Below are 115,343 nucleotides of genomic sequence, written 5' to 3' on the forward strand. Positions count from 1 at the left end.
TCCACGTGGCTCGACTGCTTCTAATTGATGTCGCATATCCACCGGAGACTGCTGTTTGTTCGCGGGAATTTATCCAAGGGTAAAAATGGCTCCAAAAAGGCGAAATTCACACCTCGTCCGTTCGAGAGAACAAGTCTAAGGGACTTCCAGTACCTATTATAGCATCTACAGCTATTCCGCAATCGTCTCAAGAGTGCGGCTTTCGGAAATAAGTCCAGATTTCCATCGTCTCAACCCTATAACTTGCCTGCAGAAGGCGCTGTGTCTGAGTCTCGTTTACATGACAAGATGCTGAAATTTCCCTCTCCAAATGTAATTTACAAGGCATAAGACAAAATAAGAAGTTTATTTTAGCAACTTTCGTTTCTGCTCTTCGAATTCTTCTTTTGTAATAATTCCATCATCCAGAAGCTTCTTGAATTTCATTATCTCGTCTGCTGTACTCATGTTTTGCACAGGTAGCGTAACAAAATAGCTTAGAAATATCTGGCTCACGAATTTTCTGCCAAATTTTTGTCTTGACAATCGAACCATTATAGTGACTGGATGCCGCCGGACGAATATGAAAAATGCTATCAACGTAAAATCAGCAAAGAGCATAAAATGGCCAGTTGAGCACCGGGAAACCTCATTTTAATTTGTGCTAAATCTTGACATAGAACCATTATACGTCCGTAGAAATGACTGCTCTTAAATCATTAATAGGGGCGCCTTCAGCCGTCGCCCAAAATTTCCATCAATTAGTAGATCTTCCGGCCACAATATGTAATGGTCAAGCGTTTTTGTAACACTGCTGTCTAAATTGACTCAATCCATACTTTGTCTCATAAGGCGTCCGATAATCGTTGTACGAATGAGGGCGAATCTGGTTGTACCAAACATAGGCGTACTCTGAAACAGCATATGTCAATTCTTCATCGGTTCGGAAATTAAAGCGATGAATCAATTCTGCCTTAAAAGTATTGTAATAGCGCTCCATCGGAGCATTGTCATAAGGACATCCTGCGGCGCTCATGCTCTGCGTGATGCCGTGTTTCTGGCAATAACTGATGAATTGAATGGAAGTGAACTGGCTTCCCTGATCGGAATGTAATATCAAATTCCGGGGTTTCTTCTTTTGGGAATGAAGGGCTTTTTCAAGAGTCCTGATTGCTAAATCACTCGTAATCCATTTGCCGGTTTCACTTGCAATCACGCTGCGGTCATATAAATCAATCATGGTACAGTTGTAACGCAGGGAACCGTTCGTAAGAAAAACATATGTAAAGTCTGTACACCAGACTTTATTGGCTTTGTCTGCCACAAAGCTGCGGTTTAACAAGTTTGGGAAAATTTTGTGGGCGTGTCCTTTTTTGGACCCAGGGTGCTTACGGCGACAAACATACTGCAGATGAAGCTCTTTGTTCATATATTTGTGAACCGTAGTTTTGCTCAGAAATATGTGTTCTCTTGCAAGGAAAATACGCATGCTCCTATAGCCAAGGATTCCACCAAATTCATGATAGGTATCCTTGATTTTACGGCAAATCTCGTTTTTTCTGGCATAATAGATGGCTTTGGCTTGCTTCAGATAATTGTAGTATGCGTTCGGAAATATTCCCATTCGTTTTAATAACCAATGAATTCCGAATTTTCTTTGATGTTTCTCGATAAATCGATATGCCACTAATCGATTTCCTTCGCAAAGAATGCCGCTGCTTTTTTTTAAAAAGTCATTTTCCTTTTCAGCTTCTGCAAGTTTCTAACGAAGTTGTCGAACTTCCTGCATTAATTCATTTTCGGTCTTTGCGGCATCATTTGTTTGGCATTCTTCACGGTAAGCGCGAATCCAGTTTGAAACAGTGGCGTAACAGATTCCATATTTGGCAGCAAGACTGGCAATTGTGCGGCCGTCCTAAATATGTAGCTTTACAACTTTCTTCTTGGTTTCCTCAGTTATTGTTTGCATGGCGTACTCCTTTTCTAATAGATATTGTAATCCATTAGGCAGGACCGTTACAAGTTCACTATACAACTACATCCCTGCTATAAATGAATCCTTGTCGAGAAGCAATTACCATCAATACCTTATACACAATTTCACGTTCCGTCATAACTTCTCCTTCGCGTTGCAAAAGTGTGTATCGCTTTTATTGTAATCATATTTGTTACATCGTAACTCCTTTGGCAGTTAGCCGGAGCTTTAATTTCTTGAGTGCTTTTGATTCTATTTGCCTGCTCCGCTCTCTTGTAACACCGAGCATACCACCAACTTCTTCTAATGTTTTCTCTTTTTCATCAGTAAAACCATATCTCTCACATATAACCTGTTGCTCTCGAGGTTTTAACCCCGCAATCACTTCCTCGATTTCATCCCGAAGGAAACTCCCCTCCATTTCATCGAAAGGATCCTCCTTATAAAAGCAATCCCATTCTCTTTCGATGGAATACTCCTCATGTTTTTCACAGGCATCAGTGTTTTTCAAAAACATTGAATATGTCTCATCCAGAGATTCCATCGGCAGGCATTGATTGATCACATCCTCCGCTTGCTCTTTAGTACAGCCAAGCTTTGTCTGAATTAGAACTCGTGCCTCTTTTGATTGCATCAGATCGTCCCAATCTAAATAACCGAGAGCTTTTAATATCGGATACATTGTAAAGTATTGCTCTTTTTTATGAACAGAATAATATATTGTTGCGCGTTGCGAAGGCTGCGTTCTTGATATGTTCTGAAAAATCCACAGGGAAGCGTAAGATCCAAATGGTCCACTTGAATCAGGATCATATTTATCTACAGCATAAATCAAACCTAAGCACGCTTCCTGCAGCGTATCTGCCATTTCACAATCAAATTGCTCCACCCTCTGCAGGGCGATTCTAACAGCAAAACGCAAATGCATTTCAATAACCCGCTGCCGGGCATACAGATTTCTTTCCTGAACCTGATATTTCAGTTGATCCATTTCATGGGTTTGCGGAGGTTTGATATTTCTTATTTCAGAAATAAAAGGTTCAAGTAGCGGATCAATCTCAATAACCCGATCAAACACAGCATCATAGTCACACTGCGCATAATCATCGATGCCATCATCGTCATTGTCTCGCGCTGTAGCCGGCGCTGAATCATAAACTAATATCCCACGAGTAGTAATCATATTAGAAAGCCAATCAACATCCTGAATGGGAAGTGACCACTTATCAGCACTATTCATGATATCGTCGAAGAGTACATATCCTTGCTGCTCTGACAAATTAACCAGGTGCTGATAAGCCTGTTCTCGATTGTCACCTTCCATCAAATCCTCACCTACTTACTTCTTCATACACAACCGCAAGATATCATCGCTATTGATTTTGCTGTTGAACCGATCCTGAAATTCCTTGATAAATTCAAATAGGCGATTTACAAATGAGTCTAGATCATTCGACCCTTCAATCAGTTTTTCATAAAGGACATCCACGCCACCTCTGACATAACTGTCAAAGCGTTTCTCATCTGTAGGGTCTTCTCCCATGTTTCTGAAAGCCTTATTGATTCGCTTTTCTTCATCTGGTTCATAATTGGCATCAAGCAACATGATAAGGCGGAAATTGAATAAAAGCTCCTCACTGGAATAAATCACCCTATCACCCATGACGTTCTGGCTATAGACCTGACCCGTTTCCGGATTCTTGGAGTCATCTACGTCAGCAATTCTCCCATAAAGGAATCCAATCAGCGGAGCATTCGCATAAACATCAACATTACGGTCAAACAGCTTCGCTTTGCTAATCTCATCAAACACTCCTGTCAACTGATCCACTCGAAGAGCATGCCTACCCTTAAACCTGTATTGTTTATCAAACATTGCGCTCCTCCTTAAATCAGTACTGTTTCAAACTCATTCTTTTTATCAAACTGGTGTCGGCTTCCAATTCGATCTCCCATGTATTCTTCAGCTAGTTCACCGTCAGTATCTTTAATAAAAATTATGACCTGCTCCGCAGTTTCCGGAAGTGCCTCACAAACTGTCTTGATTCTCCTTTTGTCAAATGCAGAAAGTGGTGCATCCATTACCAGCGGATAAGGTTCTGAAGAGAGCAGTTTTGCATCTTCATCCGTTGCATTCCGGTTTTCTCTAGCCATTTTGATGATAGCCGTGATGAATGCAAAGATTACAGAAATGCTTTGAGCCGTCGAAGTTTCAACATCGCCTTCGTAATCGTTAGCCTGAACCGTGATATGGTACTTCGAATCAATAGTCAGTGACAGATCGCCTTCATAGATCTGCTTGAATATATCATTAATTGTATTCTGCAGCCTCTCTCTAATCTTTGTCTCACTTGCCTGATAGACATTTTTAAGTTCATCATAGATCCGTTTAGCATAAGTCAGATACATCTGAGTCTTTTTATTAGATTCATCAAGAAGAGTCAGATTTTGACGTTCAGAATCTGCATGGTCCATTTCTTTTTCAACGCCACCACGCTCTCGATTCAAGCGGTCGCGCTCTGCATTACTCTTGGTAATGGTATCATTGCAAATCTGAATTTCATTGTTGATGGCTCGAACCTTCTCCCTGACATCTCCGCCACTGAGTTTTGCCTCAATAGCATGCAGTTCATCTGTTTTATCAGTAATATCATCTGTCTGCATGCTGATAGTGGCCAGATTTTCCTGTATCTGCGTAGGAAGGTCTGTAAGCTTACCAGCCCTAGTCTTTGCTTCCTTTTTGAAATCAGCGACAGTCGTGCTAATTGACTGCGGAGGAAGATAATTAATGAGTTCTTTTACCTTATTGTATGGTACAGATCCCTCGTCAAGATGTGTCCCGCAGATGCAGACTTTACGGCGCAGAAGATACTCTATGGTCTTTTGATGCATATATGGAATATCTTTGCCTACAAAATCGTGTTCGGCCAATAATTCCAAGGCTCTTTTCATAAGTGAAAGTGAGATGAAAGAGCTCATTGAAGAATTAAAATCCTTGCAAATTGCCTTGTAGACATTTGCCCGCATATTAACAATGCCGCGTATCTCTTGCTGTAGCTTTTCTCTTTCCTCCTGAAGTTTTTCTCCCTCTGAATACTGTTTAATCTCCGTTGTCTTTTCTGACCTTCTGGTCTGCGCAGCTGCGATCTGAGAATCCAATTCTTCAAGCCGGGCATCGATCTCTTCAAGCCTGGCCTTACTTTTTTCTATGACTGCAGTATATTCCTCAATCTTTTTATTGCTTTTGCTATTAAATGATTTCTCATAGCTTCCTATTACACTGAGACTGCTACGCGGATTAAAGTGATTGATAGCACTTATCATCGCATTTAAACCGAGCAGCCCTTTTACAGCTTCGGCAAAATCAGTGGCCTTCTTCCCCGTAGATATATCCTTACTCATCTTTTCGATGCGCTCTCCATCGAAGAAGAAATACCGTGACAATTCTTTCGGTAAAATCTTTTTTATTTCGAGCTCGCACTGCAATTTTTTGATAAAAGAAGTATTGCCACCGGCATCTTTCATTTCAATATCAAAGACCGTGTTATCACCTTTGATATTGTTGGCATAATCTTTATGATAAGTCTGCTCCCGGATAAGCTTATAATCTACATCTCCGTGATGGAGGCTCAGTGTTACCCGGACTTTTTCTTTCCTACCTGGAGTCATCTCCGATGCAACAATCTTATTGAGGATTATCTTATCTGAAAATTCGGTCTCTCCATACATGCACCAGAAAAACGCCTGAGCAAATGTCGTTTTACCGGTTCCATTTTCACCGATGATAATAGTAACATTTTTCCCATTTTCACCTTGGGCAAAATCTATGGATTCATTTCGGAACTGGCGGAAGTTTTCGAGCTTTATTGATTTAAGCAGCATTGCACTTCCTCCTCGATCTTCTTCTTAATCCACGTGACCATCTGCGTATCACTCATGGTTCTTGTCTTCAGATTCATGTTCTCTTTGATGATGATGGCGCGTTTTAAGCGTTCTACCGCTTTATCATCCACATGAATCTCGCCGATATCACTCATAATCCTCACCCTCCTGTTCTGTGTCTGCATCATTCAAATGGTAAACTTCTTCTATTTCCCAGATTAAATTGTTCGCTTCCATCGAATTCATTGCCAGCCTGCCAAATTCCTTGATTCGGGCAAGTTCATTTTTAACTAGCGTTTTATCTCTATTGGCCTGCTCGACCGTCAACCCTGAAACAGCATCCAACGGTCTTGGAAGAGTTACGAAATCATATATTTCAGCAAACGGTTTATTCGGAGCTTTTCTCAAAACCCTTCCTCGGCGTTGAATATATTCCTTTGGATTCGTTGTGCTAGCCAAGATGAATGCCGTCCGTATTCCAGGAATATTCACACCTTCATCAAGACACTTGATGGCAACTATCGCCTGTAAATCATCTCCTCGCTGAAAATGTTCTTTGATGAGTGCACGTTGTTCCATATTTTCTTCGGATGTAAATCGAGCTACACTCATTCCGAGTTCATTCCCGAGGATTTTTGTAACAGCTTCAATCTGTCTGATATCGCTTTCATCATCCGGAGTATTGTCAGACTCATCAACAATTCGAGTTGCTCCGCAATAAACCAGAATATTATGGTCGTTCTTATATGGCTTAATCACTTCTCTCAAGGCGTCCAATTTCTGCACCGCGCCGGCCACTACCCTAGACCGTTTCAGAGCAAAAATTTCTCCGTACTTATTTAGCTTATATTTTCCGTCTTTTCCCTTAATCAAGCATTTGGACATCTCATAGGACAACTGCTCATATGATTCCAGTTCAATATCGCTTAGATAAACCAGTACAGGATAATATTTATACGGCGTAAGCTTGTCTTCATCGATGGCCCGTTCCAACGTGTACTCTATACACTTTTTCCCGAAGAAGTTATATAAAAGAGCCGTGCCCTCTTCATCGCGATGACGATTGAGTGTTGCGGAAAGAGCCAGGCGATAAGTAAATCTATCGTCAAGCAGCCGTGCATAAGACCTCGCGCCAAAATTATGGGCTTCATCAACAACAAGCAGTATCGGAGTTTTTATTTTACTAGTCTGCTCTTGAAGGAACTTGTCCGTAAATGTCGCATTCGTGCAAATCAAGCAAAAGAATCTTTTATCACTGCGGATTTTCTGATCAAGCACTGCCTTTGAAAGACGTTTTCTCCAATCCTTATGTGCCGGGTCCCCATAGGCAACAATAGGATTCATATTAAATCGCTTAATATCCTTCACCCACTGTTCTACTAGATGCTGATATGGTGCGACTATAATCACCGCGAGCTCATCGTCAAGATCCTCAGACAGTTTGGAGATGGCCCCAAGGCCGGTATAAGTTTTTCCCGTACCTGTAGCCATATCAAAAATTCCTCTGCAATTTTCTCCTACCCAAACTGAAATAGCTTCTTTCTGGTAATCGTGAAGAGTTACATCATCCGGGATTCTGGCACCGACAGGCTTCGGATCCGGCTGTTTTCTGCTTCCTCTGAAAGCATTTATGTATCCATTCATTCTTCTATAAAACTGTTCATTATCAATATCAAAATCCGGTTCTTTCCGACGATATTTTTCAATCATTGCTTCCGAAATTTTCGGAAATTCCAATACTTGCAGACTTGGCTCTACGTTATTCCACATAGAATAAAATGCATTTTCTTTTAGCTTTACTCGATCTGTTTCCTCTCCCCTCCAATCACAAAAGACATCTATCGTTTCGTAATTAATTGCCATGGCGGTCATCGACTCATTCATAGATCCAGAAAAAGCAACGCGATTTCCATCTTTGTCTTCAATAATTCCCATTTTCTCATGGTACATTCCGAGATCATGATTATTATCTGTATACGCAATTCGGATATCCATGACTCCATCAGCAATCAGATTTGCCAACAGATTCAATCTTTCCATGGAAAAATAATCTGTGTGCTCATCAGAAAGCTGTCTCAAAAGTGCTACCTCAATGACCTTATTTCGATTCTCATACCCGGTCTTGATTGCACCAATATCTTCTTCAGAGAGATATGGGGAAGCAATTATTTCGATTTTCCCTCCGTTTCTGGCCATATCTCCTATTCCTTTGGAGATTTCAACCAGTGAGGACGATGAAAAGAAGCCCACTGCGCGGCGATAGGATGTTGCCTCGTGTAAGAGTGGAAGGTAGAAGTCCTGAATTACATTGTCTATCAGTGAGCGGTATTCGCTTTTTATGTACTGATTTTTTAAACTCATTACGCACCTCCTATAATTCCATCTCGATATAATCCAAGGCCTGCTTCAATTCTGTAAAATCTTTTTCTGCAGTAAAATAGTTCACGCTGAACCGAATTGTACCTGCCGGATATGTTCCCATGAACTGATGTGCAAGAGGAGCACATTGCAACCCTGTCCGCACAGCAATATGGCACCGATCAAAAATCGGTCCAGCACTATCACTGCTGATTCCATCTATTAGAGCAGAAACGATTCCTACATATTTGCATCCAGGTCTGCTTCCAACGATTTTAATAAAGGAATACCTCTCAAGCAGATTGATCAACCTTTCCCGATGTTCCTGCTCCTTCTCCCACATTACTTCTATGGTTTTTCCCCTTTCCCATTTCAACGCAGCGTTCAATCCGGCAATTCCAGAAATATTTAATGTACCCATCTCATATTTCTGAGGAAGGCTTTCCGGCATATCCTGATTTGCGGACTCATAACCCGTTCCTCCGAAGAGTATCGAAGGAAATTTCACAGATGGATCCATAACAAATCCAGAAATTCCTGTTGGTCCATACAAGGTCTTGTGTCCGGAAAAAACAGCAAAATCTATAGTTGACAGGCCAACATTCAGATCTACCAGCCCCGCTGTCTGCGCCATATCTACAAGGGTTATGGCATTATACTTCTTCGCAAGTGCAAATATCTCTTCTACTGGTGCAACCAAGCCAAATACATTGCTTGCGTGGCTGATAATGACAAAGTCAGGCTTCACCGCATCAAACTGGTACCGAGTGCGTTCCAGATCGTATTCCATTCCTTCCGAAACCGTCAGTTGCTTTACCTTAATTCTGCCTTCCTTCTCAAAATAATGAAGCGTACGCGTTACGGCATTATGTTCAAACGGACTGATATAAATATTCGCAGCGCCGTTTTTAATAATACCCTGAATGATCAAATTCAATGCAATGGTCGCAGTCGGCTCAAACACCACCTGTTTTGCTGGACAATGAAGAAGTTCCTGTATTAATATCCTTGTCTCGCCTATCAAGGCACCGGCGCTCTGGGCCAGTTTATAATTTCCTCTGCCAGCATTTGCTCCGGAAGAACGATAAAACTCATCCATTTTCTTGTATACGCATTCCGGCTTAGGATATGTAGTGGCCGCATTGTCAAAATACGCCATGCATTCGCCTCCCTCAACACATCTTTCTTAAAATATCCATAAGGATCTGCCGCTTCTCCTGTTCCGGAATTGAATACCCCATAGAATCAATTTCAGACATAATGGAGTTATAAAGCAACTTTCCCTTTTTACTCGGCTCAACCCTATCAAAGCGTTTTATCTCTGATGATCCATCATCCGACCGAAAATGAATCTCATATGCGCTGGTGGTACTTCTAGAATCGCTAGTAGTTTCCCCACTGTGAAATGCCTCAGCCGTCTTCCGATACATATTCAGATTCTCGACAAACCTGTTTTCTGTATCATCATCCCAATCTTCTACACGAAGATCTGTGGCGACTTTTACCAATCGTGAAATGAATGTGCTTTCATCATTCGTTACATTCTTAAAAAGTCCCAGACATTTATCAGTACCATCTTCAAACAGCTGTTCAAAAGCATGCTCATCAAGTGTTTCACACCAATCTTTGATTACCGATGCCAGTGACATTCTTTCCAGATTTGCTCTGTTTGATGCGATGGAAAAAATATTCTTCGTTTCTCCAATCAACCGTTCTTTTAAGTTCGAAACAGCCAAGTCGTAGAACTCTTTCGCCTTCTGAATATTCTCTGTAAGCCCTTCATTAAATTCCTTATACCCAAACGCTTCAGGAAGTTTCTCAAAAAGCAGTTCCTGGCCGCTGAGATTTTGCTTCAAAAGCTTTATCATTTTTTGATATCTAGCGTCAACCCGTTTTCCCTCGAACCCTCTTGTCTCTTTCGAGAACTTCGGCAGCGCCAAATACCATCTCTTCATTGCCAAGGCAACATACTCATACGCGCTAAGATTTTGCTCCGCTTCTATAACATATCGGCTGAACATCTTAGCAATTGCATTTACAAATCGCTGCTTTTCCGGATTCCAATCAAGAAACTCAAGCTTATATTCTGATGGAGCAGAATTGATTGCCTGAAGGGTATCTGCCGTTATTGGCACCTGTCCGAACTCATTCTGAAGAATGATGTCTTCATGAAATTTATTGAAGACAGCAGCGATATAGATTGGTATCACTCCATTACGAAGCCCGATATGATATTTGGGAGATACCAATTTCTCATACAACTGTGTGAATGAAACCTGACCACTCTTTTTTGCATTCATAACAAAAGTAACGATAACATCAAGTACATTCTTCATCTTATCGTCTGAAGGTGACAGGTTTACCCTAGTTCCCAATTCGTCATCAATCAGCACTTCCTTTCGAAGCAAAGTGCTACGCATGATTGAAACTTCCTGTCCTGTTCCTGTAAGTCCAAGATTCGGTTCAAGTTTATTTCGAAGCAACCCAGCAATAATTTTGCTCCGGCTGGTGTTCGCCACAGAAGTGATCTCATTCTTGTTAATTGCTTCATTATTAATAATGGGTGTATCTGAAAAAACTTTATCGCAAATCTCAGAGGCCAAGCCAGTAAGTGCCGTCTTTCTCAGAATATTCCGCTCTTTCCCGCCATATATATAGAGAGACTTATATCTTTCCGGGTGAGTGTACCCGCTGATAAAGCTGTTGATTACTTCTCGCAGATCCTCGTAGACAACCTCATACTCTTCAAATAAAACAGAATTTTCTTTCGAATCATCTCGAAGGATTTTGACCGCTTCAAATTCTTTCAGAGTCTGCCGGATTTTTGCGACACGTTTGGGAATGATAAAAATACATCTTTCTACACCCTTGCTGGATGTAAGTATTTTTTCTCTAACCGACTTCAATGATTCATCGTTTTCCGGAACAATAGCATAAACTACACCATCTGCTCGTAATGTTTCAGATTTCTTTTCCCAGTCAATATCTCCTTCAAGTTCCTGCTCTTCCACGAATTCGAACTCAAAGTAGCGAATCATTTCCTTTTCATCATTGTATTTGGAAGGATACAGGTAATTATCAACGTTTGAAGCATTCAAAGCTTCTTTCATGGAAAAGCTTGATTCCAGAGAAGCAACCGTGTCAGCAATCTTCTGTTCAACATCAACTCCGGATGATTGTTTCAGTTTCAAATAGCCGTTGCTCTGCTTGAGATATATGACATATTCATCCTTGATAAGATGTTCGATGGCAGCATCGATTTCATCTGTAGGATATTCCATACCAAAGATGCCTACCAACTCTTCCTTAATTGGCTTTAGCTTGTCGAATTGCTCAAGCATGTAGATCAATGAGATCGTTTTCACAATCTTACTTTCAAGTTCATTGTCTTTGATCTGCTCCAGAATCATCATCGTAAGAATATAATTCTTATGCATCTCGCCAGTGATTGGCTCCTTCTGGAACACCGGGTTAAAGTAATCAAATATCAGATCTGGTGTGAGCAGTTTAAATCCGGGCCTTCCTGGTCGTTTAAGAAATGACGAAAGGGTTGACGGGCCTTCTGCAGATAAGAACGTGAAGAGAGTACGTTCATTCTGGGCAATTCTCTCAGACAGTCTTGGGAGTATAAAAGTCGACACAGGGTGCAATGGATAACACCCATAAATTGTAGTTTCAAGTTCGTTTTCTGCTGAGTCACTAAATAAAGCATGCTCTTTGTAGCGACTTATCAGTTCGTCAAATTTACTCTTGTTCTTCGGGTTGTCACAAAAGTCCTTCCACTCATCCGGATCTTTAATAATTACGGTAGAAATAATCTCATATGTCTGAGCAAAATTATTGTTCAAATGTATATGTTTGAAACGGTCAGAAACTCCTCGCCATCCATCAACCTTCTGCTTGGGCAGCTGATCGATATAATTCGATATTTCTTTATGGGAGATCAGCAGCAGATGCATCTGCGCATTGCCGCTTCGATTGCATTTTTCTGCAAAGTCCTGAAGCATCTTAGTATCACTTACAGATGCTGCTGTGATATTAGCTTCCAGAAATTTACTGAACTCATCGTAAACCACATATAAGCCCAAGTATCCCCATTTTTTTAAGCTCTTTGCTACACTTTCGTACAAATCAACTACATCAAAACCTACGAAAGGATTAAAGAGACTTCCTGCTGTCAATGAAGGATAAATGCGCTCAAATTCCTCATAGATCTCTACATTGTAGTCTTCAAGTTCGGAAATGAAGGCTTCTATCGGAAGGCTGATTTTTTTCTTGAATTTCTCGTATACTTCCGGATAGTTCTCCTTCCATTTCTGAATTGCTTTTACCGCTGCTTTATAATTAGTTTCAGGCATGAGGGCCAAATCATTATCATTCAAAGTCCTCTGCAAAGCGAGAAGAAATGCCTGCGGAAGGCTAGTACTGGTACCATTGATAATGACAGGAAGAATTCTATTCTTCGGGTCTGAATAATAATTATCAACCAACTGCTTCAGTTCAGGATCGGAATCAATTTTAGGTATCAGATGCACAAACAAATTCCTGTTGCGTTGCATCAATATCGATAGAATCGTAAGGACGATATGCGACTTACCCTTTCCATAGGCACCGACAAGAACCCTTGCACGCTCTGTGGAATCAGGTTTCATGCTCAGAAGAATATCCTTAAGTAGTTGCAGGGACGATTTTGTGGGTATAAAATTCTTCAGTTTATCGTCGTGATTCAAGTCATAACCAATATTCACAGAATATTGGAATCCTGACTTGACTCGTATCATCTTGCTCATGAATTTACCCTCTCAATATCGGCATAGTAATTTTCCACGCATTCTTCAAATGTTCGCTCAGAATTGATTCGTATTACATCCAACCCCGCAGTACGGATAATTTTGATTTCACCAAGTTTTTCAACTTCATGGAGGACTTCAAGCATACAAATTGAGTCCAAGTTAAATACCTTACCGATATTGCATTCTGCCGTCAGTAGCTCATTAAGCCCTATTTCTTTCCTACCCTTTGCACGATCAGATATCACAGCCATAATCACCCAAGGATTAAAACTTCTGGCTGCTGGTATAGTTTTTCTGTAGATAAAGTTGCCACGCTCTTTGCTTATGATATCTATGAGCCCAAGCTCACCAAATGGGCAGGTAATGTTATTCTCTGGTGAATCTTTAGCCGGATTGGATTTGTATTTCGGGACATAGGTGTTTATAAGGCATGTGAAATCGTCCGTAAGCGATCGTATAGCCACACCTTTTTCCCCCTTCATCTTGAGGTCATTTTGAATTTGTTCTAGAAAATCCTCCTTGCCGAAATCCTGTATGGTAAATCTATTGAAAAAGTAATACCACGAAGGTGCCATGTCCGCTTCTGTCACCAACTTGTATTGTAAAAGATAGAGCGTACCAAGTTCTTCCGTATAAGGATCATGTTCAAAAACCAGAGTTCCAAAGTCTGTAAGTGTCTGCACTCGTCTTCCCTTAGGTGGCTCATAAGTTAATCCTACCGCTTGAAGCCAGTATCGCAGTGACTTGACCATATTCGCTCCGATTCCAAGAACATCCATAGGGTTTTCTCTTTTGTCTACAAAAACATCAGGCTTCTGCGAGACATAACGCATGCCTTTGCTAAGCCACCCTTTTCTTATAAAAAATGTTTCATGGGCTCGAAACTTCGTGGCCATGTCCTAATTTCCTCCTAATCCTTCGTTCGCAGGTATTTGTCCATCATGCAGCCGCCGCGTAAATATTTGGCTGTCACGCACATTTTGCAATGCACACATTTGTTTGGATCAATGTGATAACCATCTTCCGAAATGGAAATTGCTCCGGCTTTACACAAAGACTCACATTTAAGGCACTTCCTGCATGCATTGAATTTTCTGACCTGATAGCTGACCATATGCTGTAAGCCATCATGACTTTGCACATTCATCGTGCGGACTTTCACCGCATGCTCATATCCATCCTGTTCAAATGGCTGTACCGACAAAATTGCCACATTAGATTTAACATCAAGAACAAGTACTTCATGCAGCAATTTCTGACCCAGCTCCGGTGCCACTCGTCCAAACGGAGTCAACATATTCAAAAACTCATCATCCATTGGTCGAACCAGACGATATATCTTTGCATGCTCCTCAGTTGTGCAGTTTGTAAAACGGATCTTTACATCGCCTGCCGCAGCCAGGCCATTGCCGCCCTGCCTTGCTTTCCAGGATCCGGAATCGACGTATTCCTCTGCATCGTGTTTTCCAATTTTCTCGGCAAACTTAATGAGAAATTCACGCCATTTCTTTGATTTCTCCGGCATGTATATCCTCGATAGGAACTGTGCTCTCTGGTTATTATTTGGACAGCACCAGCACCCTACCCGATCATACCCCAGACGATAGGCATCATTAAAATCAATCTTCTCAGACAGAATGTAAAGCCATATATCCATATCCTTCCAAAAGAAAATCGGCGAAGCTACTGTCTGCTGTTGGATTTTGACAGATTCCGCATCATCTTCAATCCTGTTATACTTGCTTCTCGCAACTGATTCGGATTTTCTGATTCCGTAGAAAGTCAAAATCTGCTGGTTTCGATAGAGTCCATTTATTACCCTTGTAATTGGGCCAGTCTTAAACATTGAGCAGCACCACCGCATCATGCGGGCAGGCGGCCCTATATCCTCACATACATCTTGGAAGACCTGTTCGTTGTTCTTCGCAACTTTGAATATGGCCTGCGGATGGTTCTTACGGTATCGCTCTGCATACTTAATCGTAAGCGGGAACTCAAGTGTCGTATTGCCAAAAATATGAACTAGGCTCGGATCGCTTAACGCTTTAATCGCGAGGTCAGCAGTTACCGTTGAATCTTTGCCTCCAGAAAAAGACAATACAATATTCTCTTCCGGGAACATTTCTGCTGACTTTTTTATAAATCGATGTGCCTCGTCAATTAGGTAGTCAAGTCGCGTCCTATTAGCTTCCGTGAAGGCCTGAATGTTCTTCTCAAAGTACTCGTGAGGATTATCATCCTTGTACTTCTGAAGTTGTTTAATATAGCCATCGGCATTAGCCTCCTTAAACAATTTGCTCGGCAAAGCTATCGCCTTACCATTAATGTAGTATCTATTATTTGCTGCCCATACAGAATCTCCCGCCCACTGATAGGGTTTCTTTTTCAGCAAAATCTCAATCATAAGTCTTTCCTCCGGAAATACAGGACGGATATCCGCGGTCATATATTTCATCGGTTTACCACATTGAGGACAGATTCCCTTGTCTGCCTGAGTGACTTCCTGCATCACCGGAACATGGCAGTTTTCACACCAATAAACTTCTGTTGGTATATCTCCGACTGTCTCTTCTCCGCAGATGGGGCAGTTTTTTTCATTTGTCTCTATATTGCAATTCTTACACCACACGTCATCCGCTCCTCATGACTGCATTAACCTATCCATTGGCATTTTATTCATCCTCATCACGGATACAGGTGACAATATCCTCAAGCTGGCAATCAAGAGTCTTGCAGATTTTATCAAGAACCCTCGTGGATACATCTTCTTCCTTTCCCATTGCAGCTATGGCATTTGTTGAGATATGCGCCTGCTTGTGCAGGTCTGTTCTGTTCATTTTCTTGTCAATAAGAAGTTTCCATAATTTATCGTAATTCATAGCCATTGCGATTTCCTCTTTGATTCAGATGAATGTAGCCTATACATATATTTAGTTTAGCATAATCAGCAACATCCTTCAAGATATTCTTGAATTTTTCAATATCTTCTATCTAATGTGTGACAAAGCGATTTCGATTCTGCCCACGCCAAGCATTTTCACTAGCGCATAGAAGAAGTTCAGATCTTATCATCAATTCACATAGCATATTACTGTGCGAGCAATACATGTGTAACCACATGCTGCTTTTGCAAGCTCATTTGGGAAGCCCCAAGTCTCTTGATCAGCACCGGAAACGGTGCTGGCTGCGCGTTCTTACCGAACGCTTATGATGCGACTTCATCCGATGTGATACGTACAGTTTACCATTGTTTCAAGAGCATAAGCCTGCAGATTGTACACATTTAAAAGTACATGGTGATACTGCATGGTTTTGAATCAAAATACCGTGCGCCTGGAAATTTTTTCTGTCCTACCGATGCCCTGTATGGTACACTGTTCTCAAGCAGTAATTCACTTTCGAGATTGTCATTCTCTGTCTATCACTGTGCCGATTCCGGCATCTTTTCCTGATCACATTCAAATCAAGAGGAGCTTACATGTCCGCGTCAAGAGATTTTATGTTGATCGACCGCAATTACTTCAACGTGCTTCAATCTTCAGTATTCTCCGTCACCGTTCAATCCAGGAACACTGGTCACTACTGGCACATCGTACCCTTCGAATACGTGCCCGGAAAAATCAGCTGCATCATCTATCATAACCATCACTATGGGATGGATTACCACGCCCGTGGGCACGGCGGATCCCTGCAGGATTGCCTGATTAAAATCATGAGCCATGACACTTATCAGTTGCGCAAAAACGAGGAAAGGAAGCTTCGGATTCGGGAAAGAATTGAAAACAAAAGCAGACTGTAACTGCACCGCGCCATAACTTTTGCAAGGTAAAAATGAAGCTCGGATGATCAGCGACTGTACCGACATCGGGGCAGAAACATCTGTATTCAAGCAATAGCTTTTTTTCTCTGCATCGGATCAGCATTAAATATCTTCCGATGGATAGTGGCTGTAATATATTTTCTTCACGCCCATGCTTTTCAGCCTACTTGCGCTTTCTTCAAGGACACGATTCTGGCAGTAAGGCACCTGCTCAAATGGACAGAAATCGCCGACGAATGCCGCCTGTTCCTCATCTAAAATCAGTGACACGCTATCATCGGAATGTCCTGGTGTCGGGATGATTTCGCCACTGATTCCGATCTGGCTCAGGAAATTCCTGCTGTCTGAGCAGTTCAGGAAAATCGCTTTTCTTTCATCCACAGGCGTGAAGCGGTGCCTTCTTTCCTTCTTGAAAACTGCATCCGACTGATGCACAAAATCCTTCTGCACATCCATAATTAGAAGCGCAACTCCCATCTCCATTAGATCTGCCGCTATCCCCATATGATCCGGATGGTAATGGGTGATCAGAAGATACTGGATATTCTTAATGTTGATTCTTCTGCCCTTCAGACACGCGAAGAAGACCAGCAGCGAGCCCGTCCAGTCTGTGTTAATCAAGATTTTCCTGCCGATCAAAAAACTTCTGGTTCTTCCGTAAAGCAGTTCTTCTATCATAATGATTTTATGCTCGCAGTCTCAAAAAGAGTGTCCTATAGCTTCTTTATTCGTTGCCTTCGCCATCAGCATAACATGATCATCTTCTGGTGAACAGTACTCAGAAATATGCGATTGAACGCCTGCCGTTTTCTACGCCACCGAAATCTTCCAATTCACGAACCAGAAGCCATTTTCCTCATAATACAGCTCAACCTGCTGTCCCAAAATCCGCAGACATAGCAGATTCCAGCGCCGCCTGCACGAAGGCTGGCGCACTGATCCACACGGATTTATGCGGTCGATATCGTAATCCTCTGCCGTCCTCCCAGATAAGCTTTAGCGGCTTCATCTTGCCGTCAGAGGAGAAGTCGGCGATCACCTCCTCGACAGCTATATCTCCTGCGCGTGAGAACTCAGCATCACGCCGGGGCGGTCTGGACCTAGCATATCAACTCTGCTGCCTGATCAACATCGTGAACATTGGCTGCGGTTGCCGTAATGGTATGGATATATCCTGTTCCCGCGTCCACGCCGGCATGCATTTTCATGCCGAAATGCCACTGATTTCCCTTTTTGGTCTGATGCATTTCCGGGTCACGTTCGCGGGAAGCATTCTTGGTTGAGAAAGGCGCCGCAATGATGGTGGCATCCACAATGGTACCGCCATGTATGATTCTACCGCACTTTTCAAGCCCATTTTTGATTGCATCAAAGTACAGTTTACCGATTCCGTTTTTCTCAACTAGATGGCAAAAATGCAGCAGAGTTGTTGCATCTGGATCCTGTTCTTCCAGAAAGTTGATGTCCATGAACTTGCGCATGGCATAGCTGTCATAGATGGCATCCTCCACCCCTTCGTCGGACAGATTAAACCAGCAAATACATCCGCAAGATGGTTTCAAGATCTACCGGTGGACGGCCTCGTTTACCTTTCGGATAATAGGGCTCAACAAGGGCTACCCATTCATCCCAAGGGATGATTTCGTCCATAATTTCAAGAAATTCTTCCTGCTTTGTTTTCTTCTTTCGGTTGGAATATTCAAAATTGCTCAATGTCTGCTGCTTCATTTGTTGATCCCGGCTTTTGTTTAAGATACATTTATTTTACCATATTATCAGGGTGTAGTCAGCAGACACCAATTAAATCAGTGTGTCCTTAATATTTTATCAATCATTTTCTGCATTTACATTGAACCTCACTCACATTACAACTCTGGTCTCCGTTATTCGGTTTCATTCATCATCATTTTGTAGTGCTGGCTCTGGCCCATCACGTCAAAAATGATGCGGAACACCTCTCTGTACTGTTCACAGCTTATGCTCTCATCCACAAAGTGGAGCCCGTCGTTGAAGGAATCTGCTCGTTGAATATAGGAAAGCATCGCCTGCGCCAGATGGTATTTCGTATAATCCGGTACGCTGCCTTCAGCCTCTTTTGTTATTTGTTTTTTCACGGCACTAAGTACCGTTGTACTAAGCGTCTTGCTGTCATATCCGCAAAGTTGTAGGAAGTAGTATTCGAGGATTCTCCGGATCACGTTCATAAGCGGAATTGGAACGTCCAGTTTCTCATATTCACGCCATAGTGCCGCGTAGGAATTTTGAACCGGATTGTAATTTCTATCCTTCTCAGATATCTTCGTGGCTTCAATAACGCACTTTTCAACGGTAGATATGTTGTTTTTCTTATTTACTTTGAAGAAGTTCACATACCTATAATGGCTCACCTGGTTGTAAGTAATCTCTCTATGGAAGAAAGCGTTATGCGTCAGGATGAACAGTTGCTGTATGTACTTACCCTTATATTCATGACCTTCCAACCGGATGTTATTGCTGCAGACACCGATCATCTCACGCACGAGAGCGCTAACGATAAAGAGAGCGCTGGAGTCCATGCTGGAAACCGGATCATCGATTACCACGATCTTGTCCTTGCCAGAATCCGTTTCTGACTGGCTTCCGCGTACCAAATGGTAGAAGTACAGGAACGCGATGAAGTTGCGTTCACCCTCGCTCAACTTATCGGCAACTTTGCCGTTTTCACGGATAACCTCATATGTCCCTTTGGTGCCAGCCTTCTCCCGGAGCCAGAATCCTTCGAACCCGGAATCTTTCAAATGGGCATTTATGCTATCGACAGTCGCTGCCGTGTTTATAACTTTCGCATTGAGCGTGTTAATCTCGGAAGTGAGCGCCTTATATTTTTCCCGTAGTTTCTTTACCTTTTTATCCAGAGTCTTTATCTCAGACTCAATATCTGCCTTACTCTTCAGATAGGCTGCGACATTGTCCTTAAGAAGGAATGCGATCTCCTCCCAAACCATATTGAAGCATTCAAGCTGCTTATCATGTTTTGTAGCGACAATATCATTGTTTTCCTGAATCTGTTTGTTGATATCAACGATGAGACCGTCGATGTCAGTAACAATGACATCAGTATCCTTAAGGCTGATAATCTGACCCGGAGTCGCCCGTTTTTGTGCGATCAGCTGCTCATTCTCTGTAACAAGAGTCTTCAACTGTGCAATCAGCTTTTCGTATTCTGCAGTTTTCACTTTGGGAAACACATCGTTCAGATTATCTTTCAGGAGTGTGATCAGCGCCTGCATCTTCTCCGCATAAGCAGTCTCGAACACCTCCAGTGCGTCCAATGCCTTCTGATAACCCTCGTCAAAAGCCTCTGCTATATCCTTCTCGAAGTTGGCGGGCAGGTCTCCTTGGCAGAATGGACATTTCCCTTTGGAATGGCCTATGTAATCAGCATGGCCTTGCTTCACCCACTCGGTTGCATTGAGTGCTCTCATGAACTTTGCAAATTGTGTCTCGCTCCTGCTGGTGACTTCTTCTCCTAGATAGCTTGCTCCGGAAAGGTCATATTTGCCCACAAGATCAGCGGATGTCTTAAACAACGGATATTTCTGCGCATTCGGATCGTAAGCAATATCGTATAGTTTCTGAATATCTTCCTTCTTGTGTTCAACAGCAGTGTACTTTCCGGACAAGACTTCGTCCGTGAACTGTAATTTCTTTTTCTTGCCGCCTTGAGTCTGTTCAAAGCTTTTCCTGATATCTTCTGCATTATTCCAGCAAGCGGTTTCAAAGGTATCTTTTAAAGGCGTGAGCTCACCGCTTTTCTTGTCGCGGTCTTCGACAGCCTGCTTGCCGTCTGTTATTAAGGTCTTCCTCTCTTCGGCCTTATCATCAATCTGCTGCCTTATGTTGGCATTTTTTTCGCTCAGGGTAAATACACCCTTGAGATCTCCATAATTAGCTAAATTGCGATTTATGAATTCCTGATTATAAACAAGAATTGTGTAATCAGCAGGATTGATACCTTTCTGCCATTCAAGGCACTCAGGCTTTCCGAACGCATTAGCAATCGTTGTCTTGCCGGCACCGTTTTTGCCAAAGAAAAAATTGATATATGTCGGCTCTACTGTCTCACCGTGAAACGTGGCAGCGTCAAGTTTTATCTTTTCAATTAAAGACGTCATCTTTTCTGTCATAGATATTCTCCTTCTGCCACATTATTACCATATGACATTTTAATTTGAAATCTTCCCGCTGCGCAACCACGCGTCTACTTCCGAAATCCTGAATTTATATCGTTTGCCAGCTCGATAGAACGGCAGCTTGCCATCCTTGATCCAGTTTCTGACCGTATCAGCACTAACGCTCAGATGCTCAGCGATATCTTCAAGATTCACCCATTTTTCCGGTGTTGCTTCTGATGTGATGTTTTCTATTTCATTATCCATGATTATCCTCCATAACTTCAGTGTGAATCACCCATGTTAAACACCGGGATATGAACTCTGGCTTCAAGAAGCTCCTGTATCAGGTTGCATCTCTTAATAGACCAGTGAGTTCTGTTCATTTCATTAAATCTGTTGTCACCGACGAGCTCCAGCTCTTCGAGACGCTCGTTCAGACACTGCTGCGGAATATCTATCTTGTAGCCGCAGTAGTATACCTTTACATCGTTGTCGTAAACCTTGATGTCCGAAACGAACCCATATATCACTTTCTGATCTTCATCGGCTTTTCCGTAGTTCCGGTTTTCCGCCATAAAAAGCGATGGCATCGTTTTTATCCACTCTTTGTTCTCCGGCGTCAGCGGCGAGAACTTTTTCATTGTCTTTTCCGACATCAGGTGGGTTAGTGCTCTGTCGCGTGGAACCTTAAAATAAGGCTTGTCGAATTCCTCTGTGCCGATCACGAAGATGTTGTAATATTCCCGGTCAACCCTGACAGGCACATAGAAATTGCCGCCGAAGTATGGCATTACAGCCATCTGCTGCTGAACCGTCAGGTTAACAGTTCCGTGATTCGGTATTGTAACATTATTGTTTCCGGTCTGAACCACCTGCGGCTGCCCGGAGATTGTAAGCCCAGTCGTGGATATCACTTTTACTTCGTCACTCATCCGAGCCACCTCCTCGCTTGCCTATGGTAAGGTTTAACGTTCCGTAATTCGGAATGACTGCATTACCGCCTCCATTCTGCTGAATGAATAAGGGATTGTTGATTACCTGCTGCGAAGGTGGAGGAGTTTCGGATTTCTGTTCTTCTGTAGCAAAGCCAGCAGACCGGGGCTCTTCATCGCTATTATCGCGGACTTGTTCATCGGGTCCAGATAAAGAAGGCATATATACACTCATATGCGCAGTGATCCGTCTCCCCATATTACCTAAATACGTTCTCGAAGCACCGCCGTTCTCCGGACACCAACCGTCGTAGGTGTTCTTACCGACGGTATTGTCCTTCCGATACACAACCACATAATGCCAAACCCCGAGCAGAAATGCCGGGAAACAGACTTTTTGAAGGCCGCCAAGTGCAGCCTTCTTTATTTTGCCGCCGTCCTCACAAACGAAGAATTCATCATTGGGATTGATGCTGTCGTCCTGCTGTATCAGGTCTATCAGAGCTTTTACCAGCCGGACGTCTTTTTTCACGCTGGTGCCTGTTTCAAGAAACTCGGATATAAATTTCAACATGGCCATGAGTGCATTCGGATATTCATTCTGGACACGCTTGTCAAAGGTCTCTATTTCCGGAGTATTACCAAACGGCAAATAATAGCCGGTTGATGTTTTACAGGATTTAAAATCGTTTGTCTTTCCTTTGAGGGCTCCTTCTTTAGGCTCCTGGTAGTCGGGATTGATAACTTTGATCAGCCCGATCAGGACTTCCGGATCAGAGAGGCCATCTCTCTCGCCTTTGTAATGCTGCCTTGCCTTGACGCGCTGCTTCAAAGCCTGAAGAACCAGGACGAAGAAGGTGCCTCCGCAAAGCCGTGAATTTTCATCTGCTGTCACTGTTTTTCTCCCCAAATTGTCAAGTCGAACCTAAATGACCTTACGAACTATAGCAGCCGACCTACCGAACGATTGAATAGCTTTTGTGAGAAATCACAGGGGCTATTTTTTTCAGGAATCGACTCGGATGACAGGACCTGTGGTTCATGGTGATTCAAAGTAATTCCAACTAATTCCTATTATATCGAGATCATCTGAAAATATCAATTGCTTTCTATAGATAGGCGATTGACAAACTATGAATTTCCCTCTGCGATTGCTCACAAATCTGCAAATCACAGGAGGAAATTTAAATGAAAAAAGATGTAAACCACAAGACCTATTTTATTTATCTTCGTGATATCAAAGCAAAGGTACCTGTTACAAAAGAGCAGCACGACGCTTTTTATAAGGAAGCGTCCCGCATCCGCAAGAAGGAGCAGTATCACCACCGCTGCATGTGTCCATATCGCTTTATTTGGAAGTGCGATGGCGATTGCATCGGTTGTGAGTTCTATGCAGCGGGCGACACCTTTTCATTGGATGTTCCAAATTCAGACGGTAATGGCAACATGTACGACTACATACCTGATAACCACAAAGCTATGGACGAAGTAATCGCAGACCGCATGCTACTGGAGCAGCTCTTTTCCAGGTTGCGTGAGCTCGACCCTGATGCCAACCGCATCATTCAGCTTTGGAAGGACAACCCCGAGGGTATCTCCGACCGTAAGATTGCGGAAACTCTCGGCAGACCACAACGAACTTTCGCTGATCAAATGAAAAAGTATCGCACAGATCTAAGAAAGATCAGTGGTAATAAGTAATTCCAATATCATAGTCTTTTCCGGCCATTGTCCTACTTTAGGATAATGGCAGTTTTTTTATCTTTTCTCCGCTCAAATCGTCTGCTCATCTCCAGTGGAAAGTGAAGGCAAGAGAAAAACAAGTCCTTCCGAAAGCAAGGTGAACGAAATGTACGGAAACTACAACAATTCCGGCGGCAATGTATCTGAAGAAATTCAACTTTTGAATTCTATCAGTCGTGTATCTGCCAGACTGGCGAGAAACCTCTCACTTTTCACCAGACAAAGACAATCCGAGGAAAGAAGGAAAAAGTCCTATGGGAAAAATGAACGAAATGTCACAGGCCATCGCAGACCTGCGTAGTGCTACTGCCACTATTAGCGATGTTGCCAACTGGCTGACTCAGCAGTTCTCCGGTGAAGATGATTCTAAGCAACAAATTCCAAAAAGTACTATTAAAGAGGAGCCCATACCGAAACCGATTCTCACGCTGGAGCAGGTACGTGCGGTTCTCGCCGAGAAATCTCGTGCCGGACATACCGCAGAAATCCGCGAACTTCTGAAGAAGTATGGTGCCAGCAAACTCTCGGCAGTCGACCCGGCAAACTACAAAGCCCTGATGAAGGACGCGGAGGTACTCGGCGATGGCAAGTAAGGCACACGCTGTACTGTCTGCATCCTCATCCGACAGGTGGCTCCACTGCCCGCCATCAGCAAGGCTTTGCGAAACCTATGAGGACAAAGGCAGCAACTACGCTGTAGAAGGAACCGACGCACACTCGCTCTGCGAGTTCAAGCTCCGAAAGGCACTCGGACAGCCTGCCAAAGACCCGACCGAAAGCCTCAGCTTCTACAACGAAGAGATGGAAGACTGCGCAGCCGGGTATGCCGCCTATGTCATCGAACAGGTCGAAGCTGCAAAGGAAACCTGCCCTGACCCGGTCGTGCTGGTTGAACAGCGAGTAGACTTCTCCCGCTGGGTGAAACAAGGATTCGGAACTGCCGACTGCCTTATTATCGCAGACGGCACACTCCAGGTACTTGATTTCAAATACGGCCTCGGCGTGCTGGTTTCCGTCGAAGAGAACCCGCAGATGAAATGCTACGCCCTCGGTGCGCTGGAACTTTTCGACGATATTTACGACATCGAGAAAGTCAGCATGACGATCTACCAGCCGAGGCGCGACAACATCAGCACCTTTGAAATTTCAAAGGTGGATCTCTACAAGTGGGCAAACAAGGTCCTCAAGCCGACCGCAGACCTTGCTTTTGCCGGAGACGGGAACTTTCTCTGCGGCGAATGGTGTGGATTCTGCAAGGCAAAAAACGAGTGCCGCGCCAGAGCTGAAGCTAATCTCAAAATGGCAAAGTATGATTTCAAGTTCCCACCGTTGCTTTCAGATACAGAAATTGAGGCCATTCTCTTTCAAATCGACGAACTGGTGAACTGGGCATCCGACATTAAGAATTACGCACTCCAGCAAGCCTTAAGCGGCAAGGAGTGGAAGGGTTTTAAGCTTGTCGAAGGCCGCTCGAACCGCAGGTATTCAAACGAAGCCGCTGTCATCGAGACCGTCAAAGAAGCAGGATACGACCCATACGAAAAGAAGCTGCTTGGTATCACCGCTATGCAGAAAATGCTCGGAAAGAACCGCTTTGAGGAGCTTCTTACAGCCTACATTGAGAAACCACAGGGCAAACCGACACTCGTGCCGGACAGCGACAAGCGCCCGGCCATGAACACAGCAAAAAATGATTTTATGGAGGAAAAAGATTATGAGTAAAAGAATCGCTAACCCAATGAAAGTTATCACCGGCCCCGATACCCGCTGGAGTTATGCCAACGTGTGGGATCCGAAATCCATCAATGGTGGTACCCCAAAGTACAGTGTCTCGCTCATCATTCCGAAGGCCGATACCAGGACACTTGCCAAAATCAAGACCGCCATCGAAGCCGCCTACAAGGAAGGCGAAGCAAAACTTAAAGGCAGCGGTAAGACCGTACCGGCGCTTTCCGCAATCAAGAGCCCTCTTCGTGACGGCGACACGGAACGCCCAGATGACCCGGCTTACGCGCATGCCTACTTCATCAACGCAAACGCTGCGTCTGCTCCCGGCATCGTGGATGCAGATGTGAATCCAATTCTGACCCGTTCTGAAGTTTACAGCGGCGTTTATGGCAGAGCCAGCATCACCTTTTACGCTTTCAACTCTTCCGGTAACAAGGGAATTGCCTGCGGTCTCAACAACCTGCAGAAAATCCGCGACGGAGAACCGCTCGGCGGCAAGGCAAGCGCTGAGGAAGATTTTGCAGCTGACGACGATGAGGATTTCCTGAACTGAGAAAGGAACGGTGAAAATCTATGACAACATTACAGGCGATCTTGGTAATCATCCTGCTCATCATCTGCCTCTGCTTCAGCATTGCGTTTCTGATCAGTGCAGTTCAGGATGCAGTGTACGACCGCAGGCGTGAGAAGCGTGAGCAGGAACAGGCTGCCCGTGATCTGGAATATCACGAAGCGCGTATGAAAGCTTTAAAATAAGCAGATGTCAGGCGGCAGGGATTCCTTCCTTGCCGCCTGTTTAAATTGAGGTGAATGTATTGAACGACATATCCATAGATATCGAGACCTACAGTGATGTAAATCTTGCCAAATGCGGTGTTTATAAATATGCGGAGTCTCCGAACTTCGAAATTCTGCTATTCGGCTATGCAGTCGATGGCGGCAAAGTATCTGTCATTGACCTTGCACAAGGCGAAAAAATTCCGCCGGAAATTTTTGATGCCTTGACCGATGATTCCGTCATTAAGTGGGCATTTAATGCAAACTTTGAACGGATCTGCCTGTCCAGCTACCTTGCGGGCCTCGGTGTCAGTCTTGATCCGTTTCATGATAATCATTTGCTCTCAACAGAGATGGCGCAGTTTCTGAATCCGGAAAGCTGGCGCTGTTCCATGATCTGGTCCGCCACAATGGGGCTTCCGCTCTCTCTAGAAGGCGTCGGCAGCGTCCTCGGCCTTGAAAAGCAAAAGCTCACCGAGGGGAAAGAACTCATTAAATACTTCTGTCAGCCATGTACTCCGACGAAAGCAAACGGCGGCCGCACACGGAACCTGCCGTCCGACGCGCCGGACAAGTGGACACTGTTCAAGAAATACAATAGGCGGGATGTCGAAACCGAAATGGGCATTAAAGCAAGGCTCGCGAAGTTCCCGGTTTCGGGCTCTGTCTGGGACGAATACCACATCGACCAGGAGATCAATGATCGCGGTGTCCGGCTTGACATAAATCTTGTGGAAAAGGCCATCAAAATGGATGCCCGTTCCCGCGGCGAGTTGACTGCAACCATAAAAAAAATCACATCGCTGGATAATCCGAACAGTGTCCAGCAGATGAAACAGTGGCTCTCGGATAATGGCCTTGAAACTGACAGCCTCGGCAAAAAGGCCGTTGCGAAACTCTTGAAAACTGCTCCTCCGGAGCTGCAGACGGTTTTGAAACTTCGGCAGCAGCTGGCAAAATCTTCTGTCCGGAAATATCAGACCATGCAGAAGGCTGTCTGCAAGGATGGCCGGGCGCGCGGCATGTTCCAATTCTACGGTGCCAGCCGAACCGGTCGCTGGGCAGGCAGGTTTATTCAGATGCAAAACCTCCCGCAGAATCATCTCCCCGATCTGGCTGAAGCCCGTGCTCTTGTGAAGTCCGGCAATTTTGATGCTGTCAAAATGCTGTATGAGGATGTCCCGGATACTCTGTCTCAGCTCATTCGTACAGCCTTTATCCCGAAGGATGGCATGCTCTTTTATGTAGCTGACTTTTCAGCGATCGAAGCCCGTGTCATCGCATGGTATGCCGGAGAAACATGGCGGCAGAAGGTATTTGAAGATGGTGGCGACATTTACTGTGCTTCCGCATCCCAGATGTTCCATGTTCCGGTTGTGAAACACGGCGTCAACGGACATCTCAGACAAAAAGGCAAAATTGCAGAGCTCGCGCTCGGATACGGAGGGTCCGTCGGTGCTTTAAAGGCAATGGGAGCTATTGAAATGGGACTCAAGGAAGATGAGCTTCCTCCTCTGGTTGACGCCTGGAGGCAGACAAATCCGCACATCGTGGAATTCTGGTGGGATGTCGACCACGCGGCTATGGAAGCAGTTAAGCATAAGCACACGACTTCCAGTTATGGGCTGACCTTTTCCTGCAAATCCGGAATGCTCTTTATCAGACTTCCCTCCGGCAGGAACCTTGCCTATGTGAAACCGCGTGTCGGAACAAACAAGTTCGGCGGCGAATGCATCACCTATGAAGGTGTCGGTGCTACGAAAAAATGGGAATGGCTCAGCTCCTACGGTCCGAAATTCGTAGAAAATATCGTGCAGGCAACGTCCAGAGACATCCTCTGCTATGCTATGAAGACGCTCCGCTGCTGCTCGATTGTCATGCATGTCCATGATGAGCTGATCATCGAAGCAGATCCGGACGTATCTCTTGAAGTGATCTGTGAACAGATGGGACGGACTCCGCCGTGGGCGAAAGACTTAAAACTCCGTGCCGATGGTTACACCACCCCGTTCTACAAAAAAGATTAAAAATAATCCGCTCAAACCGGACATTCATCTCCAGTGGAAATTAGAGGTGGGCGCCTTTAGTCCATCCCAGAAGGGATGAAAATTATATGACAAACGAAGTAACAACATTTACAAACTCAGAGTTCGGTTCTATTCGTACCACGACGATAGATAACGAGCCGTGGTTTGTGGGTAAGGATGTAGCGGAAGCCTTAGGATACAGCAATCCTCGTAAAGCACTGATTGACCATGTGGATGATGACGACAAGGGAGTAACGAAATGTGACACCCTTGGTGGAGAACAGCAGATGACCGTAATTAATGAATCTGGTCTGTATTCTCTGATTCTCTTCAGCAAACTTCCTTCAGCAAAGCGCTTCAAAAAGTGGGTAACATCTGAAGTACTACCTTCAATCCGTAGACATGGTCTCTATGCGATTGATGACATTCTGGCTGATCCTGATCTTGCCATTGCTGCGCTGCAGGAACTCAAAGCTGAACGTGAAAAACGTAAGTCTCTTGAAAACACGGTTGCCGTGCAGACACAGCAGATTGCCGAAATGAAACCAAAAGTCAGCTATTACGATGTCGTTTTGAACTGCAAGGATCTCGTGGCCATTTCGATTATCGCCAAAGACTATGGTTGGAGTGCCAAGCATATGAACAAGTGGCTGCACGACAAGGAAATTCAATTCAAACAGCCAAGTGGAATCTGGCTCCTTTATCAGAAATATGCCGACAGAGGATACACGTCTACCAAAACCACTACCTATTCCGGTTCGGATGGAGAAGTGCATACTGCCGTTCATACTTATTGGACCCAGTCCGGGCGTCTCTTTATTTACGACCTTATGAAAGCTGGCGGGAATCTTCCACTCATCGAACAAGGGAATTAAAAATAATCCGCTCAAATCAGACGTCCATCTCCAGTGGAAATTAGAGGTGGGCGCCTTTAGTCTACCCAGAAATGAGGTTTAACGCGATGTATGAAGTGAAAGAAAAAAGAAGAACACTCGAGGACGGTACTGAGATTACAATCTACAGCCGCGACGTCGTAAGCTGCAATATTCTCGAAGTGGAAGCCGGTACCACAGGATACAAGGGCGGCGATACCGGCCACGGTGGACGCACTTACTTCAGGATTGAAGACGCAGGCGGCACGGACGTGACGGTCAATTCCTATGTGAATAAGTTCGGCTGCAGCGGATTTGAAGTCATTCTCGGTGGCGACTGCGAACTTGAAACCATGATTCGCGCCCTAAAGTTCATCACAAAGGTACTGGAGCAGGAATCGGAGGAGGTGTACGACTGATGTTTACCCTCTACAGTTCAGATTTAATTGGGAACCCAAGCAACTGCTCCTATCCTCACAAAAATGTAATTATTAATGCCGACAGTCTAAAAACCGCCGTCTGCCATGACTATGTCTGTGCAGAATATAAAAACCACTACAGGAATGGTGACAACTTTATCTCCGCTGACTGCCTTCCGGTAGACTGCGACAATGACCACTCGGAGAATCCGAAAGACTGGGTTACCCCAAAGAATGTCATGGACGCCTTTCCGGGAGTCAGTTTTGCCGTTCATTACAGCCGTTTCCATAAACGTGAGAAAAGCGGAAAACCCGCGAGGCCGAAATTCCATGTGCTTTTCCCGATTGACCGCGTGACCGATGCCTCACTCTACAGCGATATGAAGAAACTGGTCAATTCCATCTTTCCGTATTTTGATACAAAAGCTCTGGATGCAGCGCGCTTTTTCTTTGGTACAGCGGATTCCAATGTCGAGCTCTATCCCGGCCGCATGAATCTTACAGAATTCCTGAACGGTGAGGATTTTGACAAGAATCTGTCCGGCGGCTATGAAAAGGATTCTGTTATCCCAGAAGGCAGCCGCAACGCGACGATGTCCCGCTTTGCCGGTATTGTCATTAAGAAATACGGTGATACAGACACTGCTTACCAGAGCTTTCTTGAAGAAGCTGCAAAGTGCAATCCACCACTTGAAGTCGGTGAGCTTAACACAATCTGGCACAGCGCCCAGCGCTTTTATTCCAAGATTAGCAAGGAGAATGGCTACGTTTCTCCGGAAGTTTACAACGATGAAAACAGCTATAAGCCGGATGATTTTTCCGACGTCGGTCAGGCCGAAGTGCTCGCAAAGTACTTTTCGAACGAGCTCCGCTACTCCCCAGCCACGCATTTCATCCGTTACAGCGGCCACTACTGGCAGGAAACGGAGCCGGGTGCGCAGGCAGTCGCGCATGAATTGACCCGAAGGCAGATGAAGGAATCAGAAAAAGGCATGATGGAAACCTTGAAAAAGCTGAAGGACACCGGTGCCCAGGACATCCTCGACAATACATCAAAAACAAAAGCCGCGCAGCTCATGAGCAATGAGCAGATGCAGGCTTATCAGAATTTTCTCACCGCAAAGGCCTATCGGGATTTTGCAATCCGCCGCCGGGATTCCAAGAATATCACCGCAACGCTGAAAGAATCGCATCCGATGCTGGAAATCTCGCCGCGGGATTTGGACGCAGACTGCTTTCTTCTCTGCACGCCGGAGGCGACTTATGACCTCAGAAAAGGCATGGCCGGTGCGCGGGAACATTCAGCGGATGACTTTATCACAAAAATTACGTCCGTCTCGCCCAGTTCGAAAGGCGAAAAGCTCTGGCTGGACTGCCTTGACCTCATTTTTCAGAAGAATCAGCAGCTTATCAATTACGTCCAGATGATCTGCGGCCTTGCCGCTATCGGAAAAGTCTATGTGGAAGCACTGATTATTGCCTATGGTGACGGACGGAACGGGAAGTCAACCTTCTGGAATTCGGTGTCCCGTGTGCTCGGCCTTTACAGCGGAAATATCTCCGCCGATACCCTGACCGTCGGATGCCGCAGGAACATCAAGCCGGAAATGGCTGAGGTCAAAGGAAAACGGCTTCTCATTGCTGCAGAAATGCAGGAAGGCGCGAGACTCAATGACTCAACAATCAAACAGCTCTGCTCTACGGATGACGTATTTGCAGAAAAGAAATACAAAGACCCGTTCTCTTTCAAGCCCTGCCATACTCTCGTACTCTATACCAACCATCTGCCGCGTGTCTCAGCATCGGATGATGGTATCTGGCGCAGGCTTATTGTCATTCCGTTTGGTGCCAAGATTGAAGGCAATACCGACATCAAGAATTATGGCGAGTATCTCTATGAAAACGCTGGTGGAAGCATTCTGGCTTGGATCATTGAAGGTGCAAAGAAAGTAATCGCGCTCGACTACCAGATTCCAGTTCCCGACTGTGTGGCGAAAGCCATCAATGAATACCGCAGTCAGAATGACTGGTTCGGGCATTTTCTTGAAGATAAATGTGAAGCCGGCCCTTCATTTAAGGAAAGCTCCGCGGCCCTGTACCAAGCGTACCGGAACTATTCTCTCGACTGTAACGAATATGTTCGCAGCACTGCGGATTTCTATTTTGCTCTGGAGAAGGCTGGATTTGAACGGCTGACGCTGAATCGAAAACGCTATTTTAAGGGCCTTCGCATTCGTGAGGATACCGGCGCCGAGGAGGATTTTCTGAAATGAATGGCACCGATGACAAGGTGTATCAACCTCTCTGCACAGACTTTTCTATAGGCCATAAAAAATCATATAAGAAAAAGTTCGTGCAGCTACCTTGATACACCTTGCACTTGGCCTATTTCATGCAATTATAGAGGTCTTTGAATGAATGAAAAACAGATAGAAAACAAATTAACGCTGGCAGTTAAAAAGGCAGGCGGTATTGCGCCAAAGTTCGTGTCTCCGGGTTTTGCGGGAATGCCAGACCGCATCGTCTTATTACCTGATGGCCTTATCGCCTTTGTGGAACTGAAGGCACCCGGAAAGAAACCGCGCCCGCTCCAGTTGGCAAGGCACCGGCTGCTTCGGTCGTTGGGCTTTAAAGTATATGTGATCGACAGCGTAAAGCAGATTGGAGAGATGCTGGATGAACTTCAAGCCACATGATTATCAGAAATATGCTATAGACTATATCGAAACGCATCCTATAGCTGCGGTTCTCCTCGATATGGGCATTGGCAAAACTGTAATCAGCCTGACGGCCATCGAAGACCTGTTGTTCGACAGTTTTGAAGTTCACCGGGTCCTCGTCGTCGCACCGCTCCGCGTCGCCCGCGATACATGGCCCGCTGAAATCAAGAAATGGTCGCACCTTAAAGACCTGACCTATTCTGTTGCAGTAGGAAATGTAAAAGAACGCCGAGTTGCACTGACGTCCTCCGCAGATATCACCATCATCAATCGTGAGAACCTTGAGTGGCTGATTGAAGACAGCGGATTCCCATTTGACTTTGATATGGTCATTCTTGACGAGCTCTCTTCCTTCAAAAATCATCGGTCGAAACGCTTCCGTTCCATGATGAAAGTAAGGCCCAAGGTAAAACGTATCGTAGGACTTACCGGTACCCCTTCATCAAATGGCCTTATGGATCTCTGGGCGGAGTTCCGCCTTCTCGATATGGGCCAGCGCCTTGGACGGTTCATTACCCAGTACCGCACAAATTACTTCATGCCGGATAAGCGAAACGGTGAGATCATCTACTCTTATAAGCCGCTGCCGGGCGCGGAGAACACCATCTACCGGGAAATTTCGGATATCACGATTTCCATGAAGTCGACGGATCACCTGAAGATGCCAAAGCTCATCAGCAGCGAATACGAAGTCCGCCTGTCCGATGAGGAACAGAAACGGTACGACAGCCTGAAGAAGAATCTGGTTCTGCAGCTTCCAAGTGGCGACATCACAGCCGCCAATGCCGCGTCCCTCTCCGGAAAGCTGTGTCAGATGGCCAACGGTGCCGTTTACTCTAACACTGGCGACATCGTTCACATTCATGACCGAAAGCTGGACGCGCTGGAGGACCTGATCGAAGCGGCAAACGGGAAGCCTGTGCTGGTGGCCTACTGGTTCAAGCACGACTTCGCCAGAATATCCGAGCGGCTGCATAAGCTCCACATCCCGTTCTCCTGCCTTAACACTTCCGGCAGCATCCGCAGATGGAACAACGGCGAGCTTCCCGTGGCCCTCGTGCATCCCGCTTCTGCCGGGCATGGGCTGAACCTGCAAAGCGGCGGCTCCACGCTCATCTGGTTCGGACTGACATGGTCGCTGGAGCTCTACCAGCAGACAAACGCAAGATTGTGGCGGCAGGGGCAGACAGCAGGAACCGTGGTGATTCAGCACATCATCACGAAGGGAACCATCGACGAACGCATTCTGAAAGCCCTCTCGCATAAGAACAACACACAGGCAGCCCTGATCAACGCTGTGAAGGCGGACCTGAAAATCAGAGACAACTTTTGACAATCCGTGCCAATCCGAGTGAAACTTTCAATTCATCTTTACGGAGGTACGGTTATGCAGATAGCATGGAAATACCTGAATAAAAGGGCTGCCGCCTTGGATGCCCTCAAGGACTACGGCAACATGCAATTCATTCTGGAACACACGCCCGACAACATCCGAGCGGAGCATGAAAAGATGGAGAACGTCCGCAGTCCCAGTTTTGATAGGATGCCGCACGCCCATAACCCGCAGGCCTGTGAGGAACGCATTTTAAACGGCATCGAGGAAATCGACGTGCTAAAAGAGCGGTACTGGCAGGCGCTGGAGTACATGGCGTGGTTCCAGCCAGCGTGGGAAAATCTGACCGAGGGTGAGCGGTATGTGCTGAAAGCGTTTTACCTTTCCAACGGAACAGATGAACCCGTTGGCACAGTCTGTGAACACTTCAGCATAGAGCGTTCCTCCGCCTACAACAAAAAGAACCGCGCGCTGAAGCATCTGGCGCTGCTGCTGTACGGAAAGCAGTAAAGTGAGTAAAATCGTGGACGACTTTCCCGTTTGAGTGTGCTATACTAATAGCATAGAGAACTGAAAAGGTGAAAGCCATCGAGGAGAAATCCCCGGTGGCTTTCTTGATACCCATGAGGAAGTGAATGAATGCCATATAAACCAAAACGTCCGTGCCGTTACCCCGGGTGTCCACGTCTAACTGACGGTACCTACTGCGAAGAACACGCGAAGCTTGTGCGGCGGCACTACGAACAGTTTACCCGAGGTTACTCCACCAGCAAGCGCTACGGCAGAGCGTGGAAGAAAATCCGTGACCGTTACGTCCGCAAGCATCCGCTCTGTGAGCAGTGTTTGAAGGAAGGACGCTATGTTGCAGTCGAGGAGGTCCACCACATCATTCCTCTCTCCGAGGGAGGTACAAATGACGAATCAAACCTGATGAGCCTTTGCCGCTCCTGCCACGAGAAGATTCATAAGCAGCGTGGTGATAGATGATTTTTGGCGGGTGGGGGCGGTCAAAATCATGAAACACTCCTTCAGCGGAAAGCGCCGTCCCCTCACACGCGCGAAAAAAGCATATTCAAAAGGGTAATAAAAGAAGGCGGTGAGAAAGATACCAACAAAATCAAATAATACCGGCGGCCGCGGCGGCAGACGTTCGGGTGCTGGACGCAAAAAATCTGCAGTATCCGAGAAAGCCGCGAACGGAAATCCGGGCGGCAGACCGCTTGAGGTGCTGGATATCCCGGAGATGGAAGGTGCCGACATGCCAGCACCGCATGACTTTCTTTCTGCCAAGCAGCATGACGGCTCGACGCTCGAAGCCGGTGAAATCTACCGGGAAACCTGGGAATGGCTCCAGAGAATCGGTGTCGCGCAGAAGGTTTCGCCGCAGCTCTTGGAACGCTACGCTATGTGCTCCGCAAGATGGATTCAGTGTGAAGAGATAACAACGAAGCTCGGATATCTTTCAAAGCATCCGACGACTGGCAAGCCGATCCCTTCTCCCTTCATTAACATCGGCATCAACTACATGAATCAGGCCAACCGCCTATGGGATGAAATCTTCCAGATTGTGAAGGAGAACTGCTCAACAGAATACGGCGGCCTCAATCCGCAGGATGACGTCATGGAACGGCTGCTCCGCGCCAGAAAGGGAATATAAATGGATACAACCAAATTTGAGCAGGTACCGATCGATAAACTGGTGCCCTATGCCCGGAATGCGAGGACGCATTCAAAAGAACAGATTGCGCAGCTGAGAGCCAGCCTTCGGGAGTTCGGTTTTGTCTCTCCCGCCGTCATCGACAGCAAATACAACATCTTGGTCGGCCACGGCAGAGTGCAGGCGGCACGTGAGGAAGGCTATACCACCGTTCCCTGTGTCTTTGCCGAAAACCTGACGGATGCTCAGAAACGGGCCTATATCCTCGCGGATAACCAGCTCGCGCTGAATGCCGGGTGGGATGAAGAAATGCTGTCGGTTGAATTATCTGATTTACAGGATCAGTCCTTTGACCTTTCTCTTCTTGGCTTTGACAGCGACGAGCTCGAAAAGCTGATGAACGACGACTCCGGAAAAAACGTCGAGGACGATGACTTCAATCTTTCCGCTGCACTTGAGAAAGCGTCATTTGTGGAACGCGGCGACATCTGGACAGTTGGAAAACATCACCTCATGTGTGGTGATGCTACTTCGGCGGATGACGTGAACACGCTCATGGGCAACAAGAGGGCCAACCTCATCGTAACCGACCCGCCTTACGGAGTTTCCTTCAAAACCTCGGATGGTCTCACGATAGAAAACGACAGTCTGAAGGGCGGGGAATTCTATAACTTTCTGCTCTCCGCTTTCAAAAACATGGCTGACCATCTCGAAAAAGGCGGCGCGGCTTATGTGTTCCATGCGGATACGGAAGGCCTGAACTTCCGAAAAGCCTTCATTGATGCAGGCTTTCACCTCGCGGGTGTCTGCATCTGGGTAAAGAACAGTCTCGTACTCGGCCGCTCCGACTATCAATGGCAGCACGAGCCGATTTTGTATGGCTTTCTGCAGAATGGAAAACACCCGTGGTACGCTGACCGGAAGCAGACGACCATCTGGAATTACGACAAACCAAAACGAAACAAAGATCACCCGACTTCCAAACCGCTCGACCTCCTCGGCTATCCGATCCAGAATTCCAGCCAGGAGAACGCTGTCATCCTCGATACTTTCGGCGGTTCTGGTTCAACGCTCATGGCCTGCGAAAAGCTGAATCGGATCTGCTACATGATGGAACTTGACCCGAAGTATGCCTCTGTTATCCTTCGCCGGTATGTAGAGGATACGAATGATGCCGGGGATGTGCATGTAGAAAGAAATGGCGAGAAGATTCCCTATTCCAACCTCGTAAAAGACGTTGAAACCGAGGGTGTATAACACACAAATTTCATCCCGGTAATTCGGCGATATTCTACAGCACAAAATGCCCCAAATTGCTTGATAAATAAGGCCTTCTGAGTGATAGATGTACATACCAAAACGAAGGAGGCAAATACCAATGAAAGTAGATTACAACGTAACAGGAAAAGACAGGAAGTCCTTAGTCAACGTCATTGCCACGCTTACAGGAAAAAAGGCAGAATACCTCGGAATGCCAACGGCATCCTACAAAGTCGGCTGCTTCACAGTCGACCGGAACGGAACACTGGAGTTTGACGACAGGGCTGACAGCAAAGGAACCGAGGACCTTATCAAAGAGCTTGACAAGCGCGGCTTCACTGCCAAAGTTGGGGAAACGTCCGGAGAAGAGTCTGAAACGGCGGATGGCGCCGAACAGGGCGAAAACATGGGCCTTACAATTTCGGTTCCACTGGCGGCGGTCTCAACCGGCAACCTGACAAACCTGCTCAAGGCGAAAGGTGCGCTTATCAAGAAGGCGCTTGGAATTGACGACATGCCGGTTGAAATCGGTGAGAATAAAGTTTCATTCCCATGGTTTCCGGAAATGCCGGGATCGGATGCATCCAAAGCATACGCCCATTTCATTGCCGCTCTCTGCAAACTCTCGAAAGACCAGAAACGGGTAAGCAGTACCGAACACCCGGCCGACAACGAGAAATACGCATTCCGCTGCTTCCTTCTGCGGCTCGGATTCATAGGACCAGAATACAAGCAGGAGAGAAAGATTCTGCTGAAGAACCTGACAGGAAATTCGAGTTTCAGGAACGGGGCGAAAAAAGAGGCCACTGACGATGAAATTTCCGAATAAAGAAACGGCTGAAAAGGTGAAGCGGCAGTTTCCAGTGGGATGACGCGTGGAACTCCTTCGGATGGACGATGCTCAGGCACCGCCCATCGGCATCAGAGGAATAGTCACTGGAGTCGACGACACCGGCTCCCTTCTCATAAACTGGGATAATGGCTCCAGCCTCAATGTAATTTACGGCATCGACATCGTGCGGAAGGTGGTGGATTCCGATGACTGAGAAAATTAAGGAACAGATTCTCGCGATTCAGAACACCGGCCTTACAAATATGTTCGACGTAAACGCCGTCCAGCGCCTTGCCTACAAACGTGATTTCTATGAGCTGGTGTTTTTCCTTGAGGAACACCGCAAGGAATATGTGCATTTCATTCTCACAAGCGAAGCGTAAACTACACAATTTTACCGTTCCTAAAAGGCTTGACTTCTCGCATAGAATTCTCCGGAATCCACTTGCTATTCGTTCCCTTCAGAGTGATATATGTATATGCAAAAAGGAAAACACATCTGAATAAAACGGAGGGAAAAGACCATGTGGAGCAAAGGAAGCCTAAAAATCGGAAATCACATCATTCACTACTGGGTCAAGCACTACGAGCAGGGCAGCCAGTACGGAATTGAAAACGAAGGCAGAATCTCGAAGCTCATGCTGAAAGAAAACGGTGCGGTCATTGCCAACTACGACCGGGGCTGGGATATGGAACCGGAAACGGAAGCCGCGCAGCTTGCCTATGCGATTTTGGTAAAGAAATATAACTGAACATGAATAGAAATATTCCGAAAGAAGAAGCCGTACGGCTCTTTCTCTCGTACCAACATAGATTTGTGAGGATCGCCAGTCGAATATATCGACAGGCGGCCTTTTATTTTGCCTTGAAAGGAGGATACCGCCGTGGCAATGAGAAAACTGAAACATTACAAGCCAACCCGCTTCATGGCAGAAGGTTCCGCCTACAACAAGGTTATGGCGGACTACGCCGTGACGTTCATCGAGCAGCTCTGCCATACCAAGGGCACATGGGCAGGAAAGCCTTTCGAGCTCATTGACTGGCAGGAGCAGATTATTCGTGACCTCTTCGGCATTCTGAAGCCGAACGGTTACCGGCAGTTTAACACGGCCTATATCGAAATCCCGAAGAAGATGGGAAAGTCTGAGCTTGCCGCTGCGGTCGCGCTGCTCCTCTGCTGCGGCGACGGAGAGGAACGCGCTGAGGTCTACGGCTGTGCCGCTGACCGCCAGCAGGCAGCCATCGTGTTCGACGTCGCCGCCGACATGGTCCGAATGTGTCCGGCGCTCGACCGGCGCATCAAAATTCTTGCTTCTCAAAAGCGGATTATCTACCAACCTACGAACAGTTTCTATCAGGTGCTCTCCGCCGAAGCATATTCAAAGCACGGTTTCAACGTCCACGGCGTCGTCTTCGATGAACTGCACACACAGCCGAATCGGAAGCTCTTCGATGTCATGACAAAAGGTTCCGGCGACGCCAGAATGCAGCCTTTATATTTTCTCATCACGACAGCCGGTAATGACACAAACACGATCTGCTACGAGGTCCATCAGAAGGCGCAGGATATCCTTGACGGCAGGAAGGTTGACCCGACCTTCTACCCGGTCATCTACGGTGCCGCTGAAACGGACGACTGGACAGACCCGAAGATCTGGAAGAAAGCAAATCCGTCGCTCGGCATTACAGTCGGCATCGATAAAGTCGAAGCAGCCTGTGAATCGGCGAAGCAAAATCCCAGCGAGGAGAACTCCTTCCGGCAGCTCCGCTTAAATCAATGGGTTAAGCAGGCCGTCCGCTGGATGCCGATGGATAAATGGGACACCTGTGCGTTCCCTGTAAACGAAGAGGAACTGGAAAACCGCGTCTGCTACGGCGGTCTCGACCTCTCCTCCACGACCGACATCACGGCATTTGTTCTGGTTTTCCCACCAAAGGACGAGGAGGATAAGTACATCGTTCTCCCGTACTTCTGGGTACCGGAAGAAACGCTCGACCTCCGTGTTCGACGCGACCACGTGCCCTATGACGTCTGGAAGAAGCAAGGGTATCTCGAAACTACGGAAGGAAATGTGATACACTACGGCTATATTGAAAAGTTCATCGAGCGTCTGGGTGAGTGCTTCAATATCCGGGAGATCGCCTTCGACCGGTGGGGAGCTGTGCAAATGGTGCAGAACCTCGAAGGCATGGGTTTCACGGTCGTTCCGTTCGGACAGGGCTTTAAGGATATGTCGCCGCCCACGAAGGAACTCATGAAGCTCACGCTGGAAAAACGCATCGCACACGGCGGTCATCCGGTGCTCCGCTGGATGATGGACAACATCTTCATCCGCACCGACCCTGCAGGAAATATCAAAGCGGACAAGGAAAAAAGTACGGAAAAAATCGACGGCGCGATTGCAATGATCATGGCGCTTGACCGTGCCATCCGCTGCGGCAACGACAACGGCGCTTCTGTTTATGATGACAGAGGCATTTTATTTCTGTAAATAATATTTTCATTTTTGCTTGCTGTTAGCTTGCATATTGCAGCCAACTTGTGTTATGCTATCCGTGAAAGGATGGGATTTGTATGGCACGAACTTCTAATGTTTTCGCCCGTGTAGAGCCAGAAATCAAAAAGCAAGCCGAAGAAGTACTCAATCAGCTCGGCATTCCGATGTCCAATGCTGTAGGAATGTTTTTAAGACAAGTCGTACTGCAGCGCGGTATTCCATTTGAAATAAAGCTGCCCGCGAATGCTCCGATTGCCTTTGGTGCCCTTACCAAAAAACAATTTGATACTGAAATGAACAAAGGTATGGACGATATAAAGGCAGGCAAGGTTTATTCGTCAGATACCGTTGAAAAAGAGATGAAGCGGGACTTTGGAGTATGAGCTGGGAAGTTGCATATTCCGAAAAAGCGCGCCAGGATTTAAGAAGCATTTATGAATATATGGCAGACGGGCTCTGTGTTCCGGATACAGCGGTAAAGCAGGCAGGACGGATTTTGCAGCATATAAAGAGTTTGAGTAAAATGCCTCTGCGTTACCGATTATACGAGGATGAACCTTGGCACAATGGGGCTGCGTTTCTTTCCCGTAGACAATTATCTGGTTTTCTATCTGCCAAAAGAAACGGATAAAATGGTATATATTGTCCGCATCATGTATGGCGGACGGGATATCAGAAAGCAGCTCCGTGAAACAATAAAATATTAATTGCTGAAAGCATCTATCGAAAGGTAGGTGCTTTCTTTATGCCATTTTTCAGAAAGCCTGGTGATTCATATGAGCATCTTCAGAAGCCTTTTCCGGTCACGGGATAAGCCAGGACACCGTCCTAAGGACTCAACGAACGGCAGCGGCTACCGTTACTACTTCGGAAGTTCATCGTCCGGCAAAGCCGTGACAGAACGCTCCGCCATGCAAATCTCGGCGGTCTACGCATGTGTCCGCGTCCTTTCGGAAGCCATTGCGAGCCTGCCACTGCACCTTTACCGCTATACAGACAAAAACAGCAAGGAAAAGGCTGTCGACCACCCGCTCTATCCGCTGCTTCATGACGAACCAAATTCAGAGATGACTTCGTTCATCTTCCGGGAAACGCTCATGACGCACCTTTTACTTTGGGGCAACGCTTACGCACAGATCATACGGAACGGCCGCGGCGAGGTCACGGCACTTTATCCTCTCATGGCAAACCGGATGCGTGTCGACCGGGACGAAAACGGCCACCTTTACTATGAATACCAGATGAGCACGTCAGACGCTCCGACGATGAAGGCCGGGACGGTCAGGCTCACGCCTTCCGACGTGCTGCACATTCCGGGACTTGGCTTTGACGGTCTGGTCGGCTATTCGCCGATCGCGATGGCGAAGAATTCCATCGGCATGGCAATGGCGACAGAAGAATATGGAGCTACATTTTTTAAGAACGGTGCAAATCCATCCGGCATTCTGTCAATGCCGGGCGTCGTGAAAGACCCGGAGAAAATAAGGAACTCATGGGAGGCCGGATTCGGCGGGAGTTCCAATTCCAACAAGGTCGCCATTTTGGAAGAAGGCATGACCTATACGCCGATTTCCATCAGTCCGGAGCAGGCGCAGTTCCTTGAAACGCGCAAGTTCCAGTTAGACGAAATTGCGAGGATTTTCCGCATCCCGCCGCACATGATCGGCGATTTGGAACATGCAACCTTCTCGAACATTGAGCAGCAAAGCTTGGAATTTGTCACTTATACGCTGGAGCCGTGGCTCGTACGCTGGGAACAGTCCATGCAGCGCTCGCTCCTTTCTCCGGAGGAAAAGAAAAGCTACTTCATCCGCTTTAATGTAGACGGGCTCCTGCGGGGAGACTACCAGAGCCGCATGAACGGTTATTCGACCGGCATTCAGAACGGAATTTTTTCCGTGAATGATGTGCGGGAACTTGAGAACATGGATCTCCTTTCCGACGAGGAAGGCGGCAATATCCACGTCCTGAACGGAAACGTGGTAAAGCTCGCGGATGCCGGATCAGCATACAATCAGAATTCAAACAAGGGGGATACCAATGGAAAAGGCAAACAAGTTCTGGAGATGGGCAAGAAATAAGCTGCCCGATCCAGCAAATCCCGGACAGGAAACGGAAGAACGGACGCTGTTCCTTGACGGTACAATCGCGGAAGAGAGCTGGTTTAACGACGACGTCACTCCGGCTCTTTTTAGATCGGAATTGGAAAGCAGCTCCGGTAACATCACTATATGGCTGAACTCTCCGGGCGGCGACTGTTTTGCGGCAGCACAGATTTACAACATGCTCCGCGACTACAAGGGCAAGGTCACAATTAAGATTGACGGTCTTGCGGCTTCCGCGGCAAGCGTCATTGCGATGGCTGGCGACAAAGTTCTGATGTCTCCGGTCTCGATGCTCATGATCCACAATCCGAGCACAGTCGCTATGGGCAGCACTGACGAAATGCAGAAGGCAATCGAAATGCTGGACGAGGTGAAAAACTCCATCGTCAACGCTTACCAGACAAAGACCGGCCTTTCGAGGAATAAGCTTAGTAAGCTCATGGACGAAGAGACCTGGATGAATGCCGGGAAAGCGGTCGAACTGCATTTTGCGGACGGTGTGATTGAGAGGAGCTCCCTCTATGGTAGAAAACCGGAAACAGAGCCTGACGAAACACCTGCTGAGGATGAACCGGACGAAAGAACCACATCAGAAAAGGAATCCGATGAGGTTGAGCCGAAATCCATGCTCTTCTCCCGTTACAGAGCTGCGGCAGCCATGAACAAGAAGCTCTGCGACTACTGCAGGGAACATTCCGAAAAACCGCCTGATAACGAAAAGCAGGCAAAAGTTTACAACACAGGCAGATCGGTCGAAGACCTCGAAAAGCGTCTCGACCTCATGAAACAGTTCATTTAATAGGAGGACAACATCATGAATGTACAGGAATTAATTAATAAGAGAGCCAAGGCGTGGGAAACGGCAAAGGCATTTCTCGAATCCCACCGCAGCAGCGGCGGCATCCTTTCTGAGGAAGACGGAGCCACCTACGACAAGATGGAAAAGGAAATCACCGGCCTCACAAAGGAAATCGACAGGCTGAACCGCCAAAAGTCTATCGAAGAACAGATGAGCCAGCCGGTCAATATTCCCCTTACCGGGAAGCCAGGTGCCGGAACAGAGAATAAGCCGGAGAAACACGGCAGAGCATCTGACGCCTACGCGAAAGCAATGCTCACAGCCATGCGCAGCGGCTTCCACCAGGTGTCAGACATTCTGCAGGAAGGCACTGACGCGAACGGCGGTTACCTCGTTCCGGAAGAATGGGACTCCCGCCTTATCGACAAACTCACAGAAGAGAACATCTTCCGCAGCCTTGCAACGACCATCACTACGTCCGGCGAACACAAGATCAACATTGCGGGCACAAAACCCGCGGCGGCATGGATTGAGGAAGGCGAAGCGTTGACTTTCGGAGATGCGACGTTCGACCAGATCGTCCTTGATGCACACAAGCTCCACGTGGCCATCAAGGTAACCGAGGAACTGCTTTACGACAACGCCTTCAATCTGGAGAACTACATCATTGACCAGTTCGGCAAAGCGTTCGGCAATGCCGAAGAGGACGCTTTCCTGAACGGCAGCGGAACCGGAAAGCCGACCGGCATCTTTGCGGACAAAGGCGGCGGTGTAACGGCTGTAACCTTAAGTGGTACAAAGCTCGCGACGGATGATATTCTCACCCTGATTTATGCCTTGAAGCGCCCGTACCGCAAGAACGCCTGCTTTATTCTGAATGACTCCACCCTCGCGGCAATCCGCAAACTCAAGGACAACAACCAGGCCTACATCTGGCAGCCGTCCTATCAGGCTGGCGAACCGGACAGGCTTTGCGGATATCCGGTGCGTACTTCCGCTTATGCGCCTGCTCTTGAAGCCGGAAAAGCCGCGATCGCCTTCGGTGATTTCAGCTACTACAACATCGGTGACAGAGGAACCAGAAGTTTTCAGGAACTCCGCGAGCTCTTTGCCGGTAACGGAATGATTGGCTATGTGGCGAAGGAACGTGTCGACGGCAAGCTCGTGCTGCCGGAAGCTGTCCAGATCCTGAAAGCTGGAGCAAGTGCCTGAATCAACTGATTCATAAGCAAAACAGAGGCGGTGACACATCATGCTGATTACACTGGATGAAGCAAAGCTTTATCTGCATATTGACTCTACAGATGAGGATTCCATGATAACGGGATTTATAGAAACAGCGGAGAAACTATGCATGAATATCGCACGTGTAGACGAAACGGGGCTTCTTGCTTCAAAAGAAACCGCGCGGATTGCGGAGCTTTACGCGGTGGCCTATCTGTACGAAAACCGGGAAAACGCAGATTTCAAGGAGCTGACTTCCATGCTCCGTGCCATCCTTTTTGGCATCCGCAAAGACACGTTTTAGGAGCGCCTGCCATGAGATACAAAATGCACATCAGTGAACTGCGGACCTTAATCCGCATTCAAAGGAAAGTGGTCACCGGCACAGGTATTCACAAAACGACCGACTGGATTGACCTTGGAAACCTGCTTCCCACTGACCCGCCCCGTTATCTGCGGTGCAAATGGTATCCTTTGGGCGGAACCGAAGCGTGGATTGCCCAGTCCGTCCAGGTGATTGACGCGGCGAATGTTGTTTTGCGGTATAATCCGCTGATTACCGCTTCCTGCAGGCTGATCCGTGGCAGCATTGTTTATACCATCATCGACCCGATGGATCCGGACCAGCACCGCGAATGGACAGCTTTTAAAGTCAAGGCTTCTTTAAGCGTTTAATCCTTTCAGAAAGCTTTTGAGCGGTCGTCCATACGGGCGGCCGCTTTTTTCATGCACAAATTCAAGGAGGCATGTCTCATGAAAGAATTCTGGAATTCCATACAATTTGTGTTTGCTGCCATCGGCGGGTGGCTCGGCTATTTTCTCGGCGGCTGCGACGGTCTGCTCTATGCGCTGCTTATCTTTGTCATCTGTGACTACATCACCGGCGTCCTGTGCGCAATTTCAGACAAGAAGCTCTCATCCGAGGTCGGTTTCAGGGGAATCTGCCGGAAGGTGCTGATTTTTCTGCTGGTCGGAATCGGAAACGTAATTGACGTGCAGGTTCTCGGCCAGCCGGGCGTGCTCCGGACGGCAATCATCTTCTTTTATCTCTCGAACGAAGGGCTGTCTCTGACAGAGAATGCGGCGCACCTGGGACTTCCGATACCGGAAAAACTCAAGACTGTGCTGAAACAGCTCCATGACCGTGATGAAAAGGAGGACAAGTAACATAGCTGCCATAGAAATTCATGTATCGGTGTGACAGTGCTATATTGATTTCAACAGGGTAAAGGCAAATAACATATTGTACAGCATCTACCTTGCCTGCGAGTGTTCCTTCATCGGAATGCCCGCGGGCTTTTTTGATTTTCTTCCGCTCAAGTCGCTCCTCCATCTCCAGTGAAAAGTGGAGGTGGATAACCGATGACAGAAGAAGCAAAAACGGATCATACCGGATTTTTTACACCGGAAAAGCTGCAGGGCGATTTTGATTACTACCGCGCTCAGAAAATTGCAGAAACCATGCTCGCAAACGGTCTGATTTCACAGGCTGAATTCAACAAATTAACGGACATCAACCGCAGAACTTTCTCCCCTCTGTACGTGGAAATCATGCCGGAAATTGCTTGATAGTTCCGGCATTCAGAGTGATAGATAGACGTACCAAGAGGAGGTGAGTGCATGAAAAAGGTCACGAAAATTGAGGAAAACAAAAAGGCCAATTTTCATGGCAGGAAGCTTCGCGTAGCCGCTTACTGCCGTGTTTCGACCGATTCTAATGAACAGGCAGAAAGCCTGAAGGCCCAGAAGGAGCACTATGAAAGTTACATCAAGTCGCGCGATGACTGGGAGTTCGCTGGGCTTTATTATGATGAAGGTATCACTGGCACAAAGAAAGAGAAGCGTCCGCAGCTGCGGAAAATGATGGCCGACTGCAAAGCTGGAAAGATCAATTTCATTTTAACCAAATCCATCAGTCGTTTTTCCCGGAATACGGCTGACTGTCTTGAACTGACGCGAAAACTTCTTACACTGAATATTCCCGTTTACTTTGAAAAGGAAGACATCAACACCGGGGCAATGGAAAGCGAACTGTTCCTTTCTATCCTGTCCAGTATGGCTCAAAACGAATCTGTTTCCATTTCGCAAAATGGCAAATGGTCGGTTCAGAAACGATTTGAAAGCGGGACCTTCAAAATCAGTTACCCGCCCTATGGCTATGACTGGAACGGCGAGAAGATGGTTATTAACCCCGCTCAGGCTCAAGTTGTAAAACAGATTTTTTCTGAAACGCTGTCTGGAAAAAGCAGCCCTGCCATTGCGAAGGAACTCAATGCCGGGCATATTCCCAGCAGGAGAAGCGGGCATTGGACCAGTACGACTGTCCGCGACATGTTGACAAACGAAAAATACACCGGCGACTGCCTGTTTCAAAAGACTTATACCGATTCCCAGTTTAACCGGCATCACAATCGCGGTGAGAAAAACCGGTATTTATTGCAGAACCATCATGAGGCAATCATCAGCCATGAAGATTTCAACATGGCGGCGGCACTCATTCGTGAACGCGCCGCTGAAAAAGGTGTAGAGAAGGGAAGCCGCAAATATCAGAATCGGTATCCATTTTCCGGGAAGATCATCTGTGGAGAATGCGGCAGCACCTTCAAGAGAAGAATCCACACCTGCAGCGATTTCAAATATGCTGCATGGTGCTGCAAAACGCACATTGAGGACAAGAGCAAGTGCTCGATGAAGTTCATCAGAGAGGATGCAATTCAGTTTGCCTTTGTCACCATGATAAACAAGCTGGTCTTTGCGCACCGTCTCATTCTGAAGCCCTATGTTGAAACCATCAAAAGTTCATCTTCCGACGATGCGGTTCGTCGCGTCCAGAAAATCCAGACGCTTTTGCTGCAGAATGCCGAACAGCGTGAAACGCTCCAGAAACTCATGGCACAAGGATACCTCGATAAAATCCTTTACAGCAAAGAAAAGAATGAGCTCCTGATGAAGGCCAACGACCTCCGGACGGAAGCTGATTCCCTGAATAACCGAAAAAGTGAAGGCATCCACACGGTTACAGAAGCGACCGCCCTTCTCCATTTTACGGAAAAAGGCGTCATGCTGGATGATTTTGACGGGGTGCTTTTTGAAAAATTCGTTAACCGCATTCTTGTAAAATCCAGAAATGAACTCTGCTTTGAGATGAAATGCGGTCTGACGCTGACAGAAAGGATTTGAGTCCATGGGACATACACCATTCGGATACCGGATTGAAAACGGAATTGCCGTCGTTGACAAAGAGAATGCCCGGAAAATACGAAAACTCTACACTAACTATCTTTCCGGACTTTCCCTTACCGAAGCCGCTAAAGAAGCCGGTATCGAAATGTACCACTGCTCTGCAAAACGCATCCTGAGAAACCGGCATTACCTCGGTGATGATTTCTATCCGGCCATTATCAATGCAGATACATTCCGGAAAGCAGAGGAAGAGTTGGAAAGCCGTGCTGAGAAGCTCGGCCGGAAGAACAGGAGAAAGGAAACAGTTCCACAGGCACTGCCGACGAGGTTTTCCGTAAAACCTGCAGAAAAGCATTTTAACGACCCGGTCCTGCAGGCGGAATACCTCTATGGGCAAATTGAAAGCGAGGCAGATTCATGGGAAAAGTCATGCTCATTCCTGCAAAAAGGCAGGTCGGAAACAATGAGAGAGCAGAAGAAAATCCACGGCTGAGAGTTGCGGCCTACTGCCGGGTCAGCACGGACAGCGATGAACAGGCAACAAGCTATGACGCGCAGGTCAAGCACTACACGGAGTACATCCAGAGGAATCCGGAGTGGGAATTCGCAGGCATTTATGCCGACGACGGCATCTCCGGCACGAACACCAAGAAGCGGAATGAATTCAACCGGATGATTGACGACTGCATGGCCGGGAACATCGACATGATTATCACAAAATCCATCAGCCGGTTTGCCCGAAACACGCTGGACTGCCTGAAATACATCCGGCAGCTCAAGGACAAGAACATTCCGGTCTACTTCGAAAAGGAATCCATTAACACATTGGATGCGAAAGGTGAAGTCTTGCTGACGATTATGGCCAGCCTTGCCCAGCAGGAAAGCCAGAGCCTTTCGCAAAACGTAAAGCTCGGCCTGCAGTACCGCTACCAGCAGGGAAAAGTGCAGGTCAATCACAACCGATTTCTCGGTTATACCAAAGACGAGAACGGCCATCTCATCATTGACCTGGAACAGGCAGAGATTGTAAAGAGAATTTACCGCGAATACCTTGAAGGCTCCAGCATGGGCAGGATTGCCGCTGGACTTGAAAAAGATGGCATCCTCACCGGAGCCGGAAATACGAAATGGCACACCAGTACCATCAACAAAATTCTCCGCAACGAAAAGTACATGGGCGATGCCCTGCTTCAAAAGACTTATACGGTCGACTTCCTTACCAAGAAGCGAATCAAGAATAACGGCACGGTTCCGCAATACTACGTGGAAGCCGACCATGAAGCCATTATCCCGAAGGACATCTTCATGCAGGTGCAGGAAGAACTGGTCCGCCGCCGTGTGGTGTATGTCAGCCCTTCCGGCAGAAAAAGAAATTTCTCCTGCAGCCACCCATTCGCGCAGATGGTCTACTGTGGGGAATGTGGAGAGCTTTACCGCCGGATTCACTGGTACAGCCGGGGTAAAAAATCCATTGTCTGGCGGTGCATCAGCCGGTTGGAGTCCACTTCGGCAAAAGAACCCTGCCACAACCGCACGGTGAACGAAACCGTATTGCAGGATGTTTCCGTAAAAGCAATCAATCAGGTCCTTGAAGATAAAGACCACTTCACAAACGCCCTGCAGCAGAATATCGCCGCTGCCGTACGGCAAACAGATACCCTTTCACCAGAGGGGATTCAGAGACGGCTGGAAGAACTGCAAATAGAGCTCATCAAAAAAGCAAACAATCAGGACGATTACAAGGCCATCACAGATGAGATATTCCGGCTCCGGGCACAGAAAAAGCAGTCTGAATCCGAAAACACGCTTCGGGATGAAACCTTAAGCCGCATCCGTGAGTTGCAGGAATTCATCGCCGCTCAGCCGACCGAACTCACTGAATTTGACGAGACTCTGGTCAAGCGGCTGATTCAGAAAATCACCGTCTACGCGGACAAGTTTACGGTGGAATTCAAGTCCGGTGTAAGCGTGAATATAAAAGAATAAGAGTAAGCTGTCTTGATAGGCAATTTACCTTACAGGTTGAACAGCTTTTTCATCTCTTCTTCAAGCGTTCCGTTCTTTGCATAATCCAGCGTGTCGCATAGCTTAATATTGTGCTTATCGATATGGATCTCATCACTGAATCCAAGAATGTACCTTAGGCAAATCCGGTAGATGATTTCTGTCGGTGCACAACCATATACCTGTTTTGCAAAGATATGATTCAATCTTTCCGCATTATCAGGATACAAAACTTTCATACGGTTGCTTTGGTATAGGCGGGTAACAATCTCTGTGATATACATACCCGATTTCATATAAAGGTCAGCAAACGTATTGTTCGGATCATCGAAGCACCCGGGATTCTCCTGCTCCAGGCGATCAACCATGTTCTTGACCACACGTTTTGGCGTGAAAATTTGGTTTGTTTTCTGTGGCGGAATATAATCAAAGATGTCACCTTTGCTGGTCTCATTAAAGTAATCGGCCAGTTTGGCGCGTTTCTTCATAAATTCCAGAACTGCATCATTAAAGACAACTTCATCAAACAGGTGGCCGTCAAAATGTTTCTTGTGTTCCTCGTCTCGAATTCCGTTTCCATTCTCATTCTTTTGGTAGTAGTCGCCGCCATCGCGAAGCATACGGAACTCATCAAGTGTTACACCTTTACCGGTCTGCGGATTAACAGTCACTTCCCAGAATACATCTGCTGGTACGAGTGAATCGAAATTTGCCAGTGTCGTATTTTCATCACCATAGGCCATAAGAAATGCAGGTATGGCACGGGAAAAACCACGCAGGTGATCCCTCACGCTGCCTTCAATAGAATCTTTCTTATTATTAAGTTTTTCCGTCTCTACTGTTTTGACGATGGTTTCCGCTGCCTTCTTGACGGTTTCATTACTGTGGAGCTTTTGATATATGTTGTTTACCATGCTATTATATTCTTTAATGCTTCGTTTCTTATATTCTTCAGCAAGCTTTGAGATTTCCGACATGGGAGCGCCTGATTTTTGTGCATCGGCGATTTTGTCTTTACGTTCTTTGACAAGTTGGTGATTGCGGATAGCGTAATCACCGTATTCATGGTTGACTACAGTGTCCGTGGTATCCTGAATTTTCCGCTCCATCTGATTCTGTGTAGATTTTTTCAGGTCATGGCCATACTGCGTTTTTGCTGAGTCTATAAGCGTATTGGCTATAGGCTTGGAAAATTTTTCGCGAAGTTCCTTCAGTTCATCCTTCTTTGGATCCTTTGTCATCTCAACCTGTTTGGTGATGTCCTCAACTGCAGCTGCCAGCTTTTGATCGACATCCCCATATACTTTGTCTCCGAAAAGCTCGCTTGCCATGCCGATAACCTGTTCCTTCGGGACTTCCACGTTACCTTTTTCATTAAGATTTAGCTTATCAGCTGTCCCTTCGTCAACCTCGACAGGCGCCAGCGTCTTGGGTTCCTCAATTGCTTGCATGCCATTGATAAGATCGATGATCTCTTTCGGTGCTCCGAAAATGCCGGAAATGTTGGCAAAAAGGAAGTTGGACATGAACCCGCGTTCTACGACTTCCTTAGCATGGATGTGCCGCGGAATCGTGAGAACAGACTCGGCATCCAGTTCTATCATAGATCCCTGGTCATCCTCGCCATAAACAGGGAAAAAATTTAGAAGCTCACGGACATGCTTCTTACGCTGGTCGAAGTCTCCTTTGTCGCCCGCTGTTTCAGGAATCAGGTCATTGGCGAACTTTTCAAATATCGTCAGTGTACGCGCCGGATCAAAGTCAAAGACATAAGCGTTCTGTTTTCTGTAAGAGTTGCCCTGTGCATCATGAAACAGGCACGGATTTTGAGCGCGGAAAGCGGCCTGCATGTACAGTGCCGGGCTTGCCATGTTCGAAAGCATCAGCACAGCCGTCCACTCCGGGATCGTGACACCGGTCGTCAGCTGGCCAACAGACAGAGTAATGGTCTTATCGTATTCTTTGATGGCCTTTGTGACACGGTCGAATGCCTTCTCGTTTTCATCATCGTCGTCCAGCTTGCCGTCGCCTGCTGCAAGAATAATGTGATAATCCTTAAACACAGGATGAAGCTCCAGCTTCTTTGCCAAAGCCTTAGCACTTGCTACGCGATTCAGCAGCCAGAACGTATGTTTTAGCTCATTTCGCAGCTCCGGAGTAGAAAACGGGAACTTCTCCTGGCGTGTTAGTGCATCAAGGAACTTGTCCACATCCGCGTCATGTATGAACTTTCCGGATTCGTTCGTCTTGAAGAACTCATTCAAGTCGAAAGCATATTCTTCAACATCATTGTCTGCAAGCACAATACCCTGTTTTACCTTGTCGCGGATGATATCCGACTTCTGGTATGTAAACAGACTAAGCCGTGGAAGGTTTTCATACGGGTTCTCAATTTCGCTGGAATCATTCCAATCACGCTTTTTCTTTTGTTCGTCCGCATATGTCCAGTTGAAAATCGCATCTTCCGCAAATTTGTCATTTGCCAATGCCTTAAACGGCGTACCAGAAAGATGCAACGTCCATTTACGCTTAATATGATTGAAAGCGGTATCTGTCTTGTAGGTATCGACACCTTCATGCGCCTCATCTACAATCATAATATCCCAGTTTAAGCCTTTGTCTGCGCTTACTTCTGACAACTTATCATACTGCCCTCCGAAATAGAGGGAACCTTTCAGATCCTGCAGGCTCACAAATTCGATGCAGCCTTTGGCATGGCTATTTCCATCCAGCACTTTGTCAAGATACTCCTGACGGCTCATCACATATTTTTTGTCTTTAATGCCGTCCACGTTGCTGACAAACAGATAGCCGGACTGCGGGCCGAAAAACGTCTCATAGTCCGAATACCATGAATTTGCAATTGCCGGGCGGTTCGTCACAATAAGAATATTCGTCGCATCAAGCCTTTTGCACAGGTCATAAGCCGAAAGCGTCTTGCCAAAACGTGGCTTTGCATTCCATAAAAATTCACCATTGCTGTGAGATTTGAAATAATCAAGTGCTATCTCAACAGCTTTGTTCTGCTCATCGCGGAGCTTATACGGAATGACCGCGTCCGCGTCATCATCGGAAACAACACCGTGATTCTGGGTAAAATCAACAAAATCACCCTTTGCGGTATTGGGCGCAATGCAGAACCACTCCGTGCCTTCCTCACGATCGACGCTAAGCTTCTTCAAATAGGCGTGAAAGTCCTTATCGGTAAAGACTCCGAATGGTTCCGTCATGTATGCGGCGCGCAGATGCCACCATGTTTTATGCGGCACACCGACGGTGTGCGTCTGCTCTTTAATGCGGGTTTCCACATTCCGCTCCGTAAAGCCGATTTTTGTCCAGCCGTCATGCGCGGGCACTCCCGGCGTGGTATACGCATAGCATTGGGGAACGACTGGATAAGCTGTTTGGATTTTGATGCCCGCCATCACGCCATCTCCTTTACATGCGATTCGATGAAGTGAATCTCCTTTTCATCAAGCCCATACTTGCGGTACAGCTGTAAGTCGATTTCATGAACGGATTTTGACCAGTCGATATCAGAACTTGAAGTAAAGTCTTGGAGAGGAACATAGTTCCACTTTTCCTTGGTGTTATCCTGTGTGATTTTTAAAATTCCAAGCATAACTCTTGCAAACTTGCTCTGAACGTATTTTAGACAATGCTCAGCTTCTTCTCTTGTATCAAATGAACCAATCGACAAGAAAGTTTCAGTAGCCCCGATTAGGGGTTCCCCGATTAGGGGTTCCCCGATTAGGGGTGTACTCAATACTTCGCCGAGTGCTCCACTTCCATTTGCTTTTGGTATAAATACCTTATATTTATAGAAGCTATCCGGAACATCCTGATAATCTTTCCTTCCCCAACAGTAAACTCTTTTACTGGAAATTAGTCCCAAAAATCGAACATATTCATGTTCATCAGAAGGCTTATTTTTAAAAAATGCAATATTTATCAGTTTTGTAAACGCACCCGCACCAACATCCTTTCTGTGCCCTTTGGACTGTATAGATATAATTTCCGGATGCTCTTCTAATGCTTTATCCGAAAGCTTATACACACCTCGTCCTGATATTATCGAACTGAAAAAATTGGTCGTTACTGATTTTACTTTTTTTAATGTCAAGTTCAACTCAGGAAAAGATGTAAATATTTTCACAGGCGTATATGTTCTGCTATAGTCGTGATAAGTTACAGCAACACCTCCCTTAATATCTGTATTAGGAAACACAGCAGCACTGTTTGGCTCATATTTAAGAACTTTAAAATGTTCGTCATTAAGCATTTTCTCATTCCAGACTTTAGGTGTACTGCCAGCATTGAAAAGGAAACGTGCCGGATGAATCAGTTCCACTTTATCAGCTATTTTATAAACCGCATCCATAAACTGGTTATATACAGGCTTCGCATAATTTCCATTTTCTCCTGAATTCTCAAAGTCCTCATTATATGGTGGATTTCCAATTACAAAATCGAAAAGTTTATGTTCCATGACTTTCATCTCCTTTAGTTTGTTGAAAAGAATGGAATTATCTCTTCTCCAGTTGTATATTTTGCACGGTATAGCTTCAGGTTCATTATCTGCCATATCTGTCATTTCAGAATACATATCGAAAAGCGTTAGCTGCTGGAATTCCTCGTACGGTTTTCCGAGCGGGATAGTGTCTTTCAGGCCGTCCATCTGCCAGACGTTCCATACAATTTTATTCGCCACTGTCTGAAGCAGCTTCTCGTCGGGTTCCTTGTCCCACCGTTCCTGATAGTAGTCGATAAATGTTAGGAGCAAATTGATTCTCGCTATCAGAAGACTGTCACCCTGATACTCGTACCCGTAGGACGCCTCGAACGCCCGGATTGCCCATTTGACCCACTCGTCATAGTTTTCGGCATTTTCATTCACGATCCGGAGTTTCCGGTCGAGCTGTCCAATTCGATGCTTTGGCGGCACGATAAGATGTCCTGTTGACACATCATAGCGGGACACAAGATAAGGCGCTTCCCCACAGGTAATCTCCAGCCGCCGTGAATCCACATAATGTTTCCACGTCTTTCTTTTTGGAAACTCAATCGGTTCTTCAGCAACCGTCCATGTGTGGTCGTCGTTCTCTGCATTGAATACGTCTTTTCTGCCGAACCACTCTTCATCGCAGTAATTGTTCATCATGTTGCACAGCCATGCCGGTGTGAACACCTCGGCCTTTTTTCTTGTGCGGGCCTGCTGCGCTTCCTGTGTCTTCTGGATTCTCGGCTTGATGATGTCCGTATGCTGCAAGAGAAGACTGCGACTTATCGGCTCCTTATCTGTGAAGCCCTGTCCAAGTTCCTCATAGGTATCGGTTGCCCAGATAATATTTTTCTTTGTTGATTTATCCTCAAGAAGCAAGTCCAGAAGAGGGGCTACCGGACCGCTCTGAACATCTATCAGTTTTTCCACAAACGGAGTTTCCCTCCTTTAAGCCTGTTCATTATCTTCCGTATTGCTTTCTTCTGATGCGCCGCCGGATCTGATCCATTTGTCAATTTCGGACAATTTGAATTTCCAAAGCCTGCCGACCTTATAGGCAGGCATATTACGCTTATTGATCCACTGCAGGATGCTTTCGCGTCCAACTCCGAGGTATTCCTGTACTTCTTTAAGTGTCGACCACTTTTCTATATTTTTATCCACTGGTCTCTCCTCCATCGCTCGTATGGAACGTAACATGAATTCTTATATTAAAATCCCATCTATGGTTAGGAAAGCAATTTTCGCCATCTGCGTCCTACATTTCCCACTTGCATTCAAAATTCCCTTCGAAGCCACAGACATCAATGTCTGTGGCTATTTTCGTATGTTAGCCCTGTTTGCGTAACTGGCGGACATTGTGAAATAGCGGCTTCCAGCGGCATTAAAGAACTTAATAACAAATGTGCCCTGGTTTTTCTGGTTATTCAAATAACCGTACAGCTTTTTAAGAAACTCGTAACTTTTGATGCCGATCACCCCCGGTACCTGATTCTTAGCGTTTCATCTATTCTCTGGTACCTGATGTTTCTCCGATACTAAAGACAGTTGATCGGAAGGCCCTGATAACAACGAAAACAGACTTTTAAATGCATTATAAGCATTTCACAGACAATCGTCAACTACACAGAGGTTATAAATTTGTAAACAGATATAAACAGACAATAGTACTCAATAAAGTGAGGTAAAAATTCATGTCAAAAGAAGATAGAGAAATGTGGCGGATCAACATTGAGAATTCCACCGACACAGTCAGCAAAATTTACGGACCTAAAGTAGCGGCTTCAGTATTTCAAAGGTATAGCGCGACAAGCTTCGACAACCTTAGTGATACAGTTGTAAAGAGAAGGAATTTTGTTTTCTGAAATGATATTGTTTTGCAATAGCTTGGTGCATACGTCTCCAGTGTAAGCGTCAAACCAGACGGCGCCTTGGAAAAGTCAAGAATCGTGCAGAGTATGAACACCCCAAATTTCATAGATTCCCAGATTCGGTGCTGCCAATAGTAATACGTCTTTTCGTTGATTTCGTGCTGTTCGCACCAGTTTCGCACCGTTAATCCGCTGCTGCGGCATTCGGATACGCGCTGCGCCCATTCCTCCATGCGTTGGTTTTTGCCAAGTATCCGCAAATCCTTCTCCATTTTATCAACTGCTCCAATCTTATTTCCATAGACTCTTTGGAAGTCTTTCGGTGATTGGAAGCAATTATCTCATCTTTTTCTCAATCTTACCAGACGTCCACTGGCTTTACGCTTACGATTATCCGAAATGGAGTACAGTGAAATCATTTTATTACCGGGCAATCGCAAAAGGAATTTGGGAAAAAGTCATGCAGTTTTTAGTCAAAGAAACTCGAATAAACGCCGGAAGAAACGAAAACCCGTCATACGCTTTGATTGATTCGCAAAGTGTAAAAACAACTGCCGATGCAAATAACCGCGGCTATGACGGAGGGAAAAAACAAAAGGACGTAAACGTCATATTGTAACCGATATCATGGAAAACATCCTTGCTGTTCACATTCATGCGGCAAATATACATGATACAAAGGGCGGATGTTACGTTTTCGCAAAAGCAATGCAAAAATATCCGTCCATCCAAGCAGGCTGTGCCGATGAAGGCTATCGCGGAACTTTCAAACGTTTGATCGAAGCGGCTTTTCATGTCAGAATCGACATTTCAAGGCAAATTAAGCCAAAGTTTGAGGTCTTGCCCAAACGGTGGCGCGTAGAGCGCACCTTTTCCTGGTTCAACAATTCTCGCCGGTTGTCCAAAGATTATGAGATTAACACGGTATCGGAGAAAAACATGGCGATGATTTCCCATTTGAATACTCTGCTGAACCGGCTATGAGAACACCTTCTTAATAACATTTATCTTGCCAGCTCAATGCAATTTTGTCATCTATCCTCGACACTCAGCATCAAAAAACATCTAATCCACTGCCTCAAAGGCTAACATCTAATCTGGCAACTCAACTATGTGACAGAATTCTGGAACAGCTTCAGAAGCACTCCGTAGATAAGTTTCCACAAAGCGGCTTGCTCCGGTCAGCCGAATGAGTCATCAACCCCGCAAGCGCCTTGGAATCAAGCCTTTCTTGACTTATCAGTCTTTTACCCTTGACATCAATGCTACGCACTCAACATGCGCCGTGCGCGGAAAGAGGTCGACCGGCACTGCACGGCAAAGTGCATAGCCCTCCTGGGCAAAGGTCTTAAGGTCGCGGGCAAGCGTTGCCGGGTCGCACGAAACATAGACAATGCGCTGCGGCGCCATCTGCGCCGCTGTGTGCACGAGCACCGGCCCACAGCCCTTGCGCGGCGGGTCCAGCACGATAACGTCCGGGGAAAGGCCCTTTTCACGCAGGCGGGCCGCCGCCTGTGCCGCGTCGCCGCAGAAAAATTCGGCATTTTTAATGCCGTTGCAGGCCGCATTCCGGCGGGCATCGGCAACCGCGGCGGGCACCACCTCCACGCCGATGACGTGCCCGGCGTTTTTCGCCATGGAAAGGCCGATGGTCCCTGTACCGCAGTACAAATCCAGCAGGGTTTCCTTGCCCGTCAGGCCAGCAAAGCGGCCTGCAATGCCGTAAAGCACCTCTGCCTGGGCGCGGTTGACCTGGTAAAAGCTGTTTGGCGAAATAGAAAACCGCAGGCCGCACAGGGTATCCGTCAGGGCGGGGGCGCCCCACAACGTGCGGTTCTTTTCCCCTAAAATCACATTGGTGCGGCGGCGGTTTGTGTTGAGCAGCACCCCCGCAAGGCCCGGCACCTGCTGCTGCAGCAGGCGGACCAGCAGCTCTTCCTCAGAGACTGCGCCGCCGTTTACCACCAGGCACACCAGCACCTCGCCGCCTGACATGGCCTCGCGCAGATACAAATGCCGCAGCAGGCCCTTCCCGGTTTTTTCGTCATAGACGCTGTCGCGCGCCTTTTGGTACCACGCCTGCACCGCATGAACCGCCTTGGTAAACGACTCTGGCTGCAGCAGGCAGTCGCCGCAGGGAATAATCCGGTGGCTGTGCGGCGCGTAAAACCCAGCCGTCAGGCCGCCGTCCGGCGCTAGGCCCAGCGGGAACTGAGCCTTGTTGCGGTAGCGCTGCGGATCCTGCGCCGGCACAATTGATTCTACCAACTGCGGCGGCAGCCCGCCGATACGGCCGATGGCGTCGCGCACACGCTGTTCTTTGGCGCGGCACTCCGCCGCGTAGGTGATGTGCCGGAAGACACAGCCCCCGCAGCGCGGAAACTGCGGACAGTCCGGCGCTGTGCGGTCCGGCGAGGGCGAGAGAATTTCTTCTATTTTTCCGTACGCATATGTTTTTTCAGTCTTTAAAATACGCACCCGCAGTACGTCCCCCGCGGCAGCGCCCGGCACAAACACCGCGGCCCCCTGGCAGCGGCCCACACCGCGGCCCTCTGCGGTATAGCCGGTAACAGTGAGTGGAATGCAATCGTTTTTTTGAAATGCCAGTTTTCTTTCCATAGTTCCTCCATGGCCCGGTGGTGCTTTCTGCGGGCAGTCCGATAGTTGATTGTATCACATTGCGGGCAGCAAAAAAAGCACTGCCCTTTTTTGCCGAAAAAACGCCTGTAACTTTTCACGAAATCTCGATGCAATTTTTTCGGCTTTTATACAACAGGTAGATTCTGCACTTTTCCGGCAGAAATCGATTGACAAAAATCGTTTTCAACACTACAATGTACCTGTACTCAAGAGAAACACAAGGTACAGTAAATCATTGGCAATAAGCTTCGCGGCTAGTAAGCCGCAACCTTTTCAATACAACTCCTCCCCAAAAGGCAAGGTAACGAGAAATCGGAACCTTGTCTTTTATTTTGTCTGGAGGTTTTTTTATTTCACTGCACCGCCACACAGCAAAGCCTCGTAACAGAAAAAGCGCCCCGCATACCCGGGGTAGGCAATGTCACCCACATGCGAAAAGCCGCAGCGCACAAACAGGCGCCGCATGTGCAGGTTTTGCTCAATGGTATCGCTGCGCAGGCTCTCGCAGCCCATGCGGCGGGCAAGTGCCTCTGCCCCGCACAGCATAGCTTCCCCAACGCCGCTGCCACGCGCGCCGCGCGCTACGGCAAAGCGATGCACCACAGCAAAGCTTTCGGCGCTCCAGTCCACCCACGCATAGGGCAGCGCGGCGTTTCGGTCCAGCGCAAACATTCCGTTCACGCCGGCATCCTCTGAAACATACAAATTTCCCGCAGCGAGGTCCTGTACAAAGACTTCGCGGGCGGGATATTTTTGATTCCACTGGCGAACACCCTCCTGACGCATGGTCTCTATCGCCTGTGTGGTAATCTCCATCACGCGCGGCAGGTCTTTTCCTTGTGCTCTGCGAATCATGTGCGGTGTGCCCCCTTTTTGTACCCATTCTTTTTTCATTATACTTCTTCCTTTTTTCATTGTCTATTGACCTGCCCCCGCTTTCTTTCTATAATAAAAAGATAGCGACAAGAAAAGGAAGGAAAATTATGCACACAGAATTAACGATTCAGAAACTTTATGATTTGACCCATACAGCCGCGGCCCCCCTGCTGGGCTCCTGCAACTACCCGTGGGAAGTCCTGCCAAAAATCCACGACTTCATTTTGCAGCTGGGTGCCACTCTTTCCAAAGAGGAATACGAACAGCGCGGCGAAAACATCTGGATTGCAAAAAGCGCAAAAATTTACCCCAATAACTACATTGCCGGGCCTTGCATTATCGGGCCGAAAACAGAAGTGCGCCCCGGGGCTTTTATCCGCGGCAACGCCCTGGTGGGCGAAAACTGCGTGGTCGGCAACTCAACCGAACTAAAGAATGTCATCCTTTTTGACAACGTGCAGGTGCCGCACTACAACTATGTCGGCGACTCTATTCTGGGCTTTCACGCACACATGGGCGCGGGCTCCATCACGAGCAACGTCAAGTCCGACAAGGCTCTGGTCGTGGTACATGCGGCAGAGGACCTGCCCACAGGGCTGAAAAAATTTGGTGCCATGCTGGGCGACTATGTCGAAGTGGGCTGCAACAGCGTGCTCAACCCCGGCACCGTCATCGGCCGAAACTGCACCGTCTACCCCACCAGTTCGGTACGCGGCTTCGTACCCGAAAGTTCTATTTACAAAGCAAAAGGGAACCTCGTAAAGAAGGTGTAAATTTTGTATCAGGCCTGTATTTTTGACTTGGACGGCACCCTGGCAAACACCCTGTACTCGATTGCCGGCTTTGGCAACCGGGCGCTGCGCGCATGCGGCTACCCCGAAATTCCTGCGGAGCATTATCGCCGCATCGTGGGCAACGGCGTGGTAGTGCAGCTGCGCCGCATGATGAATACCGTGCGCCCCAACGGCTGGAGCCAGGAAGAAATGCTGAAAGTGCGCCGCCTTTACGACCGTTTCTATGAGGCAGACCCGCTTGCGGGAATTGTCGGCTACCCCGGCATGCCGGAACTGCTAAAAGAGCTGCAGAAGCGCGGGATAAAATCCGGTGTTCTTTCCAATAAACCCGACAACTGCGTACAGCCGATTATCGCCGGGCTTTTCCCCGCGGGCACCTTTGCTGCCATTCGTGGTCAGCGCGCGGGCGTGCCCTGCAAGCCCGACCCGCAGGGCGCTCTGCTTTTGGCAGAAGAACTGGGCGCTGCCCCCAAAGACTGCCTGTATATCGGCGACACCAACACCGACATGCAGACCGGTGCCGCCGCCGGCATGGATACCGTGGGCGTGCTGTGGGGCTTTCGTGACCGCGCTGAGCTGAGCGCCGCACATGCGAAATTTATTGCTGCTGCCCCCGCGGAGATTCTTTCCATTCTGCTGCGCAGCCGGTCAGAGTCCGCATGAGGGCGCGCACCGCGCACAAGCTGCGCAGCCGGGTTCACCTGGGCCTGCGGATTATTAAAACGGGCATTGCCGTTACCCTGTGCCTGGTAATATATGACACGCTGAAACTGCCGCAGGCTTTTGTCGCGGTGGTCACGGCAATCCTCAGCATGGGGCCGAGCATCGACCACTCGATCCGCGCCGGCAAAGACTCGCTGCTGGCCGCGGCGATAGGGGCTGTTATCGGCGCGCTGGCTTACCATGTTTCGCCGCAGAACCCCGGCCTGTGCGGTATGGGGATTATTTTAGTCATCTTTTTGTGCCAAACTCTGCGGCTGCGCCACGGCACCCTGATGGCTTCGTTTATGTTTGTCATGGTCATGCTGCACCAAGAGGCCGCCGGCACAATCTGGACAGTCGGCTGGTGCCTGCTGGCGGCGTGCCTGGGCATTATCATTGCGCTGGCGGTCAACCTGCTGATTCTGCCGCCGAACTATTCGCAGAGCATCCTGCAGAAAGACCGGCAGATTTACGCCATGCTCTGCAACGCCGCCCGCGCCTGTGAAGACCGCACCGCTTCGCCGGACTTAGAGGCTATCCAGGTGGAACTGCACCGGCTGGAGCGCGACATTCGGCTGTATGTTTCGGAATGGAAAATCTTTCGCAACCAAGACAGCGCTGTCTTTGAAATTGCGCGCAGAGTCGTTTCTTATCGGGAAATTTTAACGGACCTGTGGGCGATTGACCGGCTGGACAAAGCCTTTTCCAGTGAAACGGCCACGGTCTTTGCCTATCATATCAACCGCTCCAACGCGCTGCTGGCCTCGCTGCGCCCTGCCCTGCCGCAGGAGCCGCCCCAAGCGGCGGCCGCAGACAATATACCGAAAAAATAAAAGGAGCAGGCAAATCGGAAAAAGCTTTCCGGTATGTCTGCTTTTTTTGCGTTTATTGATCCGTTTTTTCTGTGGGCGCGCCGGCTTCTGTACAGGAAGCGGAAAACGCGCGGGCGCTTTCGTTCGCGCTGTCTTTGGTCTTCTGCAGGCACAGCTGATACTGCTCCTCCAGCCAAGCGACCGCGGCATCATAGCCGGCGGCGTCCTTTGCAAATTCTTTTTGATTGACCGGCGTACTGCGGGCCATACACAAAAGGCCATACCAAACGGTGACGACAATCTCCTCCCCTGTCGCATCAAAGCGGTAATTAAAGGGAAGCAGGCTGCCGGTGTAGTAGTTGCTGTTCACGGTAAAATAATCTGTTTTCGGCAGACCAAAACGATTTTCCATATTTTTCTCCTGTTCATCAAAAGGCGCGGGTGCCGCATTTTCCACTGGCCGCATAGAATAAAGCGGAGGTGTTGCACCAATGGAAACAAAAGTATACAACTGCATGGACCCAAAAGAGAATCCCCTGCCCGAATGGATGCGTCTGAAAAAGGCCGAAGACGTGCCGTCCCCTGAGCTGGACCCGGTCGAGGCCTTTAAGCGGGACCCCGACTCCTTTTTCCCAAACCTGACCGGCGCAAAAAACAAATAGAAGCACTGCTCAAAAAGGCACGGCCCGCAAAAGACGGCGGCCGTGCCTTTTTATGCGGCGGCTTTTACTTTTGCAGCAGCCGGCGCAGATTTTCTGTATATGGCGGGCGTACAATGCCCTTTTCCGTGACGATTGCCGTGATGTTTTCGTGCGGGGTCACGTCAAAGGCGGGGTTATAGGTTTTTACGCCTTTGGGCGCGGTCCACACGCCAAAGCGGCAGGTAATCTCTTTCGAGTCGCGCTCTTCGATGGGGATTTCTTTTCCGGTAGCGGTAGTGAGGTCAATGCTGGGCGTCGGAGCCGCAATGTACATGGGAATCCCGAAGTACTTTGCCAGAATGGAAACCCCCATGGTGCCGATTTTGTTGGCAGTGTCGCCGTTGGCCGCAATGCGGTCGCAGCCGACAATGACCGCGTCAATTTTGCCCTGTGACATGACCATGGCGGCCATATTGTCGGTAATGACGGTTACGTCAATGCCCGCCTTAAAGAGCTCTAGGGCTGTCAGGGTAGAGCCCTGCAGCCGCGGGCGCGTTTCGTCTGAAAAGACGCGCAGGTGCCAGCCCTTTTCCTGTGCCAGGTACATGGGGGAAGTGGCGGTGCCATACATGGAAGTCGCCAGCTGACCGGCGTTGCAGTGGGTCAAAAGGCCCATGCCGTCGTGCAGAAGCGGCATAAAGTTTTCGCCGATCTGCCGGCAGATATGGATATCGTCCCGGTGAATCTGCTTTGCCTTTTCGCGCAGCGTCTTTTTGACCTGCGGCACCGGCTGCTCACGGGCAGAAAGGGCCGTTTTCTGCATCTGCCGCAGCGCCCAGGAAAGGTTGACCGCTGTGGGCCGCGAAGAATTGAGGTACGCCGCCTGCTGCTGCAAGACCGTATAAAAAGCATCAAAGCTGTCTTCCGGCGCATCTTTAATCCCGAAATACAGGCCGTAGGCAGCGGTCACGCCAATTGCCGGTGCGCCACGCACCACCATATCCTGTATCGCGTGCCACACGCCCCCGCTGGTATTGTATTTAAGATAAGTAATTTCATTAGGCAGCTTTCTCTGGTCCAGCAGCACCAGCTGGTCCTCGCTGTCGTTCCAGGTTATTGCTAAAAGTCCTGCCATTTGTGTATGCCGCCTTTCTGCGCTTTTGGGAAAACCCGTTTTCTGTCAGACCTTGCCGGCAGCCCGCTCTCTGTCTCTTTCTCTTTCGTTGGCAGCATTTACAAACGGAATATGCTCATCGACGATTTCAAAGTGGTCAGACATGGCGCGGCATGCACCCATGCGGTCGTGGTTTTTAATGCAGGTGACCATATTTTCGTGAATACGCTGCAGGCGCTTGGCCTCCATTGGGTTAGCAGTGATATTTTGGCGCAGGTCCTTGATAAACAGATCTGTTACATCGGACAAGGCCTGCAGAATGGAAAAAATCAGCCGGTTGCCGGAGGCCAGAGAAATGACATAGTGGAGCCGCTGGTCAAGGATGGCTTTTTCCTCCGGGTCTTCACTGGCCGCCATCGCCGAAACGATTGCCTCAAGTGAGCGAATCTGCTGGTGCGTAATGTTGTCGACAGCAAGGAAAATAGCCTGCTGCTCCAGCCCGCGCCGCAGCTCACTGAGCTGGCGGTAATCGATCTCCTGCAGCAAAAACATCAAAGACAAAGACTCGAACAGGCTCTTTTGAAAATTGCCGGAAATATAGTTGCCGGCGCCTTGTGCGCTGGTCACCGCGCCCAAGACCTCTAAAATACGCAGCGCCTCGCGTACAGAGTTGCGGCTGACCCCAAGCATCTCGGCCAGCTCGCGCTCGGGAGGCAGTTTTTCGCCCTGCTTTAAGCTGCCGCACAAAATCTGCTTTTTTATATAGGCAATGACGCTTTCATACGCCTTTTCTGACTTTTCTGTACGTTCTTCATTTTCTTCTTTCAACTTTCCGCCCCCGCTGGGCCGCACCCAAAACTTGCCTGATTTTTTCTGCACAGGCGCGGCCGCCGTCAATCATGCTGTTTCTATCGTAACATAAAAAGGGGAAGTGTGCAATCTTCTGCAAGCGAAAAAATTTCTGTTTTTCGCACAAAAAAGCCGTTTGCTTTTATGTAAAGAGAAAGGCAAACGGCTTTTGGGACATACCGAACCAAAGGGTCCGGGTTTTTTTACAGATTCTTTTCGCAGAAGGCTTTTACGGTTTCGCTGTCCGCCTTTTCGCTGTCGCCCTCGACTGTAAAGACGATTTCGTCGCCTTTTTTCACACCGAGGCCCATCACGGCAAAGATGCGCTTTGCATCGGCTTTATGGCCCTGCTTCTCCATTTGTACTGTAGAAGCGCAACCCTGTGCGCACTTTACCAAAAGGCCGGCCGGGCGGGCATGAAGGCCCTGGGGATCTGTAATGGTATAGGTAAATGTTGTCATAACTACTCACTCCTGTTCTAAAATTTCTATTGAATTCAGTATAACAAATTCAGCATAAAGAATCAATCGTACACTTCATTTTCATTCTTTTTTTATTGCCGAGGTCTTGCGGGGCAGGCGCAGATACTTTTCGCCGCAGCAGAAAACCGCTGTGCCCACCGCCGCACCAAGCAGCAGACCGCACAGGACATCGCTGGGAAAATGCACGTAGAGATACAGCCGCGAAAAGCCGATGAGCAGCGCCGCCGGCACAGCCGCCCACGCAAATTTTCGGTTTGTCAGCGTAAGCACCGCCGCGGCCGCGGCCGCGGTTAGCGCATGGCCAGAGGGAAACGAGTACCCCCGCGGCATGGGCAGCAGAAGCACAGTGCCAGGGTCAAGCCAACAGGGGCGCGGGCGGGCAACAAGCGGCTTGAGCACCGCATTGCCCAAAAGCGCCCCCGCCGCTAAGCTGAGCAGCAAAAGCAAGCCCTGTACACGGTACTTTTTCGTACACAGCAGCAGAAGCCCCGCCAAAATCCACAGCATACCGAAATTGCCCAGCCACGAGGCCGCCAGCATGACCGTGTCAAGCCACCGGCAGGAAAGCGTGCTGCGAATCAGATGAAGAAGCGACCAGTCTGTGTTTACAATCCAAGTACCCATGCTGCCTCCTTTTAATGAAAGAAGAGAGTCCCCACACCGTAAGTAACAAAGGCGACAATGGCCCCCGCGGCAATAACCCCCAAGAGGATGGACGGAAACGCCTTTTTCAGCGGCATATCTAAAATAGAGGCCACCAAGGCGCCGGTCCAGGCGCCGGTGCCCGGCAGCGGAATGGCCACCAGAACAAACAGGCCCCAAAATGCGTATTTCTGTACGGTATCTGATTTCTTTTCTGCTCGGGCTTCCAGCCGGTTTACCAAAGAGGCAAAGCGGCCTTTTTTCTTTTTCAGCCACGCAAAAATGCGGCGGATAAACAGAATAATAAACGGCACCGGCACCATGTTGCCGATAATCGACACCAAAATGGCGACCCACAGATTCAGCCCATTTGCCACGGCAATGGGAATTGCCCCGCGCAGCTCGACGACCGGCACCATAGAGATGAGAAACGTCATAAAGATCTTACCGATAAAGCTATTCCACATAATCTGTTACCATGCTCCTTTAAAGCAGGAAGCACCTACGCCCCTGCCGCCTGTGTTTTCGCAGAAAAGGCAGTACAGAATACCTTTCCCGCGCCCTTGTGTTCCATTTCCGGCTGCCAAAAAGGGCGCCGGTGCTCTGCGGCGGCTTCTTTTACAGTTTTCCGCCCGGCAGCCCAAATAACCGACAGAAAACCTGCCAGTATTCGGAAACGCACGAGGCCGCAAAAGCAAAAGAGCTTATTCGCCGCCGGGGGTAATCTTCTTTATTATACCGGCTCGGCCGCAAAGTTGCAAATCTTTCCTGCGGGGACAAAAAAAGCCGCGGGCAAAAAAAGCCGCGGTTTCCTTCTGTACTTCAGTTTTTCAGCTGGAAAAGCCTGCCGCCCTGCATGACAAAGCGCAGGTTCCAGTCTTTGTCGAACACCGTCAGGTCGGCCCGCCTGCCGGGAGCAATGCTGCCAATGCGCCCCGCCTGCCCGATTTCCCGCGCCGGGTTGATGGTCGCGGACTTGATGACCTGCTTGACCGGGACGCCGAAAGCAATCAGGTTTTTTACCTCCTGGAGCATGTCGGTTGTAGAGCCGGCAATGGTGCCGTCTTTCAGGTAGGCGCGGTGCTCCCGCACATAAACCGGCTGGCCGCCCAGCTCTGAAAGGCCGTCCGGCATACCGGCCGCGCGCATGGAGTCGCTGATAATGATCGTGCGGTCCTCGCCCAAAAGACGGAATGCCAGCCGCAGCACCGCCGGGTGGATATGGAATCCGTCGCAAATCAGCTCGGCCGACACGCTGCTGCTGTCAAACACGGCACCCACTGCGCCGGGGCAGCGGTGGTGCAGGCCCTCCATGGCGTTAAACAGGTGCGTCACATGGGTGACGCCGCGCGAAAAAGCCTCTGCAGTCTGTGCGTAATCTGCCATGCTGTGTGCAAGCGACACTTTACAGAAAGGGCTGACATGCTCGATAAAGGCGCCGCCACCCGCGCACTCGGGCGCCATATCCACCAGCTTGACAATGCCGCCGCAGCCCCGGTACAGCCGCTCAAACTCCTGCCAATCGGGCACACGCACATTTTCAAGCTTTTGTGCGCCGCGCCGCTCGGGCGAAATATACGGGCCCTCCATATTTGCCCCGCAGACAGCCGCCCCCTGCAGCGGCTGCTGCATACAGTCACGGATATTGGCAAGCTCGCGCTCTATCTGCGCAAGCGGCACCGACATGGTCGTGGGGCAAAACGAAGTGACCCCTTTGTGCAGAAGCCGCGCCGACATGGTCTCGAGCGCCTGCCGGGTTGCGTCACCGGTGTCTGCCCCCGCGCAGCCGTGGATATGAATATCGACAAAGCCGGGGGCCACCCGGCAGCCGGTCAAATCCAGCGTTTCGTCCCCGGCAAGACACGGGGCCAGCTTTTCAATCTTTCCGCCGCATACAGAAAGGTCGCTGTGCACGAGGTCAAACTTTTCATTAAATACTTCTGCATTTTTCAGAATCATCTTTTATTCCCCTTCTGGGTGCTTTTCGTGAATAACCTGCATGGCCGCGCTGTCGGCGACAACGGTCAGGTCGGGGTGCAGCTGCAAAATAGACGCCGGCACAGTGGAAGTCACCGGCCCATACAGCGCTTTCTCTAAAATCTCTGCCTTTTTGCTGCCGCTGACAATCAGCAGAATCTTTTTTGCCTGCATAATGGCCCGAATCCCCATGGTCACGGCGTACCGCGGCACGTCGTCAATGCTGTGGAAAAAGCGGGAATTATCCCGAATGGTATTGGGCATCAGTGCCACCCGATGTGTCATTTTGCGAAAGCTCTCGCCCGGCTCATTAAAGCCGATATGCCCGGTGTCGCCCAGGCCCAAAAGCTGCAGGTCAATGCCGCCTAATTCCGCAATGAGCCGGTCGTACTTTTTGCAGTCGGCATCAAAGTCCTGTGAAAGGCCGCTTGGCACATGGGTCTTTTCCGGGCAGATATTGATGTGCGAAAAGAAATTGTGATTCATGTAGTAGCGGTAGCTCTGCGGGTTTTCCGGCGCAAGGCCGCAGTATTCGTCTAGGTTGACGCTGGTGACGCCGCTAAAGTCGACATCCCCTTTTTTGTACCAGTCAATCAGCTGACTGTAAACGCCCAGCGGCGTAGAGCCAGTGGCAAGGCCCAGCACGCTGCGCGGAAACAGAATGACCTGCGCCGAAAGGATATTTGCCGCCTTGCGGCTCATGGCCTGGTAATCCTCCGCCTCTATCAGTTTCATCTATGATTTTACCTCTTTCCCTCATCCTTTAAAAATCAGGTGCGCGCCGCTTTTTCAGTAATGCTGCACATGCGGCTCCACTTTTTCTCCATATCGGCGACCAGCATCATCTGCGTGCGGCAACGCTCTAGATTGTGCAGCGGGTGGGAAACCCGGAAGTAGGTGTCGCCCTGCAGAAAGTCCGTCAAAAAGCGCGTGCCGCACTCCAATGTCATCAGCTTTGCGCCAAGCGGCAGGGTGCGCACCTCTTCCGGGGTAAGGATACTGCCGGCGCTTTCCAGAAACCCGCGGGCAAACACCTCGAAAAGCGGCAGGCTGAGAGAGACTTTGGAAAGGTCGGTTTCGTCCTCCAGCGCGGTGCTCGCGCCAAAGCGAATGCAGTCGCCGAAGTCATAGTGCACAAGCCCCGGCATCACCGTGTCAAGGTCGATAATGCACAGTGCCTCGCTTGTTTTGCTGTCGAGCAGGATATTGTTGAGCTTTGTGTCGTTGTGCGTGACCCGCAGGGGCAGTCTGCCGGCGGCCAGCAGGTCTGTCAGCAGCGGCGCGTCCTTTTCGTGCGTCAGATAAAACGCAATTTCGGGCTGTGCCGCCGCGGCACGGCCAAGCTTGTCCTCTTTCAGTGCGCGGTGCAGCGCCGCGTAGCGGCTGGGCGTATCGTGAAAGTGCGGAATGGTCTCGTGCAGGCGCTCTGCCGGGTAGCCGGAAAGCTGCATTTGAAAGTGGCCGAACGCACAGGCGACTGTATAGAAATCGTGCGGGCTTTTGACCAAGTCATACGAAACGGTGCCCTCGACAAACGGATAGCACCGCCAGCAGCCGCCGTCTGCGGCGCGGTAATAGGGCCGGCCCGCCCGTGTGGAAAAGACAGTAAGGGTGCCGCGCTGCGGGTCGCCGCCCTCTTTTTCGATAACCTCTTTCAGATACGCGGTAACGCCCGTGATGTTTTCCATGAGGCCGTCTACATCGGGAAAAACTTCTGTATTGATTTTTTGCAGAATATAGCGAATGCGCTGCCCGCCGCTGCGAAAAATGGCACAGTAGGTTTCATTGATGTGTCCGCTGCCGTAGCGGCCCACCGAAACACACGTGCCTGTAAACGGAAACGCCGCGATCACTTCTGTAAGAATTGCGTCAGTCATTGGCAGAGTCCCCCCACAGATGTTCCGGGTAGCGCCCCGCTACGACAAAGCTGCAGATAGCTTTCTGCACCGTGGGCTTATCGGCGCGGTAGGTCACGCCGTACCAGCGGTCCTGCGAACGAAATACGGTAACATCTGCCCGGCCCGCCTGCAGCAGCGAATTGACAACAGAGGGCAGAAAGTACTCGCTTTTCAGCGGATTTTTGACCGCCTCGGTGTCGAGGAAAGGTGGGAACCCCTTTTCCAGTTCCTGTAAAAATCCGGGCGTAAAGCCCCACAGATTCATAGAGACTGTGCTGTCCCCCGGCAGCGCGTGCCAGGTGGCGCCGTTGTCCTCTGTATAGGCAGGGCCGGCGGAGCGCTTTTCAATGCGGGTGCGCTCGTGCACATCGGCAAGGAAGCCGTCTTTTACCGTACAGATGCCGCGGGCCACGTGGCCAAAGTCGGTCAGCGTATTCTGTAAAAGGTACCCAACCATGCTGTACTGGTATTTTTCGGTATCTTGCGCGGTGCTGCACCAGCGGTACATCATCTCAAAAGCCTGCGGGCCGTAGTAGTCGTCGGCATTGATGACAGCAAAGGGCGCGTCGATTTTTCCCCGGCAGGCCAGCAGCGCGTGGGCGGTGCCCCACGGTTTCTGCCGTCCCTGCGGCACTGCGTAGCCCGCCGGCAGGTCGCCGAGCTGCTGGTAAACATAGGTTACGTCCATCAGGCGGGCAAGACGGGTGCCGATGCGCTCTTTAAAATCGTGCTCAATTTCTTTTTTGATGATGCAGACAACGCGCCGAAAACCGGCGCGGTAGGCGTCGTAAAGCGAATAGTCAATGATGATTTCGCCGTGCATGCCCACGGGGTCTATCTGCTTGGGCCCGCCGTAGCGGCTGCCCATGCCGGCCGCCATAATCACCAGAATCGGTTCTCTGTTTTTCATTTTGTACAGGCTCCTTTTCAAAAGGTCTTATGCTTTACCTACAGAATAGCACACCGTTTTGGGGCTGTACAGGCGTGAAAACGGATGTTTTTTGCATTATTGCAGATTGTTTTGGCGGCTGTTTTCTGTTATACTAAAAAAGGAGGCGTGCTGAAAATGGATTTCCAGTATACAAAATTGCAGGACCGCCTGACCGTAGAAGAAATTGTAACCGTCCATTACTTTGAATATACGCGTGACTTCTTTTTCCCGGGTGAGACACACGACTTCTGGGAATTTGTGTATGTCGACAAAGGGGAAGTCACCATTACCCAGGGCTCGCGCACCGCTGCCCTGCACCGCGGGGACATCGCCTTTCACCAACCCATGGAGTTTCACAACCTGCGCGCAAGCGGCGAGACCGCGCCCGACCTAGCGGTTGTGTCCTTTGTATGCCGCAGCCCGGCCATGGATTTTTTCCGCGGGCGCATTCTGCAGGCCGGCAACAGCGAGCGCGACTGCATTTCGCAGCTGATTGCCGAAGCACACAGCGCCTTTCTGCCCCCGCTGGATGACCCCTCGACCCGCGGTATGCAGCAGCGCAGCCCCGAGCTGGTCTTTGGTGCGCAGCAGATGCTGCGCATTACACTGGAGCGGCTGCTGCTGCAGCTGGTGCGCGGGCAATGTGCCGGCAGCCGGCCGCAGCCGCTGTCTACCCGGCACGCGGCACACGACGAACAGGACATTGTCAACCAGGTCATTCTGTACATGGAGGAGCACTGCTGCGAAAAGCTTTCTCTAGACGCCATCTGCCAAGCAAACTCTATAGGCCGCTCGCACCTGCAAAAGCTGTTTCACGCGCGCATGGGCTGCGGCATTATCGCCTATTTCCGCCGCATTAAGGCCGAGACCGCAAAGCAGCTGCTGCGCACCGGCAGCTGTACGGTAGAGGAAATTGCCGACCAGCTGGGCTACACCGGCAGCGCCTACTTTTCCCGCGACTTTAAGCAGTGCACGGGCATGACCCCCACCGAGTACAGCACCTCGGCCAAGCTGCGTACAGCCCTGTACCAAAAGCCGCACCGGTAATGGAAATCCCTATCCAATTTCTTGTGTCATAAGTTACAAAATTTTAATATTATTCAGGGGGACAAAATTGAAAAACGACGATTTATCAAATGACCTTTCAGAGTTCTTGCGAAAAGACCCGTTTATGGAGTACAATCATATACAAGTTGATGTTGTCGGCACGCAGTGCACCAGGCTGCACGCCGACCTGGTGCCCGAGTCGATGAATCCGCACGGCATTTCTCACGGCGGCCTGCTGTACACCTTGGCAGACTGCGCCGCGGGCATTACCGCCCGGGCAGACGGGCGCGACTATGTCACCCAAAACGCCAGTATGAATTTTCTGCGCAACGTGCGCAGCGGCAGCGTCTTTGCAAAAAGCACGCTGCTCAAGCGCGGCAGGCGCGTGGTCGTGGTGCATGTGGAGATTCTCGACCAGGGCGGCACGCTGCTGGCCGACGCTGTGGTCAACATGATGCAGGTGACCGTTCCGCCCGAAAAATAAAGCACCTTTCAATTCTTTTTCTTTCGCTCTACACATACTTTTCACTTTATGAGGATTAAATAGAAGTTGGGCAGGGCATACGGCAGGCGCCGCCCTGCCCTTTTTTACACAGTACCCAAAAGCTGCCCCAAACAAAAAGCCGCTGGGAAAGGGGGCCGTCTCAATTTCTATTTCTTCTATAAAATATCTTCTTTTCCTTGCGGCCTTTGCCCTACTGTACCGCGTGCTGCCGCGCCGGGCGGGCCGGTATGCTCTGCTGGCCGCCTGTATGCTGTACTATCTTTCGTGGGTGCCGGCGGCGCTGCCGGTTTTGCTGGCGGTGACGGGCGTGTCTTACTTTGGCGGGCTGGCCCTGCAAAAGCGGCAGGAAACACAGAAAAGCACGCGTACCCTGTTTGTCTTTTTCCTGCTGTTTACACTCTCTTTTTTGCTGGTGTGCAAATACACGGCGTTTTTCGCCCGGTGTGTGCAGCATGTGCTGCAGTTTGCCGGCAGCAAAGATACGATAGCGATTCCCTCAATGCTGCTGCCGGTGGGCATTTCCTTCTTTACGCTGCAGGCGGTGTCGTACCTTGCAGATGTAAGAAGCGGCAAACTGCCTGCCGAAACCAATTTTATAACCTATCTGCTCTTTATGAGCTTTTTCCCCTCGGTCACTTCCGGACCAATCAGCCGCGCGCCGGATCTGCTGCCGCAGCTGCGCGAAAAGCAGACGGCACACTACAGCGCCGTAAAGCACGGGCTGGTGCGCATTTTGTGGGGGCTTTTTCTCAAGCTGGTCATCGCCGACCGCATTTCCCCGTGGGTCGGCCTGATTTACGGCAAGCCGGGCACCTACGCCGGCTGGCCCATGTGGAGCGCCGTGCTGCTGTACGGCTTTGAAATCTACACCGACTTTGCGGGCTATACGCACATTGCGTGCGGCGCGGCCATGCTTTTTGGCATTCGCCTGCCCGAAAACTTTGACCTGCCCTATCTTTCCAGAAGCGTACGCGAATTTTGGCGGCGCTGGCACATGTCCTTTTCCTTTTGGCTGCGCGACTATGTTTATATTCCGCTGGGGGGCAGCCGCTGCTCGAAAAAGCGGAAGTACGCCAATGTCATGGCGACTTTTGCCGTAAGCGGCCTGTGGCACGGCGCGGGCCTCAACTACCTGACCTGGGGGCTGCTGCACGGCGCGTACCAGGTGGCGGGCGGGGTGCTTGCCCCGGTGCGCAAAAAGGCCTGCCAAAAGCTGCACCTCAAAGAGAACAACGCGCTGCGGGTGGTTTTCAGTACGGTGTTCACCTTTGCCCTTGTCGACTTTGCGTGGATCTTTTTCCGCTGTGACACCCTTGCCGGTGCAGGTGCGGTGATTGCCGCGCTGGGCGGAAAAAGCTCCCTGCACTTTTTTCAGCTGCTGCACGATTCCTTTACAAACGGCGCCCCCGGCTTTTGGCTGGTTGTCGGCTGCATTGCGCTTTTGACAGTGCTGGCCTGTGTGCAGTACCGCTGCGGCAGCCTGTACAAAAAGTGGCTTGCGCTGAAAGCGCCGGTGCAGTGGGCCACGCTTTTGCTTTTGTTTCTGGTGGTCAGTATCTGCGGCGTCTATGGGCCTGCCTATAGCGCGCAGTCATTCATTTATGCGATGTTTTAAAGGAGGAAACCGCTGTGGAAAAGAAAAAGAAACGCCGCCGCGCGGCGGGAATTCTCTCTCTGGTGCTGTGCGCCACCCTGCTGCTGGGGTTTGCAAACCGATACTATGTCTATAAAAACCATTACACCGACCTGCAGCAGGCGCTGTATACCTCTGACGAAAACAGCTACTCGGTTTTGTTTGCCGGCGGCAGCCATATGAGCGGCGCCATTAAGCCCGCTGTGCTGAAAAGCAGCTGCGGTATCAGCAGCTTTAACCTGGCCACTGGCGGGCAGGAGCTGTACGTGACCTACTACCTTTTGAAAGAAGCCCTGAAGCGGCAAAAACCAAAAATTGTAGTACTGGATGTGTACTACGCAATGAGTCAATCCGAGTACGGCGACGAAAGCTTTACGCACTATGTGCTGGACTCTATGCGCTTGGGGCAAAACAAAATCAGCGCCATTGAAGAGAGCGTAACGTCAAGCGACCGTGCGGCCTACTACTTTCCGCTGCTGCTCTACCACAGCCGATGGAGCGACTTTTCAGAAGTTGCACAGGACTGGAGCAAATACACCGGCACCTACAGCGGCGACTACGGATTTTTCGGCGGCACCAATACATACGGCAAAGCCATGACCTACACGAATTGGGATTACGCAGCCTGCACGGCCCTTGCGGCAAAGCAGGAAACGTACCTGCAGAAGTTTTTCCAGCTTGCAAAAGAGGAAAACTTCCAGCTGTTGCTGGTAAACTTCCCGTATGAAATGAACAGCACAGAGCTGACCCAGTGGGCCGGCGATGCCCCCGGAAAAATCAACCAAATCAAAAAAGAGGCCGCCGCGGCCAATGTGCCGTTTTTAGACCTGAATACCACCCAGATGATGCAGACCATGAACTTTGACTTTGCCACCATGATGAACAACGCTTCTCATGTAAACAGCAGCGGCGCGGACATCGTTTCAAAGTATATCGGGGATTACCTGAACGGAAACAGCTCGCAGCCGCTGACCGCCTGAGAAACTGCAGACGCGGCTCTTTGGGTAGTTTTTTGTGTACGGTATATTCATACAAAAACAGGCAGAAGGCCCGCGGAAGCAAAGCTGCTTTCGTGGGCTTTTATCGTGCAGACAGCGGGTGCTCTTTCCACACGGATTTGCCCCCCTGCGCCTGCCGGTTCTTTTTATCCGCTGCCTGAGGCGGCCGGAAAACCCGGCCGCTTTTTGCTGCCCAAAACAGATTTTTCCTTAAAAGCCGCACCCGATTGGCAAAGCCCTCTGCGTACGGTTTGTGTTTCTGTATTGCGGGCCGCCTTTCAAACAATCCATTTTATCTTGACTCTGTATGCAAATATGATATACTATTTTCAGTAAATAATTTATCTAAAATTTAATAAAAATTTTCTACGAAAGGTGATTCATAAAATGGAGTTCATCAAAGGCGCCGATCTTTCCATGTTCCCAGAGCTGGAGCAGGCGGGCGCGGTCTATTATGACCACGGAAAGCAAAAAGACCTGCTCCGCATTCTCGGGGTGTACGGAATCAACGCGGTCCGCCTGCGGCTGTGGAACAACCCGTACGACGAAAACGGCCGCCCCTACGGCGGCGGAACCAACGACTTTGCACGGACAGCAGCAATGGCAAAGCGCATTCGCGCCGCAGGTATGCAGTTTTTCTTAGATATTCATTACAGCGACTTTTGGACCGACCCCGCAAAACAGCGAAAGCCCAAGGCGTGGGAAAAGCTTTCTGGTACACAGCTGGCCAGTGCAGTTTACAACTACACCGCGCAGGTGCTGCTAAAGCTGCGTGAACAGGGCGTGCCGCCGGATATGATACAGATCGGCAATGAGCTGACCAACGGCTTTTTGTGGCCGGACGGCAGGCTGGCAGATGGGCAGCAGAATTTCCACGCGATGTGCCAGCTGCTGAAAGCCGGGCTGACCGCCGCGCGTGAAGATAACCCCGCGCGGCCGATTGTGCTGCACCTGGACAACGGCGGAAACCACGCGCTGTACCGCGGCTGGTTTGACCACGCCAAAGAAGAAGCCCTGGATTTCGACATAATCGGCCTGTCCTACTACCCGTACTGGCACGGCACGCTGGCCGACCTGAAAGCAAATATCGACGATATCAGCGCACGCTACGGAAAAGACATTTTGATTATGGAAACTTCTTTAGGCTTTACAGACAAAAAGACCGACGCGGCCGGGATTTTCAATGAAGAGCTGGCCAAAGCGACCCCTTACGGCGCTTCGCCGCAGGGGCAGGCGGACTTCCTGCGGGATTTGATTCAGGTTATCCGCCACGTACCAAACGGCCGCGGCAAAGGCTTCTTTTACTGGGAGCCGGCATGGCTGCCCCTGCCGGGCGTAACGTGGACCACCAAAGCCGGCAAAGCCTATATTCACGACACCACCCCTGAGGGTAACTCGTGGAGCAGCCAGGCGCTGTTTGACTTTGCGGGCAACGCCCTGCCGGCCTTAGAGGCCGTAAAAAAAGCATAAAAAAGCATCTCTTCCCTGCGGAAGACATGCCCCTTTGTAAACAGTTGACGAAAAAGGTGCCGAAGATTATGCTCATAATCTTTATTTGATGGGGTTGCCGTCGTTATCATACCATGTATAGCTTTTTACATTATAAATAATCCCTTGGGAATTCTGAATAGGATCAAAACCACCACTTCCATAGTCTTCATATAATCGTAAACGAGAACCTCTAACTAAAATATTTTTGTAGTCATAATATTTTACATTTGTGTGCATAAATCCATTTACATATGCAACAAGTTTCGTATTATCTCTGGTTACAATATGTTCGGGAAGATAGGAAAAGGCAGCAAAAAAGATTATATATGGGCTTAAAATAAGCAAACCAATTATTGATAGCGTTGTAAGTATGACTTTTATAGTTCTTTTTTTTATTTTGAATATAAGCTGAAATATTCCCCAAATTAACAAAATAGATGAAATAAAAATCACTAAATATGTAATCCATTGCCTAAATTCTAAATTAAAAACATTCAATAAGCAATGCAAAAAATAAAACAATGATGCAACCAGCACTCCAATAATTACAATCCAATTCTTAAACCAGCAACATATTTTTTTCATCATTCCACCTCCCATTATATAAATAACCTTGCGTTAAGCATATCACAGGTTTGGACAAGAAAAATCCACATCTTTCCCTTGATGGAAGATATGGATTTTTTGGTGCGGATAGTGGGAGTTGAACCCACACGGATTGCTCCACAGGAACCTAAATCCTGCGCGTCTGCCAATTCCGCCATATCCGCTTATGAAGCGGCCGTAAAAAACGGCCGCTTTTTTGTTTTTCAATGCGGCTTCCCGCGGGCCGCCGCTTTCTGCACCAGCGCAAAAGAATCTGCACCGTGTTTTATTATATCGTAAAAACCGTGCGGTAGCAATGTTTATTTAGCCCAAAAAGCCTTTTTCCAGCATAGACTGCGCCGCAAGCATAGAGCCAAGGCGTGCGCTCTGGAAATTAAGGCCGCCCTGCATCCACACAGCCCACGGTGCGCGCAGCGGTGCATCGGCGCTCAGCTCGATCGAAGCGCCCAGCGTAAAGGCGCCCGCCGCCATAATGACCTGGCAGTCGTAGCCGGGCATGTCCCACGGCTCGGGCAGCACAAAGGAATCGACCGGCGACCCTTTCTGCACCCCCTGGCAAAACGCAATCAGCGCCTCGCGGGTGCGCAGCAGCACCGCCTGAATAATATCAGCGCGCGGCTCGTCCCACCGCGGGGTCACGTCGTAGCCAAGCTGCTCAAACAAAGCAGAGGTAAAGACGGCGGTTTTCAGCGCTTCACCGGTCACGTGCGGCGCGTGGAACGCGCCCATAAACAGCTCGCGGTTGTTGCCCAGGGTGCAGCCGATTTCCCGGCCGGTGCCAGGCGTGGTCAGGCGGTAAGCGCAGCTTTCGACCAAATCTTTGCGGCCGGCGATGTAGCCGCCGGTGGGGGCAATGCCGCCGCCCGGGTTTTTAATCAGCGAACCGGCCATCAAGTCGGCGCCGTGCGAAACCGGCTCATCTTTCTGTACAAATTCGCCGTAGCAGTTGTCTACCATGACAATGCAGTCCGGCGCTTTGCGCTTGACGATTGCCGCAATCTTTTCAATATCTTCGACAAACAGAGAGGGGCGCAGGCTGTAGCCGCGGCTGCGCTGGATATACGCCATCTTTAAGCCCGGCTGCACCGCCGCCTCGATCGCCGCGTAGTCCGGCGTGCCGTCTTTTTTCAGGTCTACCTGTTTGTAATGAATGCCGTATTCTTTCAAAGAACCGTTGCCGTCGCCTGAAAGGCCGATGACGCTCTGCAGGGTGTCATACGGCACACCGGTAAGCGAAAGCATGGTGTCGCCCGGGCGCAGCACGCCAAAGAGCGCCACAGTCAGCGCATGCGTACCGGAAACAAAATTGTAGCGCACCAAGGCGTCCTCGGCACCAAGCGCAGAGGCAAAAACCCGGTCGAGTGTTTCGCGGCCGCGGTCGCCGTAGCCGTAGCCGGTGCTGGCGACGAAGTGGCTTTCACTGACGCCGTTTTCAATGAAAGCCGCCAGCATTTTCTGCTGGTTGTAGTCGGTCACTTTATCGATACGCGCAAGCGCCGGCGCGGCTTTTTGCAGAGCCTCGTCCGCGGCGTCGGTAATCTTTTTATCAATATGGAAATAGGGATAAATCTGCAACGTTATTTTCTCCTTTATGTATTATTGCTAAAATAAAATACAAATTGTAAATTATAATACGTGCTTACCGGCAGATGTACAGGGCCGCCGCCTGTCGTTTTGTATTATCCTTCTTAAAAATACAGAATGTATTTTTGAGTGGATTTGTGCAAAGCCTGCAGAGGAATATTCCTTTTTGTATTATTTTGTCGAAAAATACGGAATAAATATCCCCCTGACAGGCACGCCCTACGGGCCTTTGCGGGCAGCTATATGTCATTCTGTATTATATTAATATAAAATTACAATATGTATTTTTACGACAGGTGCGCTTTGCTACAGCTGCCAAAGACAGTGAACCCCATCTCTTCATAGTGCGCACGCAGGCGCGGGTCACACAGCAAAATGATTTTGCGCGGCGCGGCCTTTTCAGCCAAGGCCGACAACACCGCCGCAAAAAGGCCGTTTCCGCGCTCCTCAAGCGAAGCCGCCCCCGCAAAAAGCAGAGCCTGCTTTGGCGAAAGCGCCGCCGCCGCACAGGCACACAGGCTGTTGTACCGGTAAATGCCCGCCGCAAGCGCCGCCCCGTGCCGCAGCCGGTGACTCATATCCAGGTAAAACGGCTCAAAAGCCGGCGTGACAAAGTTTACATTCGAGCAGGCATTCAGCAGCGCATACATATCCACCAGCCGCAGGGCGTCTGGCCGGGCAACCTGCCCCGCAAGGCGCATCTGCGCACCCGCCGGCAGCGGCACGCCCGGGATATCCCCTTTCAGCCGCATTTCCAGCCCGCTGCCCAGCGGGGTCAGACCCATCTGGCGCAGGTTTTCTTTCGTACTCATTACATTTCTAATTCCAATATAATACAGGAATTCGCGAAGCTCCTCGACGCTTTCGCGCGGCACGATACCGCACAGGGTGGCAGTGTCGTCCTGCTTGCGCAGGATAAAGCCGTCCCCTTCCCAAAAGCGCGCGGCCGCAGTCGAGGTGCCGTATGCCATGGCGCTGGAAACGATACTGCAGCCCAGCGTACCCTGGTCATAGGCAAAAAGCCGCGCGCGATCATTTACCGCCCAGAGCATTCTGTCCCCGCAATCCGGCTGGCAAGGTGCTGCAGCAGCACACCCGCGGCCTCATAATCTGCGCGGCTGACAGCGCCCATAGGCGCATGCAGGCAGCGGCACGGCAGAGAAACTGCCACGCTGCGCACCCCGCCGCGGCTGACATGAATAGCGCCGGCGCTGCCGGCACCGGCAGCGCTCTCTTTCCACTGGCAGGGCACGCCGGCCCTGCGGGCCTCTTCAAAGGCCCACTTCGTGTACATCTGGTCATAAATCGTGCCATGGTCCATAAAGGAAATGGCCGGCCCCTGCCCTAAGCGGCAGGCCTCGCGGTCGGTTTCTGTGCCGGGCACATCGCCGGCGGCGGTGCACTCTACCGCAATGGCCGCCTGCGGGCCGGCAAGGTACGCGGCGGTGCGCGAACCATTCATTCCGGTTTCGTCCTGTACCGTAAATGAAAATACCGTATCATATTCCCAATCCGGCTGCTGCAGTAGGTGAATCAGCAGCGCACAGCCCGCGCGATCATCCAGCGCGCGGCTTCTGACGCAAAAGCCGTTTTCCTCGTACACACTGTCAAAGGTGACCATGTCGCCGGGGGTAACGGCGGCCGCCGCCTCGGCACGGTCTTTGGCGCCGATATCAATGTACAATTCATCTTTCGGAATTGCTTTTCCGCGTTCTTCTTTTTTCAGCAGGTGAATCGGCTTGAGACCGACAACGCCCGCCACGGTTTTTTCTCCCTGGCCTATGGTGACGCTGCGGCCGGGCAGCACGCGCGAGTCAATACTGCCCACTGTGTCAAAGTGCAGAAAGCCCTCGCCGGTGATATGCGTGACGACCAGGCCGACCTCGTCCATATGGGCGCTCATCAGCAGGCGGGTCTTGGCGCGGTTTCTGCCCTTTTTGTAGGCAAGGATGCTGCCCAGCGGCGTAATTTCTACTTTTTCCGCGTACGGGCGTATCTGCGGCAGAATCAGCGCGCGCACCGCATCTTCGCTACCGGAAACACCGCGTGCACGGCAAAGCTGCGGCAGGCAGGCGCTCCAGACCTCTTTGTCAGTGCTCTCGTCTTTTGGCTCGGCCGTCTCCGGGGCAGGCTCCCCAGGTGCAACAGGGACAGCGGGCAGGGCAGTGCCGCAGCGGCTGCAAACATACAAAGCCATCAGGCGCGCCGTGTCCTCGATATCCTGTAAATCGACCACCTCGGCCGGGGTGTGCATAGAGCGCTCTGGAATACTGAGCAGTGCTGTGCGCACGCCGCCGCGGGTGGTGGCGATTTCATCGCTGTTGGTACCGGTGGAGCCGCCCATAACGTCCCATTTATACGAAATATGATTTTCTTCTGCTAATTCCGCCAGGCAGCGGCACATGCTGCGGTCCAAAATCGGCGCGGTGCCGATCATCACGCCGCCGCCCACGGGGTGGCTGACCTCGGGCTTGACGCCGGGCTGCATACCGAAGCCGACATCGACACTCACTGCCTCATCGGCTTTTATGCTGTACGCCGCGGTATGAGCGCCCTGCCCGCCGACTTCCTCCATTGTGCTGAAAAGGAACGTCACTTTCCAGTCGGAAAGGTCAGCCCCCTGCAGCAGCTGTGCAGCACGCACGACTGCCGCCGCACCGGCGCGGTTGTCGAGTGCGGCAGAGGTAAAGCGTGTACCCAAAAGCTTGCGCGGCACATAGACAGGCACCACGCGGTCGCCGGGGCAGACCATTTCTTTTACTTTCAGCGCAGGCAGGCCCAGGTCAATGGTCATCTCCGCCGTTGGCGGCACTTTATCGGCGCTGTCCTGCGCAGGGTGCGCCGGCACACTGCAGACAACGCCCAGAAGCGGGTCTTCTGTACCAGAAGCACACACCCGCACGGGGCAGCCGGGCAGCACCCGAACATCAGAGCCGCCGCAGTCTGCCACGCGCAGGAAGCCGTGCTCCTCCACTGCGGTGACGACCAAGCCGATCTGGTCCATATGTGCCTCAAGCAGCATGGTTTTGGGTGCATCCGCTCTGCCAAGCGTGACCCACCCGCTGCCAAGGGCATCGGTTCTGCCGCCGGCAAGTCCGGTCAGCTGCAGCGCCGCTCGAACCGGCGCCGCCTCATCGCCGCTGGTGCCGATGGCGCGGCACAGCGTTTTCAATATTTTCTCCATCTGCATTAAAACAAGGCACCTTCTCTTTCAAGTTTAAAGCAAAATATCTCTCTGTGGAATTGCAGATACAGCCTGCATTTACAGCTGATTCACCAGCTCGCGGAAGCGGTCGCCGCGGGTTTCAAAATTGGGGAACATATCAAAACTGGCGCACGCCGGGCTAAGCGCGACAATATCGCCAGACTTCGCCTCTGCATGGCACAGGGCAACCGCCTCTTCCAGGGTTTTCGCGTACAGAATCTTTGGCTGGCCGGGGCGGTAATCCGTCGCGGACGTGACTGCCTGCTCAATTTTGGGCGCGGTGGCTCCCATCAGCACCAAGGTCTTTACGTGCTGGCACACCGGCTCGCCAAGCGGCTCAAACGGAATCTTTTTGTCATAGCCGCCGGCAATCAAAATCAGTTTCTGCGGGAAAAGCGAAAGCATTCCGCGCACCGTGCGGCTGGGCGTAGTGGCAATGCTGTCGTTGTACCAGCGCACGCCGTCAAGCTCGCGCACCAGCTCGGCCCGGTGCTCAACCCCCGAAAATGTCTTTGCCACCGCGCGGATATCCTCGGGCGCGGCGTATCCCCACACCGCACAGACAGCCGCCATATAGTTTTCTACATTGTGCTCGCCCGGAATCTTGATTTCCGATACATTCATAATTGGCACATCGACGCCGTTTTTGGTAAAGATCATGGTGCCGTCCGGGCTGACATAGCAGCCGTTTTCCACGCGCTGTTTACGGCTGAAAGTCAGGCATTCGCCGCGGGCATGCTGCACAAACCCGGCCGTAATGGGATTGTCAAGGTTAAACACCGCGCGGCCAAAGGCATTTTGGTGCAGGAAAATATTCTTTTTCGCGTTGATATACTCCTGCATATCCTTATGAATATCCAAATGGTTGGGGCTCATGTTAGTCACAACGGCCACCTGCGGGCTGCGGCCAACGGAAATCAGCTGAAAACTGGAAAGCTCCGCGACCACTGCGTCGGCAGGCTTAATCTCGTCGATTATGGGCAGCAGGGCCTTGCCGATGTTGCCGCCGACATGCACGGTTTTGCCCGCGTGCTGCAGAATCTTTGACAAAATAGTGGTCGTGGTGGTCTTTCCGTCAGAGCCGGTCACGCCGAAAACACGGCACGGGCAGTACTCCAAAAAGACCTCCATTTCGCTGGTAACCGCGCTGCCGCGGGCGCGGGCCGCGTCGAGTTCTGGCAAGTGGTAGGGCATGCCGGGCGTACGAAAGATGACATCTTCCTGCAATGCCTGCAGGTAGTTTTCTCCCAGCACCAGTGTGACACCCTGTGCCTCCAGTTTATCGGCAAGGCCGCCCAGTTTTTCGCGTGTACGCCGGTCGCGGGCGGTCACCTTTGCGCCCGCCTGTAAAAAACGGCTGATCAGCGGCAGGTTGCTGCCCCCCAAGCCGCAAAAGGCCACTGTCTTCCCTTTCATTTCAGCATAAAAATCAGTAATTGTCATGCTTTGTACCCTCCGTTTTTTTCGCGGCGCCGCGGCCGTGAAGATTATAAAATACGATTTGTATAAAATTCTTATGTAATATCATTTTGTATTTTCATACAGAATGTGCTGACCGGCCTTTTTTGTCAAAAGACGCTGGTCATGCTTTTTTATTATACATCAACTCAGCCGTATTTCAAAGCCGTTTTCTGTTGAGAGCGGGTGTATAATTCTGCCGTGGGTGGCAAAAGCTAGCACTGGCCCGCTTTGCCTGTCTTTTGTATCCCCTTTGGTACAGAAAATCCGCAGGTACGGGCAAGGTGATGTTTGATGAAAAGAAGAAGAACGATCGCGATTGTCATGGGCGTCATTGCGGTGGCCGCGGTAATTACGGCGGGCGTATTTTCGGTGCGCAGCATGGCCGCAGAAAAGTCCGCAAAGCGCGACCTGACCTACACCTATGAGCGCGCCTACAGCGACCTGCGCGACTGCGTGAGCAACATTTCCACGACCTTAGACAAAAGCATCTATGCCAACACCCCCACCCAGCAAAACGGCCTTGCGGCCCGGCTGCTGCACGAAACCGGGCTGGCTAAAGAAGCGCTGGCCACCCTGCCGGTATCGGACACGACCATGAACAACGTTTCCAAATACATTTCACAGGTCGGCGATTTTTCCATGAGCCTGTCAAACCGCATCAGCGGCGGCGGGCACATTACCGAGCAGGAGTACAAAACGATTGAAGAACTGCACACGTACGCACAGAAGCTTTCCACCAATCTTTCCTCTTTAAAGCTGGATTATTCCTCGGCGAATTTCTCGTCGCAGTTTAAGCAGACCGCTGAAGATTTTGCCAACTTCCCCTCGCTTATCTACGACGGCCCGTTTTCCGACCACATCAACCGGCAGGCCGCGCGCTTTTTAGAGGGCAAAAGCGACGTGACCAAAGACGCCGCCTGCGCTGTGGCGGCAAAGGCGCTCAACCTGTCGAAAGACAAGCTTGCTGCGGCGGCCGACACTACCGGCAGCCTCGCAGCCTATAACTTTACCGCGGGCAGCACAAATATCGCTGTCACCAAAAAGGGCGGCATGCTGTGCTCCATGCGCAACAGCCGCGACATCACTTCGGAAAAAATCAGCACCGACGCGGCTCTGCAAAAAGCGACCGCCTGCCTTGCCAAGTGCGGCTACACCGACATGCAGCCCACCTACTGGGTCAAAACGGACGGCCGCACCCTGTTTAACTTCGCGTACCAGACAAAGGGTGTTCGCTGCTACCCTGACCTTATCAAAGTGGGCGTCGCCATGGACAACGGCGACATCGTCGAGCTGAGCGCAAGCGGCTACCTGATGAACCACATTTCGCGCAGCTTTGCCACGCCGAAATACACCAAGGAAGCGGCACAGAAAAAGGTAAGCCCCAAACTGAAAGTGACCGCTTCCCGCCAGGCGCTGATTCCGACCAGCGGCCTGAAGGAAGTGCTGTGCTGGGAGTACACCTGCACCGGCGAAAAGGGCGACCGCGTCCTGGTCTATATCGACTGCGCCACCGGCATGGAGCAGCAGATTCTCATTTTGCAGTCCTCTGAGGCGGGCACTCTTGTAAAATAAGCCTTTCTCCTGTGCCAGATTCTGTCTGCAGGCGGATTTCGCAAAAAAAGCGCCTGCTCTAAAAAGCAAAAAGCCGCGGCCCTGCAGCAAAAGCAGAGCGGCGGTTTCTTTTGTTTTCTGACTAAATCAGACTTTTTATGATAAATTCTGTATCATGATTTACTATAAAAGAATAAGTGAATCAGCCGAGCAGTTTCACCAGCACCGCTTTTTGGGCATGCAGGCGGTTTTCGGCCTCTTCAAAGATTTCTTTAGAGTGCTTTTCAAAGACTTCCGCAGTAATTTCTTCGCCGCGGTGGGCTGGCAGGCAGTGCAGCACCATGGCATCCGGCTTAGCGGCAGCCATGACCTGGTCATTAATCTGGTAGCCCTTAAACGCCACGCGGCGCTTGGCAGCCTCGTCTTCCTGTCCCATAGAAGCCCACACATCTGTGATGACAACGTCCGCGCCAACGGCTGCTTCCAGCGGGTCGGTGGTCATGCTGAAGGCCGGGTACGCCTGTGCAAAGTCCAGCACCTCGGCAGCCGGGCGGTAATCTTTCGGGCACGCAACCGCGACTTCCATCTTCATTTTCAGGCCGCCGACAATCAGCGAATTCATCATGTTGTTGCCATCGCCAATAAAGCACATTTTCAGGCCGTCCAGTGTACCGCGGCTTTCGCGGATTGTCATCAGGTCGGCAAGCACCTGGCAGGGGTGGGCAAAGTCGGTAAGGCCGTTGATAATTGGAATAGAGCCGTCGCGTGCAAGGGCCTCGACCTCGCTCTGCTTAAAGGTACGGATCATAATGCCGTTTAAGTAGCGGGAAAGCACGCGGGCCGTGTCCTGCACCGGCTCGCCGCGGCCAATCTGCATATCGTTGGCAGAAAGGAAAATCGGCAGACCGCCCAGCTGATACATGCCCACCTCAAAGGAAACACGAGTGCGGGTGCTGGCTTTTTCAAAAATCAGGCCCAGCGTCTTGCCCGCAAGGCGGCGGTGCTCAATGTTGTGCTTCTGCTCGTACTTCAGCTGATCGGCAAGGTCCAAAATGCCCGAAATGTCGTTGCCGGAAAGGTCCAGCATCTTCAGTAAATGTTTCATATAAAAGAACCTCTTTTCCTTTTGCAGATTTAAGTTTGCTTTGTTTGATTATACCCGGATAAAGCGAATTGTGCAAATGCGCGCTGCGCCTCAGCCGGCCAGCACCTGCTCTAAAATAGACAAGCCCTCGTCCATTTCCCGCTTGGTAATTGTAAGCGGCGGCAGAAAGCGCAGAACGTCTTTTGCAGTCAGCACCAAAAGGCCGCCCGCAACACAGGCCGCGGCGATTTTGCCGGGGTCGCCGGCTTTTGGCTTTGCGCCGAGCATCAGCCCCAGGCCGCGCACGCCGGCAATGGTCTGCATCGCTTCCAGGCGTTTTTTCAGGTATTCGCCTTTCTGCTGCACTTCTAACAGAAAAGGCTGCTGCGCCACGCGCGAAACCACTGCCGCAACACCCGCACAGACCACCGGGTTGCCGCCGAAAGTGCTGCCGTGGTCGCCGGGGGTCAGCACATCGGCACACTTTTTCCCGACCAGACAGGCACCCACCGGCAGCCCGCCGCCCAGGCCTTTTGCCGCGGTGACCACGTCCGGCAAGACATCATACTGCTGGTAGCAGAAAAAGCTGCCAGTGCGGGCTACGCCGGTCTGCACCTCGTCAATCATCAGCAAAATATCGTTTTTACTGCAGAATTCGGCAAGCTGCTGTACGAATTCTTTTTCCAGCGGAATCACGCCGCCCTCGCCCTGAATCAGCTCGACAAGCACCGCGCAGGTATCTTTTGTCGCGGTTTCGCGCACGCTTGTCATGTTGGCGTCCGCGTACAAAAAGCCGCCGGTAAACGGCAGAAAATGCTGGTGGAACATGGCCTGGCCGGTCGCCTCTAGGGTAGTGACCGTGCGCCCGTGAAAGGAATTGTTCAGCGTAATAATCTGGTTGCGGGCCGCGCCGTACTTGTCGGTGCCGTACTTGCGCGCAACCTTAATCGCGCATTCGTTTGCCTCGGCGCCGCTGTTGCCGAAAAACACGCGCTCCATGCCGGCGGCACGGCACACAAGCTCGGCCGCGTGAACAGTGACCGGGCTGTAGTACAGATTGGAAAGATGCTGTATCTGCGCGGCCTGCCCACTGACCGCCGCGACCCACTGCGGGTCGCTGTAGCCCAGGCTGTTGACGCCAATGCCCGCCGTAAAGTCGATGTACTTTTTGCCGTCTGCGTCCCAGGCGGTGGCGTTGTTGCCCTTGACCAGTGCCGCCGGAAAGCGGCCATAGGTGTGCATCAGGTAGCGGCTGTCGCCCTGTTGTATGGCTGGAAACTGCATGATGTGCCTCCCCGTATTCTATACATTCTGTATTTATATACAATTAGTAAAACATGGTGCCAATGCCTTCGTCGGTAAACAATTCGATTAAAATAGAGTGCGGAATGCGCCCGTCAATGATGTGTGCGCGGCCCACACCGCGGCGCACGGCCTCGACACAGCAGTCGACTTTTGGCACCATGCCGCCGGAAATAATGCCGTCGTTTTGCAGCTTTGGCACAGACGAAACCTGCACAACCGGAATCATGGTAGAGTCGTCGGTGCGGTCGCGCAAAAGCCCGCGCACGTCGGTCATTAAAATCAGCTTTTCGGCGTGCAGGCAGGCGGCGATGCGTGCCGCGGCGATGTCGGCGTTGATGTTGTAGACCTCGCCGTTTTCGCCGCCCGCAATGGTGGAAACAACCGGAATGTAGCCGGTGTCCTCGGCGTCCTCAATAATTTCGGTATTGACTTTTGTAATTTCGCCGACAAAGCCCAGGTCTTCCCTGCGCTCCAGTTTTTTGGCGCAGATCAGGCTGCCGTCCAGCCCGCAAAGACCCACTGCCTGGCCGCCATGCGCCTGCAGCAGCTGCACGAGCGCTTTGTTGACCTTGCCCGCAAGCACCATCTGCACGATGTCTACGGTTTCGCTGTCGGTCACGCGCATGCCGTTGACAAACTTGCTGTCTTTGCCCACTTTTTTCAGCATAGCAGAGATTTCGGGCCCGCCGCCGTGCACCAGCACCACGCGAATGCCGACCAGCTGCATCAGCACGATGTCGCGCATAACAGCGTCTTTGAGCTGGTCGTCAATCATGGCATTGCCGCCGTACTTGACAACGATCGTCTTACCGGCAAGTTTCTGGATATAGGGCAGCGCCTGTACCAGGACCTGTGCGCGGTCTTCGTTTGCGATGTTCATGTTATCCTCCCAAACGTGCTGTATAAACTTTGGAATCGAATCAGAATTTTATATTATATCAGAATTTTATATTATAAAAGAATGATTGGAATTGTTCTTTCTGCAGGGGCGGAAAGAAAGTCAGGTACGGTAATCGCCATTGATTTTGACATAGTCATATGTAAGGTCACAGCCAAACGCTTGCGCATGAGCGGCGCCGTCGTGCAGGGTGACAGAAATGGTGATCTCATCTTTCAGCAGAATCTGCTTTGCGCGGTCCTCATCAAACGGCACACCGGCGCCGTTTCGGCAGACCGCAATGGTGCCCGCCGCGGAAGTGAAATCGACATCGACCTTGTGAATATCCACTTCAGCGCCGCAGTAGCCGATTGCACACAGCACACGGCCCCAGTTGGCATCCGCGCCAAACATGGCCGCCTTAACCAAAGAAGAGCAAATAACCGCTTTGGCCGCCCGGCGCGCATCCGCGTCACTTTTCGCACCGGAAACACTGCACACCAGCAGCCGGCCGGCACCCTCGCCGTCCTTTGCCATGGCGCGCGCAAGTTTGACACACAGCGCTTTCAGCGCTTCTGCAAAGGCCGCAAAGGCCGGGCCGTCTTCGGTAATTTCCGGGTTGCCCGCCCTGCCGCTCGCCAAAATCAGGCAGGTATCATTGGTACTCATATCTTCGTCTACGCTGAGCATATTGAAGCTGTCCGCGGCAGCAAGGCGCAGTGCGCGGTCGAGCGCCGCCGCAGAGATCGCCGCATCGGTGGTCAAAAAGCACAGCATGGTACACATATTGGGGTGAATCATACCCGAACCTTTAGACATGCCGCCGATATTCACGGTCTTTCCGCCCAGCGAAAAGGAGACCGCCATGTTTTTGGGCACGCGGTCCGTTGTCATAATCGCGGTGGCGGCGGCAAGGCTGCCTTGCGGCGAAAGCTTTGCTGCAAGGGCGGGCACAGCCGCCAACACCGGGGTGAGCGGCAGCGGCTGCCCAATAACCCCGGTACTGGCCACCAGCACATCTTCCGGGGCAATGTGCAAAGCCTGTGCGGCGGCCTGTGCCATTGCTTCGGCTTTTTGCAGGCCGTCGGCGTTACAGGTATTGGCGTTGCCGCTGTTGGCAATAACCGCCTGCGCCCGCCCATTTTTCAGGTGCTCTCGACACACCGCAATCGGCGCGCCCTTGACCAGGTTGCTGGTGAAAATACCCGCTGCTGTGCAGGGCGCGTCCGCGCAAAGCAGGGCAAGGTCATTTTTCGGGGGTGTTTCCGCTTTGTTGTTCAGCGTCTGCACAAACGCCTGGGCGTCTGCCTCGGACAGATTCGCGCAGGCCTTGACCCCCGCGTAAACGCCCGCTGCCCGGAATCCCTTTGGTGCGGTGGCGCCGCCGTCAATCCACTTCATGCTGTATCCTCCATGTACGATATTATATCGAATGTTGTTTAAAACGCGGGCGGAAACATGGTCAGCCCGGCGGTCTCGGGCAGGCCCAGCGCCAGGTTCATATTCTGTACCGCCTGCCCGGCCGCGCCCTTTACCATATTGTCAAGCGCCGACACTGCAATCAGCAGGTTGGTGCGCGGGTCTACATGCAGCTCTATTTCGCAGAAGTTGCTGCAGCGCACGTGGTTGATATCCGCGTGCATGCCCTGCGGCAGCACCCGTACGAAATACTCTTTCTGGTAAAAAGCCTCATACGTCTGCTGCAATTTTTCCAGCGTGGTGCCGGGGGTCAGGTGCGCATAGCAGGTGGCAAGAATGCCGCGGTTTACCGGCAGCAAGTGCGGGGTAAAGGTAACGGTGACTTCTTCGCCGCAGATGCGCCGCAGCGTCTGCTCGATTTCGGGGGTATGGCGGTGGCCGCCCACTTTATAGGCATGCATTCCCTCATTGAGTTCGGGGTAATGGGTATCCTGGGTCTGCTTGCGGCCGGCGCCCGTCACGCCGGACTTGCAGTCCGCGATAATGCCGTCTTTGCTGATAAGCCCGGCCTGCAAGGCCGGCACCAGCGCCATGGGCACCGCCGTGGTGTAGCAGCCGGGGTTGGCGATCAGCTTTTTGCCGCGGATCTGCTCCCGAAAGAACTCGGGCAGGCCGTACACAGCCTGCTGATGCAGCTCGGGGTAAACTGCCTTGACGCCGTACCAGCTTTCGTATTCGTCTAAGCGCTCTAGGCGAAAGTCGGCGCCCAGGTCAACAAAGACCTTGTCCGCGTCGTGGCAGGCCTTTGCCAGCGGCTGCGAAAGGCCGTGCGGCAGAGCGGCAAAGACCACGTCGCTTTTCTGCAGCACCTCTTCCTGTGTACCGCAGACCATGTCGCACAGGCCGTAGTACGCGGGATATACCGAGCTGAGCGGCTTGCCCGTGAAGCTGACAGAGCTGACAGCGGAAAGCTCGGCCTGCGGGTGGCCCGCCAAAATGCGCACCAGCTCTGCGCCGGCGTAGCCGGTGGCGCCGATAACGCCTGCTTTTACGGTCATAGCAAAAATTCCCTCTTTCCCAATGACTGCAAAAAGGGCGGACATTGGTGTCCGCCTAATCTGCTTTCTGTTTTTTCATAATATGACAGCTGAAAAAGAACAAAAGGAGTAACGATTTATCTAAATGGAAGAACCGGATTTTTACTGTTTCTTGGCCCACTGCTCTTTCTTGACAGCCTGCACCTTAATCGGCAGACCAAACAGATTGATGAAGCCGTTGGCGTCGCTCTGGTCGTACACCTGGTCTGCGCTGAAAGTTGCGACATCTTCATCATACAGGCTGTAGGGGCTGGTAACGCCGGCGTCGATGATGTTGCCCTTGTAAAGCTTCAGTTTCACGTCGCCGGTAACGGTCTGCTGGGTGCTGTCGACAAATGCAGAGAGCGCCTCGCGCAGGGGAGTAAACCACTTGCCGTCGTACACCAGCTCGGCAAACTTGTCGCCGATGCCCTGCTTGTAGTGATAGGTGTCTTTATCCAGGCAGATTTCCTCCAGTTTATTGTGGGCATGGTACAGAATGGTGCCGCCGGGTGTTTCATATACGCCGCGGCTCTTCATGCCGACCAAGCGGTTTTCAACGATATCGGCCAGGCCGACGCCGTTTTCGCCGCCCAGTTTGTTGAGCTGGCTCAGGATGTCGACCGCGCAAAGCTTTTGGCCGTTAAGTGCAGTGGCCTCGCCCTTTTCAAAGTGAATGGTTACATAGGTGGGCTTGTCGGGGGCCTGCTCTGGCGAAACGCCCAGCTCCAGGAAACCGGGCTTGTTGTACTGCGGCTCGTTTGCGGGATTTTCAAGGTCGAGGCCCTCATGGGAAAGGTGCCACAAGTTTTTGTCCTTCGAGTAGTTTGTCGCGCGGGTAATCTTCAGCGGAATATTGTGTGCCTCGGCGTAGTCGATTTCTTCATCACGGGACTTCAGCTTCCACTCACGCCACGGGGCAATAATGGGCATGTTTGGCGCAAAAGCTTTGATAGAAAGCTCAAAACGCACCTGGTCGTTGCCCTTGCCGGTGCAGCCGTGGCAGATAGCGTCGGCGCCCTCGGCCTTGGCGATTTCAACTAAGCGCTTGGCGATAAGCGGCCGTGCAAAGCTGGTGCCCAAAAGGTACTTGTTTTCATAGACAGCGTCTGCCTTTACGGTAGGCCAAATGTAGTCCTCAACAAACTGCTTTTTCAGGTCGGCAATGTACAGCTTGCTTGCGCCGGTGGCCTTTGCTTTCTGCTCCAAACCGGAAAGCTCGCCCGCGCCCTGGCCGACATCGGCCGCCACGGCAATCACTTCACAGTTATTGTAGTTTTCTTTCAGCCATGGAATAATAATTGAAGTATCCAGTCCGCCAGAATATGCCAGTACAACCTTTTTAATTGCTGTTTTATCCATGATGTAAGCCCTCCGCTTTCTGCTATGTAATTGTTTGTTTTTGCTTTTGATGCTTCTATTATACATCGAGAGTGCAAGAATTCAAGTGTTTTTTGCATATTTATTCATATTTATGAATTTTGTACAGAAATTTCTCCTGTTTGCGGTCAGGTTCCGCTCTGTGCAGCAAAGTTTCGGCGGGTTTTGGCATTTGTGCCCGCGAAAATGTGTTATACTAATTTTATGCCTACAGAATTTTTGCAGATACGGAGGTTTTGACCATGAAAGAAACAACAGCCGAGTCCCTCTCTTTTGGGCCGTTTCAAAAAATCGGCAAAGGCTGGATGCTGGTAAGCGCCGGTACACCCAGCAAGTGCAGCGCCATGACCGCCTCTTGGGGCGGGCTGGGCGTGATGTGGGGCAAAAACGTGGCCGCAATCGTCATTCGCCCGCAGCGCCACACCCTGCAGTTTTTAGAGACTGAGGGCCGCTACACCCTCAGCTTTTTTGATGAAAAGTACCGCGCCGCGCTCAACTACTGCGGCAGCCACTCTGGCGGCGAAAACCAAAAAATTGCCGCGGCGGGGCTTACGCTGCTGCCGCAGCAGCCGCTGCCGGTCTACCGGGAAGCGTCGCTGACCCTGGTGTGCAAAAAGCTCTACCGCCAGCCGATGGACCCCAAGGGCCTGTTAGACCCCGCGCTCGACACCCGCTGGTACCCCGGCAAAGACTACCATATTCTGTTCGTCGGGGAAATTGAAAAAGTGCTGCAGCCGTAAAAGGCAGCACAAAAGCCCGCCGCGGAAAAACGCGGCGGGCTTTCTTTATGCTTTAGTCAAAATTCGTGATGCGGTCAGAGATATTCTTGTAGCGGAAACGTGCCGTTTCGTTGAGCTTGAGCACCTCTTCCTCGGTGCCGGTAAAGCAGCAGCGCAGGCAGTAATACTCTTTTTTCTCTTTGTCGTAAAACATGTCGATGTCGAGGTCCCGCATGAAACAGGACGGGCAGCGGTAATTCAGCTTTCCTTTTCCAGACTGAGCCATGTAACAATCTCCTCTCCCTTTTTCACGCTGCCGCGCACGCCCAGGGTAAACATGGGCGAAAAAGCGTAGCCTTCGTGGGCATAGGTCTGTACGGCCGGCATTTGTGTCTGCACGCTGACGCGGGTGTCAATCGGCGGAATCTCCGCTGTGGCACTGCTGCCCCCAGCGACGGCCAGTTCGCGGTCTTTATAGGCGTACTGCAGCGATTTTTCCTCGCTGCCCTTGGCCGACAGACGCACACAGGTCATATCTTCCGGGTACTCGGTGGTACCGTAGCAGGCCGTCATGTACTCATTAAAGGAAACCGCGGCCTGCGGGTCGCTCATGTCAAGAATCCGGCGGGTGATTTTGATTTCTGCACTGCCCTCTGTAAAGGCAAAGACGGTCTGCACCTTTACGGTCAAGTCCTGAAACACGATTTCCACCGGGTCCAGGGTCAAGAAGCGGGTCGTGCCCTGCTGCGAATACTTTGCCTGCGTGCGGCACAGGCAAAGGTCCACTTCCTCGCCGCTGTGCGAAAACTTGCAGCTTTTTATGGTGCCCTCGCCGGCGTAGTGGGTAAAGTAGCCGGCGCGGTACATGCTTTGTATTAAGAAGGGGTAAGAAGCATTTACAACATGCTTGGTGCCAATGCCCACGGGGCGGTGCAGCTTTGCTACATAGGGGCGCAGATCAATCAGCGCGCCGCCCTGGTTCATATCCACGCAGGTGCGCAGGTAGGGGTCGGCATACCAAAAGAGCTGCTTGCGTGAGCCGTACAGAATGTCGCGCCAAAGCGCGCACTCCGGCTGCTGGTAGGTGTGGCAGCTGCGGTAAAAATTGGCGAACTCGCCCATGGTCATGTCCTGCAGCTCGCCCTTGTCGCGCAAAGAGGCATAGTAGGCCATGCCGTCGCGGTAGCTCTGCACCAAAAGCTCATAGGGGGCTTCCCAGCGGCCCATTTTGTTCATCCAGCCGGGGCCGACAAACATCATATTGTAGGCGTAGCCGTTGTTGTACTTTTTCAGGGATCGGTACTGGTCAATCAGGTTGTACAGGTACGGGTACTTGCCATCTTTGTAGATCATGCCGCGCAGCACGTTTTGCGGGTGAGTGCCAAAGTTGGAGCCGTTGCCGTCAAAGCAGGCCAGCAGGTCGCGCGAAAGATGCGGAATGCCGACAATGCCGATATCCTCGTCCCGATTGGCGGCGGGGGCGTGGGTGTTCTGCTTAGAGGGAATCCAGGGGTTCCACGGGCCGCCGTCAAGAAACGTGTACCAGGAGTCATTGCAGGTATGGTAGGCCTTGGGGCCCTCTTCCCAGCAGGTGGCCACGGCGCACTTGACACTTGGGTACTTTCCCTTGATGTAGCACAGCAGGTCAGAGTCCATATAATAGGAGCCGGTCGACTGCGGGTAAAAGCCAAAGCATTCATAAAATCTGCCAAAGACATCGTCTACAATAGACTTTTTGTCCTCTTTGGAAAACATCCAGATACAGAAATCATGCGTTTTGTACTTTTCCCGAAACTGCTTGCAGGGCAGGCCCAAAAAGCTGAGGGCAATCTCGTCGCCATAGGTCTGGTGGTGCTCTTTTGCCAAAGCGACCGCCTCGTCATTAAACAGACTGGAGTAGGTCATTTGTATCGTGGTCTTAAAGCCGTTTTCGTGGGCAATCTGCTGCTGCAGCTTAAAAATATCCAGGGACTCAGTCAACAGATTTTTGCGGCCGATGTTTTCCTTTTTCCCCTGGCCGGTCACTTTTTCCGCGTACTCCGGCACCATTTCGGGCCGGTGTACAATATTCAGTACAAATTTATCCATTTTGTTCTCCGCTTATGTAATCTAAATTGTTGGTGCACAAAGCTTATCCCTTTACGGCGCCGCTGAGCATACCCGCGATGAAGTTTTTCTGAAATATCAGGAAGAAAATCAGCACCGGCAGCAGCGTGATGACCGCGCCAACCATAATAGAGCCGTAGTTGATGACATTGCCGGGCGCCACCAGCATGGCCAGCGACAGGGGCAAGGTGTAGCTGCTCTGTTTGTTCAGCACAATCAACGGCCACATGTAGTTGCCCCACTGCTGCACAAAGGTTAAAATACCCAGCGAAGCCAGAGAGGGCTTCATGGTTGGCAGCACAATCTGGAAAAAGGCACGCAGGTCGCCGGCGCCGTCGATATGGGCCGACTCTATCAGGTCATTTGGAAACTGCTCGAAGTTTTGGCGCATTAAGAACACGCCGAACATCGAGGCCAGCCCCGGCACGATAATCGCCCACGGGGTGTTGACCCAGTGCATAGAGTTCATCTGTATATACAGGGGCACCATGGTCACCTGCGGCGGAATCATCATGGTAATCAGGCAGATAAAGAAGATGGTCTTGTTTCCCTTAAAGTGGTACTTGGCAAAGCCAAAGCCCGCCATAGAGTCCAGCAAAATGATTAAGACCGTGTAGGTCACGGTGATAAAAATGCTGTTGCCAAGGTTTTTCCAAATTGGCACGCTTGTCTGCAGCTGTTTTAGGTTGTCGCCAAAGTGTGACTGCGGCAGAAAGGTGAACTTCATGTTGAAAATCTGTGCGTTGTTGTGGGTCGCGGCGATAAAAGTCCAGATAAACGGAAACAGCGCAATCACAGACGCCACGATGAGGACAATGTAAATGGCGATTTTTGCGGCGGTATGTTTCATTTCTTCAGTCCTCCCTTGTCACGCGCAGCTGAATCAGCGTGAAAATGGCAATAATGACTGCAAGGATATACGAGCCGGCCGATGCTACGCCAAAGTTAAAGTTCTTAAAGCCTACCTGGTACAGGTACAGCACCGTGGTCAGGGTGGCGTTTGCCGGGCCGCCCTGGGTGAGCAGTTGCGGCTCTGTAAAGAGCTGCAGGGTGCCGTTCATCGAGTTGAAAATAGAGAAGATAATGACAGGCTTCAGCTGCGGAATAGTGATTTTCCAAAACTTGACGAAGCTATTGGCGCCATCTATAGAGGCAGCCTCGTACAGGTCGGGGGAAATATTCTGCAGACCTGCCAGCATAATCAGGCTGTTGTAGCCGGTCCAGCGCCAGGTCAGCGCCAAAATAATCAGCAGCACTGCCAGCGGTCCGCTGGAAAACCACTTTTGCGGGCTGCCGCCCAGGGTACTGATCATGCTGTTGATAAAGCCGCCGTTCTCGCTGAAAAGCAGCATAAACACAATCGAGTAGCTGACCGAGTCTATCAGCACCGGCATAAAGGTAAACATGCGGAAGGCACCCTTGAGCTTAATCAGCGCCGAGTTGAGCAGGTTGCCAAGCACCAGTGCCAGCACGGTCATAATGGGCACCTGAATAATCAAAATTACGAAAGTGTTGCCCAAAGACTGGTAAAAGAGCTTTTCAGTCAACAAATACGCGTAGTTTTTCAGCCCGACAAAGGCGATGTGCCCCGCGCGGTACTTGCAAAAGCTGAGCACCAGCGAATACAGAATCGGGTACGCCATAAAGATGATAAAGAAAATCAGAAACGGGCCGACGAAAATAAAGGGAGCAAATTTCTGCTTTAATCGATATTTCACAAAAGACATCTCCTGTCTGCGCCGGATTTACTCGTTGTCGACAGCTTTCTGCGCGGTGGTGTTTGCTTCGGACAAAGCAGGGCTGGCGCCTGGCTCTTGACAAAGACGTTGCCTACGGCGGTCTTGAGCGCGTTGTTAACATCGGTGAAATACGGGCCAAACGTGATTTCAGGGATTTTTTCTGTCAGTTTTGAGAAGGTTGCACCGACCGAAACGCCAAAGTAAGAGTCGACTACTTTGTACTCGGCATCTTGGTAAGACGGCGTGTAAGAAGTAAACAGCTTGCCGCTTTCCCAGTTGATTTTGTTGCCGGTGCTGCTCATCAGAGAGAACTTAACGAAAGCCTTTGCAAGGTCTGCATTTTGTGTCTGAGAAGAAACCGCCAGCACAGAGCCGCCCAGGTTTGCCTGTGTGTTTCCGCCAGAAGTAAAGGCCGGCAGCGGCACAATGCCCCACTTGCCCTTTTGGTCGGCGTTAGAGGTCTCCATTGTGCCCGCGTACCACACTGCATACGGAATGGTTGCGATCTGGTCGTTTTCGGTCGCGGTAATGCGGTCGTTCCATTCGTTTGCAAGGTTCTGGGTAATCCCCGCGGCTTTCATTTTATTCATCAGGTTAACTGCATTTATCATTTCTGCAGAGTCGAGCTTCACTTTTCCGTTGCTGTCATAAAATCTGCCGCCCTGTTGGTTTAAGAGCATCATCAGCGTATCGTCCGAAGAAGACCCGCTGTAGTCAAAGCCGAGCATTTTGGTCTTGCCGCCGGTGGCTTTCAAAATTTTTTTGCCCGCCTCAACGTAGTCGTCATAGGTCTTAATAGAATTGGCGTCCACGCCGGCTTTCTGGAAAATATCTTTGCGGTAGTACAGCGCATTCGGGCCAAGGTCCCACGGCACAGCCCAGTACTTGTTGTCGGTCTTTACCAGCGGCAGCACGGTGGAGGCAAAGTTTTTCTCTTCCGGCTTGACAAGGTCGGTCAGGTCGGTCCATGCGTCGGGGTACTTGTTTTTAAAGGACTGCATGTCGCGGTTCTGAATCTGCACAACGTCCGGCACATTGGCGTTTGCTGCCAGCTCTGAGTAAAGCTTGGTGTAGTTGCTGTCTACATTTTGTACTGTAACAGTGGTGCCGGGGTTTTCTTTCATAAACTCCTTTGCCTCTGCTGTCAAGGCAGTGGCGGCGTCGTTCCAGCCGGCAACCGTAATGCTGCCGGAAAGTTTCGCCGAGCTGCTGCCTGTCGAAGCAGCCGCAGCAGACGATGAGGTGGTGCCACTGTCCCCGCAGCCTGCAAGGCTCACGGTCAGCATGGCTGCAGCCAACACGCCGCAGCCGATTTTTACAAATTCCTTTTTCAATACGATCTCTTCCTTTCTCGTTGCAAAAATACGAACGCTTCCCCAAATTGTTTAAGTAAATATTTTATCTAACTTTCTTAAAATATTTACTGCACATAGTATAATGTTTGTTCGCTTAAATGTCAATTATTTTTATGAAATTTGTCTACATATCTGCAAAAAAAATTCCCGCCGAAGCGGGAATCTGCAAAACGCTGTTTTTTACTTTTCCGGGCAGGGTGCGCAACTTTTGCGCATCATGACTTTGCCGTTGATATACACGCACTTGGCGGCGGTGCGCTTTTGCAGCAGGCGCTCATGCAAAAGCTGCAGGGCCGTGCTGCACAAAAGCTCGGTGTCAATATGAAACGTGGTGAGCGGCGGCGAAACATACTGCGCAATGCCGATGTCGTTGATACTGAAAAAGCTGACCCGCTGCGGAATCGCCCACCCGCGCTCATTAAAAGCCTGCAGCGCGCCAATGGCAAAGGGATCGCTCGCCACACAAAAAGCCGTGGGCATTTCGTCCGCGCCCAGTTTGTCGATTGCGCGCATTGCCAGGCGGTAGCCGTCCCTTACCGTAAAGTGGTCGGCAAGAAAGATATACTTTTCCTGCAGCAGGCCGCGCTTTCTCATGCAGTCGCGAAAGGCTTCCTGCCGGATATCCTCTGTTTTTTCGCCCGTGTCTGGGTCGTAGTCACACCCGCCCAAAAAGCCAATGCGCCGGTGCCCCAGCTGCAGCAGGTAGTCAATAATCTGGTACACCATGGAGTGCAGGTTTGGCCGCACGCAGTCGTAGCGGCTCTCGTCGGGTGAAGTATCGATAAAAATGCCGCAGGGCGTAATGCTGTTTAGGTACGCCAATTCTTCTTTTTGAAAGCGCCCCACCGCCAGAAAAGCCGCCGTATCCTCTGCCACGGTCTTGATGCCGTCTTTCTTTTCGTAGCGCACCAGGCCGATGTTTTGGGCCTTTGCCTGCTTTTCCAGCTCGACCCGAATGGATTTAAAGTAAATATCGTTGAGTTCCTCTTCCTGAGAAATCCAGTAAAGGAATGCAACATTTGAAATAATCGGGTAGATTTTTTTCTTCTTATAATGGAACTGATCGGCCGTCTCAAAAATGGCGCGGCGTGTTTCTTCATTGACAGAGATCTGCGGGTCCTGGTTGAGCACCCGCGAAACTGTGGCGATAGACACGCCGACCTGCTCTGCAATTTCACGCAAAGTTGCCATTTTCCTGCCTCCTTTCTTGTCTTTTTCTATTCTATTCAATTTGATAAAAAAGAAATGACTTTTTACGCAAATGTTTACTTCCCGGCCGGCTCTGTCAAGACCGCTGTGCCGTAGGGCGCAAGGGAAACCTGCGAAAGGGTCTCGCCGGTCTCAAAGCTGCGGCGGGGCGTGTCCAGTGCAAAGGAAACCGCGGTGTCGGTGCTGTTCTGTACAAACAGAAAGCGCTGGCCGTCTTTTTCGCGGCAGCCGGCGGTCACGCCCTGCGGCAGCTGGGTGGCACCCAGTGCGGGGCGGATGCCGAGCTTTTGGGTCAATTCCCTGTAAAAGTCCTGATAAAAAGCGTCCTCTGCAAGGGCAGCCTGAAAATAGGCGGTGCCTTTGCCGTACGGGTGCACGGTAAGCGCCGGCATGCCCGCGTAAAAGTCCTCGTCGTACACCGACAGCGTCTTGGCGCCTAGGGGCTTCACCAGCTCGCAGATTTCGCGCAGCGCATAGCGCTTGTTGTTCCACGTCATGTGGTTCTGCCGGCCGTCGTACAGGGCATCGGTTTCCTCTGTGCGCAGGCCGTAGACCTCGCTGAGGCCCTCGCCGGGGGTTGCCCCCTCAAAGCACAGGTCGTTTTCGTTGACTAAGCCGCTCCAGTACGTGCCGACCAGCGTGCCGCCCGCCGCGACAAAGCGGCGCAGCTTTTCGGCAATGCCCGCACGGTGCAGGTACAGAATCGGCGCAATCACCAGCCGGTAGCCGGAAAGGTCGTCGTCTTCACAGACGACATCGGCATCAATGCCCAGCCGCCAAAACGCCTGGTAGTGGGCAACCGCGGTGGCGTCGTAGTGCATGGTGCCGTTGTTGCGTGGGCCGCAGGCGGCGTCGACCGCCCAGCGGTTTTCGCGGTCATACAGCACGGCGGCCTGCGGGTGCAGCTCACTGCCGCACAGCGGCGCAAGCTTTTGCAGGCGCTGCCCCACCCCGCTCACCTCGCCAAAGACGCGCGTGTCGTTTTCGCCGTAGTGGTCTACCACGGCGCCGTGGAATTTTTCGGAAGCGCCGCGGCTCTGCCGCCACTGAAAATACTGTACCGAATCCGAGCCGTGCGCCACTGCCTGCAGGGAAGTGAACTCATGCATTCCCGGCGCCCGCAGGGGATTGATCTGCCGCCAGTTCACCCGGCTGGGGGAGCTTTCCATCATCAAATACGGCTTGCGCTGCATGCCGCGTACAAAGTCGTGGGTAAAGGCCGTGTCTATGGCGACTTTGGTGTCGCTTTCGCCGCAGCGCCACGCGGGGTAGTTGTCCCACGAATAAATATCCAACACGTCGCGAAACTTCGTGTAGTCCAGGCCGTTGTACAGGCCGATCAGGTTGGTGGTCACGGGCAGGTCAGACCCGCCGGCACGGATTGCTTTCTTTTCCCATGCGCAAAAGTCCACGGTGCGCGCGGTGACAAAGCGCTTCCAGTCCAAAGAAAGGCCGTGCAGCATCTCTTCGCCGCGCGGGCCGGGGGCCTCTATCTGCTGCCAGTCGGTGTAGGTATGGCTCCAAAAGCTGGCCCACCACTGGCGGTTTAAGTTCTGTAGGGTCTTGTACTTTTCCTGCAGCCACTCGCGAAAAGCCTGCTGGCACAGCGGGCAGTAGCATGCCCCGCCGAATTCATTGGAAATATGCCACATCAGCACCCCGGGGTGCTGACCAAAGGCCCGGGCAAGGCGGGTGTCCATTTCCCACACCAGCCTGCGGTACACGGGGGAAGTATAGCAGTGGTTGTGCCTGCCGCCCATATGGTTGCGGTGCAGGGTCTCGTCTACCCGCAGGACCTCGGGGTACTCGTGCGCCATCCACACCGGGCGGGCGCCGCTTGGGGTGGACAAAACCGTGTAAATGCCATTTTCGTACAGGGTATCGATGACCTGCTTGAGCCACTCAAAGCGGTACACGCCCTCTTGCGGCTCTAAGGTAGACCACGCAAAAATCCCCAGCGAAACACAGTTGACGTGCGCCTGTTTCATCAGGGCAATATCTTTTTTTAAAATCTCCGGCCGGTCAAGCCACTGGTCGGGGTTATAGTCGCCGCCGTGCAGAAAGGCGCGGTGAAGCAGTGTTTCCATATTGTGCGTTCCTCCGTATTTAGACTTCATTGTATGCTATTACCTGCTATTATACCAACCAAAACAGAAAAAAGAAAGCGGGGACGCCGCGATTTGCGTTAAAATTTTACTAACTAATATTGTACACATTTACAGCAGAAAGGCCCGCCACAGGAAATTCCCCGCAGCGGGCTTACTGAAATTTATGTTTTTCCGGCACTGTTTTTCTGTAAAAACGGCTCTACCGCGGGAAAAAGCGCCGGCCCGACAAAGGCCTGCAGCGCGAGTCCCTGGGGGGTATATGCCTCTTGCAGCACGGCGCCCTGCTCACGGATACGCGCGGCAAGGGCGCTTTGGGAAAAGGGCAGCAGCAGCTCTACTTTCTGCACCTGCACCGGCAGCGCCCGCTGCATCTCCTGCAAAAGGCGCGGCAGGCCGGCGCCGGTTTTGGCGCTAATGCGCACCCCCGGGCCTATCTGGGGCATTTCCTGCAGCCCCGGCACCAGGTCGCATTTGTTGAGTACCGGAATCATGGTGCCCCGGCACCCCAGCTCCCCCAAAAGCGTCTTTGCCACCTGCAGGTGGGTCTGTGCCTCGGGACTGGAGGCATCACAGATATTTAAAAGAATGTCGGCCTGCGCCGCCTGCTCCAGCGTAGAGCGAAAGGCCTTAATCAGCTGGTGCGGCAGGCGGCGCACCAGGCCCACGGTGTCAATCAGCATTACCGAAAAGCCGTTTGGCAGGCGCAGCGCCCGCGCGGTTGGGTCCAGGGTAGCAAAGAGGCGGTCCTCAGCCAAAACGCCCGCGTGGGTCAGGGCGTTCATCAGGGTGCTTTTGCCTGCGTTGGTGTACCCCACCAGTGCCGCTGTGACCACGCCGTTTTTCTCGCGGCGGCGGTCGATTTGGCGGCGGCGCTTTTCCACTTCGTCCAGCTGCTGCTGCAGGTAGCGAATGCGCCCGCGGATATGGCGGCGGTCTGTCTCCAGCTTGGTTTCGCCGGGGCCGCGCGTGCCAATACCGCCGCCTAGGCGCGACAGGGCTGTGCCGCGCCCCGCAAGCCGCGGCAAAAGGTAGCTTAACTGGGCCAGCTCTACCTGCAGCTTGCCCTCGCGGGTGCGGGCGCTGCCCGCAAAGATATCTAAAATCAGCATGGTGCGGTCGACCACGCGCACCCCGGTTTTCTCCTCTAGGTTGCGTATCTGCGTCGGGCTGAGCTCGCGGTCAAAGATCAGCAGTTCCACCCCATACTGGCTGCAAAACTGCGCAATCTGCTGCACCATGCCGCTGCCCACACAAGTGGCGGCGTCCGGTGAAGGGCGCTTTTGGGTCATTGCGCCGAAAGGCTCGGCACCTGCGCTGCGCACCAATTCGTACAGCTCTGCCAAAGAGGCTTCTGCGTCGTACGCGCCGGTGTCGCACTCCACCAGCAGCGCCCGCGGCAGTTCCTGACAATTTTCATACATGCTGCTGTTTTCCCCCTCTTTTTGTACATTTCCCGTAAATTCGTCTGTTATCTGCTTATTGTACCCTGTCTGTCAGCGGAATGCAAGGTACCGGTAGGTGCGGCCTTTTTCGTTGAGCTTGCTGTGCACACCGGCGGCGGTGCTGTTCATCACGACAAAGGTACTGCCGTCTATATACACGCCGGCGCCGTAGTCTTCGCCGCTGACCATGGCGGCGTACAGCACCAGGCTGCCGGCCGTATCTTTTTGCAGGGGGCTGTCGTTTTCCGGGTAAAGGAACACCGCCTGCGGCGTAAAGGAAAGCGCTATCACCTGTGTATCCCCGCCGCTGCCGGTATAGTTGCCCATGTCCAGGGGCGTGGGGTCGTCTTTGGTCTTGTGCAGGGTGGTGTCGGCCATGTGCTTGGAAATCAGGTCGTCTGTCAGCTGGTTGTCGCTGACAAAGTCCCCCCGCATCGGGCGGTCATCGGCGCCCCACAGGTTCAGCCCGTGGGCTGTCTTTTTGCTGGATGGCATTCTGTATTACCTCCTTTAGTCTGCCAAGTCTTTTGCAAAACAAAGCTGTAAAAATTATCTATAGAAAAAGCTGCCAAAGCAGCGTTAAAAATAAATTTGTGTGCCGTCCAGGGTGCTCCACGGCAGGGCGCGGGCGTCCAGCTGTGCAAAGGAAAGGCCGGCGCTGTCAAGGGTGGCCCATGCGCTTTCCTGCCCGCGCAGGTCAATCGCGCCCGCCAGCTGCGCGGGCAGCATCTGCCGCAGCATACGCACTAAAAACGCCGTTTGTTCCGGTTCCTTCTGCGCACAAAACAGCACTTGCTGCCCGGCGGGGTCCTCGTACAGCGGGCCATCCAGCCCAAGCGCACGCGCAAGCTGCAAAAAGGCGGCGCGCCCGCAGCGGTGCGCGGCTGTGCCCTGCAGGAAAAGGGCGGTGCCGCGGCAGAGCGTGCCGCCGTCAGCTGTGCCCAGCGCACCGGCCGCCCCGGCCAGCCCCCAGCTTTGGGCGCTGGCTAAAAAGGCCTCGGCCTCACAGGTAAGCAGCGCGTCATAGGCCGCCTGCAACGCATCGGCGCAGGCATCCACTTCGGCACCCGCCAGGCTGCCGCTTTTCTGCAGGTCGTAAAGCCTGAGCGGCAGCATTTTCTGCCGCATACTCAGCTGCGGTTTCATATCCATTCCACTTCCGTTTCCCCTTTTAAGACGGTCAGTGTGTCCGCCGGGACTGCAGGGAACTGTGTGCCCTCTGGCAGCTCCATGTCTGTAACCATGCCGGTCTGCAGCACCGCCGCGCAAAGCCGCGCGGCGCTCATCTTTTCGCCGACCGCCAGCTTTGCAAAGCACTGGGCAGCGGCCGCCTTTACGGCGGCCTGTACGGCGGCATCCTCCTGCCCGGCTGCTTTCTGTACCAGCACCGTAAGCGGGACCGCCTCTGTCTTTGCCGGGTAAACGTGCACGGCGCTGCCCAGCTCGCGCGCTTTTTCGGCGGCGTCCTGCACAGCCTTTACCGCGGCGCTGCCGGCGGGGGCGCCCGCACCCGCAAGCCACAGGGTCACTTCGCCCCTGCCCGGTACGGCGGGCTGTACACAAACGCTCTGCACGCCGGCCTGCCCCAGGGCAAGCTGCCGGTAAAAGGCGGCATTGGCCCCGTTTTGCGGCGCTTTTTGGGCCGCCAGCAAGCGCCCGCGCAGCTCGTCGTCGGTCTCTTGTGCGCGCCCGCCGGAAAAGGCCGCCGGATTGCTGACCGCGGCGACATAGGGGTTTGCGTCCTGCAGTGTGCAGATGGCGCCGGCCAGTACATTGCCGCTTTCCCCGGACTCCACCGCCTGCGCGGCCACCTCGGCTGTTGCGCCGCCGCTCAGGGCAAGTTCTGCCTCCTCTAAGGTCTCGAATACGACCGGATTGGCGCCGGCTGTTTTGCAGCGGGTGCCCGCCGGCACCAAAGCCGTAAAGATGGTGCTCTCCCTTGTTTTGGTAAAGCGGATTTTTCCCACGGCCTTTGCCGCGGCGATCCGCGAAAGCCCCTCTTTAGCGGCCAGCTTCTCCAGTTCTTCGCCCGCGGCGGTCTGGGGCAGCAGCGAGGCTTTGAGCCACTCGATACCGCCCCACAGGCTGTACAGTTCCCCCGCCAGCACCCGAAAGCGCACGCCGGTGTCGCTGTCCTCCGGTGCCGCCGCGCCGGTCTTTTCCGCATAGCTTTTCTGCATCTGCTGTACCAAATCTTCATACAGAATCATCTTCGTACCCGCTTTCTTCCGCTGTCACTAAGACTTCTTTTTCCAAATTCCCCGCGTGCACCCGCACAAAGACCCCCGCCGCGCCAAAGCGCACCGCGGCCGCAAAGGCCCGCGGCAGCAGCGGCGCCAGAGCCTCCTGCGCAAAGCGCATGGCCTGCTGCAGGGCGGCGGGGCTGCCCTGCCGTACCAAATGCAGGCGGCTGCCAAACTGCGGGTTGTACACAAACTGCCCGCGGCGTGCCAAAAGCCTGTTTTGGGCGTGCTGCAAAAGCGCCGCATCGCCGCTCACGCTCTGGGCAAGGCCGTTTGGCGCCAAAAGGTAGTCTCCGTTTTCCAGTTTCTGCTCCATTATGCGCCTCCCTTTGGGGCAAAGCGCTGGCCGTTGATGTACACTTCGCCGCTCTCTTTCAGGTAGATTTCCGCCCCGCCCTGCGACACCAGCCGCAGCTCGCCGGGCGCAAGGTCCGTGCTTTTGGCTGCTGTGCCAAGGCACACGCTGCCGCTGTCGGTCTTTACCAGCACGGCCTCGCTGCCCGCGGGGGCATTCCACTCAATCCCCCACGGGCCGCACAGCTTTGCACTCTCGGCAGAGACCGCTGTCTGCACGCTGCCGCTGCCTGTCGCCGTGCCCATCTGGGCGGCGCTGCGGCTCTGGTTTTCCTGCAGCAGCTGTTCAATAATCCACATGGTGCTTTCCCCCTTTTTACGCTGTCCGCACTCGCAAAAGCAGGCGCGTTGTCTTTCCGCTGCTCATGTCCGCGCGGTACAGTACCTGTGACACCTGTAAAGAAAGGTTTCCCCTCTCTAGGCACAGCACCGCCTCTTGTCCCGGCTCTGCTCTCAGCCAGCCGGCGCACAGCACGGTCCACTGCAGGGCCTGTTTTTCGGCCCGCAGCGCGGCGCTTTTGGGGTTGGCGCTGACACTTCTGCGCAGAATACCGCGCTTTTCCAGCGCGCTGTCTCCGGCGCACTGCACCAAAAAACCATTCTGCATTCCCCAGATTTCCGACCACTTTCGGTACAGCCGGCGGGTGCAGCAAAGCTGCAGATACGCCGTGCCCTGCCCGCCCAAAAGCAGCGGGGCGGTCTTTGCCGGGGTCTGGGCAGACAAGGCACCGTTTTCTTCGCGCAGCGGCACACCCAAGAAGCTTTGACAAAAGCCGTTTATCGCCTGCCACTCGCTTGTACCCGAGGGAATTTCATATTGGCTGTAAAAGGTTTTCTGCTCGCCGGCAATGCCCGCAAAACCGTGCGGGGCGGCGATGCTGCGAAAAAGCTGCCGCAGGCTCGGGCGCGCGTACGTCACCGGCAGGGCCTCGCTGTCTAAAAGCAGGGCGGCGCGGCTGCGTGCCGAAAGTGTGAGCGTGCGCCCGCCCCCGACCGTCTCGCGCAGGGTGTCGGTCACGCCGTCAAACCACACGCCGGCCTCGTCCTGCAGCCGGCAAAAGGCGGCGCCGGGCACCTTTTGCGGCAGGGCAAAGGCCGCTGTCAAGCTGTCGGCCGGGGCGTCCTCGTCTTTCTGCAAAGTCAGGCTGAGTGGCTCTGGCAGCAGAAAATCTTTGGTACAGGAATCATACAGAATACATTTCATAGCACCACCAGCTTCAGCCCGGCGGGCAGCTCATTTGCCCAGCGGATGCGCCCGGGGTTTGCCGCAAAAAGGCTGTCTGCCGTGACCCCGCAGGCCGCGGCGGCGCTCCACAGGCAGTCGCCCGCTTTTGCGGTGTAGGTGCGCTGGGCTTTGGGGGGCTCCACTTCCCAAAAGACAAAGCTGTACGAAACCAAGCCCTGCCGCGGGGCTTTTTCGAGCGTCAGCTTTTCAAACAGTGCCTGCACCGCCGGCCGCCCGGGCAGGGAAAGCGCCCCCGGGCCGCCTTTCTCGTATTCGGCGCACAGCGCCCGCCAATCCGCCGCGGCGTGCGCCCCCGCAAAGGCCCCGCTGCCCGTGATGATTCGCCCGTGCCTGCCCAGCTCCTGCAGGGTGTCGCTGTTTTCGGGGCGTGCCAGTGCTTTCAGGTACTTTTCGTCTGTCATCTGTAAGGTATCGGGTAGACGCGGAAATGTAAAATTCCGGTAGCCCATATAAAAATTCTGCATTTTCTCACTCCTCCCGCGGGGCTCTGGGGTAGCGCAGGCTCTGCTGCTCCAAAGTTTCACTCTGCTGCTCCAGTGGCGTCATCAGCTCGTCCGTCACAGCTTGGCCTCCTCACCCTCTGGCTCCAGCGTCAGCAAGGCAAAGATTTCCTCGCCGCCGAAAAAGCGCCTGCGCCGGTGCAGCACCGTGTACGGCTGCCCCCGGTACAAAACCGTGTCGCCCTCTTTCGGAAAAAAGCCCGCCGCCACCGTGGCGATTCGCCGGGGGTCCGTCTCGTCCTGCGCGCGCAGCGGCCGCAGCACCGCGGGCGCCCGCTGTTCCCCGCACACGGCCTGTGCCCCGGCGCGCTGCAGCATCTGCCGCACAAACTGCGCCCGCGTCATGGCATACTCCGAAAGGCAAAGCCTTCGTCGGCAAGGTACGGCGCCGCCCCCGCCAAAGCCGAGCGCCACAGGGCCTTGGCTGCGCTGCGCGCATCGGGGTCGGCCGCATGCACGTCGCCGGCGGTAAAGCTGCCGGCCGGCTCTAAAAGGCAAAGCTGCCAGTGCACCAGCGCGGCTGCTGCCGCCTCTAAAAGGCTGTCGCCGCCGGGTTTTACGCGGCTTTTTTCCAGCCGCGCGGCTGCCTCCTGGGCCAGCGGCCGGTACGCCTCTGCTTCGCCGCGGTCAAGGCCGTGCAAAAGCTGCACCCGTTTCAGTACATTTTCAATATCCATACAGAATTCCCCTTTCCCTCTGCAAAGAATCTTTTCTGCAAGACCGCCCGCCGCGGTCAAGGCCGTGCAAGGGTGCTTTTCCGCAAACCCACCCACCCGCGGGCCGCTGTTTTATGCTGTATAGGACAGCACTTTTACAGCGCCGCTGAAAATCTTTGTAAAGCCGGCGGTTGTGCTGATAGCTGCGCGCTCCAGCTGCCGGTCAATCAGTTTATCGTACTCGGTCTGTACATCGCCGGCCTGCACCATCTCCAAGGCGCAGGTGCGGTCAATGCCGATAAGCTTCTGGTCGGGCACGTCGGTCACATGCAGAAGCTGCGCGCCCATAGGCGCCACCAGGGTGCCGGTGCCCTGAAAATTCAGCCCGGCCTGTGCGTCGCGCATCTCGGCAAGGCCCAGCACCTTCTGCACTGCGGCGGTGCCGCCCAAAAGGCCGTTCATGCGGTACGGCGAAAGCTTGCCCCACAGGGAAAGCAGGGCGCTGTACGACAGCGCGCCGCCCGCATTGATTTCCTCTGCCTTGTCGGTGCCGTCGTCGCCGCTGAGCAGCACGCTGACCGCGTCGCCCATCTGTGTGCGGGCGATATACGCGCCGATCTGCCGCAGTGTGACGGTAAACAAATCCAAATGCTGAAAGCGCAGGGCCTCATAGCTTGCCACCAGCATTCTGCCGCGCTTGTGCAGGTGTACCAAATGGTCCTGTGTGCGCACGACGGTTTGTGGGATTGCGGCGCCCTCTGCCACGCGCTTCAGGCGTTTTTCGTCCTCCAGCGGTGCGCTGACGATGGTACGGTAGTCCAGCCCCTCCACGTTTGTTACAGTAGCCACCAGGTTTGGCAGCAGGTTTTCCTGCTCCATTCCCTGCCGGACCGCGCGGCAGACATACTCCGGAAAAAGGGCGGCGCTGTCGCCGGTCTGAAAGAACTTTTCGACCCGGTCGCTGCCGGTGCCGTTCACATGAATATCAAAGCGCTTCAGCTGGCGCTGATAGGCGTCCAGATGTTCCAGGGGGGTGCCGCGGTAATTTTCAGAGCTGTCCAAATCCTCCAGCACCTTGGTAAATGATTTTCCGGTGCCGTACATGCCCTTGTCGAGATGCAGATTTTCGTAAAAAGCCATACTGGAATTCCTCCTTACAGAATGATGCCGACAGCGGTGCTGTCGGTATCCACGACCAGGCGCTTTGGGGCGGCGTCTGCCGCGGTGCTTACTTTTCCGTCTTTTGCGGTCAACCCTTGGTAGCCAAAGCCGGGCTTTTCGCCGCTGTAGGGCAGGCGCACATAGCCGGCCAGCTGCACTGCCGCCGCGCCGTCCCTCCACGACAGCACCACCCCGCAAAAGTCACCGTTTGCCGCGGCAACCGTTCCGTTTGCGCTCACCATCACGGGGGCACCCGGGGCAAGCTTCGTTTCACACAAAAAAGTCGCCGCGTTTTCTCCGTATCCATTCATTGCTGTTTCCATGTTTTTTCTCCTTTTTTCCTGTTAGCAGACCTCTGGGGCCTGCACCTGCCTATTGCTTTCCTGCCTTGAGCGCAGGCACACGCGCCGGGCAGGACCTCGCTTTCCTGTTAGCAGACCTCTGGGGCCGGCACCTGCCTATTGCTTTCCTGCCTTGAGCGCAGGCACACGCGCCGGGCAGGACACACCACAATCCAGCTGCTAAATGCGAAACTCATCGTCCTGGGCAGGGGGCGCCTCCGTAGGTGCCAGCTGTAAAGAGAGCGGCAGCCGGCGGTTTGCCTCACGAAAAAGGCTTTTGTGGGCGGCCTGCAGCTCCTCGGGCGAAAGGCCCGCCGCCATTTTGCGCGCCGCCTCGCCCGAAAGCCCCGGGCAGGCAAGCGACAGGGCCTTTGCTGTCTGCTGCCGCAGCGTTTCTTTATAGCGCCGCCCCCATGCAGCGTCATCGGGGCCGCTTTCCGTTTTTTCGGTATAGCTTTTGGTTACACCCGCTTCCCGCTGTGCCGGCACCGCCACGAAACTCCATTCGTATGCGTCCCGCGGGTCACTCAAGACCGTACAGCAGGTTTTTCCGGCGTAGATTTTTCCGTTTTCGTGACCGCAGGGGTGCTCTCGCCGGTCCGCCCCGCAAATGGAGCACACCGCGCTGCCCATGGCGCAGCCCACGCTTACTTCTTTTTTAATGCCGCTGTCAATTTCCACAATAAAGTCGGCGTTGCCCGGCGTGCGCGGCATATAGGCCTTTGCCGTCAGGCGGCTGTACAGTTCGCCGGCGCCTGTCCTGCGGCCGGGGTCGCTTTCGACCTGTGTGTCGTAAATGCGCGCGCTCTGGGTTCTCGCGTCCATGCTGTGATTAAACAGGCCGGTCTTGCCCAAAAACAGCTTTGCCAGCCCCTCTAGTGCCGCTGTCGAAAAGCGCTCGCCGTCGCGGTCGATTTCGTTGTCGCACAGCACCAAGCGAAACGTGTACACTTCCTCTGCCCCAAAGGGGCGCCTGGTGTAGGCGTTAATCTTTTCCAAATCGGCCTTGTCCGGCATCAGGGCGCTTTTCAGTACATATCCGTTTTGCATTCTCTCATTCCTTTCCCAAAAGTTCCTGCCGCAGTTTCTGTGTCTGCACCGTGATAAGCTCGGTCTTTGCGCGGGTCAGCGCCGCTGTGGCAAGCTCGGTGGCGTCCTGCAGGGTCACGTCGTTCCACTCAATGCGAAACGGCACTTCTCCCCGTCCGTTCAGGCGCATCCACAGCCGGCAGATACGCCGGATAACCGGATTCAGCAGTCTGCGGTACGCCTCCAGTTCGCTGGTCAAGATGTCTGCCTGCTGGCTGCTCATGCGCTCGGTGCTGGACCACGACAACCCCAAAAGAAACGGCGGCAGCCCCAGCTTTGCCACAATCTGCTCCAACATCTGGCGCACAGGGACCTCGCTGTCTAAAATCTGGCCGTCCGCGCCGATTGCCTGGATTTTCACATCGCCCACAGCCACAAAGTCGCTCTTGCTGCCGGGGCGCATGGCGCGGCCCCACTCGCGGGCCATCTGGTCGGCGTGCTCGGCGGCAAAGGCGCGGTCGTCCTCGGTAGGGGTGCAGGTCACGGCAAAGTGCACGTTGCCCACGCGCTCCCAGTTGACGCCGATTGTGTGAAAAATATTCACAAGGATTCCACTTACAAAAGGAAGCCCCTGCAGAATACTCTGCCCGCGCGCGCTGCCCGGCAGGGGTTTGAGCGCGGTGTGAAACACCAGTTCGGGGTAGCGCACCGGTACGGTGCGTCCGGCTTCTCTGCGGCAGACCTCGATTTCCAGCGGGGATTTTGCCCGCAGCTCCACGTCGCGCAGAGAGGCATTGTACAGCGCGCGCAGTTCTCCGTTCTGCACGACGGCCTCGCCCACGGCGTTGCCGCAGGTCAAGAGCTCGTCTAAGTAGCTGCACAGGAATTGTGAAGCGCCCGCCCCGGCCGCGCCCACAGGCACGTCCTGCAAAAAGCGCTCCAGCCCGCGCTGTGTTTCCTGGTCGCTGCAGACAATTTGAAAACGCCCAACCAGCCGCACCAGCTTGTCCACTGCCGCGTCAATCAGCGGCACGGCCAGCCGCAGCTTTCGGTACAGTTCCAGTTCGCCGGCCGCGGCCGGCACATAGCGCTCTACCGCAGAAAACGGCAGCTCCTCCCCGCCAGTCTGCACCGCCGCGCAGCCCGCCCGTCTCGATTTTCGTTTGCGTATCATGTTTTGTCCTCCTTTTCCGGCCGGCGCACCGCCGCCGCCGCAAAGCCGCCAGAGGGCGCCAGAATGGTAGAAACAAAGTACCGAATGTCGTCCATGGCGTGGTCGTTTTCCTTGACCGGCGCCTCGCGGGTCTGCTGCCAGCGGTACAGGGAAAACTCGCGCCAGGTGTCGCGGCAGCCGCGGCAGATGCGCACCCTGCCCTCTTTAAGCGCCAGTCCCGTGCGGCGGATTCCCTGCAGCACATCGTTTTTGGCGGGCGCGACCGGGAACTGCCCGTGCCGCCGGATCGTCTCGATAAAGCTTGCGGCAGAGGGATCCGCCACCACGCGGTCAATTTTTTTCCCGCGGCAAAGCTTTTCGAGCGCCCGGTAATGTTCCTCGTCGGTGCGGGGGCCGTTTCTGCGCCCGTCGTAGTAGTATTCCGCCACGCGGTACCAGCAGGCCCCGCTTTTGCCCCACAGCCCAAAGGAACTCGGATTTTGCGTGCCGTAGTCGCAGCTGACCGCGTAGCTGCTGCACGAAAGGGGCACGTCCGCGGCCATTTTTTCGGTCATAAAGGGGTAGATAAGCCCCTCGGCCGCCACCCACCGGCCCAGGATGTACCGCTCGTAAAAGACGCCGGTATACAAATTTTGATACCGCCCGCGCATCTTTTCCGAAAGGCCGGGGTTGTCCTCCATGGTAAAGTGCAGGTACAAAGCATTCTTATCCTCTGTTTTCCGAATCCATTCGGTATAAAACCAGTGCTGCGGCCCCTCTGGGTTACAGTTAAACCAAAAGCGGCTGCCCTCTACGCTGCAGCGTGCCAAGGCTTGCTGCACAAAGTCGCGCGGCATCAGGGCGGCCTCATCAAACAGCACCCCCGCCAGCGTAATCCCCTGAATCAGGGCGGCGCTTGCGGCGTCGCGCCCGCCAAACAGGTAAAAGCGGTTTTGCCGGCCGCCCGCCTTTACGCGCAAAAGGCTCTCGCCGCTTTGAAAGCTGCACGCAAAGCCCGCCGCCGACAAGGCCGGCAGCAGCGTCGTGACCAAGTTTCGCTTTAAAGAGCGCACCGTCTTGCCACACAGCGCAAAGCTTTTGCCGGTAAAGTCCGCCATGGCCCAGCACACAAAGCCAAGCCCCATGCACAGCGTCTTGCCGCTGCGCACCGCCCCGTCGCAAATCAGCGCGTCGCGGCTGCAGTCGGGACTGCCGGGCAGCCACCAGGTCATGGCGCGCATCTGCTTTTCGCTAAACCGCATGTCCGCCGCCGCTTTCCCGTGCGCGGCGCAGGTCCTCAGCAGACTGACTCAGCGCCGTGTACAGCGGCTGCACGCTCTCTTCCCCGCCCAGCTCGGCCAAAAGCTGCGCGGCTTTGAGCCGGTCGGCAAACTTGATTTCCACGCCCTTGTCGCTGCGCTTGAGTTCTGTCACGCACGAAAGGTCGAGCTTTTGCAGCGTCTCGGGTGCCGGCTGACAAAACAGCAGCTCGGCCGCGTCGTTGATTTTCCCGCGCGCAAGCCCGCGGCAGACCCGCAGCGCTTCTTTCCGGGTATCCATTTCCCGCTTCCCTCCTTTTCGGCAGGCACTGCCTGCAACCCACCCGGCTGCTGCGGGTAAAATTCGCTTTTTAAGGCGAATCTTTCATAAAGAATCGAAATTCGTACAAAAAAGCGCAAAAAAACCGCTGCCTGCGTTTTTGCAGACAGCGGAAGTTTGTCATTCGTTTTTACAATTCTTTATTTTCCGGAAGAAGCCGAACTCGACGAAGAGCTCGCCGCGCTCTCGGTTTCGCCGCGGTCCTCCAAAAGGCGGATGCTCTTTGTCAATTTCTGTTTTCGCTTTACGGAGTAAATCTTTACCTGCACTTCATCGCCGGGCTTCTGCTGCGCCAAAAGGGTGAGCAGGCTGTCGGTCGAGGAAACGCTCTTTCCGGCGAACTGGTACAGCACATCGCCCTGCTCGACACCGGCCGCGCGCAGGGGGCTGTCGCTCTCCAGCGAAAGAATGCGCACGCCCTCGGGCAGATGCAGCATTTGCTGTTCCAGCGACGTGACCGCGCGGCAGGTGATGCCCAGGCGGGTGCGCCCGGGCACATAGCCGTTGGTAATCAGCTCATTGATAATGGTCTGGGCCTTGCTCAGAGGAATGGCAAAGCCCATGCCCTCGTACCCGGTAGAGATGATTTTACATGAATTGATACCCACGACCTGCCCATACAGATTGCACAGCGGCCCGCCCGAATTGCCGGGGTTAATCGCGGCGTCGGTCTGGATATAGGTCATACCGTTTCCGCTGTGGCCTGCGATTTCGCGGTCAAGTGCAGAGACATAGCCGCCGGTCAAGCTGTTGCTGTAGTCCATGCCGCTGGGGTTGCCGATGGCAAGCACCTGCTCGCCCACTTTCAGCTCGCTCTCGGTGCCAAATTCTGCCGCGGTAAGCCCGGAAGCAGAAATTTTCAGTACGGCAAGGTCACTTACTTTATCGTACCCCAAAATGCGTGCAGAATACTGTTTTTTGCCGCCGGGGATTGCCACGGTCACCTTGCTCTTGCCGTTGTAGCCGATGACGTGCGCGTTGGTCAAAATAACGCCGTCGCTGCTGGCGATAATGCCGGTGCCCTGGCTTTCGTCGTCGGTGCTGCCGTCCTGCGGCACTTTTGCCAGCACGCCAACCACGCTTGGGCTCACTTTGCTGAAGACCTGCTCGGCAGTCAGGGGCTTGCCGCTCTTTTTGCGGATAGAAATCGTGCTCTTGGTTGCCTCGCCGCCGTTTTGGATTGTCTCTACCTGCGAAGAAGAGGAAGAGCTGGGCTGCTCACTCCCGCCGCCCGGCTGAGAAGAGGTCGAGGGCAGCGAAGAAGAGGAGCGGGCGGTCGTTCCGCTGTGCCCGGAAGAAATAGAAACCGCAAACAGCGCCACAAAGACCGCCAGTAAAATGACAAGTAAAAAAATGAGAATGCGCGTGCCGCGGTTCATCGGCCCGCGGCCTTTTTTCGGCCCAGACCGGCTCGGTCCGCAGGGCGGCTGTCCGTAGCCATAGCCGTTTGGTCCATACCCGTTTGGTCCATAGCCATTCGGTCCATAGCCGTTCGGTCCATAGCCGTTCGGTCCATAGCCATTCGGTCCATAGCCATTCGGTCCATAGCCATTTGGTCCATAGCCGTTCGGTCCATAGCCGTTCGGTCCATAGCCGTTCGGTCCATAGCCGTTCGGTCCATAGCCGTTCGGCCCATAGCCGTTCGGCCCATAGCCGTTCGGCCCATAGCCATTCGGTCCGCAGCCACTGCCTGCGCCGGGGCCGTAAGAATACCCCGCCGGATTTTGGTAGGTTTCCGGATTCTCTGCGTTTGGCGCACCGTCTGCCGGATTCCCCGTGTTTGGTCCGCAGCCACTGCCTGCGCCGGGGCCGTAAGAATACCCCGCCGGATTTTGGTAGGTCTCCGGATTCTCTGCGTTTGGCGCACTGTCTGCCGGATTCCCCGTGTTTGGTCCGCAGCCACTGCCTGCGCCGGGGCCGTAAGAATACCCCGCCGGATTTTGGTAGGTCTCCGGATTCTCTGCGTTTGGCGCACCGTCTGCTGGATTCCCCGTGTTTGGTCCGCAGCCACTGCCTGCGCCGGGGCCGTAAGAATACCCCGCCGGATTTTGGTAGGTCTCCGGATTCTCTGCGTTTGGCGCACCGTCTGCCGGATTCCCCGTGTTTGGTCCGCAGCCACTGCCTGCGCCGGGGCCGTAAGAATACCCCGCCGGATTTTGGTAGGTCTCCGGATTCTCTGCGTTTGGCGCACTGTCTGCCGGATTCCCCGTGTTTGGTCCGCAGCCACTGCCTGCGCCGGGGCCGTAAGAATACCCCGCCGGATTTTGGTAGGTCTCCGGATTCTCTGCGTTTGGCGCACTGTCTGCCGGATTCCCCGTGTTTGGTCCGCATTCATTGCCTTCTGTATACTGTATATTCTGCATCGTTTCGTCCGGTGTGCCGGGATTCCAGCTTTCCGGGCGCTGTGGGCTGTCCTGCTGTGGGCGTTTGTTTTCTTCCATATTCACCCTCCTAAGACCGGGGTCCGTTCCGCTTTTTTCCGTTATGCTTCTTCGGTTTTGCGGGCGCGGCAGCTTTTGGTGTGCCTGCGCCGTCTTTCCCCTTTGCCTTAGGGGCAGCTTTCTCTTTTCCCGGCTCCACTTTGGGGTGCAGCGGCTGCACGACCTGTGCGCGCACCGTGGTGGTGGGCAGATTTTCGTCCACGGCGTGCGAAATCTCTTTTGGCAGCCAGAAAGAAAACTCGCTGTACCGGCCCAGCTCGGAATTCACGGTAATCTCGCCGCCGTGCTGCTGCACAATGGTGCGCACGATATACAGCCCCAGGCCCATGCCGGTCTTATCTTTGCTGCGGGACTTATCTGTTTTATAGAAGCGGCCGAAAATCTGGTTGAGCTCCTCGGGGGCAATGCCGTCGCCGCTGTTGCGGATGGTCACGGTGGTGCGGGTCGGCTCTTCCCCGACCATAACCCGGATATAGCCGCCCTCGTTTGTAAACTTCACGGCATTTTCTACTAAATTATAAATAACCTGATGAATCATGTCGGGGTCGCCGTCTACAAAGACGGGGTGGGTATCTTCCAGCCCCTCTACCTGTATCTTCTTTACGCTGATGGGCTTTTCAAAGCTGAGCATCGTCGTTAGCACGGTTTCGGTAATATCAAAGCGCGCGGGGCGCAGCTTCAGCTCGCCGCTGTCAATGCGGGAAAGGTCTAGCATCGTGCGCACCAGCCGCGACAGGCGCTTGACCTCCTGCGAAACGATCTGCAAATAGTGGCTCTGCTTTTCGGGCGGGATTGTACCGTCCAAAATGCCGTCGATAAAGCCCGCAATGGTTGTCATGGGGGTTTTCAGCTCATGTGAAACGTTGGCGATAAAGCTGCGGCGGGTATACTCGCTGTTTGCCAGGGACTCTGCCAT

113 protein-coding genes, 1 tRNA gene and 4 pseudogenes (1 of these 118 running past the window's edge) are annotated in these 115,343 nt (G+C 51.7%); 45 read left to right on the forward strand and 73 right to left on the reverse strand.

Features of this window, described 5'->3' with window-relative positions:
• Window positions 1-345 precede the first annotated feature (345 nt).
• The 20 genes and pseudogenes from LKE53_08725 to LKE53_08820 form a co-directional block, all read right to left on the reverse strand.
• A complete protein-coding gene (locus LKE53_08725) occupies window positions 346-426 on the reverse strand; it encodes an SHOCT domain-containing protein (GenBank protein MCH3972826.1) in 81 nt (26 codons plus the stop codon).
• 346 nt (window positions 427-772) lie between these two features.
• A pseudogene (locus LKE53_08730) lies at window positions 773-1,948 on the reverse strand (IS3 family transposase).
• A 199-nt stretch (window positions 1,949-2,147) separates the two neighbouring features.
• Window positions 2,148-3,278 (reverse strand): sigma-70 family RNA polymerase sigma factor, encoded by a 1,131-nt coding sequence (locus tag LKE53_08735; GenBank protein ID MCH3972827.1) that lies wholly within the window; start codon window positions 3,276-3,278, stop codon window positions 2,148-2,150.
• A gap of 15 nt (window positions 3,279-3,293) precedes the next feature.
• Window positions 3,294-3,830, reverse strand: a complete 537-nt coding sequence (locus LKE53_08740; protein MCH3972828.1) for a hypothetical protein — start codon at window positions 3,828-3,830, stop codon at window positions 3,294-3,296.
• A gap of 11 nt (window positions 3,831-3,841) precedes the next feature.
• A complete protein-coding gene (locus tag LKE53_08745; protein MCH3972829.1) occupies window positions 3,842-5,836 on the reverse strand; it encodes an AAA family ATPase in 1,995 nt (664 codons plus the stop codon).
• Entirely contained in the window at window positions 5,818-5,991 is a 174-nt protein-coding gene (locus tag LKE53_08750) for a hypothetical protein (GenBank protein MCH3972830.1), read from the reverse strand. Before LKE53_08750 ends, LKE53_08745 begins: the two co-directional genes overlap by 19 nt.
• Complete coding sequence (locus LKE53_08755) at window positions 5,984-8,197, reverse strand: DEAD/DEAH box helicase family protein (GenBank protein MCH3972831.1); 2,214 nt, start codon at window positions 8,195-8,197, stop codon at window positions 5,984-5,986. The genes LKE53_08750 and LKE53_08755 overlap by 8 nt, the downstream gene beginning before the upstream one ends.
• A gap of 10 nt (window positions 8,198-8,207) precedes the next feature.
• On the reverse strand, window positions 8,208-9,353 hold the full coding sequence (locus tag LKE53_08760) for an aminotransferase class V-fold PLP-dependent enzyme (protein ID MCH3972832.1): 1,146 nt from the start codon (window positions 9,351-9,353) through the stop codon (window positions 8,208-8,210).
• 13 nt (window positions 9,354-9,366) lie between these two features.
• Window positions 9,367-12,984 carry a restriction endonuclease subunit S gene (locus tag LKE53_08765; protein MCH3972833.1) on the reverse strand — a complete coding sequence of 1,206 codons (3,618 nt, stop codon included), beginning with the start codon at window positions 12,982-12,984 and terminating at the stop codon, window positions 9,367-9,369.
• Window positions 12,981-13,883, reverse strand: a complete 903-nt coding sequence (locus LKE53_08770) for a DUF4007 family protein (protein ID MCH3972834.1) — start codon at window positions 13,881-13,883, stop codon at window positions 12,981-12,983. Before LKE53_08770 ends, LKE53_08765 begins: the two co-directional genes overlap by 4 nt.
• Before the next feature lie 14 nt (window positions 13,884-13,897).
• The gene (locus LKE53_08775; GenBank protein MCH3972835.1) at window positions 13,898-15,616 is read right to left on the reverse strand and encodes a phosphoadenosine phosphosulfate reductase family protein; all 1,719 of its coding nucleotides are present in this window, start codon (window positions 15,614-15,616) and stop codon (window positions 13,898-13,900) included.
• A gap of 43 nt (window positions 15,617-15,659) precedes the next feature.
• Window positions 15,660-15,872, reverse strand: a complete 213-nt coding sequence (locus LKE53_08780) for a helix-turn-helix transcriptional regulator (GenBank protein MCH3972836.1) — start codon at window positions 15,870-15,872, stop codon at window positions 15,660-15,662.
• Between the two features lie 653 nt (window positions 15,873-16,525).
• Window positions 16,526-16,876, reverse strand: a complete 351-nt coding sequence (locus LKE53_08785) for a hypothetical protein (protein MCH3972837.1) — start codon at window positions 16,874-16,876, stop codon at window positions 16,526-16,528.
• Window positions 16,877-16,909: 33 nt separating this feature from the next.
• Window positions 16,910-17,485, reverse strand: coding sequence for an MBL fold metallo-hydrolase (locus LKE53_08790; protein MCH3972838.1), 576 nt, complete (start codon window positions 17,483-17,485; stop codon window positions 16,910-16,912).
• Window positions 17,486-17,907: 422 nt separating this feature from the next.
• Window positions 17,908-18,369, reverse strand: a complete 462-nt coding sequence (locus LKE53_08795; protein ID MCH3972839.1) for an IS5 family transposase — start codon at window positions 18,367-18,369, stop codon at window positions 17,908-17,910.
• Complete coding sequence (locus LKE53_08800; protein MCH3972840.1) at window positions 18,335-18,535, reverse strand: hypothetical protein; 201 nt, start codon at window positions 18,533-18,535, stop codon at window positions 18,335-18,337. Before LKE53_08800 ends, LKE53_08795 begins: the two co-directional genes overlap by 35 nt.
• Window positions 18,536-18,690: 155 nt before the next feature.
• The gene (locus tag LKE53_08805) at window positions 18,691-20,973 is read right to left on the reverse strand and encodes an AAA family ATPase (protein ID MCH3972841.1); all 2,283 of its coding nucleotides are present in this window, start codon (window positions 20,971-20,973) and stop codon (window positions 18,691-18,693) included.
• 39 nt (window positions 20,974-21,012) lie between these two features.
• The gene (locus tag LKE53_08810) at window positions 21,013-21,225 is read right to left on the reverse strand and encodes a helix-turn-helix domain-containing protein (protein ID MCH3972842.1); all 213 of its coding nucleotides are present in this window, start codon (window positions 21,223-21,225) and stop codon (window positions 21,013-21,015) included.
• Between the two features lie 17 nt (window positions 21,226-21,242).
• The gene (locus LKE53_08815; protein MCH3972843.1) at window positions 21,243-21,893 is read right to left on the reverse strand and encodes a hypothetical protein; all 651 of its coding nucleotides are present in this window, start codon (window positions 21,891-21,893) and stop codon (window positions 21,243-21,245) included.
• Entirely contained in the window at window positions 21,886-22,788 is a 903-nt protein-coding gene (locus LKE53_08820) for a hypothetical protein (GenBank protein ID MCH3972844.1), read from the reverse strand. Before LKE53_08820 ends, LKE53_08815 begins: the two co-directional genes overlap by 8 nt.
• Window positions 22,789-23,081: 293 nt before the next feature.
• Here LKE53_08820 and LKE53_08825 point away from each other — a divergent pair, with 293 nt between their 5' ends.
• From LKE53_08825 to LKE53_08980, 32 genes and pseudogenes are all read left to right on the forward strand, one after another.
• On the forward strand, window positions 23,082-23,594 hold the full coding sequence (locus LKE53_08825) for a sigma-70 family RNA polymerase sigma factor (GenBank protein ID MCH3972845.1): 513 nt from the start codon (window positions 23,082-23,084) through the stop codon (window positions 23,592-23,594).
• 296 nt (window positions 23,595-23,890) lie between these two features.
• On the forward strand, window positions 23,891-24,229 hold the full coding sequence (locus tag LKE53_08830; protein MCH3972846.1) for a DNA ligase: 339 nt from the start codon (window positions 23,891-23,893) through the stop codon (window positions 24,227-24,229).
• Window positions 24,219-25,358: a DUF2800 domain-containing protein gene (locus LKE53_08835; protein MCH3972847.1), complete on the forward strand. Its 1,140-nt coding sequence runs from the start codon at window positions 24,219-24,221 to the stop codon at window positions 25,356-25,358. Before LKE53_08830 ends, LKE53_08835 begins: the two co-directional genes overlap by 11 nt.
• On the forward strand, window positions 25,351-25,917 hold the full coding sequence (locus LKE53_08840; GenBank protein ID MCH3972848.1) for a DUF2815 family protein: 567 nt from the start codon (window positions 25,351-25,353) through the stop codon (window positions 25,915-25,917). Before LKE53_08835 ends, LKE53_08840 begins: the two co-directional genes overlap by 8 nt.
• Window positions 25,918-25,937: 20 nt before the next feature.
• A complete protein-coding gene (locus tag LKE53_08845) occupies window positions 25,938-26,120 on the forward strand; it encodes a hypothetical protein (protein ID MCH3972849.1) in 183 nt (60 codons plus the stop codon).
• A gap of 59 nt (window positions 26,121-26,179) precedes the next feature.
• Entirely contained in the window at window positions 26,180-28,168 is a 1,989-nt protein-coding gene (locus LKE53_08850) for a DNA polymerase (GenBank protein ID MCH3972850.1), read from the forward strand.
• A gap of 86 nt (window positions 28,169-28,254) precedes the next feature.
• Window positions 28,255-29,043, forward strand: a complete 789-nt coding sequence (locus LKE53_08855; protein ID MCH3972851.1) for a phage antirepressor — start codon at window positions 28,255-28,257, stop codon at window positions 29,041-29,043.
• 86 nt (window positions 29,044-29,129) lie between these two features.
• Window positions 29,130-29,459, forward strand: a complete 330-nt coding sequence (locus tag LKE53_08860) for a hypothetical protein (GenBank protein ID MCH3972852.1) — start codon at window positions 29,130-29,132, stop codon at window positions 29,457-29,459.
• The gene (locus tag LKE53_08865; protein ID MCH3972853.1) at window positions 29,459-31,732 is read left to right on the forward strand and encodes a phage/plasmid primase, P4 family; all 2,274 of its coding nucleotides are present in this window, start codon (window positions 29,459-29,461) and stop codon (window positions 31,730-31,732) included. The genes LKE53_08860 and LKE53_08865 overlap by 1 nt, the downstream gene beginning before the upstream one ends.
• Before the next feature lie 141 nt (window positions 31,733-31,873).
• Window positions 31,874-32,155: a VRR-NUC domain-containing protein gene (locus LKE53_08870; protein ID MCH3972854.1), complete on the forward strand. Its 282-nt coding sequence runs from the start codon at window positions 31,874-31,876 to the stop codon at window positions 32,153-32,155.
• Window positions 32,136-33,512, forward strand: a complete 1,377-nt coding sequence (locus LKE53_08875; protein ID MCH3972855.1) for a DEAD/DEAH box helicase — start codon at window positions 32,136-32,138, stop codon at window positions 33,510-33,512. The genes LKE53_08870 and LKE53_08875 overlap by 20 nt, the downstream gene beginning before the upstream one ends.
• 54 nt (window positions 33,513-33,566) lie before the next feature.
• Entirely contained in the window at window positions 33,567-34,022 is a 456-nt protein-coding gene (locus tag LKE53_08880; GenBank protein MCH3972856.1) for a hypothetical protein, read from the forward strand.
• Window positions 34,023-34,151: 129 nt separating this feature from the next.
• On the forward strand, window positions 34,152-34,499 hold the full coding sequence (locus LKE53_08885) for an HNH endonuclease (protein ID MCH3972857.1): 348 nt from the start codon (window positions 34,152-34,154) through the stop codon (window positions 34,497-34,499).
• Between the two features lie 118 nt (window positions 34,500-34,617).
• Complete coding sequence (locus LKE53_08890; GenBank protein ID MCH3972858.1) at window positions 34,618-35,169, forward strand: P27 family phage terminase small subunit; 552 nt, start codon at window positions 34,618-34,620, stop codon at window positions 35,167-35,169.
• Window positions 35,170-36,426: a site-specific DNA-methyltransferase gene (locus LKE53_08895; protein ID MCH3972859.1), complete on the forward strand. Its 1,257-nt coding sequence runs from the start codon at window positions 35,170-35,172 to the stop codon at window positions 36,424-36,426. It begins immediately after the preceding gene.
• Between the two features lie 121 nt (window positions 36,427-36,547).
• A complete protein-coding gene (locus tag LKE53_08900; GenBank protein ID MCH3972860.1) occupies window positions 36,548-37,258 on the forward strand; it encodes a virulence protein in 711 nt (236 codons plus the stop codon).
• Window positions 37,242-37,475, forward strand: a pseudogene (locus LKE53_08905) (DUF4314 domain-containing protein). Before LKE53_08900 ends, LKE53_08905 begins: the two are co-directional and overlap by 17 nt.
• Window positions 37,468-37,644: a DUF5049 domain-containing protein gene (locus LKE53_08910; GenBank protein MCH3972861.1), complete on the forward strand. Its 177-nt coding sequence runs from the start codon at window positions 37,468-37,470 to the stop codon at window positions 37,642-37,644. The pseudogene LKE53_08905 and the gene LKE53_08910 overlap by 8 nt, the downstream one beginning before the upstream one ends.
• Before the next feature lie 141 nt (window positions 37,645-37,785).
• Complete coding sequence (locus LKE53_08915) at window positions 37,786-38,013, forward strand: hypothetical protein (protein ID MCH3972862.1); 228 nt, start codon at window positions 37,786-37,788, stop codon at window positions 38,011-38,013.
• Window positions 38,014-38,151: 138 nt separating this feature from the next.
• Window positions 38,152-39,753, forward strand: coding sequence for a terminase large subunit (locus LKE53_08920; protein MCH3972863.1), 1,602 nt, complete (start codon window positions 38,152-38,154; stop codon window positions 39,751-39,753).
• A gap of 83 nt (window positions 39,754-39,836) precedes the next feature.
• Complete coding sequence (locus LKE53_08925; GenBank protein ID MCH3972864.1) at window positions 39,837-40,142, forward strand: type II toxin-antitoxin system RelB/DinJ family antitoxin; 306 nt, start codon at window positions 39,837-39,839, stop codon at window positions 40,140-40,142.
• Window positions 40,139-40,466 (forward strand): annotated as a pseudogene (locus LKE53_08930) (type II toxin-antitoxin system RelE/ParE family toxin). The gene LKE53_08925 and the pseudogene LKE53_08930 overlap by 4 nt, the downstream one beginning before the upstream one ends.
• Window positions 40,467-40,535: 69 nt before the next feature.
• A complete protein-coding gene (locus LKE53_08935; protein ID MCH3972865.1) occupies window positions 40,536-41,840 on the forward strand; it encodes a phage portal protein in 1,305 nt (434 codons plus the stop codon).
• Window positions 41,800-42,663, forward strand: a complete 864-nt coding sequence (locus tag LKE53_08940; protein ID MCH3972866.1) for a Clp protease ClpP — start codon at window positions 41,800-41,802, stop codon at window positions 42,661-42,663. The genes LKE53_08935 and LKE53_08940 overlap by 41 nt, the downstream gene beginning before the upstream one ends.
• 15 nt (window positions 42,664-42,678) lie before the next feature.
• Complete coding sequence (locus LKE53_08945; protein MCH3972867.1) at window positions 42,679-43,875, forward strand: phage major capsid protein; 1,197 nt, start codon at window positions 42,679-42,681, stop codon at window positions 43,873-43,875.
• Between the two features lie 40 nt (window positions 43,876-43,915).
• Entirely contained in the window at window positions 43,916-44,191 is a 276-nt protein-coding gene (locus tag LKE53_08950) for a head-tail connector protein (protein MCH3972868.1), read from the forward strand.
• A gap of 11 nt (window positions 44,192-44,202) precedes the next feature.
• The gene (locus tag LKE53_08955; protein MCH3972869.1) at window positions 44,203-44,562 is read left to right on the forward strand and encodes a head-tail adaptor protein; all 360 of its coding nucleotides are present in this window, start codon (window positions 44,203-44,205) and stop codon (window positions 44,560-44,562) included.
• Window positions 44,563-44,640: 78 nt separating this feature from the next.
• Window positions 44,641-45,054, forward strand: a complete 414-nt coding sequence (locus tag LKE53_08960) for a phage holin family protein (GenBank protein ID MCH3972870.1) — start codon at window positions 44,641-44,643, stop codon at window positions 45,052-45,054.
• 195 nt (window positions 45,055-45,249) lie between these two features.
• Complete coding sequence (locus tag LKE53_08965) at window positions 45,250-45,456, forward strand: hypothetical protein (GenBank protein ID MCH3972871.1); 207 nt, start codon at window positions 45,250-45,252, stop codon at window positions 45,454-45,456.
• Window positions 45,457-45,507: 51 nt separating this feature from the next.
• The gene (locus LKE53_08970; GenBank protein ID MCH3972872.1) at window positions 45,508-47,067 is read left to right on the forward strand and encodes a recombinase family protein; all 1,560 of its coding nucleotides are present in this window, start codon (window positions 45,508-45,510) and stop codon (window positions 47,065-47,067) included.
• 4 nt (window positions 47,068-47,071) lie between these two features.
• Window positions 47,072-47,479: pseudogene (locus LKE53_08975) on the forward strand (recombinase family protein).
• Between the two features lie 8 nt (window positions 47,480-47,487).
• Window positions 47,488-49,056 (forward strand): recombinase family protein, encoded by a 1,569-nt coding sequence (locus tag LKE53_08980; GenBank protein ID MCH3972873.1) that lies wholly within the window; start codon window positions 47,488-47,490, stop codon window positions 49,054-49,056.
• 29 nt (window positions 49,057-49,085) lie between these two features.
• Here the strand turns inward: LKE53_08980 and LKE53_08985 are convergent, their stop codons facing one another.
• The 4 genes from LKE53_08985 to LKE53_09000 form a co-directional block, all read right to left on the reverse strand.
• Window positions 49,086-52,499, reverse strand: a complete 3,414-nt coding sequence (locus LKE53_08985; GenBank protein MCH3972874.1) for a DEAD/DEAH box helicase family protein — start codon at window positions 52,497-52,499, stop codon at window positions 49,086-49,088.
• The gene (locus LKE53_08990; GenBank protein MCH3972875.1) at window positions 52,499-54,505 is read right to left on the reverse strand and encodes an Eco57I restriction-modification methylase domain-containing protein; all 2,007 of its coding nucleotides are present in this window, start codon (window positions 54,503-54,505) and stop codon (window positions 52,499-52,501) included. The genes LKE53_08985 and LKE53_08990 overlap by 1 nt, the downstream gene beginning before the upstream one ends.
• Window positions 54,506-54,523: 18 nt before the next feature.
• Window positions 54,524-54,739 (reverse strand): helix-turn-helix domain-containing protein, encoded by a 216-nt coding sequence (locus tag LKE53_08995; GenBank protein ID MCH3972876.1) that lies wholly within the window; start codon window positions 54,737-54,739, stop codon window positions 54,524-54,526.
• 628 nt (window positions 54,740-55,367) lie between these two features.
• Entirely contained in the window at window positions 55,368-55,718 is a 351-nt protein-coding gene (locus tag LKE53_09000; protein ID MCH3972877.1) for a hypothetical protein, read from the reverse strand.
• Window positions 55,719-55,768: 50 nt separating this feature from the next.
• On the opposite strand from LKE53_09000, the gene LKE53_09005 reads away from it, so the two are divergent.
• Both LKE53_09005 and LKE53_09010 read left to right on the forward strand, forming a co-directional pair.
• Window positions 55,769-56,065 carry a hypothetical protein gene (locus LKE53_09005; protein ID MCH3972878.1) on the forward strand — a complete coding sequence of 99 codons (297 nt, stop codon included), beginning with the start codon at window positions 55,769-55,771 and terminating at the stop codon, window positions 56,063-56,065.
• Between the two features lie 8 nt (window positions 56,066-56,073).
• On the forward strand, window positions 56,074-56,430 hold the full coding sequence (locus LKE53_09010) for a transposase (GenBank protein MCH3972879.1): 357 nt from the start codon (window positions 56,074-56,076) through the stop codon (window positions 56,428-56,430).
• Between the two features lie 255 nt (window positions 56,431-56,685).
• Here the strand turns inward: LKE53_09010 and rlmD are convergent, their stop codons facing one another.
• Window positions 56,686-58,065: a 23S rRNA (uracil(1939)-C(5))-methyltransferase RlmD gene (gene rlmD / locus LKE53_09015; GenBank protein MCH3972880.1), complete on the reverse strand. Its 1,380-nt coding sequence runs from the start codon at window positions 58,063-58,065 to the stop codon at window positions 56,686-56,688.
• Between the two features lie 369 nt (window positions 58,066-58,434).
• Window positions 58,435-58,980, reverse strand: coding sequence for a GNAT family N-acetyltransferase (locus tag LKE53_09020; protein MCH3972881.1), 546 nt, complete (start codon window positions 58,978-58,980; stop codon window positions 58,435-58,437).
• Between the two features lie 89 nt (window positions 58,981-59,069).
• Here LKE53_09020 and LKE53_09025 point away from each other — a divergent pair, with 89 nt between their 5' ends.
• The 3 genes from LKE53_09025 to LKE53_09035 are packed head-to-tail and all read left to right on the forward strand — an operon-like array spanning window position 59,070 to window position 61,291.
• On the forward strand, window positions 59,070-59,735 hold the full coding sequence (locus tag LKE53_09025; protein ID MCH3972882.1) for a UDP-N-acetylglucosamine pyrophosphorylase: 666 nt from the start codon (window positions 59,070-59,072) through the stop codon (window positions 59,733-59,735).
• Window positions 59,736-59,738: 3 nt separating this feature from the next.
• Entirely contained in the window at window positions 59,739-60,419 is a 681-nt protein-coding gene (locus tag LKE53_09030; protein ID MCH3972883.1) for an HAD family hydrolase, read from the forward strand.
• Complete coding sequence (locus LKE53_09035) at window positions 60,416-61,291, forward strand: aromatic acid exporter family protein (GenBank protein MCH3972884.1); 876 nt, start codon at window positions 60,416-60,418, stop codon at window positions 61,289-61,291. The genes LKE53_09030 and LKE53_09035 overlap by 4 nt, the downstream gene beginning before the upstream one ends.
• A 52-nt stretch (window positions 61,292-61,343) precedes the next feature.
• Here the strand turns inward: LKE53_09035 and LKE53_09040 are convergent, their stop codons facing one another.
• Complete coding sequence (locus tag LKE53_09040; protein ID MCH3972885.1) at window positions 61,344-61,682, reverse strand: hypothetical protein; 339 nt, start codon at window positions 61,680-61,682, stop codon at window positions 61,344-61,346.
• A gap of 79 nt (window positions 61,683-61,761) precedes the next feature.
• Between LKE53_09040 and LKE53_09045 the strand changes: the two genes are divergently transcribed.
• Window positions 61,762-61,932, forward strand: a complete 171-nt coding sequence (locus LKE53_09045) for a hypothetical protein (protein ID MCH3972886.1) — start codon at window positions 61,762-61,764, stop codon at window positions 61,930-61,932.
• Between the two features lie 64 nt (window positions 61,933-61,996).
• Here LKE53_09045 and mtnA read toward each other — a convergent pair whose 3' ends face one another.
• The 9 genes from mtnA to LKE53_09090 all read right to left on the reverse strand — a co-directional run bounded on the left by mtnA (window position 61,997) and on the right by LKE53_09090 (window position 69,783).
• Complete coding sequence (mtnA, locus tag LKE53_09050; GenBank protein ID MCH3972887.1) at window positions 61,997-63,046, reverse strand: S-methyl-5-thioribose-1-phosphate isomerase; 1,050 nt, start codon at window positions 63,044-63,046, stop codon at window positions 61,997-61,999.
• A gap of 45 nt (window positions 63,047-63,091) precedes the next feature.
• Window positions 63,092-63,853, reverse strand: coding sequence for a FadR family transcriptional regulator (locus LKE53_09055; GenBank protein MCH3972888.1), 762 nt, complete (start codon window positions 63,851-63,853; stop codon window positions 63,092-63,094).
• Window positions 63,854-64,077: 224 nt separating this feature from the next.
• Window positions 64,078-64,335: an HPr family phosphocarrier protein gene (locus LKE53_09060; protein MCH3972889.1), complete on the reverse strand. Its 258-nt coding sequence runs from the start codon at window positions 64,333-64,335 to the stop codon at window positions 64,078-64,080.
• An 81-nt stretch (window positions 64,336-64,416) separates the two neighbouring features.
• The gene (locus LKE53_09065; GenBank protein MCH3972890.1) at window positions 64,417-64,980 is read right to left on the reverse strand and encodes a phosphatase PAP2 family protein; all 564 of its coding nucleotides are present in this window, start codon (window positions 64,978-64,980) and stop codon (window positions 64,417-64,419) included.
• 11 nt (window positions 64,981-64,991) lie between these two features.
• Window positions 64,992-65,465 carry a small multi-drug export protein gene (locus LKE53_09070; GenBank protein MCH3972891.1) on the reverse strand — a complete coding sequence of 158 codons (474 nt, stop codon included), beginning with the start codon at window positions 65,463-65,465 and terminating at the stop codon, window positions 64,992-64,994.
• Window positions 65,466-65,820: 355 nt separating this feature from the next.
• Window positions 65,821-66,957: an N-acetylglucosamine-6-phosphate deacetylase gene (gene nagA / locus LKE53_09075; GenBank protein ID MCH3972892.1), complete on the reverse strand. Its 1,137-nt coding sequence runs from the start codon at window positions 66,955-66,957 to the stop codon at window positions 65,821-65,823.
• Between the two features lie 3 nt (window positions 66,958-66,960).
• A complete protein-coding gene (gene nagB, locus LKE53_09080; protein ID MCH3972893.1) occupies window positions 66,961-67,710 on the reverse strand; it encodes a glucosamine-6-phosphate deaminase in 750 nt (249 codons plus the stop codon).
• Window positions 67,711-67,745: 35 nt separating this feature from the next.
• Entirely contained in the window at window positions 67,746-68,852 is a 1,107-nt protein-coding gene (locus tag LKE53_09085; GenBank protein MCH3972894.1) for an aminoglycoside phosphotransferase family protein, read from the reverse strand.
• On the reverse strand, window positions 68,845-69,783 hold the full coding sequence (locus LKE53_09090) for a nucleotidyltransferase (GenBank protein ID MCH3972895.1): 939 nt from the start codon (window positions 69,781-69,783) through the stop codon (window positions 68,845-68,847). Before LKE53_09090 ends, LKE53_09085 begins: the two co-directional genes overlap by 8 nt.
• A gap of 156 nt (window positions 69,784-69,939) precedes the next feature.
• Here LKE53_09090 and LKE53_09095 point away from each other — a divergent pair, with 156 nt between their 5' ends.
• The 5 genes from LKE53_09095 (at window position 69,940) to LKE53_09115 (ending at window position 75,457) form a co-directional block, all read left to right on the forward strand.
• A complete protein-coding gene (locus tag LKE53_09095; GenBank protein ID MCH3972896.1) occupies window positions 69,940-70,851 on the forward strand; it encodes an AraC family transcriptional regulator in 912 nt (303 codons plus the stop codon).
• Between the two features lie 67 nt (window positions 70,852-70,918).
• Entirely contained in the window at window positions 70,919-71,335 is a 417-nt protein-coding gene (locus LKE53_09100; GenBank protein MCH3972897.1) for a PaaI family thioesterase, read from the forward strand.
• 268 nt (window positions 71,336-71,603) lie between these two features.
• Window positions 71,604-72,971, forward strand: coding sequence for an MBOAT family protein (locus tag LKE53_09105; protein MCH3972898.1), 1,368 nt, complete (start codon window positions 71,604-71,606; stop codon window positions 72,969-72,971).
• Window positions 72,972-72,985: 14 nt separating this feature from the next.
• On the forward strand, window positions 72,986-73,969 hold the full coding sequence (locus tag LKE53_09110; protein MCH3972899.1) for a hypothetical protein: 984 nt from the start codon (window positions 72,986-72,988) through the stop codon (window positions 73,967-73,969).
• Window positions 73,970-74,374: 405 nt separating this feature from the next.
• Window positions 74,375-75,457 carry a glycosyl hydrolase 53 family protein gene (locus tag LKE53_09115; GenBank protein ID MCH3972900.1) on the forward strand — a complete coding sequence of 361 codons (1,083 nt, stop codon included), beginning with the start codon at window positions 74,375-74,377 and terminating at the stop codon, window positions 75,455-75,457.
• An 81-nt stretch (window positions 75,458-75,538) separates the two neighbouring features.
• Here the strand turns inward: LKE53_09115 and LKE53_09120 are convergent, their stop codons facing one another.
• From LKE53_09120 to murD, 6 genes are all read right to left on the reverse strand, one after another.
• The gene (locus tag LKE53_09120) at window positions 75,539-76,066 is read right to left on the reverse strand and encodes a hypothetical protein (protein ID MCH3972901.1); all 528 of its coding nucleotides are present in this window, start codon (window positions 76,064-76,066) and stop codon (window positions 75,539-75,541) included.
• A 97-nt stretch (window positions 76,067-76,163) separates the two neighbouring features.
• Window positions 76,164-76,248 (reverse strand) — tRNA-Leu (locus LKE53_09125).
• Window positions 76,249-76,387: 139 nt separating this feature from the next.
• Complete coding sequence (locus LKE53_09130) at window positions 76,388-77,659, reverse strand: methionine gamma-lyase family protein (protein ID MCH3972902.1); 1,272 nt, start codon at window positions 77,657-77,659, stop codon at window positions 76,388-76,390.
• Between the two features lie 296 nt (window positions 77,660-77,955).
• Window positions 77,956-78,720: a hypothetical protein gene (locus LKE53_09135; protein ID MCH3972903.1), complete on the reverse strand. Its 765-nt coding sequence runs from the start codon at window positions 78,718-78,720 to the stop codon at window positions 77,956-77,958.
• Window positions 78,705-80,858 carry a M20/M25/M40 family metallo-hydrolase gene (locus tag LKE53_09140; protein MCH3972904.1) on the reverse strand — a complete coding sequence of 718 codons (2,154 nt, stop codon included), beginning with the start codon at window positions 80,856-80,858 and terminating at the stop codon, window positions 78,705-78,707. The genes LKE53_09135 and LKE53_09140 overlap by 16 nt, the downstream gene beginning before the upstream one ends.
• Before the next feature lie 72 nt (window positions 80,859-80,930).
• Window positions 80,931-82,316: a UDP-N-acetylmuramoyl-L-alanine--D-glutamate ligase gene (gene murD, locus LKE53_09145; GenBank protein ID MCH3972905.1), complete on the reverse strand. Its 1,386-nt coding sequence runs from the start codon at window positions 82,314-82,316 to the stop codon at window positions 80,931-80,933.
• 309 nt (window positions 82,317-82,625) lie between these two features.
• Here murD and LKE53_09150 point away from each other — a divergent pair, with 309 nt between their 5' ends.
• Window positions 82,626-83,906, forward strand: a complete 1,281-nt coding sequence (locus LKE53_09150; protein ID MCH3972906.1) for a germination protein YpeB — start codon at window positions 82,626-82,628, stop codon at window positions 83,904-83,906.
• Between the two features lie 181 nt (window positions 83,907-84,087).
• On the opposite strand, the gene argF is transcribed toward LKE53_09150, so the two are convergent.
• The 6 genes from argF to LKE53_09180 all read right to left on the reverse strand — a co-directional run bounded on the left by argF (window position 84,088) and on the right by LKE53_09180 (window position 91,008).
• A complete protein-coding gene (argF, locus tag LKE53_09155) occupies window positions 84,088-84,990 on the reverse strand; it encodes an ornithine carbamoyltransferase (GenBank protein MCH3972907.1) in 903 nt (300 codons plus the stop codon).
• A gap of 90 nt (window positions 84,991-85,080) precedes the next feature.
• Complete coding sequence (locus LKE53_09160) at window positions 85,081-86,253, reverse strand: acetylornithine/succinylornithine family transaminase (GenBank protein MCH3972908.1); 1,173 nt, start codon at window positions 86,251-86,253, stop codon at window positions 85,081-85,083.
• 43 nt (window positions 86,254-86,296) lie between these two features.
• Window positions 86,297-87,154 carry an acetylglutamate kinase gene (gene argB, locus LKE53_09165; GenBank protein ID MCH3972909.1) on the reverse strand — a complete coding sequence of 286 codons (858 nt, stop codon included), beginning with the start codon at window positions 87,152-87,154 and terminating at the stop codon, window positions 86,297-86,299.
• 120 nt (window positions 87,155-87,274) lie between these two features.
• Window positions 87,275-88,552: a bifunctional glutamate N-acetyltransferase/amino-acid acetyltransferase ArgJ gene (argJ, locus tag LKE53_09170; GenBank protein MCH3972910.1), complete on the reverse strand. Its 1,278-nt coding sequence runs from the start codon at window positions 88,550-88,552 to the stop codon at window positions 87,275-87,277.
• A gap of 38 nt (window positions 88,553-88,590) precedes the next feature.
• A complete protein-coding gene (gene argC, locus LKE53_09175) occupies window positions 88,591-89,628 on the reverse strand; it encodes an N-acetyl-gamma-glutamyl-phosphate reductase (GenBank protein MCH3972911.1) in 1,038 nt (345 codons plus the stop codon).
• 141 nt (window positions 89,629-89,769) lie between these two features.
• The gene (locus LKE53_09180) at window positions 89,770-91,008 is read right to left on the reverse strand and encodes an argininosuccinate synthase (GenBank protein MCH3972912.1); all 1,239 of its coding nucleotides are present in this window, start codon (window positions 91,006-91,008) and stop codon (window positions 89,770-89,772) included.
• A 260-nt stretch (window positions 91,009-91,268) separates the two neighbouring features.
• On the opposite strand from LKE53_09180, the gene LKE53_09185 reads away from it, so the two are divergent.
• Entirely contained in the window at window positions 91,269-91,766 is a 498-nt protein-coding gene (locus LKE53_09185; protein ID MCH3972913.1) for a flavin reductase, read from the forward strand.
• A 52-nt stretch (window positions 91,767-91,818) separates the two neighbouring features.
• Here the strand turns inward: LKE53_09185 and LKE53_09190 are convergent, their stop codons facing one another.
• The 25 genes from LKE53_09190 to LKE53_09310 all read right to left on the reverse strand — a co-directional run.
• Window positions 91,819-92,031 (reverse strand): hypothetical protein, encoded by a 213-nt coding sequence (locus LKE53_09190; GenBank protein MCH3972914.1) that lies wholly within the window; start codon window positions 92,029-92,031, stop codon window positions 91,819-91,821.
• Window positions 92,004-93,833, reverse strand: a complete 1,830-nt coding sequence (locus LKE53_09195; protein ID MCH3972915.1) for a hypothetical protein — start codon at window positions 93,831-93,833, stop codon at window positions 92,004-92,006. The genes LKE53_09190 and LKE53_09195 overlap by 28 nt, the downstream gene beginning before the upstream one ends.
• Window positions 93,834-93,876: 43 nt before the next feature.
• The gene (locus LKE53_09200; GenBank protein ID MCH3972916.1) at window positions 93,877-94,701 is read right to left on the reverse strand and encodes a carbohydrate ABC transporter permease; all 825 of its coding nucleotides are present in this window, start codon (window positions 94,699-94,701) and stop codon (window positions 93,877-93,879) included.
• Between the two features lie 4 nt (window positions 94,702-94,705).
• On the reverse strand, window positions 94,706-95,569 hold the full coding sequence (locus LKE53_09205) for a sugar ABC transporter permease (protein ID MCH3972917.1): 864 nt from the start codon (window positions 95,567-95,569) through the stop codon (window positions 94,706-94,708).
• Window positions 95,566-96,924, reverse strand: coding sequence for a sugar ABC transporter substrate-binding protein (locus LKE53_09210; GenBank protein ID MCH3972918.1), 1,359 nt, complete (start codon window positions 96,922-96,924; stop codon window positions 95,566-95,568). The genes LKE53_09205 and LKE53_09210 overlap by 4 nt, the downstream gene beginning before the upstream one ends.
• A 201-nt stretch (window positions 96,925-97,125) precedes the next feature.
• A complete protein-coding gene (locus LKE53_09215; GenBank protein MCH3972919.1) occupies window positions 97,126-98,136 on the reverse strand; it encodes a LacI family DNA-binding transcriptional regulator in 1,011 nt (336 codons plus the stop codon).
• A 74-nt stretch (window positions 98,137-98,210) separates the two neighbouring features.
• Window positions 98,211-100,241 carry a beta-galactosidase gene (locus LKE53_09220; GenBank protein ID MCH3972920.1) on the reverse strand — a complete coding sequence of 677 codons (2,031 nt, stop codon included), beginning with the start codon at window positions 100,239-100,241 and terminating at the stop codon, window positions 98,211-98,213.
• A 182-nt stretch (window positions 100,242-100,423) separates the two neighbouring features.
• Window positions 100,424-101,683: a GTPase HflX gene (hflX, locus tag LKE53_09225; GenBank protein ID MCH3972921.1), complete on the reverse strand. Its 1,260-nt coding sequence runs from the start codon at window positions 101,681-101,683 to the stop codon at window positions 100,424-100,426.
• A gap of 72 nt (window positions 101,684-101,755) precedes the next feature.
• The gene (locus LKE53_09230; GenBank protein MCH3972922.1) at window positions 101,756-102,199 is read right to left on the reverse strand and encodes a hypothetical protein; all 444 of its coding nucleotides are present in this window, start codon (window positions 102,197-102,199) and stop codon (window positions 101,756-101,758) included.
• 84 nt (window positions 102,200-102,283) lie between these two features.
• Window positions 102,284-102,856, reverse strand: a complete 573-nt coding sequence (locus LKE53_09235) for a hypothetical protein (GenBank protein ID MCH3972923.1) — start codon at window positions 102,854-102,856, stop codon at window positions 102,284-102,286.
• Window positions 102,847-103,914: a baseplate J/gp47 family protein gene (locus LKE53_09240; protein ID MCH3972924.1), complete on the reverse strand. Its 1,068-nt coding sequence runs from the start codon at window positions 103,912-103,914 to the stop codon at window positions 102,847-102,849. The genes LKE53_09235 and LKE53_09240 overlap by 10 nt, the downstream gene beginning before the upstream one ends.
• Complete coding sequence (locus tag LKE53_09245; protein ID MCH3972925.1) at window positions 103,901-104,263, reverse strand: hypothetical protein; 363 nt, start codon at window positions 104,261-104,263, stop codon at window positions 103,901-103,903. The genes LKE53_09240 and LKE53_09245 overlap by 14 nt, the downstream gene beginning before the upstream one ends.
• Window positions 104,263-104,601: a hypothetical protein gene (locus tag LKE53_09250; GenBank protein MCH3972926.1), complete on the reverse strand. Its 339-nt coding sequence runs from the start codon at window positions 104,599-104,601 to the stop codon at window positions 104,263-104,265. Before LKE53_09250 ends, LKE53_09245 begins: the two co-directional genes overlap by 1 nt.
• Window positions 104,602-104,617: 16 nt before the next feature.
• Complete coding sequence (locus LKE53_09255) at window positions 104,618-105,505, reverse strand: hypothetical protein (protein MCH3972927.1); 888 nt, start codon at window positions 105,503-105,505, stop codon at window positions 104,618-104,620.
• A complete protein-coding gene (locus LKE53_09260) occupies window positions 105,502-106,011 on the reverse strand; it encodes a LysM peptidoglycan-binding domain-containing protein (GenBank protein ID MCH3972928.1) in 510 nt (169 codons plus the stop codon). The genes LKE53_09255 and LKE53_09260 overlap by 4 nt, the downstream gene beginning before the upstream one ends.
• 93 nt (window positions 106,012-106,104) lie before the next feature.
• A complete protein-coding gene (locus tag LKE53_09265; protein MCH3972929.1) occupies window positions 106,105-106,392 on the reverse strand; it encodes a hypothetical protein in 288 nt (95 codons plus the stop codon).
• Window positions 106,389-106,724, reverse strand: a complete 336-nt coding sequence (locus tag LKE53_09270; GenBank protein ID MCH3972930.1) for a hypothetical protein — start codon at window positions 106,722-106,724, stop codon at window positions 106,389-106,391. Before LKE53_09270 ends, LKE53_09265 begins: the two co-directional genes overlap by 4 nt.
• A 111-nt stretch (window positions 106,725-106,835) precedes the next feature.
• Window positions 106,836-107,843 carry a phage major capsid protein gene (locus LKE53_09275; GenBank protein MCH3972931.1) on the reverse strand — a complete coding sequence of 336 codons (1,008 nt, stop codon included), beginning with the start codon at window positions 107,841-107,843 and terminating at the stop codon, window positions 106,836-106,838.
• Window positions 107,844-107,857: 14 nt separating this feature from the next.
• Window positions 107,858-108,187, reverse strand: coding sequence for a hypothetical protein (locus tag LKE53_09280; protein MCH3972932.1), 330 nt, complete (start codon window positions 108,185-108,187; stop codon window positions 107,858-107,860).
• Between the two features lie 198 nt (window positions 108,188-108,385).
• Window positions 108,386-109,255, reverse strand: a complete 870-nt coding sequence (locus LKE53_09285) for a hypothetical protein (protein MCH3972933.1) — start codon at window positions 109,253-109,255, stop codon at window positions 108,386-108,388.
• 4 nt (window positions 109,256-109,259) lie between these two features.
• Window positions 109,260-110,408: a serine/threonine protein phosphatase gene (locus LKE53_09290; GenBank protein MCH3972934.1), complete on the reverse strand. Its 1,149-nt coding sequence runs from the start codon at window positions 110,406-110,408 to the stop codon at window positions 109,260-109,262.
• Window positions 110,405-111,649: a PBSX family phage terminase large subunit gene (locus LKE53_09295; protein ID MCH3972935.1), complete on the reverse strand. Its 1,245-nt coding sequence runs from the start codon at window positions 111,647-111,649 to the stop codon at window positions 110,405-110,407. Before LKE53_09295 ends, LKE53_09290 begins: the two co-directional genes overlap by 4 nt.
• Entirely contained in the window at window positions 111,639-111,947 is a 309-nt protein-coding gene (locus LKE53_09300; GenBank protein MCH3972936.1) for a terminase small subunit, read from the reverse strand. Before LKE53_09300 ends, LKE53_09295 begins: the two co-directional genes overlap by 11 nt.
• 179 nt (window positions 111,948-112,126) lie before the next feature.
• Complete coding sequence (locus LKE53_09305; GenBank protein MCH3972937.1) at window positions 112,127-114,427, reverse strand: trypsin-like peptidase domain-containing protein; 2,301 nt, start codon at window positions 114,425-114,427, stop codon at window positions 112,127-112,129.
• A gap of 10 nt (window positions 114,428-114,437) precedes the next feature.
• Window positions 114,438-115,343: the 3' portion of a HAMP domain-containing histidine kinase gene (locus LKE53_09310; protein MCH3972938.1), read on the reverse strand. Its footprint extends 738 nt past the window's final position; 906 of the gene's 1,644 nt are visible here — the last part of the coding sequence; the start codon falls outside the window, past its right edge — the gene reads right to left on this strand; the stop codon is at window positions 114,438-114,440.

This window comes from Oscillospiraceae bacterium (assembly GCA_022483045.1).
Lineage (GTDB): Bacteria > Bacillota > Clostridia > Oscillospirales > Acutalibacteraceae > Caproicibacterium.

Coding starts and splice junctions, on each gene's coding strand:
- nagA (MCH3972892.1), bottom strand. CDS start 66,957: ATGATTCTGAAAAATGCAGAAGTATTTAATGAAAAGTTTGACCTCGTG.
- LKE53_09270 (MCH3972930.1), bottom strand. CDS start 106,724: ATGGATATTGAAAATGTACTGAAACGGGTGCAGCTTTTGCACGGCCTT.
- LKE53_09150 (MCH3972906.1), top strand. CDS start 82,626: ATGAAAAGAAGAAGAACGATCGCGATTGTCATGGGCGTCATTGCGGTG.
- LKE53_08955 (MCH3972869.1), top strand. CDS start 44,203: ATGAGATACAAAATGCACATCAGTGAACTGCGGACCTTAATCCGCATT.
- LKE53_09010 (MCH3972879.1), top strand. CDS start 56,074: ATGGAAAACATCCTTGCTGTTCACATTCATGCGGCAAATATACATGAT.
- LKE53_08835 (MCH3972847.1), top strand. CDS start 24,219: ATGGCAAGTAAGGCACACGCTGTACTGTCTGCATCCTCATCCGACAGG.
- LKE53_09160 (MCH3972908.1), bottom strand. CDS start 86,253: ATGCAGTTTCCAGCCATACAACAGGGCGACAGCCGCTACCTGATGCAC.
- mtnA (MCH3972887.1), bottom strand. CDS start 63,046: ATGGCAGGACTTTTAGCAATAACCTGGAACGACAGCGAGGACCAGCTG.
- argB (MCH3972909.1), bottom strand. CDS start 87,154: ATGAACATCGCAAACGAAGACCGCGCACAGGTCCTGGTACAGGCGCTG.
- LKE53_09240 (MCH3972924.1), bottom strand. CDS start 103,914: ATGATTCTGTATGAAGATTTGGTACAGCAGATGCAGAAAAGCTATGCG.
- LKE53_08735 (MCH3972827.1), bottom strand. CDS start 3,278: ATGGAAGGTGACAATCGAGAACAGGCTTATCAGCACCTGGTTAATTTG.
- LKE53_08945 (MCH3972867.1), top strand. CDS start 42,679: ATGAATGTACAGGAATTAATTAATAAGAGAGCCAAGGCGTGGGAAACG.
- LKE53_08925 (MCH3972864.1), top strand. CDS start 39,837: ATGGCACGAACTTCTAATGTTTTCGCCCGTGTAGAGCCAGAAATCAAA.
- argF (MCH3972907.1), bottom strand. CDS start 84,990: ATGAAACATTTACTGAAGATGCTGGACCTTTCCGGCAACGACATTTCG.
- LKE53_09300 (MCH3972936.1), bottom strand. CDS start 111,947: ATGGATACCCGGAAAGAAGCGCTGCGGGTCTGCCGCGGGCTTGCGCGC.
- argC (MCH3972911.1), bottom strand. CDS start 89,628: ATGACCGTAAAAGCAGGCGTTATCGGCGCCACCGGCTACGCCGGCGCA.
- LKE53_08885 (MCH3972857.1), top strand. CDS start 34,152: ATGCCATATAAACCAAAACGTCCGTGCCGTTACCCCGGGTGTCCACGT.
- LKE53_08725 (MCH3972826.1), bottom strand. CDS start 426: ATGAAATTCAAGAAGCTTCTGGATGATGGAATTATTACAAAAGAAGAA.
- LKE53_08935 (MCH3972865.1), top strand. CDS start 40,536: ATGAGCATCTTCAGAAGCCTTTTCCGGTCACGGGATAAGCCAGGACAC.
- LKE53_08900 (MCH3972860.1), top strand. CDS start 36,548: ATGAAAGTAGATTACAACGTAACAGGAAAAGACAGGAAGTCCTTAGTC.
- LKE53_08830 (MCH3972846.1), top strand. CDS start 23,891: ATGGGAAAAATGAACGAAATGTCACAGGCCATCGCAGACCTGCGTAGT.
- LKE53_09090 (MCH3972895.1), bottom strand. CDS start 69,783: ATGAAAAACAGAGAACCGATTCTGGTGATTATGGCGGCCGGCATGGGC.
- LKE53_09250 (MCH3972926.1), bottom strand. CDS start 104,601: ATGTGGATTATTGAACAGCTGCTGCAGGAAAACCAGAGCCGCAGCGCC.
- LKE53_09070 (MCH3972891.1), bottom strand. CDS start 65,465: ATGTGGAATAGCTTTATCGGTAAGATCTTTATGACGTTTCTCATCTCT.
- LKE53_08940 (MCH3972866.1), top strand. CDS start 41,800: ATGGAAAAGGCAAACAAGTTCTGGAGATGGGCAAGAAATAAGCTGCCC.
- LKE53_08965 (MCH3972871.1), top strand. CDS start 45,250: ATGACAGAAGAAGCAAAAACGGATCATACCGGATTTTTTACACCGGAA.
- LKE53_09230 (MCH3972922.1), bottom strand. CDS start 102,199: ATGCCATCCAGCAAAAAGACAGCCCACGGGCTGAACCTGTGGGGCGCC.
- LKE53_09120 (MCH3972901.1), bottom strand. CDS start 76,066: ATGATGAAAAAAATATGTTGCTGGTTTAAGAATTGGATTGTAATTATT.
- nagB (MCH3972893.1), bottom strand. CDS start 67,710: ATGAAACTGATAGAGGCGGAGGATTACCAGGCCATGAGCCGCAAGGCG.
- LKE53_08825 (MCH3972845.1), top strand. CDS start 23,082: ATGAAAAAAGATGTAAACCACAAGACCTATTTTATTTATCTTCGTGAT.
- LKE53_09185 (MCH3972913.1), top strand. CDS start 91,269: ATGAAAGAAACAACAGCCGAGTCCCTCTCTTTTGGGCCGTTTCAAAAA.
- LKE53_08920 (MCH3972863.1), top strand. CDS start 38,152: ATGAGAAAACTGAAACATTACAAGCCAACCCGCTTCATGGCAGAAGGT.
- LKE53_09020 (MCH3972881.1), bottom strand. CDS start 58,980: ATGAAAAAAGAATGGGTACAAAAAGGGGGCACACCGCACATGATTCGC.
- LKE53_08855 (MCH3972851.1), top strand. CDS start 28,255: ATGACAAACGAAGTAACAACATTTACAAACTCAGAGTTCGGTTCTATT.
- LKE53_09220 (MCH3972920.1), bottom strand. CDS start 100,241: ATGGAAACACTGCTTCACCGCGCCTTTCTGCACGGCGGCGACTATAAC.
- LKE53_09195 (MCH3972915.1), bottom strand. CDS start 93,833: ATGGATAAATTTGTACTGAATATTGTACACCGGCCCGAAATGGTGCCG.
- LKE53_09215 (MCH3972919.1), bottom strand. CDS start 98,136: ATGGCAACTTTGCGTGAAATTGCAGAGCAGGTCGGCGTGTCTATCGCC.
- LKE53_08755 (MCH3972831.1), bottom strand. CDS start 8,197: ATGAGTTTAAAAAATCAGTACATAAAAAGCGAATACCGCTCACTGATA.
- LKE53_08805 (MCH3972841.1), bottom strand. CDS start 20,973: ATGACAGAAAAGATGACGTCTTTAATTGAAAAGATAAAACTTGACGCT.
- LKE53_09305 (MCH3972937.1), bottom strand. CDS start 114,427: ATGGAAGAAAACAAACGCCCACAGCAGGACAGCCCACAGCGCCCGGAA.
- LKE53_09040 (MCH3972885.1), bottom strand. CDS start 61,682: ATGGAAAATCGTTTTGGTCTGCCGAAAACAGATTATTTTACCGTGAAC.
- LKE53_09035 (MCH3972884.1), top strand. CDS start 60,416: ATGAGGGCGCGCACCGCGCACAAGCTGCGCAGCCGGGTTCACCTGGGC.
- LKE53_08840 (MCH3972848.1), top strand. CDS start 25,351: ATGAGTAAAAGAATCGCTAACCCAATGAAAGTTATCACCGGCCCCGAT.
- LKE53_09200 (MCH3972916.1), bottom strand. CDS start 94,701: ATGAAACATACCGCCGCAAAAATCGCCATTTACATTGTCCTCATCGTG.
- LKE53_08770 (MCH3972834.1), bottom strand. CDS start 13,883: ATGGCCACGAAGTTTCGAGCCCATGAAACATTTTTTATAAGAAAAGGG.
- LKE53_09095 (MCH3972896.1), top strand. CDS start 69,940: ATGGATTTCCAGTATACAAAATTGCAGGACCGCCTGACCGTAGAAGAA.
- LKE53_08790 (MCH3972838.1), bottom strand. CDS start 17,485: ATGATAGAAGAACTGCTTTACGGAAGAACCAGAAGTTTTTTGATCGGC.
- LKE53_09140 (MCH3972904.1), bottom strand. CDS start 80,858: ATGCAGATGGAGAAAATATTGAAAACGCTGTGCCGCGCCATCGGCACC.
- LKE53_08980 (MCH3972873.1), top strand. CDS start 47,488: ATGGGAAAAGTCATGCTCATTCCTGCAAAAAGGCAGGTCGGAAACAAT.
- LKE53_09275 (MCH3972931.1), bottom strand. CDS start 107,843: ATGGCTTTTTACGAAAATCTGCATCTCGACAAGGGCATGTACGGCACC.
- LKE53_08780 (MCH3972836.1), bottom strand. CDS start 15,872: ATGGCTATGAATTACGATAAATTATGGAAACTTCTTATTGACAAGAAA.
- LKE53_09135 (MCH3972903.1), bottom strand. CDS start 78,720: ATGCTCTGGGCGGTAAATGATCGCGCGCGGCTTTTTGCCTATGACCAG.
- LKE53_08870 (MCH3972854.1), top strand. CDS start 31,874: ATGAATGAAAAACAGATAGAAAACAAATTAACGCTGGCAGTTAAAAAG.
- LKE53_08895 (MCH3972859.1), top strand. CDS start 35,170: ATGGATACAACCAAATTTGAGCAGGTACCGATCGATAAACTGGTGCCC.
- LKE53_09235 (MCH3972923.1), bottom strand. CDS start 102,856: ATGGATATGAAACCGCAGCTGAGTATGCGGCAGAAAATGCTGCCGCTC.
- LKE53_08740 (MCH3972828.1), bottom strand. CDS start 3,830: ATGTTTGATAAACAATACAGGTTTAAGGGTAGGCATGCTCTTCGAGTG.
- LKE53_09280 (MCH3972932.1), bottom strand. CDS start 108,187: ATGGAAACAGCAATGAATGGATACGGAGAAAACGCGGCGACTTTTTTG.
- LKE53_09085 (MCH3972894.1), bottom strand. CDS start 68,852: ATGACTGACGCAATTCTTACAGAAGTGATCGCGGCGTTTCCGTTTACA.
- LKE53_08750 (MCH3972830.1), bottom strand. CDS start 5,991: ATGAGTGATATCGGCGAGATTCATGTGGATGATAAAGCGGTAGAACGC.
- argJ (MCH3972910.1), bottom strand. CDS start 88,552: ATGAAGTGGATTGACGGCGGCGCCACCGCACCAAAGGGATTCCGGGCA.
- LKE53_09190 (MCH3972914.1), bottom strand. CDS start 92,031: ATGGCTCAGTCTGGAAAAGGAAAGCTGAATTACCGCTGCCCGTCCTGT.
- rlmD (MCH3972880.1), bottom strand. CDS start 58,065: ATGGAAAGAAAACTGGCATTTCAAAAAAACGATTGCATTCCACTCACT.
- LKE53_09290 (MCH3972934.1), bottom strand. CDS start 110,408: ATGATACGCAAACGAAAATCGAGACGGGCGGGCTGCGCGGCGGTGCAG.
- LKE53_09045 (MCH3972886.1), top strand. CDS start 61,762: ATGGAAACAAAAGTATACAACTGCATGGACCCAAAAGAGAATCCCCTG.
- LKE53_09245 (MCH3972925.1), bottom strand. CDS start 104,263: ATGGAGCAGAAACTGGAAAACGGAGACTACCTTTTGGCGCCAAACGGC.
- LKE53_09060 (MCH3972889.1), bottom strand. CDS start 64,335: ATGACAACATTTACCTATACCATTACAGATCCCCAGGGCCTTCATGCC.
- LKE53_08915 (MCH3972862.1), top strand. CDS start 37,786: ATGTGGAGCAAAGGAAGCCTAAAAATCGGAAATCACATCATTCACTAC.
- LKE53_08815 (MCH3972843.1), bottom strand. CDS start 21,893: ATGAGTGACGAAGTAAAAGTGATATCCACGACTGGGCTTACAATCTCC.
- LKE53_08970 (MCH3972872.1), top strand. CDS start 45,508: ATGAAAAAGGTCACGAAAATTGAGGAAAACAAAAAGGCCAATTTTCAT.
- LKE53_08845 (MCH3972849.1), top strand. CDS start 25,938: ATGACAACATTACAGGCGATCTTGGTAATCATCCTGCTCATCATCTGC.
- LKE53_09180 (MCH3972912.1), bottom strand. CDS start 91,008: ATGGATAAAACAGCAATTAAAAAGGTTGTACTGGCATATTCTGGCGGA.
- LKE53_08875 (MCH3972855.1), top strand. CDS start 32,136: ATGAACTTCAAGCCACATGATTATCAGAAATATGCTATAGACTATATC.
- LKE53_08765 (MCH3972833.1), bottom strand. CDS start 12,984: ATGAGCAAGATGATACGAGTCAAGTCAGGATTCCAATATTCTGTGAAT.
- LKE53_09025 (MCH3972882.1), top strand. CDS start 59,070: ATGCACACAGAATTAACGATTCAGAAACTTTATGATTTGACCCATACA.
- LKE53_09260 (MCH3972928.1), bottom strand. CDS start 106,011: ATGCAGAATTTTTATATGGGCTACCGGAATTTTACATTTCCGCGTCTA.
- LKE53_08880 (MCH3972856.1), top strand. CDS start 33,567: ATGCAGATAGCATGGAAATACCTGAATAAAAGGGCTGCCGCCTTGGAT.
- LKE53_08910 (MCH3972861.1), top strand. CDS start 37,468: ATGACTGAGAAAATTAAGGAACAGATTCTCGCGATTCAGAACACCGGC.
- LKE53_09285 (MCH3972933.1), bottom strand. CDS start 109,255: ATGCAAAACGGATATGTACTGAAAAGCGCCCTGATGCCGGACAAGGCC.
- LKE53_08760 (MCH3972832.1), bottom strand. CDS start 9,353: ATGGCGTATTTTGACAATGCGGCCACTACATATCCTAAGCCGGAATGC.
- LKE53_09265 (MCH3972929.1), bottom strand. CDS start 106,392: ATGACGCGGGCGCAGTTTGTGCGGCAGATGCTGCAGCGCGCCGGGGCA.
- LKE53_08800 (MCH3972840.1), bottom strand. CDS start 18,535: ATGAAGCAGCAGACATTGAGCAATTTTGAATATTCCAACCGAAAGAAG.
- LKE53_09000 (MCH3972877.1), bottom strand. CDS start 55,718: ATGGAGAAGGATTTGCGGATACTTGGCAAAAACCAACGCATGGAGGAA.
- LKE53_09295 (MCH3972935.1), bottom strand. CDS start 111,649: ATGCGGTTTAGCGAAAAGCAGATGCGCGCCATGACCTGGTGGCTGCCC.
- LKE53_08810 (MCH3972842.1), bottom strand. CDS start 21,225: ATGGATAATGAAATAGAAAACATCACATCAGAAGCAACACCGGAAAAA.
- LKE53_08950 (MCH3972868.1), top strand. CDS start 43,916: ATGCTGATTACACTGGATGAAGCAAAGCTTTATCTGCATATTGACTCT.
- LKE53_08960 (MCH3972870.1), top strand. CDS start 44,641: ATGAAAGAATTCTGGAATTCCATACAATTTGTGTTTGCTGCCATCGGC.
- LKE53_09255 (MCH3972927.1), bottom strand. CDS start 105,505: ATGAAATGTATTCTGTATGATTCCTGTACCAAAGATTTTCTGCTGCCA.
- LKE53_09115 (MCH3972900.1), top strand. CDS start 74,375: ATGGAGTTCATCAAAGGCGCCGATCTTTCCATGTTCCCAGAGCTGGAG.
- LKE53_08865 (MCH3972853.1), top strand. CDS start 29,459: ATGTTTACCCTCTACAGTTCAGATTTAATTGGGAACCCAAGCAACTGC.
- murD (MCH3972905.1), bottom strand. CDS start 82,316: ATGACAATTACTGATTTTTATGCTGAAATGAAAGGGAAGACAGTGGCC.
- LKE53_08860 (MCH3972852.1), top strand. CDS start 29,130: ATGTATGAAGTGAAAGAAAAAAGAAGAACACTCGAGGACGGTACTGAG.
- hflX (MCH3972921.1), bottom strand. CDS start 101,683: ATGTATGAAAATTGTCAGGAACTGCCGCGGGCGCTGCTGGTGGAGTGC.
- LKE53_09105 (MCH3972898.1), top strand. CDS start 71,604: ATGCTGTACTATCTTTCGTGGGTGCCGGCGGCGCTGCCGGTTTTGCTG.
- LKE53_09065 (MCH3972890.1), bottom strand. CDS start 64,980: ATGGGTACTTGGATTGTAAACACAGACTGGTCGCTTCTTCATCTGATT.
- LKE53_08745 (MCH3972829.1), bottom strand. CDS start 5,836: ATGCTGCTTAAATCAATAAAGCTCGAAAACTTCCGCCAGTTCCGAAAT.
- LKE53_08985 (MCH3972874.1), bottom strand. CDS start 52,499: ATGGCGGGCATCAAAATCCAAACAGCTTATCCAGTCGTTCCCCAATGC.